Source organism: Dissulfurimicrobium hydrothermale (assembly GCF_022026155.1).
In the GTDB taxonomy this organism is placed as follows: domain Bacteria; phylum Desulfobacterota; class Dissulfuribacteria; order Dissulfuribacterales; family Sh68; genus Dissulfurimicrobium; species Dissulfurimicrobium hydrothermale.
The window spans coordinates 1610957-1726299 of record NZ_CP085041.1 but is presented as its reverse complement, the minus strand read 5'-3'; the positions used below and the strand labels follow the sequence as shown (position 1 = coordinate 1726299).

The following is a 115343-nucleotide window of genomic DNA, read 5'->3' as shown; positions in this document are numbered from 1 at the left end:
GGATAATTTTTTATGAATGACGATAATAAGGTAAGGCCAGTTGTATTCTATTTTCCTCAATTCCATGCGATACCTGAGAATGACGAATGGTGGGGCAAGGGTTTCACGGACTGGGTCAATGTAAAAAAGGCAAGGCCCCAGTTTAAGGGTCACTATCAACCCAGGGTGCCGCTAGGCGGCCGTTATTATGATCAGTCCAAAAAAGATGTAATCGCATGGCAGATCGAACTTGCAAGATCTTACGGTCTCTATGGTTTCTGCCACTATCACTACTGGTTCGATGGAAAGCAGCTTTTGGAGACACCGACCAATATCTTTCTTGAGTCAAAAGAGCTTGATTTCAATTTTTGCCTTGCCTGGGCCAACGAGACATGGTCCCGCCGATGGGACGGCAGGGATCATCACATCCTCATTCAACAGACCCATATACCGGATAAGGACAGATGGCTCGCCCACTTCAGATACCTCATAAGGGCGTGGTCCGATGAAAGGGCGATAAAAATAGACGGCAAGCCGGTGTTCCTGATCTACAGGGCGCATCGCATAGAAAATATCGGTGAGATGTTTGACTTCTGGAGGGAGATGGCGGCTAGAGAGGGCCTGAAGGGCTTATATTTTATTGCCATCAAACAGTATGAGTTCCCTGTGCCTGAGGTGTTGAAACATTTTGATGCCGTGGTCAACTTTCAGCCTTTTGAGGCGGTCTATTCGCCCGATTTCCCTGATAAGAAGATCATGCAGACCGGACTTGTACAGCGTTTCCGCATACTGCCTGAAAAGCTCTTGGATATATTGAGATCGATAAGATATTTCTTGTTCCGTTCGCTTACTTTTTATGATTATGAAACGGTCTGGAGGCATATCCTGCAAGAGGATTTTATAGAATGTGGGCTTCCTGTCATTTCAGGTGCATTCGTGGATTGGGACAATACGCCCAGATACGGGAAAAGGGCTAGGATATTTCTGGGGGCATCGCCCGAACGCTTTGAGTTTTATTTTAAAAGACTTGTCGAAAGGGTTGCAAAGAGGCCTGTGCAGGAGCGTTTTATCTTTATAAACGCATGGAACGAATGGGCGGAAGGGGCCTATCTAGAGCCTGACGAGAGATATGGATATGGATATCTCAAAGCTGTGAAGAGGTGTCTTGGATAGGCCTGGCCGCCATCTTGGCGTCGGAGGGCTTACCCGCCGCGGTGTATGGATAGCCGTTGACCTGGGCGGAGGGGTTTTTTGTTTGAGATCCCATTCCATCTGCACAGTTCATTGACGGTTATCTTGTATTCCCGTGCTATACTGCTCAATGTATCTCCTTTTTTGACCTTATGTGTAGCCACGGCATGGATACTGTGTCCATGCCGTGGCCTGTTGTTTTCTATCCTGGCCCTTTCAATTCGTTTTTTTGCCTTGGCTTTAGGGCTGCTGTCTACTACAGGCGGCAACCACCTTGAAACGGCCTCCTTGAGGCCTTCGACCGCACCGTTCGGCACTGTAAAATTATAAGTACCCCTTGGTATAACATTGCCGATTATCCATGGGTTCAGTTTCAAAAACCATCTATACGATACACCTGCTCCATGTGCCAAGACAGAGACGGGTATGGGGCCCTTCTGGATTGTTACGGAGGCTGTGTCCGTGCACTCCGGTTCATAAAGGCGGATGCCCTTTGTATCTATACCATAGGCTGACGGGTTTTCCATGATAAGTTTCGCTGCAATAGCGCGGAATACATAACGTTCGGTTTCTCTCGGCAGTTTAAGGCCGTAAAAATCCCTTTCGCCTTGCTCCTCCATAGCCTTTAATATCCTGTTTGGGCCGGCGTTGTAAGCCGCCAATGCAAGGGACCATGAACCGAGGGATGCCTTGAGTTCTGAAAGGTGAGTAAGCGCGGCCTGTGTAGCAAGCTCCCAATGACGTCTTTCGTCTATGCAGTCCGTCTTTTTCAGGTTGCACGATTCACCAGTGGCTTCCATGAACTGCCACGGCCCGGTCGCTCCTGCGGGGCTTACTGCATCAGCCCTGAGATTGCTTTCTATTAGGGCTACGTATTTCAGGTCTTCAGGTAGGCCCATCCGCCTTGTCATGCGCTCTATCATCGGAAAATACCTCGGGCTTCGTTTGAACCAAAGCACGGCGTCGATCTGTTGTCCAAGTATGACTACAAGTTCGGTATCAAGGCGTTCCAATACATCTTCCTTGTTGAGCGGTACAGTCTCTCCGCAGAATTCAACCTTAGCTGGGATATATAAATGGAGGAGTCCTGAGATAGGGGATGTATCAGGATTGGTCGATGCTTGAACAGGTTTGATTAGCAAAGAGATTAAAAAGAGGGTGAGGCAATATGTAAAAATGAAGGAGATGACGTTGGGCCGCCACATATGTGATCTTTCCTATTTTTTTAAAAGATTAAAAATTATCTATTTTTACGTTCAAATTATTTTATCAACAAAAAATAATAGTGAAAAGTAGTTAAACCTTCGAATAAAAAATTATCTTGACAAGATACTATATATTGTGGTTTTAATAAATATTAAATACAATATTTTGAAAATAAAAGGGGGTAAATATCATGGCGACTGCCAGATCGGTGGCGTTGGGTACAGAAAGGCCTCTTATCAGGCCGGTTACAAAAGAACGGACCGCTCCTCCTGCAGCAACAGCAAAAGAAGATGAATCTACAGACAAGGCCCTCTTTGTCAGGACTTCCGATGAGAGACTTAAGGGCTGGGAGAGGTCGAGGATCGTCGATGCGCTGATTCGAGAGACGCTCATAGACAGAGATACGGCGGAAAGAATAAGCCTTGAAGTCGAAGGGTTCATCCGTTCATCTAGGATAAAGACCGTTACGGCGCCTCTTATCCGGGAGCTTGTGAATGCAAGGCTCCTTGAACACGGGCTGGAGGACCAGAGGCGTATGCATATGCGCCTCGGACTCCCGCTTTATGATGTCGAAAGGCTCATTCTTCTTCCTAACAAGGAAAACGCGAACATCCCCCATGGCCCAGAGGCTACCAATCTCACCTTGGCCGAGGGAATAAAAAAAGAATACGCCCTTTTGCGCGTATTCAGCGATCCTGTAGCCGAGGCCCACTTGAAAGGCGATATCCATCTCCACGATCTTGGCTTTATCGACAGGCCTTATTGTTCCGGCCAGTCTCTGGCCTATATCCAGAGATTCGGTCTGAATCTTCCCAATTCCCTTGCAAACGCCGCACCTGCAAGACATCCAGAGGTTCTTCTTGCGCATATGGTGAAGTTTTCAGCCGCCCTTCAGTGTCACTTTGCAGGCGCCATAGGCTGGGATGCAGTGAATCTCTTCTTTGCCCCTTATATCGAAGGCCTTTCTGACCGCGAGGTAGAGCAGCTCGCCCAGATGCTCGTATTTGAATATTCACAACAGGCCGTAGCCAGGGGCGGGCAGGCGATCTTTTCCGACATAAACATCTATTGGGAGGTACCGAAGCATTTTGAGACCGTGCCGGCCATCGGTCCAGGGGGGGAATATACAGGAAAGACCTATGGTTATTATGGGCCTGAAGCGAGGCGGTTCGCCTGGGCGCTATTCGATGTCTATAAAAAAGGCGATGCACAGGGGAGGCCCTTTTTCTTTCCAAAACCGCTTGTCCATATTACAGAAAAGTTTTTCAGGACGGAAGGTTTCGCCGATTTTCTGACTCATATATGTGAGGTGGCGGGCCTCAAGGGAAACACTTACTTTGTCTTTGATAGGGGCGAGACCGCCAAGATATCGGAGTGTTGCCGATTATCTTTTAAACTTGAAAAGACCGACCTTGAAGATGCGAAGGAACCTTGGCGCATGCGCTACTGTGCGCTTCAAAACGTAACCATAAATCTCGGACGGCTCGGCCTCGAAGCAGAAAGCGACGACGCGCGTCTCTTCAAACTCCTCACCGAACGCATAGGCCTTGCGGTCCAGGCGCACAAGGAGAAAAGGGCCTTCATCGAAAGACTGCTTTCCTATGGAGACAAGGGTCCATTGGGGCTTTTGAACATGGATCTTGATGGAGAGCCGTATCTGAGATTGAGGCGCGCCACTTATCTCATAGGCATGACCGGATTGAATGAGCTGGTTCTTGCGCACAAGGGAGAGGCCCTTCATGAATCGGATGCGGCCATGAGGTTCGGTCTTAAGGTGATAGCACATATGAATCTTGTGGCGAAACGGTTTTCAGGGCGCGAAGAGATGCGCTTTGTGCTCGAGCAGACCCCTGCAGAGAGCACTGCTTATCGTTTTGCCCGCCTTGATCTGGACGCCTTTCCCATTCGGGCTAAGAATGTGATAAGAGGGAACATCGATACTGGAGAGGTATATTATACGAACTCAACCCTGTTCGATGTGGGCGCCGATGTGAATCCATTTGATAGGGTGAGACTCGAAGGTCTTTTTCATCCGCTGATAGAGGCAGGTTCACTTACGCATATCTGGCTTGGGGACCATCGGCCCGATCCCGGGGCGCTTTCAGAGTTTGTGACCAAGATATTTCATCATACCCTCAATGATCAGGTGGCGTTTTCGCCTGAATTTACGATCTGCAATATATGCGGCAGGGTTGAGCGAGGTCTTCAAAAGATGTGTACCTTCTGTAAATCTGAAAATGTCGACTTTATTACTAGGATAACTGGGTATTTCACAAGGGTATCAGCATGGAATAAGGGCAAAAAAGGCGAGCTCAAGGATCGCTATAGAAGCTGCATAGGTACGCCTGACGTCGGTAACAACGGCTCACCGGCATTGGGTGTTAGGTTGTAAGAGGAGGACGTATGATACTTTTCACCAGTCGCAGATGCGGTAGATGCAGGGAGATAGAAGATGTATTCAATCTTGGCGCCATTGGCATAGAAAACGTTGTGCTTACCGATGACAATGCGGAAGGTCTTGCCGAGTTGGCGTGGCTCGGCCTTATTGAGAAGGCTAGGGCCTCCCTCCCGATCCTTGTCGACGACAATGGCTTAGTATGCCTGGATCTTGGCGATATAATAAACAATATATCACGTCGCGCCAGGGATGTTCTGACTGCAAGGTTGTTGAGCGGCCAGGGAGGCGGAGACGCGGCGGGGTCTGGGAACACCAGAGGCGGGTTCTGCGAAGACGGTCTTTGCATCTTTCCTTGAGAGATTTCATTCAATGGAACCAAAGGTTGAGATAAAAGGCGTTATCGACGCCTCTTTCGTGGACTGGCCGACAACCTCGGCCAGAGGCAGGCTCTGTGCGGTTGTGTTCTTGGGCGGATGCAATTTTAGGTGCCCATTTTGTCACAACGGCGCGCTTGTCCTGAATCATCGTGACATGCCGTCTATGTCATTCGATTCGGTCCTTTCAAGGCTCGAGAGGCTTAAACCTTGGGTGGAGGCCATATGTGTTACGGGCGGCGAGCCCACTACAAACAAAGGGCTCGATCGGTTTTTACGGGCGCTCAAGGCATCGGGTTTCAGCATCAAGCTCGATACCAATGGATATCTGCCAGAGATCTTAGGGAGAATCATCGAGGAAGGCCTTGTTGATTATGTCGCTATGGATGTAAAGACAATACTGCGCGCAGGACCTTATTCCAACTGCACAGGCGTTTTTGTAGATATCGGCCGGATAAAAGACTCGATAGGGATCTTGAAAGAGTCGACCATTTTTCATGAGTTCAGGATGACGGTCCTGCCGAGATTCCATTCATCGGACCTGGTTCATGAATGGGCGGCTGATCTGTACTTGGGTGTCGGCAGCGTCAGAAAGGGTTTTTTGAGACTGCAAAGATTTTCGCCTGGAGACACCCTCGATCCTGCGTTTCGAAACGAAACGCCTTTTACTGAGGAAGAATTTGCAGACCTTGTCTCCCTTATATCTAGCCAAGCGCCCCCACCCTCAGACCGCGGACGATCTTTCTCATGCGTTCACTCCTGTGGATGAGATCGGCTATATCGCTGAGTCGGTCTTGTTTGAAGAGTTGAAGGGTCTTACAGCGGGCGAGGAGCGGTTCAATGTAATCGCCTTCGAGGCCGTTTTTTTTGAGCGCTATAACCAGTGATTCGCCAGCAAGGAAACCTTTGTCTGATAGGATGTCCGAAACAGCCTCTTTGCCTTTTAAATTTATCAGCCAGACGATGGCTGCTATTATAAATGGGCTCTCCCCGATAAGGGCTATGTTCGCCTCTTTTATTGCATAGCCGTTCCCGTTGAATGAGATGGCGACACCTCCACCTTGTTTTACGATCTTGAGTACCTGGACGTCGGTGATACTGTCCCCAATATAGATGACATCGCTTAATCCGAGGCCGGTCTTTTTGAGACTGTCTTCGACGGCCTTCGCCTTTTCATTTCCGCCGACAGGGTTTACGCCGGCGAAGGCCTGTCCGATCTTCATGGCTGGTATCTCTTGCCAAAAGATGGCGTCGAGCCTTTTGAGCGTCAAAACCTTCTCTTCATCGATGATCTCCTCCCCGCCGGGCATCTTTTTGTGCCATGAGAGCAACGGCATATCTGTTATCTCGCCAGCAATATCTTTGATGCGGTTTACCTCATACGTCTCGGGCTTAAATCCATTCATGTTTATATCGGTGCAGTAAATCCGTTCGAGTGGGAAATCCACAGTCTTCGCCAAGGCCTTGAGATAGGGCCTGTAGCTCGTGCTGATTATAAAAGTAGGGCCGATGGTGGTGAGTCTCTGGAGCATGGGCCCGGCATCAGGCAGCAACGATAATGATTTTTGCGAAAATTCTTCGATCATCCTGTTTGTAGCGCCGTAAGCCTTTAGAAATGGCAGTATAAGTCTGAGTGTATCACCAGCCTTGTAGCCGGGCCTTTTTTCAACGTCTGCAAGGTAGTCGTCATATCTGCTGATCCTTGCAAAAAACTCCCCGCCTTTTGGAATGAACTCCTCACAGAGTTCAAAGGCGTTGTCATTTTGGGTTATCGGTCCTTCGCAGTCTATGTTGATCTGGATCATGTTTTTAACTCACTATTTTTAGTTAAACCGGGATATTGTTTTCGATTATGAGCTTGTCGGCGAATTCAAGTATGAAAGACCGCTGTTCTTTTGTGGCAAAGGCTACGCAGTTGCAACGGATCTTCTTGCGGCTCCTTACGAGCATCTCGAATTTGATCCACGATCCGCCGAGTTCGATGGCCGAACAAAATGGCATGCAATCTTTATGCTCGATCTGTATATTGTCCAGCAACCTTTCAGGGATATGAAACCAATAAAGACCGCCGAGCTCGGATGGTTCACAGGTAAGATTGAGGTATTCCCTGATTCTGTCAAGCTCCCCCTGCCTTAGTTCGTCCACCATGTATTGGCGCATTGATTATAACATCCTCCGCAGAAATTTTAATGAACCTTATCAGACAAAGTAGTAGTGTATAGTATAGTTCAGACCTTAAATTGATACAGCCATTAAATCCCATATCTGGTTCGGCGCCAAGGGCTTGTCTGGACCGGCAGTTGGCGCTAAAAAAGTTTTTATGTATATACCCTATATTACAGGTCTTGCATATCCGTTGGATATCTCAGAGGCGCTTTCCATGCTGGATGGAGAAGGTCCGGTGGTCCTTCTTGAGACAGGGCTCATGAGAGGGGATGAGCGGGCAAGCTATCTCTTCCGGATGCCATCCGAGATCATTACTGCAAATTCATTTGAAGACGTCGAAAGGCTCAACGTCCAGATTGAAGATGCCCTGTCCCAAGGCCGGTACCTAGCTGGTTGGTGGTGCTATGAATGGGGTTATGCCGTTGAGCCGAGGCTTAGGCCGCTCCTTGACAAAAAGAAGCCCGACTTTCCACTTGTGTGGCTGGGGGTCTTCGACGCCCCGTTTGTCTTCGATCACGGCCAAGGTGATGGTCCTTATCTACCCAAACCGACTTCAATCCCTGATTTTATGGTGGACAATTTGGAGATCGATCCGGGAAAGGATGTATATCTGTCTGCCATATCAAAGATCAAGGATCTGATTGCTGCCGGCCATACATATCAGGTGAATTATACCGTAAGGGTACGTTTTGGATTTAAGGGGGATCCAATAGGGCTGTATCTTGCGCTGAGGGCGAGACAGGCCGCTCCCTATTCGGCCTTTATAAGGTCTGGGAAGACCACCGTACTGTCGTTTTCCCCTGAATTGTTTCTAAGGCGAGATGGGGATGAAATCATGATGAGGCCCATGAAAGGTACGGCCAGGCGTGGAAGGAGCATACAAGAAGATGCAGAGATCGCCGTTTGGCTCAAGTCTGATGTAAAAAATCGGGCTGAAAACGTGATGATAGTTGATCTGATACGCAATGACTTGGGGAGGATCGCGAGGAGCGGTGGTGTTTATGTGAAAGACCTGTTTCGGGTTGAACGCTACGAGACCTTGCTTCAAATGACCTCTACCGTAAAGGCCCATGTCCCGCACAAGACACCATGGTCTGAGGTCTTTGCCGCCTTGTTTCCAAGCGGTTCTGTGACCGGCGCCCCCAAGCTCAGGACTATGGAGATCATCTCTGAGCTTGAAACCTCGCCGCGAGGGATATACACAGGGGCGATAGGCTTTATTTCGCCTAACGATAAGGCCGTCTTGAACGTGGCCATAAGATCAGTTGTGCTTGACGGTGAGGCCGGCGAGGTCGGAGTTGGGAGCGGAATAACCGCGGATTCAGATCCCGGGGCCGAATATGACGAATGTCTGCTCAAGTTCAGATTTTTGACCAGTTGTCTGAGACAAAAAGGGGAAAGTGATGCGCAGTTGCGGCAAGCGGCGCCCCTTGACTTTTCCCTCATTGAGACCATTAGGCTTGATGACGAGGGCTATGTCCTCCTTGAAAGGCACCTTGAAAGACTCTCGGCATCGGCCCATTATTTTTCATTTAGATGCGATGTCGCGGCTGTCAAAAAAGGGCTTCTTGACCTGGCAGAGGGTCTTAAAAAGGACACAGGGCCGTATAAGGTACGCCTGCTTCTTGAAAGATCGGGCAGCTTTTCCCTGGATTATTCCCCCATAGAGCCGGTCACAGGTCCTGTAAGGATTGTCCTGTCGAAAAGGCATGTAGATTCCATGGATCATTTCCTCTATCACAAGACCAACTTTCGGCCCCTATATGAAGAAGAACATGGAAAGGTTGTCCGTGATGGGTTTTTTGACTGTATCTTTACAAACGAACGCGGCGAGTTGACAGAAGGGTCTGTGACAAACATATTTGTTGAGACTGAAGAAGGGCTTTTCACCCCTCCAATTGAATCTGGGCTTTTGAATGGTGTATTAAGGGCAGAGCTCCTGGCCAAGGGCAGGGCGATAGAAAAGGTCTTGTATCCGCCTGATCTTATGACGGCCAAGGCTGTGTATGTCGGAAATTCCGTCAGGGGACTTATTCGTGCATCATTATAAGACAGAGCCCTCGCCAGGGGCGAGGGGGACTATCCTCGACCCCACCCCTATGGCATCTGCCTCCTTTTGAAATTCGGCCACGGTCCCTGTAAGGACGGGGAATGTGCTGTAGTGCATGGGTATGACGATCTCTGCCCTTATAAGTTTGGCGGCATGAGCTGCCTCTCTAGGCCCCATAACGTAGTGATCGCCTATGGGCAACATGGCGATCTTTGGGTGGTACAGCTCGCCGATCAAGGCCATATCGCCAAATAGGGCCGTGTCTCCTGCGTGATAGATAGTGGTTCCATCTTCAAATCTTATTACAAATCCTGCGGCAACGCCGCCGTATATGATCTCATTTCCGTTTTGAATGGATGAACTGTGGACTGCCTGGGTCATGGTGATCTTAAGGCCTTTGGTGGTGTATGTACCGCCTATATTCATGCCAGTTACGTTGGGAAGCCCTGATGCCAACAGATACTGCTGGACTTCGTGTACAGCTACCACCTCGGTGGATGGCGATCGGGCCAGAGATGGCACGTTCCCGATGTGATCGCCATGTGCATGGGTGATCAGTATCAGATCGGCCTGTATCTGCTTCGCATTAGCAGCCGTAGCCCTTGGGGCCGATGGGTTGTCGAGCCACGGGTCTATCCAGACGTTCAGCCCGTTTGGGCTGATGATCTTAAAGGCGGAATGTCCAAAAAAATCGATTTGCAGTACCATACAATCCTCCTAATTAAGAAGAGATTTTATGTATGTCTATAGCGTTCAGTTCGCAAAGCCTTTGAGGGCCGAAATCCAATTTTTTAAATATATATCCTTCAAGTATTTTTGTCTGCTTGTAAAGCCTGACTATCATTTCCTTCTTGCCAGGTGTTGTCCCGTAACGTTCGACCAGGTCTTCAAATCTCTCAGAGAGCAAAACGATAGATGTATGGCACACCCTTTTGTCTGCATAGTTTACTATGTGTGCCGGGGTAAGTACTGGCACGTCGTCCTTGAATACAGGTAGATCGATATGCACATGGCGGCGGACTATGCCTGAAATACTTGGATATCCGAGGCCAAAGAGGAGTCTGGCGCCGCTCTCTGCATGGTCTTCTCCTTTCCTAATAGCGTCAATCTTTGCGATGTCATGCAGCAAGGCCCCTGCCTCGACTTCCTTTACATCTATCTTATGGCCTACACATTTAAGGTTCAGCGCCAGAAAGACCCCTGCCTGGGCAACCCTCAGACTGTGTTCAATGACATGATCTGGTACGCCATGCTTCTTTAAAAGATCCAGGCAGGTATCATGATCTGGCGTCTGGATAAATTCGTTCATTTTTGTTATTCTTAAATCCCAATATCAAAATTTTATTTTGTTATTAAGTTATCTCAATCGTTGTTTTTACGGAAGTCCCGATTCATTTAAATCAAAAATCGAGAATAAAATAATTAAAAATAGCAAAAGAAAAAGAAAAAGAAAGAAATATCAAAATTAAAAGATGTTAAAAAATTGTTAAAAACTTTTATGGCTTATAACTACTTAAAATGATTATTTTTTATTTTAAAAAAACCTCTTTTGTTTTTCAGATGTTATAAAATTCTTTTTTAAAAATACTTAAATATCAAATAGATAATAATATGTTCATAACTTTTTTATTGTCTTTGGCAAGATGCTTTTAATCTGCTTTGACAGGTTATTGCAACGCGGTTATGAATTGCCATAAATTAAAAATATCCGAGGTAGAGGTTGGTTATGGAAGATATATGGAATCCGCTCAAAGAGGTAATTCGTTCCAAAATGTCCAACAGCAGTTACAGGGTATGGATTGAGCCCCTTTCCTGCAAAGGTCTGGAGGACGATACCCTGATCCTTGAGTGCCCAAACCGATTCTTCGCCTCTTGGGTGCAGGAGCACTATCTGCCGCTTTTAAAAGATGATCTGGTCATTAAGGGCAAGCGGATCAAGATAAGGTTGGTTTATGAGAAAAAGGGGGTTGATTTGTCGAGGAATCAGCTTTATCTTCCCAAATTCGCCCCTGATGAGCTCCCTAAGCCCCGCTTTTCTGAGAGATTTACGTTCGATGAGTTTATTGTTGGGGAATCCAATCAGTATGCCTTTAATGCCTGCTGGGAGGCTGCGCACGAAGAGATGACCGGTCCTAGGATTGTCTATCTCCATTCCAGGGCCGGACTCGGCAAGAGCCATCTCGCGCAGGCTACAGGGCGGGTTCTTCTTGAAAGGAGGCCTGAGGCAAGGCTTTGTTATATATCCGCTAATGAGTTTACAAGCCAGGTTGTAAGGGCAGTAAAAGACGGGAATATAGACGTCGTTAAGCGCAGATATAGAGATGCGTGCGATGCATTGCTTTTTGAAGAAGTGCATTCGCTTGCAGGCAGGGAGCGTACGCAGGCAGAGCTTGCATTGGCTATCGATACCATGGCAGATTCTGGAAAGACGGTGATATTCACAGGCAACCAGCCCCCGGGACAGATCGCTAAGCTGAACGAACACCTGAGTTCCAGGCTCAGCGCTGGCCTTATCGTCTCTATCAATCCGCCCGATCGCGCCACCCGTAGAAAGATATTGGACAGGAAGGCCAAGAGGCAGGGGCTTGCGCTAAGTGACGAGGTCTTGGACTTTCTGGCGGACAGATTGAGAGGCGATATAAGACGTATAGAGGGGGCTGTGGTTGGTTTGGTGGCCAGGGCGTCATTTGCGAGGGCGCCTGTCGATTTGGATACGGCCATGCTGGTCGTAGAAAATCTTGCCGGAGAGCCTGCATCCATAGACATCGGCATGATCAAAGACCTCGTATGTAGACACTATAAGGTCACTCAGGAGGATATAAGGTCTAGGGTCAGGAAGCGTGCGGTCGCATGGCCTAGACAGGTGGCCATGTACCTCTCCAGACAATTTACTGATTGCCCCCTTGAGGTAATCGGCAGGGAGTTCAATCGTGATCATGCGACAGTCCTCCATTCGGTGAAACAGATAGCAAAATCCATAAACGAATCGGCTAAGTTGAGGGGCGAGGTGGATTATCTGATAAGCCAGATGGAGAAATACCGCTGGCAGGGTTGATGTGCATAGAGGCATTGTAAGGGAATTGTCCAGGTTGATCGGGTCTGAAAACGTCCTCTCTGACAGGGCCGAACTCCTGTGTTATTCTTATGATGCAAGCGGTCTCGAATCATTGCCTGATGTGGTTGTCCTCCCGACATCGACTGAAGATGTGACTAAAGTCATGGCCTTTTCATATGAAAAGGCCATTCCGATCTTTCCAAGAGGGGCTGGCACCGGCGTTACAGGGGCGTCGCTTCCAAGCGGTGGAGGGATAGTGCTTTCCATGACGCGTATGAATCGCATCCTTTCGATCAATCGTCCTGATCTCATGGCCGAGGTGGAGCCAGGTGTGGTTACCGGTGAGTTTCAGGATAAGGTCGCATCAATGGGGCTCTTCTATCCGCCAGACCCTGCAAGTCTTCGTTTTTGTACTATAGGGGGTAATATAGCGACTGGTGCTGGCGGTCCTAGGGCCGTAAAATATGGCGTCACCAGGGATTACGTGATGGGGCTCGAGATCGTGCTCCCAGGTGGGGATCTTACAAGGGTCGGGGTCAGGACCGCCAAAGGCGTGGTAGGTTATGATCTTACAAGGCTCATGGTAGGCTCTGAGGGGACGCTCGGCGTCATCACAAAGGCGATATTAAGGCTTATCCCAGCCCCTGAGGCCGTTGGTACGCTTATAGCCTTTTTTGAGGGCGCGGGGGATGCGGCCGATGCAGTAACAGGGCTCTTTGGTCGTGGGATACTTCCCAGATGCGCCGAACTTCTTGATAGTCTATCTCTAGATTGCATTAGAGACAATCCGGGTCTTGCAGCACCCGACCGTGCCAAGGCGATGCTGCTTGTAGAGGTGGACGGCCCCGAGAGCCAAGTCGCAGAGCAGTTAGCCATTGTCACAAGGGTGTTTACAGACAGCGGTGCCATTGAAGTCCGTGCCGCACGTAACAATGACGAGGTCGAGGCATTTTGGGATATTAGACGCTCTCTATCGCCGGCTATAAAAAGGCTGGGGTTTCCCCACAAGATCAATGAGGACATCTGCGTGCCTAGGCATGCCCTGCCTGAGATGATCGGCAGGATTGCGGATATTTCAATGGAGACCGGGCTTACGATCCTTACATTCGGGCATGCAGGTGACGGCAACCTCCACGTGAACATCCTTTTGGATAAGGGAGAGGGGTTCCAAAATGAGAGGGCGGAGGTCGCGGTAAAGGAGATATTTGAGGCAACCATTGCGTTCGGAGGTACTATCTCCGGCGAACATGGGATAGGGCTTACAAAAAAGGCTTATGTCGGCATAGAGCTTGACAAGAGGTCTCTTGAGATAATGCGGGCGATAAAGACGGTGTTTGATCCTGAAGGGTTGTTGAACCCTGCAAAGATGTTCCCCGAGGCCTGAAGTTTTGAGCGTTTCAGCCATAATAGTCGCAGCTGGTCGCGGGGTGCGATTTGGCATGGGTAGCGAGCCCAAACAGTTCATGCAGCTCGGCGGACGGCCCATTCTAGCATGGAGTGTTGCGGCCATGGCGCATTCGTCTATTATAGACGAAATAGTTGTGGTCTCGGACTATGCCCATGAAGAAAAGGCACACAATATCGCTGTTTCCTGTGCCGATGGCAAACCAGTAAAGGTTGTTCGGGGTGGTGCAATCAGGCAAGAGTCTGTGATGGCCGGCCTTTCGGCTGTGGATGACGGGATAAAATGGGTAGCTGTTCATGATGCGGCAAGGCCGCTTTTAACAACAGCACTGCTTGAAGGGGTGTATCTACTAGCAAGGGAGGTCGGGGCCGCAATCCCTGTACTCCCCATAAATGACACCATAAAGGAGGCCGACGACAACAGGTTTATTTTGAGGACCATAGATCGTTCAAGATTGTATCTTGCCCAGACCCCGCAGATCTGCAAGAGGCTTGATCTTGCCAGGGCGTTTGAAGAGGCCCAGATGTTAAATTTAAAGGCGACCGACGAGGCGTCGCTCCTTGAATTTATCGGTATAAGTGTTGGCATGGCAGAAGGGAGCGCTCTGAATATTAAGATAACGTTTCCCGATGACCTTCGTCTCGCCGAGGCGATCATAGCTGCCTGGGGAACGTCTTGGATGCGGGGGTGATACGTTGTTTCGCGTGGGTTTCGGCTACGACGTCCATCGCCTTGTCCCGGGTCGTAGGCTAGTACTGGCCGGGGTAGATATCCCGTTCCATTTGGGGCTGTCGGGCCACTCCGACGCCGATGTCTTGACCCATGCCTTGTGCGATGCGATTTTGGGTGCAGCCGGCTTAGGCGATATTGGGCGACATTTCCCAGACGCCGATATGCGCTACAAAGATATATCGAGCCTGATATTTCTTGAGCGCATAGCTGAGATGATTGAAGACAGAGGTCTTCTGCTTGGGAACGCAGACGTCACGGTCGTAGCCCAGGCCCCAAAGATTACCCCTTTTGTCCCAAGGATGCTTGACAATCTCGCCTCAACGCTGAAGATCAGGACCTCGCTGGTCAATATAAAGGCCACTACTACTGAAGGACTTGGATTTACAGGGACAGGGGACGGCATCGCGGCGTATGCTGTCGCATGTCTTATCGCGTCATGAGCTGCAGCGAGCGAGATGCAGATTGAAGGGCTGCGTGCGCAGATGATAGCTGGGAGGGCTGAGGCCTTAAGGAAGGTCTTGAGCTCGTGCATGCTCTGTCCAAGGAGGTGCAAGGCCGACCGTCTGCGCGGAAAAATGGGTTTTTGCCACATCGGGACCACGATAAAAATTGCAAGGGCGGTGCCTCATATAGGCGAAGAGCCAGTCATATCCGGCACACACGGCGCCGGGACGATCTTTTTCTCCGGCTGTCATCTTGGATGTGTCTATTGTCAGAATTTTCAGATAAGTCATGAAGGCCTTGGCAGCGATTTTACAGTAGATGGGCTTGCCACAGTCATGCTTGGATTGAAAGAGAGGGGTTGTCATAACATTGAGCTAGTCTCGGCCACACATGTCTTGCCTTTTGTGCTCGAGGCCCTGGCGATAGCGGTCGATCGAGGCCTTGACCTCCCAGTTGTGCTGAATTCAGGTGGCTTTGAGGCCCCTGAAACCATAGCCATGCTGGACGGCATTGTTGATATATATCTTCCTGATGCCAAGTACGCCTTGGCCGACGTCGGGCTTGACCTCTCTGGCGTATCGGCATACCCACACTGGAACGAGCTTGCGTTGGATGAGATGGTGAGGCAGGTTGGAACGAGCCTTGAGATCAGAGACGGTGTGGCTGTCAGGGGGATTATTGTAAGGCACCTGATCCTGCCAGGCTATATTGAAAATTCAAAGGCCGTGTTGAAATGGCTGGCTGATCGTTATGGGACTGATGTGCACCTGAGCCTTATGTCCCAGTATTTTCCTGCCTATAAGGCCGGAAATCATCCTATTCTGTCGCGCCGTCTTAGGAAAAGGGAATATGAAGAGGTGGTCGGATATGCCCTGGAGCTTGGATTCAAAAATGGCTGGATACAGGAATTCGATGATAGATGGCCGTTGGAGTATCCTGATTTCAGGTTGGAGGTAGACACCATGGAGTAGCGGCACCGCTTTTGTTTCGAGACTGTTTGTCTAGATGCATCTTTTTCGTCTTTTCAGCATCTTTTCTGCCTCCACCGCCCAGAATACCAGCGATGAAGCTGCAAGACAGATGATGAGCTCCCATGGTCCAAGGGCCTGTGTTTTAAAGACGGACTGCAATAAAGGGACATAAACAGTAGCGAGCTGCAGGACAATGGTAAGTGTCACCGCCCCGGCAAGGGATAGGTTGGAGCACAGTCCTTGGCTGAAGAGAGATTGCCACTCTGAGCGGATAGCCAAGACATGGCCCATTTGACTCAGGCAGAGTACAGTGAACACCATAGTCTGCCAGTGCATGTCGCTGAGGTATATAGAGGCGGCCTGCAGACATAGACAGACAAAGGCCATTAGGAGCCCTACCCAGACGGCATGGATGCCGAGTCCCTGCGCTAAAATACCTTCTTTTGGCGGCCTGGGCGGACGCTCCATCACATCTTTTTCGCCTGGCTCGACCGCCAAGGCCAGACCTGGGAGCCCGTCCGTCACGAGGTTTATCCAAAGGATGTGAATCGGTAAAAGTGGAATGGGGAGGCCTAGAAAAGGCGCCAGGAAGATGGTCCATATCTCCCCTGAATTACTGGCAAGGATGTATTTTATGAACTTTCGGATGTTATCGTAGATGCGACGGCCTTCGTGTACCGCCTTTACGATGGTGGCAAAGTTGTCGTCAAGGAGGATCATATCTGCGGCCTCCTTGGCTACGTCGGTCCCTGTGACGCCCATTGCTACACCTATATCGGCTTTTTTGAGGGCAGGGGCGTCGTTTACGCCATCTCCGGTCATGGCTACAAATTCACCCCTGTCCTGCAAGGCCATTACAATCTTAAGCTTTTGTTCGGGTGAAACCCTGGCATAGACTTTGATCTCTTTCGCCATGGTCTCATACCTATCAAGCGTGAGCTCGGAGAGCTCATCACCTGTCATAACCTCCCGTCGGTCTTGGGCTATGCCGAGTCTCCTGGCTATGGCAAGGGCTGTAGCCGGATGGTCGCCTGTGATCATTATCGGTGTTATGCCAGCCTTTTTGCACTGCCTTATTGCATCAAAGGCCTCAGGTCTGGGTGGGTCCATTAGGCCTACAAGGCCCAAGAAGACTAGTTCATTTTCAACTATCGACAAGTTTGCAGGTACTGCATCGTGGTGTTTCATGGCAAATGCCAGCACCCTCAGACCTGATTCCGAGATCTGTTCGGCTTTTGTCAAGATCAATTTGCTGTCCAAGGCGGTTTTGCCGTTCTTGACCAGCGCCGCGGAAGAGCAGGCCAAAACAGACTCCACCGCACCTTTTGTGAAAGATACAAGGCCTCCATGCGGCATAGTATGGACAGTAGTCATGAGTCGTCTGCTTGAATCGAATGGTATCTCAGCCATCCTTTCATATGTTTTTCTTATCGCTTCATGGTCCAGACCAGTCTCGTCAAGGGCAGCCAACAGGGCCGTTTCAGTTGGGTCGCCCATGATGCTGTTGCGGACCAGGGATGCATCGTTACACAGGGCCATGGCTACAGCCAGCCAGCGCCATGCAATATCTTCTTCTACTGCTGAGATGGGCAGTGCTTCCAATGCATCCGATGTCTGTACCGTCCAGAATCGTTCGCAGCGCATGCTGTTTTCAGTCAGCGTCCCGGTCTTGTCGGTACAGATGGCCGTTACTGATCCAAGTGTCTCAACTGCAGGAAGGCGGCGGACTAATGCATTGATTTGTACCATGCGTTTGGCACCCAAGGCCAGGGCTATTGCAGCCAGGGCGGGTAACGCCTCTGGTACGGCGGCCACGGCCAGACTTACCGAAGTGAGAAACATGAGCAGCAGGTCCTCGCCCCTGAGCAGCCCTATGACAAAGACTATTGCACATATGGCAAGGGCGATGAGGCCGAGTTGGCGTCCGAAGGCAGACAAACGTTTCTGAAGGGGTGTCTTTGTGTCCTTCTGTTCGGCTATGAGGCCCGCGATCCTGCCGAGTTCGGTGGCGGCCCCTGTAGCCACCACTATGCCTAGTCCACGGCCCAGCACCACCTGTGTCCCTTTGAAGACCATGTTCTGCCTGTCTCCTATCGGGGCATTGGATGCGAAGACCTTATCGGGTCGTTTGTCAACAGGTATGGATTCGCCCGTAAGTGCGGCCTCCTGTACCTTGAGCATGGTGCCTTCTATTAGTCTCAGATCGGCTGGGACTATCCTGCCTGCATCAAGGAGCACTAGATCGCCAGGCACCAGCTCGGAGGTGGGTATTTCAATTACCGCACCGTCCCTTTTCACCAGGGCATGGGCGGCTGCCAAGGATTTCAAGGCCTCGATGGCCTTCTCTGCCTTGTATTCCTGCACAAGCCCTATGACAGCGTTTATGGTTATGATGACTACAATGGCCGCTGCGTCTACATATTCGCCCAGGGCGCCGGAGACTGCTGCTGCGGCGATGAGTAGGATGATCAAGAAGTCTTTGAACTGGTCGAGAAAAAGCTCTGCAAGTCCGCGTCTTTTTTCCTCGGGGAGTGCATTTGGACCTATATCTTCCAGCCTGCGTTTGGCCTCATCGACTGTAAGCCCTTGATTTAGATCGGTCTTGAGTTTTTTTGCCACGACGATTGTATCGAGGCAGTGGGCGTCATCCCTAATCAAATTTTATCATCTCCATGATTTCTTTCCATGAGGTCACTCTTAAAAATGGCGTATGACCCCTGTTCCACGGTTGATCAAATACAATAGCATTGATGCCCTCTCTATATAGGCTGTCACATGTATCAAGATTGTCTTCTACAAAATAGGAGACGCCGATGGCCTTCAACACATCCACTTTTTTGGCATGTTCACCAGTTGCGATGACGTTCAGTCTGTGCCGCGTTGCTTCAGGCAGGATGGAATGGAGCCATTCGGTTATAGGGCCACTGTCAGGTCTTGCCGTGACAAAGGTCAAGGAAGAGTGAGGGATGAGGGTCGAAAGGGCCTCCCTTGCCCCTTCGATCGGGGTCAGCGCCGTGCCGAAAGGGTCTTTAACAAGGCGGTCTATTATAGCGTGGGTAATATGGATGGGTATAGAAATGCAATCTTCAAGCCAATAAGAGGTGATGTGATCTTTTTTAAGGTGTGTTATGCCGAATTCCTTCCTGGCGATATTTAAAAATGACTCCATCGTGTCAGCAATGACGCCGTCTATATCAAATGCAATCTCTGAAGGGGCGATCGGTTTGGGCAGACGGATCATTTAATGTTCCAGGTAGAATAGAGTTGGATTGTTTGGCTGGGGGACAGGGATTCGAACCCCGATAAGCAGATCCAGAGTCTGCGGTCCTGCCGTTAGACGATCCCCCATGAGAACACTGGCATCTTTTATAAAGTTAGACAGGCAAAAAGTCAAGTATGCCGCCAAAGGATGTCATTCGATGACACATCCCGCATAGCCCACAACGTTACGGTAGTCGCCAGTTATGTCCCCGCTTGTCGTATATTTGACCAGAGAGGCCTTTGAAGCGCCGAGAGAGATGGCGGCCGTGAGGGCCGCTGCAGTAGGTATTACGCCGCACATAGATATCCCTCTTGCACGGACCGTGTTATAGAGGCCTTCCGGATCGAGGTTCAGGATGTATTTTAATGCCTCTTTATCCTTCGACTCGGCGGAATCCCTCGGTTCATAATGGCTCATATCCGTACTTGCAACCAACAGGACTGGTTTCGAGAATCTCACGATCGCCCTTGCAATCGCAAGACCTATCTCTTTGCAGATTTGGTAGCTGAGCACGCTCAGGCAGATCGGGACGATCTTTAAATCGGGCTGGCGATATTGTAAGAAAGGCAACTGCACCTCAATGGAGTGTTCATAGACGTGGGCGTTTGCATCGTCTGCAAGGTATCCGGATTCTTTGATCAACTCCGCCGCCAGCGATTCTTCTATAGGTATAGTCCCCATCGGCATGGCCCATGAGCCGCTTGTCATTACTGCTGCTGGCTCTCCAAGACCTGTATGGTTCGGACCAAGAATAACGCAGGTCTCTGGCACATCTATCATTCTGAACACCGCCCCTGCCACATGGCCGGAATACATATAACCTGCATGTGGAGAAACGACCATCAATGCCGGCCTTGGTCCTGTTATGCGTCTTATAAGTCTGCCCACCTCATGGTGCAGTCTCAATGGATCGCCGTCATAAAACTGGTTTGCAACAGCAGGTTTTCGTATCATAATATCCACCTCAATGGCTTATTTTTTAAAATATGGGTGTTTATCAATCGATGTCAAGGAACGAGGAAAGGGCTGCGGCCTTAAAGAGGCTCATCGACTGTTATATGGCGCAGGATGTCGCCATTATGTCCAGTACAAGAGAAGATGCGGTCGAACTTGCATCAAGGGCCAAGGACATCGTAGGCCGTGAGATTATCTGCCTTGAAAGGGCTCCGCGCCTTATGCCTCTGGCAAAAGAGGCCATTTTAAGGGCCGACGAAACCGGCTTGAGCCATCCATCAGGCTGTATTTGGTGGGCTGAGAGTCTGGCCCAGGCAAAGGGCCGCATGGGGCGCCAGTGGTGGTCGCCTGCAGGCGGAATCTATCTTTGCATCGCTATTTATCCGAGGCTTTCCAAGCAGTTTTGGTCTTTCTACAGTCTTGGTATAGGCGTTGCCATAACCCAGGTCTTGAGGGAGTGGGGGCTGTCAAGTGTATCAGTAAGGTGGATAAACGACGTCCTGGTGCACGGCAAGAAGGTGGCCGGCACGCTTACGGAGGTGATAACGTGCCCAGGCTCAAGCGAAAGTTATATACTTTTCGGTATAGGATTGAATATAAACATCGAGGCCTTTCCGTCGCATCTCCCACAGGCCGCATCCCTTTTGACCGCAACAAAAAGACCGTGGCCGGCCGTTTCCTTAGCAGCGCATCTCCTTTCGAGGATAGGTTTGGTGTTCGCCGACCTCCACAAGTGGGAGTTGTCAAGGCTGGATATTATTGATGATACCTGGGCGCCCAATCCCGTGCTCAGGGCCTTTGTCCTTGCAAGCGATACGATCGGCAGGAGGTGTGTGTTTGGATTTGATGCTGACAATGCCCCTGAATTTGTTGCCACTGCGGTCGGCGTGACAGACGACGGCGGTCTGCTGCTCGCACTTGATGATGGGGAGGAGGTCACGGTGAATACTGGCGAGATACGTTACCTTGATTTGCCATGAAGTAGGACAGCTGGCTATGCAGCGTTTTGTTTAAGATAGGCGTTTATGAATGGATCTATATCGCCGTCCAGCACCGCTCCGACGTTTCCTATTTCAAGCTCCGTCCTGTGATCCTTTACCAGTTGGTAGGGCTGAAGGGTGTATGAGCGGATCTGACTGCCCCAGGCTATCTCCTTTTTGTCGCCATGGATTTTTTGTTTCTCGGCCTCTTTTTTCGAGCGTTCAAGCTCATAGAGTCTCCCCATGAGTATCTTCATTGCGATGGCCTTGTTCTTGTGCTGCGAGCGTTCATTTTGGCACTGTACAACGATCCCAGTCGGGATGTGCGTTATGCGGACAGCTGAGCTTGTCTTGTTTACGTGTTGCCCCCCTGCACCGCTTGCCCTGTAGGTGTCTATACGCAGATCTTTTTCATTTATCTCAATCTCTATGGACTCGTCGAGCTCAGGGGCCACAAATACGGAAGCAAAGGATGTATGTCTCCTTCCTGAGGCATCAAACGGCGATATGCGGACAAGACGGTGGATGCCGGCCTCTGATTTGAGATATCCGTAGGCATAAGCACCTTCGGCGAGGAAGGTTGCGCCTTTTATCCCTGCTTCATCACCGGGCATAAGGTCCAGGAGCTTTACAGAAAAACCCCGCCGCTCAGCCCATCTTAGATACATCCTCAAAAGCATTTCCGCCCAGTCTTGGGCCTCCGTGCCGCCTGCACCGGCATGGATGGTCACAATCGCATTCAGATTGTCGTGCGGACCTGAAAGCAGCCTGGATATCTCGGCCCTTTCAATCTCCTCTTTCAGTGATTCAAGGCCTTTAAAAACCTCTTTAAGCGCCTCGTCGTCACCCTCGTCCTCGGCCATCTCAAACAGCAGTACGAGTTCCTCGTGTGTAGTTGAAAGACGTTTGATTAGTTCTTTCTGGCTGGCAAGGGCAGAGCGCTCCCTTAAGAGTTCTTTTGAGGCTGGATCGTCCCAAAAACCTGGGCTGAGCATCTCATGTTCTATTTGGGAGAGGCGCTCGTTTATCTCTTCTTCATCAAAGATAACCTCTCAGGTGTTCAAGCCCGCAGCCAGTTTCCTGTAGATATCTCTTAATCTTTTCAAGCATGAGCGTCTTTGCGCTCGGGTCTTCTTTTTTCATTTGGTCATCACCTCTTTTTTTCTTTAAAATACAAAAACGGCATAATAGCGGCAACAAAAAATATGGCCAAGACCCAACCCGCCCCATGTCTGACGAAGAAGGTGAGGTCGTCTCTCAGATGCACGACGCCTGTCGTGTAGCACGGGAGAAATATCTTTGTATAGGAGGATCTCTCTCCCCACGGCGATATGATAGAGCTCACGCCTGTATTGGCGGCCCTGATCACCCATCTTCTGGTCTCAACCGCCCTCAAGACCGCCATTTCTTCATGCTGATAAGGGGCTCCGGTATGTCCGAACCATGCGTCGTTTGTAATGATTGCGATCAGATTGGCGCCATGCCTGACAAGACCTGCCCCCAATCCAGGGAATATGCTTTCAAAGCATATAAGCGTTCCTATATGGACGCCATCCCACGAAATTGGTTTAAGTGAACTTCCGGCCTGAAATTCCCCTGCAGTAGGTATAAACTCCTTTGCCCAGGCGGTTACCCATCCGAAAGGCATATATTCTCCAAATGGCACCAGATGGATCTTGTCATATCTGCCTGCGACCATGCCGTTTGGGGTGACGGCATAGGCACTGTTGAAGAATTCCGTGTCTCCGCTGCCTTTGCGAAGGCTATAGGAAGGGCTTCCGAAGAGTATAATGGCCTTCAACTCCTTGGCAAGAGAGAGTACTTGTCTACTTAACGGACTGCCATCCTGGAAATAAAATGGGGCAGCGGTCTCCGGCCAGATAATTATTGGATTTTTAGGATTATTTTTATTGAACGCTCTGGCGTTTTCTACGGCTTCTTTGCTCAGGCGTTTGTAGATCCCGATTGTCCCTTGTTGAAAGGCTGGATCCCATTTTTCATCTTGCGGGATGGAGCCTTGAATGGCTGCGGCAAAATGGGCTGGGTAGAGGGCATCTTTGCTTGCGATGCGATTTATTTGCATCTCGCCATAATACCACAAAAAGGCAGTGCCGAAGATCAGGAGAGCGGCCTCTCCCGCTATGGTAGGTTTTTTGAGGTCTGAAATGCCGTTTGTCTTTATTGTTTCCCCCAGATCCCAGAGGATCATGTTGGCCAGGACGATCAGAAATGAGAGGCCATAAGGGCCGTAGATGTCGGCCGTTTGTATGAAGGATGGGTTCGGCACAAGGCTGTAGGCAAGACTCCCCCACGGAAAGCCGCTCAGAAAATGTCCCCTGATCCATTCAAGGATGACCCAGGCCGCTGGGACAGAGATGATGAGATGGATGGGGTGCCTTTTGCTCGAAACAATGGAGATATAGGCCGACCACGCGGCCGGATAGACAGCTAGGTAGCAGGCGAGGAGTCCGACCACTGGCCATGAAGCCCACAGCGGGAGTTTGCCATATCTGGCGATAGTGGGGGCTATCCACCAGAGAAGCGTGCCGAAATGGCAGATACCGGCTGCGAAGCCGTATCTAAACGCTTCTTTCCATGTCTTTTTTTTAATGGTGCACAGGAGCGGCACAAGGGCCACTGGTATCAAGACACCGATGGAAAAGGGTGGAAATATTGAGGTCAGAAGGAGACCTGAGATGATTGGGAGCAGCCAGTCCAATGCCGTTTCTTTTTATTTACAGATCAAGACGTCACCTGACGCCTGGAGTCTGTTGTGTCAGCCGTGGCTGTCGTATGAGTATAGTATTTGCCTCTCTATCGGGATGCGTTTTTCCGGGAGTTTCGGCGGAGGCCAATCAGAGGTCATGTCGAGGAGCCTTTGTCTTGAGGGAATGATATCCCAGCCGTAGCCGACGGACTTTTTTAGTCGTACATCAATGAGCGCGGCGTCGAACAGATTCGCCTGCACAGCCCATGGCACTATATAGTCCGGTTCTATAAGACGGGCCGCGGCAATGGTCCCGGACTCCCTTGTCACGACAGAGCCTGGGCCTCCTCTGAGTATCATGAGTGAACGGTTGTTGATCTTTACTGTCATATCTATCAGTGCTATGAGTTTTCGGCCGTCTATTTCAAGAAGGATCTCTCTGTCAAGCATGAAGTCGTCTATCCTGTATCCGCGTTCATTGATGAGAAATTTGGCAAGCTTCTGTCTTATGCGCTCCCTGTCTGTATCCAATACAAGACGACCTGTAAGATAACAAGGAATCTTTATAAATATCGGCGAACCACACTTGGATGTCATGGCCTTCAACCCACAATAAGATTATCAATATGCTGATTTTAATCCATTCTCTACGGATGTAAACAATTCATGTCGGTCGTTGCAATATGGCCTGCACCTTGTCTTGCGTCTTGGCCTGGTCGGCATTTGTGTTATTCTATGCCACCATGAGTGCAGTTATGGAAAATATAGGCGTGGTGCTGGTCGAGCCTAAGTACCCAGAAAACATAGGGGCTGCTGCAAGGTGTTGCAAGAATATGGGTATATGGCGTCTTGTCTTGGTGCGCCCTCATGACCTCAACCGTGAGAAGATGCTCAAGATGGCCACACATGAGGCGGCTGAAATAATATATGGCATGTCAGTCCATGATAGTCTTGAAGAGGCGTTATCATCATTTAATTATGCTGTCGGTTCCACGGCGCGTACAGGGAGGCGGCGTAGGCCGACCGATACCCCGCGGGAAATGGCCGCATCCGTTGCGGCATTGAGCCACACGAACAAAGTGGCGCTTGTGTTCGGTTCGGAGAAATGGGGGCTTACCAACGAAGATCTGTGCCTATGCCAGTCCATTGTAACCATACCTACAGCCGGTTTTTCATCTATTAACCTTGCGCAGAGCGTGATGATATTGTGTTACGAGATATTTGCCGCCGACATCCAGGAGCCTGGCTTCAAACCCAGGCTTGCTTCATTGAAAGAGCTTGAAGCGATGTACGAACATCTGAAGGAGGCCTTTTTGGCCATAGGCCTTATAGATCCCAAAAATCCGGATTATTGGATAAGAAACGTTAGAAGGCTCTTCGCCAGGGTCGAGCTGCGGTCAAGGGAGGTAAGGCTAGTAAGAGGTCTTTGCAGACAGATACTCTGGGCGACCGGACGCAACAGGACCTAGGTGGAGGCCGCCTCTAGGGCGGAAGTCAACATCTCTTACCAGTCGACCATCTTGGTGGTCTCTTTTTTCAGCATCATCGCATGGCTCATATCAGCGGCGGCCTGTTCGTTGTCCCCGAGTTTTTCGTAAATCTTTGACCTCAAGACATAGGCGGCCGGATAAGTCGGGTCTATTTCCAGTGCATGATTGACGGAGTCAAGTGCCTCCTGGATATCGCCCTTTTTAAAGAGAATGATGCCTTTTCGATATATGTAGCGCACATTTTGGGGTTCACACGATATGGCCGAATTTATGTCGCTTACGGCCGCATCTATATTATCAAGTTTCATATATGCAACCGCTCTCGCCTGATAGGCCTGTCCGGCCTCGGGATCTTTCTCGATTATTTCACAAAAGATCTTGATGGAACCGTTAAGATCCCCGTCCATGAGCTTAAACTGTCCTTCGATAAACAGGTCTTCCAATTCCTTTTTCATGTTTCTCCAAAAAAATAAAAGGGACGGTTATCATTGCCGCCCCTGATGTGCATGCTATCTGGAGCGGGAAACGGGATTCGAACCCGCGACTTCAACCTTGGCAAGGTTGCACTCTACCACTGAGTTATTCCCGCCGAGAATTTTGTGCCATAATATAAAGAGCATCGTTTCTCTGTCAAGATATAATTTGAAGATCCTTAAGGCATTGGTCCAGCCGAAGGCTGCCTCAAGATTCAAGACCCAATGACGGCCGTGATTATGGCGCAGAGGTGTTGAAAGTATATGACTCAACGATATTATTGGCATTGAACCTTATGACTAGGTCGTATGTATTGCTGCTCCCGATCAAGGAATAATTATAATGCCCATATGTCCAGATTGTCTTTCCGTCTTCCAGACCTGTGCGCCAGGGCGGTCCGAACATACGGACTATGTCTTCCTTCGTGGTTTTTCCTATCTGGATCTTCGGCACCGCATCGACCGGAAAGTCCCTACCCATACTGACACAGCCGTTTGTAAAAAACATGCATGCGACCAAAACCGCCAAATAGGGGATGATTTTTTTTATTGTTGCCATACGCACCTCTTACAGGATGGATGAATCATGTTTTTTTATAATGCCAGCAACGAAAAAAAGCAAATGTTTTTAATCGTTCTATTTTGACGGCGGATGCCCGATACGGCCAAGGCAAGGTCTGATGATCGCGGTTGCTTTTTTGTATTGACGCAAGCCGTTTTTTATAGTTCATAGGTCTGAAGCATGTCCAGGCAATCTTGAGGTGGAGATATTTGAAATGTGGTTTTGTGAAATCGGCAAAAAGAGGAGATGCAGTGTAAAAAGCAATTCCGAGCCGTGCGCACGCTGTGAGGGTGAGGGCATCCGTAGGTTCCATATGAGCGAAAAGGACGAATTGTTCAGGCTCTTGAGAGAGATGGAGGAGCCATTACCTGACGGCGGGGATTTGATACTTAATTATTTTTTGGATACCGAAGGGCATATCTCCACATCGGCCATTCAGGAAGGCCTGAAGAAGGCTGGGCATAAATTCGACATAGAGTTTATAAATAAGGTGCTCGACATACTCTGTCGTTACGGTATAGCCCAGCGTATATACCTTGACGGGGATGGGCCGTGGTATGAACATCTGCATCTCGGTTCGAAGCATGATCATCTCTTGTGTCCAAAATGCGGCAAGGTGACGGAGTTCAACAGTCCGGAGATCGGCGAGCTCATCAGGGAGATATCGGGCGGATATGATTTTGAACCGCTTTCCCACAAGTTGACGATTATCGGACTCTGCCCTGCATGCAAAAGGGCCTCGCGCGCTGGGCCAGGTATGCCCCTTTCTATGGCAGCAAGCGGGGAAAAACTCAAGGTGGAGCGGCTGATAGGCGGTTATGACATTAGGCACAGGCTTACGGCGATGGGGATCTCGCCGGGCGAGGAGATAGAGGTGGTCAGCAATTGTGGCCCGATAATTATAAATTTGAAGGGGAGTCGTCTGGCCGTAGGGCGCGGCCTAGCGCAGAAGATCATGGTAAGCCAGACGGAAAGCAGGGGTCATTAGTTTTTTATAGTTCTCGTCGATTTAAGGGGTTGCATATGGCTGTTGAGAAAGGTATCGGATTTATCGGCGGCGGGCAAATGGCCGAGGCCCTTATAAAAGGGCTCATATCCGCTGGCTTTGTATCAAAGGAAAAGGTCATCGCCTCTGATCCAGCGGTAGGTCGCAGGGACCACCTCGCCAAGACATACGGCGTAAGGGCGACAGACAGCAACAAAGAGGTGGTGTCGAGTTCCGACATCATTGTGCTTGCAGTAAAGCCGCAGGTCATTTCAAGGGTGCTCGAAGAGATCAACGAGTATGTAACGATGGATCACCTTGTCCTGTCCATAGCAGCAGGCATACCGCTCAGACTGCTTCAAGACGGTCTTCCACGCGACACCAGGGTCGTCCGTGTCATGCCCAATACACCGGCCCTTGTGGGATATGGTGCGGCGGCCTTGTCTCCCGGGAGCTTCGCGAGGGAAGAAGACATTATGCTTGCAAGGGATATAATGGGTGCGGTCGGTATAGTCGTTGTGTTGCCTGAGCATCTCATGGATGCGGTAACCGGCTTGAGCGGCAGTGGGCCGGCATATGTATTCGCATTTATAGAGGGATTGATAGATGCAGGGGTCAGAGAAGGCCTGTCAAGGCCTGTGGCGGCCGAGCTTGTCTTGCAGACCGTTATTGGTTCAGCTGTCATGTGCAAGGAGACTGGAAGGCATCCATCCGAGCTTGCATCCATGGTGACGAGCCCGGGCGGCACCACCATCGATGGGCTTTATATGCTTGAAAAGGGGGCGTTTAAAGGGCTTTTGATGGATGCCGTGAGGGCGGCAGTCAGGCGTTCAATGGAACTAGGCGGGCATACCTGATTCATTCCTATCAGAGGCATTAGCGGGTTGCAGGCAAATGATCACCACCCAACCCAGCGGATGCGAGGCATCTTCGTGGCCTGTTTAAAGATGGCATATAAGGGCACATCAGTGTTGGGATGAAAAGGCAAATAAATAATGGTCATTTGCAGGGCGGTGAAGATTTTGTCCAGTCGGTATCAAATGATGAGATCTCACCTTGCTATCTGTTTATCGGACAGCACCCGTTGACAGCGCCGTTGGTGCAGCGTCTGATAACAGCGCTCATCGGTGAGGCCTCTCTGGAATTCAATCTCGAGACTATTGCCCAGGAGGCGTGTACGGCTGGGGCAGTCCTTGAGGCAGTTAAGACCAGGCCTTTCTCCCCAGGCAGACCAGGCAGAAAGGTGGTCCTTTTACAGGATCCGCCGTTTTTGACCAGTGCCGGCGCAGACGGCCGCTGGGAAGCCGAGGCCCAGGACTGGGAGAAGGTTTTTTTATGGCTTTCGTCCCAGAAGGACATCCGGTCTATTCTAGTCATCGAGAGCGATTGCGTTGACAAAAGGATCGGCGCCTTTTCAAGGTTTAAAAGACTTGGCCCTGTAGTAATAGATGTAGGAATAGGTGGGGATAGCTCGAAAGATACGAAAAATGCGGCCTCCGCCTATGTCAATGGATTATTGCAAAGGGCGGGGAAAAAGGCTGACAAGGGGGTTGTAGACTTGATCTTGGATCAAGTGGGCCACGATCCTGTCGCGCTTGGCATTGAAATTGACAAATTAATAAGCCTTGCAGGCCCCAGGGAACGGATCGGTCTGGACGATGTAAGAGAGGCGATCTCGAGACAGAGGGAGGAGGAGGTCTTTAGACTTGCCGATGCAATCTTGAGACGCGACAAGGCCTCAGCGTTCGAGGTAATTTCCAGGCTATTGGCCGATGATGTCCATCCTCTTATAATATTGCAAACAATCGCCAACTTCCTTAGAAAGATGGCGCTTATCCTTGCTGCACTTTCAGATAAGCAGGGCGTCTTGTCGATGCAAGGCATGACCTATCAAGTCTTTCAGAAGGAAATTCTTCCAAATCTCAAGGCCTTTTGGGGAGAGCCCGCTCCTCATGCATTAAAAGGCCTTCATCCCTATGCACTTTATATTATGTACAGGGATGCACACAGGTTTAGGCTTGAAAAGGTACTTGAACTGTTTGCCAGGCTCCCTGATGTCGATCTTGCCCTAAAGGGCGGACAGTGCCCTTCAAGGGTTATACTTGAACGACTGATCCTTGAGATAATTGAAAGATAGCGGGTCATCATGGCTACGGGTTTGGATAATGGCAAATGCACCCGTTGTGGGGCATGCCTTTCTGTCTGTCCTGTATATGATCTTACCAGGCATGAATTGTTTTCTCCCAGGGGAAAGGCAAGGCTTTTTCAGGGAGGGGCCTCCGTCTGCTTTGGGCCAGCCTTTCTAAAAAAGGAGAAGGTCTTCGAGACGTTGAATGCATGCCTCCAGTGCGGTGGATGCAGTTTTGTCTGTCCTGCCGGGGTTGAAGTGGACGATATCGTTCGAGACGCCAGGCGGCGCTTGGGTAGTCCTGGCTCTTTTTTTTTACGGACTATTTTGAATAGACCTTATTTTGCGTTGCGCCTAGCCCGATTTTTATCAGGCATCTCCCGAATGCTTCCGATGGATAGCGGCCTCATATTGAGGCTTTTGGGTTTTCTGGATATGTCAGAAGGTTTGACGCAGATCTCCTTGCCGGATATTTCGCCAAGGCCTGCGGTCTTGCACTTGTCTCGCGGATTTTATGATGTTAAACGAGGCATTTATGGACTGACTGAAGGAAAAAAGACGGTGTTTTTCATAGGTTGCATCCAGAATTATATCTATACAGATGTGGCTGAGGCTATAGCAGGCCTTTTGGGTGGCGCTGTTATAGTACCCGCCGCCCAGGTCTGTTGTGGGATGCCGGCCTTTGCGTCTGGCCTTATGGATCAGGCAAGGGCCCTTGCGCTTGCAAACATCCGTGCGATTGAGGATGCAGGTATCTTTGATGCGGTAGTTACGGGCTGCGCCTCATGTGCGGCCATGATAAGGCGATGGCCGGTTCTTTTTGAACATGGCCCTGATAGAGATGCAGCACTAAAGATAGCATCTAGCGTGATGGAGTTTGGCGATCTCCTTGTTAGGGCCGGCCACGTGCTCAAGATATCCGAATGCTATGCCGGTCTTGTGATGACATATCATGCGCCTTGTCACGAGCGTTTCGCATCGGGCGGGAAGGGTAAGGCAGGGGCGATGGAAGGGTTTTTGGGACGGCTTAGCCCTGCCGGTTTCAGATCAACCCGCAGTGGTTGCTGTGGACATGGCGGTGTATTCAGCCTCAAGCACGCCGGCCTTTCAAGAAAGATCTTTGAGAGGAGGCTTGAGGCCGTGGTAGGAAAGGACAAGGGCGTGGATCTGGTTGTAACAACGTGTTCAGGGTGTCTATTGCAGTTCAGGATGAATACCCCGTCGTCTTTGAACCTAAAGGCTATACATATAGCCGAGGTGTTTTATTCGAACTATAAGATTTAATTAAATTATTATGCCCCAGTTGTGTTTTGACCGGATGATTTCTTAGAATGAAAAGAAACCAGACATGCCGGTCATGTCGGCTGGCTTTAACCTGCCCAGTTCGACTAGGCAGAATAGACCATAATACGTGCTGGGCGGTGTAGTCCCAAGCCCTGGTTCCGGTCCGAATCCCCCATTTTCCGGTATATAGAGCGATCTTACAAACTTTGATATCTTTTGGGGATCTGCTATTTTTTTGTCTGATGATCCAACAAGCCTGACCGTTGCAAGGAATTGCGCCATCTCTTCCATGGATGGCAGGGTCTTGAACCTCTTTTCTTTGATCAGTCCGGAATATCGGCTTTGACTAAGGAAGCATATCACATCTTTCTTTATGTCTCCAATGGCGTTCATTGATTTTAAGGCCGCAACCGCCATGGCCGTGGCCCTTATCGAAGAGACCTTGTTGCCGACCAGCCCGAAACCATCATCCCGCGTCTTGTATTTCAGGATATAGGCAGTTGCGAGCCTCTTTTCTCGATCTGTCAAGTCGGATAGCCTGTTTAGAAGTACAACACCCAAGGCGGTTCCGGCCAGCGACGCCTCTTTGGTGTTGCTGCTCAGGCGCATCCCTCCCTCCTTAGTGAACATGGAATGGAGAAATCCGGCTAGTCTTTTTTCGTTCACCAAATGCGGTTCTTTGAGCATGTCAAGGGCCTTTATTGCATAGAAACTGCTGATGATATTGCTGTCTTTGTCAAATTTTGGCTCCGACACAAAACCGCCATCTTTTGTCTGGCAGTCTTTTATGAAATTCAGTAGTTTATTTCGCTCATCTTTTGAAATTTCCAGGCCCAATGCCCTTTTCGAATAGACAAAATAATAGGCGAATGATATGGAGTCAGGGAAAGTTGGCCTTTTGGACCAGGCTTCAATAAAGTTTTTAGTTTTTGACCAATCATAGGTCCAGTTGTCTCTTGCTGGGCTGTCGGCTCCGAGCAAAGGGTGCGCGGGGTCCAAAGACCAGAGAAGTAATGTCAAAAATGCCGAAAAGGTGATTAGGAGATTTTTCATGTATGTCCCGATCGTTTGAGGTTTTTATTTAAAAGAATTAAAGGGCGGCAGGATGTCGCCTTGCCGCCCCTGTTTTTTAACGTTAGCCGTTGTTGGTCCGATCGTGCATTAATGCGGAGGCATGCCCCAGCTGCTGCTTCTATCCGTATGACAGACGCTGCATTTGCCGACGGCCCTTGGGTCGCCTTGGATTGTCATTGGTTCGGCATTGTCTTTTGCAAGCGTGGATGGATAAAGGGCATGAGGTTCGCCGTGGCATGATGAACATAGTATCTTGTGGTCTTTATGCCCTCTGCTATTTAGGAATTTGCCGAACAGCCCTGTGTTCAAGTATCCTTCGCCCTCTCCGGTGTTTGAATGACACTTGGAACATGTCGGCAGGGTCTGATCCGACCAAGGTTTCAGCAGCTGTCCGCTCGCCACGCGCTGGTTGAGGTCTCCATGACAGTCGCTGCACCAGATGTTGTGACCGTTTATAGTTTTTGTACGATGGGTGTCCCTGTAACAGTTCACTCCGTTGCCGGGATGACAGTCATAGCAGTTGTTGGCGATATTCGGGTCATATACTTGGACGGCTGCGCTCTGGACGTGGAATCTGTGAACTACGTCGGAAAAGGTATATTTGGATGTCGGATATCCAGCGTAACCGGGTGGAACGGATTCGCCCATTGCCGGGTCGAGATGACACCTGGAACATCTGATCGGTCCGCCGATTCCATCGCCATCAGGGTCGATTTTTGAAAAATCTATCCCTGAGCTGCGGGCATGGAGCATCCCCATGACCTCAAAGGAGTCTCTTGGTGTAGGGTTGACCCTGCCATAATCCTGTGCGACCCTCAGATGGCAGCTGCAACAACCGCCAAATGCGACGGGAACGACCGTGTTGACTTGCGTCAGAAGCGCACCGTTTGATTTGCTGTAGACTTTTATCTGGCCTGTGAGATAAGGATTGCGATTCGGACCGCCTAGTGGGTCTATCATGACACCGTTTGGGTCCAGGGCAGGGTATGCCGGTATGCCGGCCACTTCCCAATAGCCGCCAGGCATCGGGACCATGTTGCCGCTCAACGTGGCGCCGGTCAGGCCCTGTATTCGGCCGTCGGCCCTGATTGGCTGAAAGCCTGGAAAGATCTTGGGGGAATTGTTTATCCAGCTTTGAAAGTACGGATCAGCCTTTAGGGAGGCATCTGTATTTTCAAGGATGCTGTAGGTAACGGTGATTTGATTCGGATCGGTGATTACCTCCGGATCGTCACCTCTACGGATCACTTGGGCCCTAAGGGTGTTGAACGGCGGAAGTAACAGAAATGTATCTGCCCCTGGGCATGCACAGTGCATGCCCAGGTCGTTTGTTGCGAATACTACGTAATTGCTGCTGGTTGTACTGGAACTGCTAGTTGAGGTTGCTGTACCTTCGTTTTGATGGTGCCTATCCGAGTCGGCATAGGCCATGCCTACCATGACCGCCATGCATACGATTACAAACGACAACCACGACTTTTTCATAAGCTATTCCCTCCCTGCTAAAATTTAGAACCCTAATGCTTGCAGGTATAAAATAAAATTAACAGGAAGTCAAGAGAAACGCCGTCAATCGTTATTTTTAAATATAATTAAAAGGTAAGTACCTTGTTATTGGACATAATGAGGCTATAGAGGTCTTCCATTGTTGAAACAGGGCATGTTTCCGACGGTTCGAGCTTGTGTAGTTTGAGACAGACCTTGCAGGCGTAAACCTTACCTCCGGCCTTTACAAGGTCTTCGGCCTGTTCCTTAACATTAAAAGTTTCATTTGTTTTTTGAGCACCCACTACGCCTTTTCCAAGAAAAAATACGCTTACCTCACCCCCTTTTTTCATGGAGAAATTGGCAAGCCGTAAGGCGTTCCATGCAGTCTCTGCATCGTCGGAATAGATGATGATCCCGAGTTTTTCCCCTGCAAGGGCTGATTGCACAAATCCTCCGGCGCATGCCAACAACACTGCTGCCAGAACCGTCATTAAAAAAATTTTAATCTTCATTTTACAAACCCTCCTTGTTTGATTTTTGAAAGGCAAGATAGCTGTGGTTTCATTGAAAAGTCAAATAGTTAATATTTATGGGAAAATGATTCATTATAGAGAAAAATTATGAGCTGTTTCTTTACCCTTGAAGTTTCTTGAATATGCTGGTCTTGTCAGGTATATTTTAAAAGATTATTGAATTTTTCAGACCTGCCTGCGTCTTCGCCTTCCTGATTGACCGTTTTATTTAAACGGTGGTGGAATTTAAGGCGTTTAGTCTCTGCGATATTCAGGTATGTCCTTATTTTTCACAACAGTGGACCTTACGGTTCAATTTACTGAAAGGGGGTAATCATGGGGTTTTCTATCCTTTTTTTGATCTTTTTGACGGTAAGTTTCCTTGCATCGGCCATTCGGATCATGAATGAGTACGAGCGGGCGGTGGTCTTTCGTTTGGGCAGGGTGATAAGAGCCAAGGGGCCGGGTATTATCCTACTCATTCCGGTCATCGACAAGATGCAGAAGGTGGACTTGAGGACAGTCACCTTGGATGTCCAGCCTCAGGACGTAATCACAAGGGACAATGTCTCCGTCAAGGTGAGTGCAGTGGTCTATTTTAGGGTGGTTGACCCTGTAATGGCCGTTGTTGAGGTGGAAAACTACCTTTTTGCAACGTCTCAGCTCGCCCAGACCACATTGAGGAGCATCTGCGGTCAAGCCGAGATGGATGAACTCTTGTCGGAGCGCGAGAAGATCAATACAAGGATACAGGATATATTGGATATTGATACGGCGCCGTGGGGGATAAAGGTCATAAAGATCGAGGTCAAGGATATAGATCTCCCTGCAGAGATGAGGCGTGCCATGGCGAGGCAAGCTGAGGCGGAAAGGGAGCGCCGGGCTAAGATAATAAATGCGGAGGGTGAGTTCCAGGCGGCTGAAAAGCTGTCGGAGGCCGCGGCCATAATAAGGAAGTTTCCCGAGGCCCTGCAGCTTCGCTATCTCCAGACGTTGCGGGAGGTGGCGGCTGAAAACAACTCGACCACCATTTTCCCTGTGCCGATAGATATTTTAAGGCCATTTATGGGGGCTCATTATAAAGGAGATGGTTAAAAGATTATGAGTGGACTTCCTTACAGGAATGTGGCGATTATAGCCCATGTCGACCACGGTAAGACTACACTTGTAGACGCCATGCTTTGGCAGAGTGGGGTCTTTAGGGAGAATCAGCTGGTCGAGGAGCGTGTGATGGACTCAAACATCCTTGAACGTGAACGAGGGATTACGATCCTTGCCAAAAATACCGCAATTCATTATGGGGGCATAAAAATAAATATCGTCGATACCCCAGGTCATGCGGATTTCGGCGGAGAAGTGGAGCGCACGCTCCAGATGGTCGACGGGGTCATCCTGCTGGTCGATGCGGCGGAGGGACCGCTTCCCCAGACGCGCTATGTCCTTAAGAAAGCCCTCGAATTAGGGCTTCCGCCTATCGTTGTCATAAACAAGATCGACCGTTCTGACGCCAGGCCGGGCGAGGTCTTAAATGAGATCTACGATCTTTTTATCGACCTTGATGCCACGGATGAACAGTTGGATTTCCCTGTGCTTTATACGAATGCAAAAAAAGGCTTTGCCTTGAAAGAAATGGGCGGCGATCCAGATGATCTCAAGCCCTTATTTGACGAAATAATAAAGACCATTCCACCCCCTTCCGGTGATCCAGGGGTCCCTCTACAGATGCTCATCACGAACCTTGAATATAGTAGCTTTGTGGGGAAGCTCGCCGTTGGGCGCATCTTCAACGGCAGACTGAAGGCTGGCAGCGTAATAGGTTTGGCACGTGAGGATAGCCTCATCCAAGTCAAGGCCGGTCTTATCTACAGCCACGACGGCCTTAGAAGGATTGAGGTGGGCGAGGCCATGGCCGGCGATATAGTAGCTGTTTCCGGTATAGAAGAGGTCTCTATAGGAGACAGCCTTGTCGACCTCGAACGGCCTACGCCCATGAAGCGCATCGTCGTAGATGAGCCCACGATCGCCATGGTCTTTTCTGTGAATACGTCGCCGTTTGCAGGCAGAGACGGATCATATGTCACATCCAGGCATCTTAGGATGCGTCTTGAAAAGGAGATGCTGCATAACGTAAGCCTCAAGCTTGAACCCCTTGCCATGGATGCATTCAGGGTAAAGGGGCGCGGAGAGCTGCAGCTTGCAATCCTTATTGAGACCATGCGCAGGGAAGGCTATGAACTGAGTGTCTCAAGGCCTGAGATACTTACGAAAGAGATAGACGGCGTTATGTATGAACCGATGGAGCTTGTTGTTGTGGATTGCCCTGAAGAGTTTATCGGTGTGGTGACCCAGGGATTAGGGCCGCGGCGCGGCAGAATGATAAAGATGACAAATCACGGTCACGGCAGGGCCAGACTGGAGTTTGAAATACCCTCGAGGGGTCTTATAGGCTACAGGTCACAATTCCTTACAGATACCAAGGGCTCAGGTATCATGAACAGCCTTTTCAACGGCTATAAACCTTGGCAGGGCCATATGCCGGAGCGTACCTCCGGTGCATTGGTTGCAGACCGGCCTGGCAGGACCACGACCTATGCCCTTTACCACATACAGCCGCGTGGTGCATTGTTTTTAGGTCCCGGCATAGATGTCTATGAAGGCATGATAGTCGGGGAAAACAGCAAAGGAAATGATCTCGATGTCAATGTAACCAAGGAGAAGAAGCTTACGAATATGAGGGCATCGGGTTCGGATGAGGCATTGCGCCTCATTCCGCCTGTAGCGATGACGCTTGAGCGTGCGCTTGAATGGATATCGGCGGATGAGTTTGTGGAGGTGACCCCTTGCAATATACGTCTCAGAAAACGCATACTAAAGGCAAACGATAGACCGAAGAGACGACAGCTTTGAAAGGTTTGGGACGAAAACTTAACATTGACATATATCTCTTGGTTAAGTAATTTAATTTGATTTTATATTAAAGTTGAAGATTGGTATGTGGACATATGTTTGACAGCCTGAGCGAACGGTTGAATCTGATTTTCAAGCGCCTCAAGGGCCATGGGAAGCTCTCTGAAGAGAACATCCAGGAAGGACTTCGTGAGGTGCGCCTTGCCCTCCTTGAAGCAGATGTGAACTTCAGGGTGGTTAAGGATTTCATCTCAAGGATCAAGGAAAGGGCTGTTGGGCAGGATGTGATGGAGAGCCTTACCCCTGCCCAGCAGGTGATCAAGATAGTCCGTGACGAGCTGGTCAGCCTGCTGGGCGGCCACAATCAGGGGCTTAATTTGGCCGGGCGTCAGCCAGCCGTTATACTCCTTGTGGGCCTTCAGGGTTCAGGCAAAACCACAACTGCGGCAAAGCTAGCCCGTTGGTTGCGGGCAAAGGGCAGGAGGCCATATCTGGTACCTGCTGATGTTTACAGGCCGGCGGCTATAGAACAGCTCAAGGCCTTAGGTGCCCAACTCAAGATAGATGTGTATCCATCAAACGCCTCACAGTCTCCGGTTGAGATAGCAAGACAGGCGGTCTTGATGGCAGATGCGGCACACAAAGATACCGTTTTAATAGATACGGCCGGTAGACTACATATCGATGAGGCCCTGATGCAGGAGCTGAGAGATATAAAAAACGTCCTGTCGCCTCAGGAGATCCTCCTGGTGGCCGATGCCATGACCGGCCAAGACGCGGTAAATATGGCCAAGAAATTCGACGAGACGCTCTCCATAACCGGTGTGATTCTTACAAAACTAGAGGGCGACGCCAGAGGTGGAGCGGCATTGTCTATACAGGCGGTTACGGGAAAGCCCATAAAGTTTGTGGGTGTTGGCGAAAAGCTTGACGCCATCGAGCCGTTTCATCCGGACCGCATGGCAAATCGTATACTTGGTATGGGCGATGTTCTTACCTTGATCGAAAAGGCAAGAGAGACCATAGATCAGAAAAAGGCATTTGAGTTTCAGAGCAAACTCAAAAAGGATACCTTCACGCTTGAAGATTTCAGGGAACAGCTCAGGCAGGTGAAGAAAATGGGGAGTATCGAACAGATTATTTCCATGATCCCTGGCCTCAATAAGATAAAACAGCTTAAGAACTTTGCACCTGATGAGAAAGAACTCGTCCGCATTGAGGCGATTATAGACTCTATGACCCCTAAAGAGCGGCGTGACTATACCATAATAAATGCTAGCCGTCGTAGACGAATAGCCGCTGGTAGCGGTACAACGGTACAAGACGTAAATGCCCTTCTCAAAAATTATGCAGAGATGCAAAAAATGCTTAAAAAAATGAAAAGGACGAGATTCAGGGGCTTTTCAAAAGGGGCTCCCCCATTTTAAAAAAAGCATGCAGTTCTGATGCGCAGTGGATGAGGTCTTAAATCAATAAGGAGGTATATATGGCTGTAAAGATACGATTGACAAGATGCGGCCGCAAAAAAAGACCCTTTTACAGGGTGGTGGCGGCTGAATCGAGTGCAAAACGTGACGGAAGGTTCCTCGAGATCTTGGGTACGTATGACCCACTCAAGGATCCGTTTGATTTTAAGATAAATACCCAGAGGCTTGGATATTGGCTTGGTCAGGGTGCCCAGACAAGTGGAACGGTTGGCAATCTATTGAAAGGGCGAAAGGCCTGAGGGCCGTTCCTGTTTAGGGCGTCTTGGATTAGGGATAAGATGGCGTCCAGTCGTCGGTCATATCTCTTCTTGAGAGGTGCTGAGTGAAAGACTTGATTGAATATATTGTAAAGGCGTTGGTTGATAATCCAGAGGCCGTTCAGGTAAATGAGATCGAGGGTGCACAGACGGCGGTCATCGAATTAAGGGTGGCCAGAGACGATCTTGGCAAGGTGATAGGCCGACAGGGTCGTACAGCTAGGGCCATCAGGACTATATTGAGTGCTGCGTCTGCCAAGCTGAAAAGGAAATCCGTGCTCGAGATACTTGAGTAGTTTATGGAGGTGGATTTGTCCCAAGTGGTCGCCGTGGGCAAGATAACAAAGGCGCATGGCAACAAGGGAGAGGTCCAAGTCTATCCTTATGTGAGAGATAAGGGTATTTTTTTTGATCAAAAGATATTTTTGATTCGCGGCGCCGCAAAGTGGATAGGTTCTTTAAATATAAAGACTGCTAGGTTTGCTGATTCAGCCAGGGTGATCCTGGGTATCGAGGGTATTAAGGATAGGGGTCAGGCAGAAGGGCTCGTAGGTCTCGAACTTTTTTTGGAAAAGGTGAAACTGCCCAAACTGCCCGAAGGCGAGTATTATTGGCATGAGATAATAGGTCTTCAGGTTATGACTTTTGATGGCGGAAGGCTCGGGGTGGTGTCTGACATCATTGAGACGGGCGCAAACGATGTCTATGTCGTCAAGACATCCGGGAAAGATGTCTTGATACCAGCCATTAAAGATGTAGTCAAGGAGATAGACTTGGAGGCCGGTATAATAAAAGTTGCTTTGATTAGTGGACTTTTGGACGACTTAGGATAATCAAGAAATAATTTGATGCTCTTTGATATCTTGACTATCTTTCCCGAGTTTTTCAGTTCTCCCTTGCGCGAAGGCGTACTTGGCAGGGCGATCGAGCGCGGGATCGTAAAGGTTAGGATTGTCAATTTAAGGGATTTTGCCCTTGACCGGCACCGAACGGTAGACGACAGACCATATGGCGGTGGCGAGGGGATGGTATTGAAGCCGGAGCCTATATTTAGGGCGGTTAAGATGCTTAGGTCGGAACCCCCGTTGCCGAAGGTGTTGCTCTTAAGTCCAAGAGGCAGGGTGCTCGATCATGCCTTTGCCTGTGAATTGGCTGACATGGAAAGGCTCGTGTTCATTTGCGGCCGTTATGAAGGGGTTGACGAACGCATTCATAGATGCCTTGCAGATATTGAGTTGTCGATCGGGGACTATATCCTATCGGGGGGTGAGCCTGCCGCTCTTGTGGTTATTGATGTTCTGAGCAGGTTAATACCTGGTGTGTTGGGTTGCGAAACATCGGCATGTAAAGATTCATTCAGCGATGGATTGTTGGAATATCCTCAGTATACGCGGCCTCTTGAATATATGGGGATCAAGACGCCCGAGGTGCTTATTTCAGGCGACCACGCCAGGATTGCGAGGTGGCGCAGGGAGCAATCGTTGGCCTTGACTATGGAGAAAAGGCCTGACATGCTTGCCAAGGCGAGACTTAATGAAGAAGACATGGTCTTCTTGAATAAGATCGGCTGGAGAGGCAGGTGATCCATCTCGCTCTTGTCCATTATCCTGTTTTAAACCGTAGAGGTGAGGTTATAGTCTCTGCAGTGACCAATCTAGATATACATGATATAGCAAGGGCTTCAATGACTTATGGCGTGGATGGTTATTATGTCGTGACACCTGTCGGCGAGCAGCAGGCATTGGTCAAGGAATTGGTAAGGCACTGGTCTGACGGCGTCGGATCGGCGATAAGTCCTGATAGACGGACGGCCCTCGAATTAGTAAGGGTGGCTGGTTCCTTGAAAGACGTTTGTGATGATATTGCTCTCAAGACAGGCGGGCGTCCGGTGGTCTATGCAACTACGGCCCGAGAGGTCATTGGTTCCATAGGATGGAGGTCTTTAAGGGAGAAGCTTCGGGATAAAGGGTTCAATCTCCTCTTGATCTTTGGGACCGCTTTTGGTCTTGCCCCTGAGGTGTTCGATCTGGTTGATGGTGCATTGGCGCCCATAGAAGGTGTAGCCGGATATAATCATCTTTCCGTAAGAAGTGCTGCGGCCATAGCCCTTGACAGGCTATTTTCAAACTATATGGACATATAGCCTTTTGATGGTATATTTTTAATCTTTTTATGAATTGGTGGATGTCAAAAAATTAAGTCAGCCAGGAGGAAACAGATGGAAATCGTTAGAAGATTGGAGCTTGAAGAGATGCGTATGGACATCCCGCCATTCAGGGCTGGAGACACTGTGCGCGTTCATGTGAAGATACAGGAGACTGAGGAAAGGGAGCGTATTCAAATATTTGAGGGCGTGGTTATCAGTAGGAAGGGGAGCGGCCTCAATGAGACATGCACTGTAAGAAAAATCTCCTATGGAGTTGGTGTTGAACGTATATTCCCCATACATTCGCCGCGCATAGAGAAGATAGAGGTCACCTCTAAGGGGCGCCATGGTCGCTCTAAACTCTTTTATCTCAGAAATCTCAAGGGCAAGGCGGCCAAACAGAAGGTCTGTCGGCGATAAGGCCTTTTATCTTTAGTTATGGCTACAAGTCATTCCGGATGTCGCGGGCTATTCTTGAGTGAGGGACTTCGGGGTAGTGGCCTGTCTGTCGCCTGTGATGACCTCAATGATCCCCTTTTTTTTGAGAATTCAATGCAGACCATCGGTCTTGGACCTGTTGCAGGGGTTGACGAGGTGGGGAGGGGTTGCCTTGCAGGGCCGGTGGTGGCTGCAGCAGTTGTATTTCCACGCGGTTCCTTTATACCTGAGGTAAGGGATTCGAAGGTCCTTACGTCGAATGGGCGGATAGCAGTTGAAGGATTTATAAGGAAGGCTGCAAGTGCGATAGCCACTGGCGTAGTCTGGCCTGACGAGATAGATAGGATCAATGTCCTCAGGGCCAGTCTCAAGGCGATGGCTATAGCTGTAGATAGACTGAGGATTAGGCCCGGTGTCCTGCTTATCGACGGGAATCAGCCTATACCTTATCCATTGCCTCAAAAGACAATAGTCAAGGGAGACAGCCGTTCCTTCACCATTGCTGCAGCGTCGATAATTGCAAAGGTCTTAAGGGATACGATCATGGAGAGATTGTCTTCTAAATATCCGCAATATGACTTCGCCAGGCACAAAGGTTATCCAACGAGGGGGCATATTTGCGCTCTAAAACTCTATGGTCCCTGTCCGATGCACCGTAGGACGTTCAAGGGGGTCAGGGAGTTCTTTACAGAAACTGACCATGATCTTTCATGAAGACTGGCTTAAGGCCTGACTCATCGAGGGATGCAGGCATATTGGCAGAGAAGCTTGCTGCGGATTTTTTTATTAAAAAGGGCTATACTGTCCTTGAAAGGAACTATCGCGTCTCCTGTGGAGAGATAGATCTGGTCTTGACCATTGGAGATATTTTGGTATTTGTGGAGGTTAAGGCAAGATGGGGTCGGGGCTGTGGGCTTCCTCAAGAGGCGGTTACACTGCGGAAACAGCGCCAGATTTTAAAGGCGGCTCAACATTACCTCCAGGGACGCGGATGGCTTGACAGGGACGTGCGTTTCGATGTGCTGGCAATCAATTTTTTCAGAGATGGACGGTCTGAGATAGAACATATAATCTGTGCATTTGACGCTGCAGCAATAATAAAGAATTGAAGGCAACGGCCAGGGGTATTTTATGACCACACGAATGAAGCGTGACATAACAGCGATTAAAAATATGCTCCTTGAGATGTCAGGTCTTGTGGAAGAGGCTGTGCGTTCAGCGGTTTTGGCCTGCCAGAAACAAGATGTCGAACTTGCAGACAAGGTCATCGATGCTGACCACGAGATCGACAAGATGGAACTTGACATAGACAATTTCGTCCTCAAGACGTTGGCGCTTCAACAGCCTATGGCTGTTGATTTGAGGTTCCTGACGTCGGCCATGCAGATAGCCGAGCAGTTGGAGCGTGTCGGAGATCATGCGGTCAATATGGCCGAGCAGCTTGTATCCCTGATTCGAAAGTCTGATATTATAGATCTTTCCTCTTCAGCCTTGAAGGACATGGCTAATTCAGCGATCAAGATGCTTGGAAGTAGCATCAACGCCTTTGTCTACAGCGATTCGGGCATGGCCTACGAGGTCCTTAAGAAGGACAAGGAGGTCGATGATCTCTACGCCTTGGTCCTTAAGGAAGAGATCGAATCTATGGGCCTGAATAAAAGCGATATAAGGTCTGGCGTCTATCATATAATCCTTGCGCTTAATATCGAAAGGATCGCGGATCTTGCAACTAATATTGCGGAGGACGTGATTTTTCTCGTGGAGGGGAGGCTTGCCCGTCACGGCGAAGGGCTTCCTTTGTCTGTAGGTGGCGCTAGTGAAGGCGAAGTCGGTCTTTCTGAGGTGGATGCGGTAGGCACTTGTTCGGCCAAGCTGGGCAAGAGGCGCGAGCCGCTCGAATGTCTCGAAAACCATGCGAAGCAGGTTGTGCAGTGTATGGAGCAGGCCGTGGCAGGCGTGACGGCCTATATAAATGACGATGAAGAGCTCTTTAAAAAGGCGATCGCGGATGTGAGCGAGATAGAGCATGCAGCCGACCTGATAAAGCGCAATGTGCGGGCCCATCTGCCAAAAGGCATCATTATGCCCATAGATAAGTTTGAACTGTTTCTATATCTTAATGAACAGGATTCCATCGCCGACACGGCTGAAGACGTCCTTGAATGGTTGACATATAAAAAGATGGAAATCCCTTTGGTCTTGCGGAGTGGCCTCGATGACCTCCTGAATAAATGCCTTGAGGTCACAAAGATGCTTCCACCGATTATAAACGCCGCGCGCACGTTTTTTGAGACAGGTGACGAAGATGTCAGGAAGCATATCAAGGAAAACATATATAAATTGAGGGTTAAAGAGCACGAGGCCGATCTCATGGAACATGGGCTTAAAAAAGAGGTCTTTACACTGGATCTGGACCCTCTGCAGACATTCTATCTCATAAAGCTGGTGGAACTTGTCGGCAAGACGGCTGATCGTGCAGAAAACGCCGCCGACATCATGCGCTCAATGGTGGCAAGATAGGGCCTTGTTGCTGTAAGGCCCTACCGCTTCCCTTGAAATTCGCATCTCTTATCATCTTTACAAGCCTTGCGGATACTTCCCACTTGTTTAATGGGCTTATTATGTAAAGACCATCCGCCCATGGCGCAATTTTTGTTATAAGGGTCTCTGTAAATTCCATGGCCGCCTTTCGCTGGTCGTCGATCTTTTCATAGCTCCACAAGGTTTTTCTGAGATTGGATGGGATGGTGATTCCCGGTATTTCGTTGTGTAGAAAATCGGCGTTTCTGGCTGAGAGCAAGGGAAACACGCCTATAAAGATAGGGGCCCCGAGGTAGGCCACCGCCTCCATCATTGCCTCTGCATCGGCTAGGTCGAATATCGGTTGGGTCATTACAAAACGAGCGCCATTTGCTATCTTTTGTTCCAGCCTCTTTATTTGAAGCCCAGGACTCGATGGTCTGTAGCTGAAGGCTGCGCCGATGGAAAAATTTGTCTTTTTCCGCATAGGGCTGCCAGCCATATTGTAGCCTTGATTGAATTGATTGATAAGCCTTATCAGGCCGATGGAGTTCAGGTCGAAGACCCCATTTGCCCCCGGCTGATCGCTGGATGACGCTGGATCTCCAGTTATGGCGAGAATCGCCTCTATACCGAGGAGATGGGCGCCCATGATTTGGCTCTGCAGTCCAAGGACATTCCTGTCTCTGCAGGTAAGATGTACTACTGTCTGGATACCTGTTTCAGTGCGGATCAGATGCGCCAGAGAGAGGTTGTCGGCCCTTAAGATTGCAAGGGGATGTTCGGCCAGGGTTATGGCGTCCGCGCCGGATTCGGATAAGACCCTCGCCCCGTCAATTGTACCTGCTGCATCGAGGTGTTGAGGCGGATCAAGTTCAACCAGGATTGGTATCCTGCCTGGCTTCAGACTTTCCAACATACCGCCCCGCCCTAGGCCCTTGCGATCTGTTGATCTGCCTTTTTCTCCGCCGTAAATCGCCCGCGGGATAAGGGCCGAGGCATTGCTCTTTTTGAGATGAAGGGCCTTTTTAAACTCATGGATATGGGCGGGCGTTGTGCCGCAGCAGCCTCCTACAAGTCTTGCGCCGAGTTTTATCATCTCGACGATGGATTTTGCTATATATGCTGGCTGGGCGGAATAGACGGTCCGTTGCCCTATGATTTCAGGGAGGCCGGCATTGGGGAATGCGGACAAAGGTATACGATCTTTAAGGGTGGAGAGCCTTTCTATGGCCTGCAGTGTGGCCTTTACGCCCCTGCCGCAGTTAGATCCAAAGATAGAGATGCCTTTTTCGGCTGCGGCCTCGGCACAGTCTATTGCGTCTAGACCACGCGCCGTCTTTCCCTGGGTCGGGAAGACCATCTGGGCCGCGATCGGTATGTCGCTTGAGAGGTCTCTTGCTGCTTCTATGGCGATCAGGAGTTCATCAAGATGGATGAATGTCTCGATAAAAAGGAGATCGACGCCGCCCTCCAGCAGGGCCGCTATCTGTTCGAAAAAGGCCGCCTTCACATCTTCTTTGGTTATATCCTCGTCAAGAGGGAAATCCATGCCGGTAGGGCCCACGGATCCAGCAACATATATCTCCTTTCCGGCGGCCTTTAATGCCAGGGCTGCGGCTGCAAGGTTGACCTCCCTGACGCGGTTTTCATAGCCCTTGTTCGGCCTTAGCTTGAATCTGTTTGCCCCGAATGTATTGGTCTCGATAACCTCGGCACCAGCCCTTATGTAATCTTCATGGACCGAAAATATCAGATTAGGTTCAACTAGGTTTAATATGTCAATATTTTCACCATAATCCACACCCTTTTCATAGAGATATGTACCGATCGCCCCGTCCCCGAGCACAACCCTTTCCCTTATGATCTGCAAAAACGGCGTTTTCATGGGGGCAGTTAAAGAACAGCCTTGTCGTATATCTTTATCTTCGCCCTTGCTTTTAGATTGGCAAGCCAGTCTTGGATAAGTGTCCTTTGTTTGAGGGAGAGTAGTTGCTTGACGATTTCATCTTTTTGTCCTTCAAACCCGTTTGGATCCGCATCTTTTTTATCCTTGAAAGACAAGACGTAAAATCTGTCCCCAGTGTCTATTACATCATCCGGCAGACGTTTATCTCCGTAGAGGGAGAGCCCGACCTTTGCGGCCTGCATTGGCAGTTTTCCGTTCGCTGTGATGTCGGAACGTTTGAAAAAGCCTGTCTCAAGCACCTTGAGGCCCATCTCATTGGCGGCTTGATCAAGGCCGATCTTCTTTGCTGTGTCGAGCAGTTTCACGGCCTTCGCCCTGCAGAGATCCTTGGATTTTTTGTTGATTACAGCCTCCTCTACCCTGTCTTTCACCTCGTCGAGGGGCATGATGTAGGACGTCTTCTTCTCCGCTATCTGTGCTATGACGAACCCTTTTGGGGTTTCTATTATAGAACTGAGCTCACCCTGACCTAGTTTAAACAGTTGACTTGCTGCATCAGATCCAAGCATTAGGCCTTTGGGTTGGGATTTTTCAGAAAAGAGGCCCGTCGCCTCAAGCTTGATATTATGGCGTTTTGCATATTCAGCAAGGCTTCCTAGGCCGACGATCTCATTGTAGGCCTCATTCGCCTTTTTCCATGCAAGGTCTTTTGCCTTTGCAGCCTTTATTTTCTCGGCGATTTTATCTTTTACCTCATCAAATGGCAGTAGCTCCCCTGGCTTTGCCTTGTCTTTGACAAATTCAGCTTTATGTTCTTGATAATAATTTTTTTCTTCATCATCAGTCACACTTATGCCCTTCAAGAGCCCTTCTTGATCGAAAAAAAGATAATTTATATTTATCTGTGGTTCGGTCCTGAAATTTTCTTTGTGTGCATTGTACCATGTAGTCACATCCTGATCGGTCGCCTTGGCCTCGTTTCTACATTCGTTTGCATCCACCATCACATAATTAAGGTCTATCTGTTGGTTTTCATACATGTAATGGTCTCTTGCCTCATCATCTGGAACCATAAGTCCTGCACTCAGCAGGCCGACCACCCGTTCCGCAAGGAGCTCATCCCTTACTTTGTTTTCAAAAGATGCGGGAAGCATCCCCTGGCTCCTCAGCGTCCTTTCATATATAACCTTGTTGAACACGCCGTTTCGTTGGAAGGCCGGTATGGATGCTATAGCCTTTTGAAGCTCTTCATTACTTATCTTGATTCCCATTTTATCAGCTGCTTGGCGCACAAGCGCCTGTTGGATGAGTCCGTCTATGACCTGTTGCTTGATGTTTAGTTTTTCAAGGAGCCCTTCCGGTATCTTTCCCTGGAACATCTGTCTGTATCGATTGACGGCGTCGGAATAGGCGCTGCGGTATTCATCGACGGTTATCTTTTCACCGTTCACCTGCGCCACTGTCTGCAACCTTTGGGAGCGGAAATTCCCAATCCCCCAAAAGACAAATACGAGGACTATGGCCCCAAGGATGAATTTCAAAATCCAGGAGCTGGCATTGCGTCTGATAAGATCTAGCATAGAAAAGATTTCCTTTCGTTATTTGATAGCCGGTCCAGATCAAGCGCCTTGTCTCTAGAGATTTCTATGAACAATACGCCTCTGCCGCGCTTGGCATATCGCGAAAATATATTTTCCACCTCGGTTTTGTGCCTTTCATACCATCTTTCATAATTGGGCGCCATATCATCATCTCGTCGTATCATTTTTCGCCAGAGTCCAAGCGGTCCTGTGCCTTCGGCTGTGCAGAGACATATATCGCCCTTTTTTAAGAGGGACATGATGCGTTTATTTTCATTATCGTTCCTTCCGAGTATCAGCCATGATCCATCGGGAAACAGGAATCGTCTGCCTATTATGGCAAGAAATACGTCGTCAGGTCCGAATGAAGGCTGGATCTCTATGAATCTTTTGATGCTTTTGGATAGAATTGGGTCTGTAAGTACACAGCCACCGCCGGGTTGCGGATAGTCAGTTATGCCGAATTCTTCGGCAAGTGCGATCTGGGGCTTCCTGCTGCGTCCACTTATCCCCAAGAGCCTCGATCGATCCACAAGGCCCGCTTTTTCCATGGGGGTCGGCGGGAGATTTAGGGCCGAGAGAGGCCTTAATATCAATCCTTTGGCCCCTGCCTCTTTCTCTATGAGGTTGATCGTATCCCTGCGTTGGGAAAATGGCCTTTGGCCGACAACCTCTCCTGTTGCTATGAAGGTTGCACCGAGGCTGTCGAGCCTTGCAATGGCCTGCTTGACCATGAATATCTTGCAATCGATGCATGGGTTGAGGTATCTACCATATCCATATCTCGGCGATCTCAATATCTCTAGATAATCCCTTGAGACATCTATAATCTCGAGGTCTATCCCATATTTTTCAAGGGCCTCCAGCCTTGCTTCATCCTCGCGGTTTTTGAATTCATGCCCGAAAAACGGACTTATGAACCTTAGGGCCTTGACGGTGAGGCCCTGTCTCTCAAGTATTTTATATGCAATGATACTGTCAAGACCGCCTGAATAGAGCAACAGGCAGATTGTCTCAAGACGAGAGGAGTTCTTTCGCATATCTTTTGGCCGTGGCCTGATCCCCGCCGAGCATCCTTGCAATTTCATCCATGCGTTCGCTAGCTGTGAGATTTTTTATTTTGGTCAATGTCTTGCCTTCTTCAACGGTCTTGGTTACCACTACATGGTGATCGGCGAGCACAGCTATCTGCGGGAAGTGTGTTACCGCAATAACCTGCCCCCGATCGGCAAGGGCCTTGAGTTTCTGGCCGACGCAGCCAGCGGTCTCGCCACCGAGTCCAGCGTCTATTTCGTCAAATATTATCGTCTCGATCCCGAATTTTTCGGCAAGGGCGGCCCTTAATGCAAGCGTTACACGGGAAAGCTCACCGCCGGAGGCTATCTCCTCAATCGGACGAGGTGGCTCTCCTATATTGGGACTGAATATAAACCTTACCTCATCCAGGCCATTTGGGCTGACATCTTCAGCCTTAGGATGTTCAGGACCTGTTACTTCGGCTAAAAAGGCCGATCTCGAAAAATTTAATTCCTTAAGGCCTGCCTCGACTGCGCGAGACAGCCTCATCGCCGCCTCTTTTCTCTTTTTTGAGAGTCTCAACGCCGAGGCCAGCAGTTCGTTTTCTTTTTTTGAGATTTCTTTTTCGAGGTCTTCAATGGTCCCGTCAAGATTTTTTGTCTCATCAAGCCTCTTTTCGATCTTTGTTTTATAAGAGAGGACGTCCGAAAGTTCAGGGCCGAAACGCCTCTTAAGTTCCCTTAGTCTGTGTATACGCTCCTCCACCTCGTCTAGTCGTGAGATGTCAGAAGGCAGGTCTTTGAGGTAGTCTCTGAGGAAAAAGGCCGTCTCTTCAGCCTGATAGATAACCGATGCAAATTCCTGGTCCGCCTTTTTAACCCTTTGGTCAACGGCGCTCATGCGCTCAAGGGCTGCCTTGCATCTAGCGAGCCCTTCAAGAAGGGAGCCCTTTTGGATATATAATTCATTATAGCACGATTCACCAATTGCTTTTAGATTTGCAGCCTCTTTCAATACCTTCAATTCCTGATCCAATGTCTCATCTTCTCCATGTACAGGCGCAACCGACGCGATCTCCTGTAACTCTCTTTCAAGTCTCGATACAGTCTCTTCGGTAGCCTTCTTTTCTTTCAATGCCATGTCAAAGGCCTTTTTGGCAGAGAGTAGCGCTTGATGCAGGTTTGAAACCTCTGAAACATATGGCTCTAGGTCCCCAAAGCGATCCAGCCACACGCAGTGGTTTGCTGTGCTTAAAAGTCCTTGGAATTCATGTTGACCCCCAAGGCTTGCGATCGGGGCCGCAATCTCTCTCAGGGTCTGGAGGTTGACCATTGCACCGTTGATATAATTTTTTGTCCGTCCATTTATTGTCAGGTTCCTACGGATTATTATGACGTCGTCTTCTGGTATCCCGTATCTATCAAGAATTACCCCATATCCCTTAGGGGTCTCGAAGACGGCCTGGATAACGGCCTGTTCTTCGCCGGTGCGTATATGTTGCGGGGCTGCCTTTGCCCCCAAGATTATCTTTAAGGCCTGAATGAGCAGCGACTTGCCGGCGCCGGTTTCTCCAGTCACTACTGTGAGGCCTGGGGCGAAGGAAAGGTGCAGATGTTTTATAAGTACGAAATTCTCTAGACTAATCTCAAGTAGCATGATTAATTTATTAACTTAACCTATGATGACGTTCAAGTATATCTTGTTTCAGGGCTGAAAGGAGTTGGGATTAACAGATGTTTTTTATAGAGCAGATGGCCGAGAAGAGGATAAGGGAGGCCATGGAGCGGGGTGACTTCGACAATATAAAAGGCAAGGGCAGGCCGCTTGTCTATGAAGACGATTCATTTGTCCCGCCTGATCTCCGGATGGCCTACAAGATTTTAAAAAATGCCGGTTTCCTTCCGCCTGAACTTCAGGAAGGCAAGGAGATTAGGACGGCCATTGACCTCCTCAATGGGCTTACCGACGAGGAGGAGCGCTATAGGCAGGTAAGGAAATTAAATATCATGATAACAAAGATAAACCTTGCAAGAAAAAGACCGGTAAATCTTGAAGTGAACCAGCTCTATTACAGAAAAGTGGCTGAAAAGGTCCGTGTTTATAAAAATACGAAAGGTGCTGGTTAGTCAGTATCCGGACTCAATGCTACCATGCCGAGGGGTGGTATAGTTATCTCGACGGAATAATTCTTTCCATGGGCAGGGATGGGGTGTGCCGTAATGTGGCCTGGATTCCCTTGGCCGCTTCCCCAATAAGTCTCCCTGTCACTGTTGATTGTCTCTCTCCAATGACCGCCACATGGTACGCCGATGACATAATTATGTCTCGGGACCGGCGTGAAGTTGAATACGCAGGCTATCATATCGCCATTCCGTGCCCTGCGGATAAACGAGACGATGCTTTGGTTGCTGTCGTTGCAGTCTATCCATTCAAACCCTGCCGGTTCAAAGTCAAGGTCATAAATCGCCGGTGTGGTTTTTAAAAACCAGTTTAAATCCATCACCCATTTTCTAAGCCCTTTGTGAGGCGGATACTGAAGTAGATGCCAGTCAAGGCTTGTTTCAAAGTTCCACTCGGCCCATTGTCCGAATTCGTTCCCCATAAAGAGGAGTTTTTTCCCTGGATGCATGTACATATAGCCATATAGGAGCCTTAGATTCGCAAATTTCTGCCACTCGTCGCCCGGCATCTTGCCGATCATTGAGCCCTTGCCATGTACGACCTCATCGTGCGAGAAGGGTAGGATGAAGTTTTCGTGAAAGGCATAGAGCAGGCTGAATGTGAGGTTGTTGTGGTGATATTTCCTGTGGATCGGGTCTTTTGACATATAAAGCAGCATGTCGTGCATCCAACCCATGTTCCACTTAAAACCAAATCCCAGGCCGCCGAGATAGGTAGGTCTTGAGACCATGGGCCATGCCGTCGATTCCTCTGCAATGGTCATGGTATCCGGGTGTTCCTTGTAGATAGTCTCATTAAGATGGCGCAGAAACGCGATGGCCTCCAGATTTTCCCTTCCGCCGTAGATATTCGGCACCCATTCACCTTCATTCCTTGAATAGTCGAGGTAGAGCATTGAGGCCACTGCATCCACCCTCAGGCCGTCTATGTGGTATACCTCAAGCCAGAAAAGGGCGTTGGCAAGGAGGAAATTGGCCACCTCGTGTCTTCCGTAGTTAAATATATATGTGCCCCAATCTTTGTGTTCCCTCTTTCTCGGGTCTTCATGTTCATAGAGGTGGGTGCCGTCAAAAAAGCAAAGCCCGTGGGCATCTGTTGGGAAATGGGCCGGGACCCAGTCGAGAATGACGCCGATATCGTTTTGATGGAGATGGTCAACCAGGTACATGAAGTCCTGCGGTGTGCCGAAACGGCTGGTAGCAGCAAAGTAGCCGATTGTCTGATAACCCCAGGAGGCGTCAAGCGGGTGCTCGGTCACAGGCAAGAATTCTATATGGGTAAAATTCATTTCCTTGGCATATAAAGCGAGTTTTGGCGCTATCTCTCTATAGGTAAGCCATCTGTTGCCCTCTTCTGGCACGCGCATCCATGATCCGAGGTGCACCTCATAGATACTGATCGGGCTGTTTAGATTGTTTTTGCCCCGTCTCGTCGCCATCCATTCGCCGTCGCTCCAACTATAGTTTGAGATATCCCAGACGACAGAGGCCGTATTGGGCCTTATCTCAAAAAAAAAGCCATACGGGTCGGCCTTTTGTACCTTGTAGCCGTTGTATCTCGAGGTTATTGCATATTTATAAAGATAACCGTGACCTACCCCGGTTATGAATCCTTCCCATATGCCGGAATCCCCACGGCAGGCGAGAGGGTTTTTTGTCTCATCCCAGTTGTTGAAATCTCCTATCACGGATACACTCTCGGCATTTGGTGCCCATACGGCGAACCATGTCCCGTTTCTTCCGTTTGATTTACAGGGATGGGCACCCAGCTTCGTCCAGGCTCGAAGGTGTGTCCCTTCCATGAGGAGATGGAGGTCGTAGTCGGTCAACAGAGTCTTTTGTTCTTCATGCATATTGATTGTTGCTCCACTTTAAATTTTAATGCACTTGATCAATGAGTTGCGCATTTATTAGTTTTGGACGGCCAGCGATGGTGAACCCTTGGATTTCCATAATAACAATTTCAAGTCGAGGATAGCAATATGTCAGAAAAGATACGTAAAAAACCATTTCCATCAGCGCAGGAAGACTTAAAGGCCGCTGAACTCTTCGTGGAATCTCCACAGACCCTGTCACCATCGTACAGGCTTGCCTATATGGATAGGGATTTCCTCGTTCGGGACGAACTGAGACCGATCCGTCTCCAGCTTGAGCTCATGAAACCCGAGATCATGTTTGAGGAACATGGCATTGAGGCGACGGTTGTGGTCTTCGGCAGTACAAGGATACCTGATCCGGCAATTGCAAAAAAGGTCATGGATGAGGCATTTAAGGAGGTAGAGAAAGATCCGCAGGATCCAGCCGCAGCCCAGAAGTTGAAGATAGCGGCAAGGCTTGTGGAAAAATCTTCCTACTATGAGGAGGCGCGTCGGCTTGCCGGCATAATTTCCGAACATTGTAACAACAATGAGATGTGTAAGATATTTGTGATAACCGGTGGCGGACCTGGGATCATGGAGGCTGCAAACCGCGGTGCATTTGAAAAAAATGCAAAAAGCATAGGGTTGAATATCGTGCTGCCGCATGAGCAGAGGCCTAACAACTATATTACGCCCGAGCTGTGTTTTCAGTTCCACTACTTTGCCATAAGAAAGATGCATTTTCTCATGCGCGCACGGGCCCTTGTGGCATTTCCGGGTGGATTTGGTACTATGGATGAGCTCTTTGAGACCTTGACCCTCATCCAGACCAAAAAGATAAAACCCATTCCGGTGTTGCTCTTTGGCAAGGAATTTTGGGAAAAGGCCGTAGGATTTGATTTTTTAGTGGAAGAAGGGGTTATTTCATCAGAGGATTTGAATATCTTCCAATATGTAGAGACAGCCGAGGAGGCCTGGGAAATAATCAAAAATGCGCTTATTTTTTGATTGATCTACAATTTATGTACCATTAACAATTATGAAATAATTTTTTGCTGCATTTCACTGGACATGGATTGTTATGCCGTCATATACAACGCTGTTGTCGAGAAAACCATTTTTATTTGAATCGAATCCCATATAAAGGATATAGTCGCCTGGAGGGAGGTCGCCTTTATATAGCGAAAATATGCCGTTGGCTGTTGTATAGCCAAATGGAGTAACTTGACTTAGATCGTTAGGCAAAGGAATCCACTGTGCCTGGCTATTGAGGTATGACCAGTTTATCCCGAGTTGTGGGGCATATAAAATAAGAAATAGTTCATCTCCTGGCATGCTGTTTTTTATTTCATACTCTAAATTGACAGGATTAGTAAGGGTTACTTCATTTTTATCATTACGTTGAGCATGTGCATTTATGATAAGTGATGGTTTACCCATTATAAAATTTCCAAAGGCTATAGGTTGTTTTCCAACTTGGATAGTAGTAGAAACTATATTTGTGGCCAGTGGTATGACAGATATGCTGTTATCGCCATTATTAACTACGTAGGCAGTTGAACCATCAGGTGTAAAGGCTATACCAACTGGTCCACTTCCTACTGGGATTATATAAAAGACTGTATCTGTAATTGTATCGATAGCCGAAACTGTATTATCTGCATTATTTGTTACATAGACTTTATAACCATCTGGCGTAACTGCTAAACCATAAGGTATATTACCTACTGGTATAGTTGCTGAAACCATGTTTGAATTTATATCAATTACTGATACACTTGCACTTCCACTATTAGCTACATAAGCCTTTGTTCCATCTGGTGATATTACTATACCATGAGGTCCGTTGCCTACTGATATTGTTTTAATGACATTATTAGTAGTTGTATCTATTACTGAAACTGTATTGGCCATATTATTTGTTACATAAACTTTTGATCCATCAGGAGTAATTGCGGCGCCCCATGGTCCATAATCTACGGTGATTTTTTTAATAACTGAATTTGTTGATGTATCTATAACCGATACATCGCTTGCATTAATATCAGAATCATCGTGATTTACTACATATACTTTTGCATTATCTGGGGTTACAACTATTCCCATCGGTTCATTGCCTACTTTAATATTGGCAATAACTTTATTTTGTGCTATGTCTATGACAGAAACTGTATTATCAAGATTGTTTGTTACATATGCTCTTGATCCATCTGATGTGATAGCTATGCCAAAAGGCCATCTGCCAACCCCTATCTCACTTATAACTGTATTAGTTGTAGTATCTATGACATAGACTGAATCTTGATCGAAATTTGTTATATAGGCCAATGGACCGGCGTAGGCCACTCCGTTTAAGATGGCATAAATGAAAAGAGTCAGGTAAAAATTGCCCATCACTAGGCAAGATATACTCTTTTTAATCATGATATTTTTCTCCCAAAGGCACTGTCAAGATTTTTGTTTGAAATTGCAGCGCTGAATCTTTTGAGGTTAGGAAAGATTTTTACGCATCCTTCCTCTCAAATTTAATTCCCAATGTAATTCCATTTTTATATAAATGCAAGAATTCGGTAACAGACGGATTCTTCGGTTACCATCTCCTGGCCTGGGTTTCATTCTTTATTCAATCTCTCGGCCATATTGGCAATCTTTTTGGTTGAAGCGAAAATACCGGATTGAAAACCAAGTCAATCTTGTAACTTGGGCTGTAATCCAACCAATCAAATATCAAGGCGGAGCATTTCAAAAATCCTTTGCAAGAGAAGGCGCTTTTTTGCCCTATTCACAAGGGCAGGTTACTTGGCCTGCCCTTGTACGCTAAAAATTTAGTTTTCTAGATAAATTATGTTATATTGATAAATATTATTTTAAAAAACTACTTCTAATTGATAGCACTTAGCGATATCTTAATTATGCAACAGTATTTACAGTGGCGCCAGTAGTGGCATTAAAAGTAGAAGAAGAGTTTGTAATTGCGGCTGTGGTGCTTACAGTAGTATTGATTCCCCCGCCATGATGATGGCCATGATGATGACCTTGCATAGCCTGTTGCAGATTGCTGAATGCCTGCTGAGCTCCGCTCAGATCGCCTGACTGAAGGGCCTGCCAAGTTGCTGAAAGTCGGTGCGCCATTGCTTGTAATTGCTAGTTGTGTTTGTCAAGGTTGCTGGTTGAAGTGAAGTAATGCTGGAAATTTGCATGGTAAAGTGCCTCCTTATAATTTTTTTATAAAAGCAAAAAAACATACTTAATTTGATTTGCAAAAATAAAAATCATCCCTGTTAAAAGAATGAAAGCAGAATCTTTATATGGGCCGATGGGCCGATATAGGTCGCTTGAAATGACGCGTCATTCTACTTTTTAATATAGCAACGAATTTTTGTCTTTGCTCAGGGGTTAAGATGCTATAGAATTTTTCAAAATTCTCCGCCCTTATCTGGGCAAGAGTCTTAGTGTTATCCACTGCTGTGGATATAAAGACGGCCTTGTCAAAAATTGGAGATTTAGTGGCTTCCAGCATAGGATTTTTCAGATTTTTTCTGGCATTTCTGAATGCCTCAAAACCTTCTTTCTTTATAGCCCTTATCTTTTCCACCTGGGCATTAGAGAGATTTAGTTCTTTTTGAAGTTTTTGTATCCTCGCTTCAATCATCTGTTTTCTGTGTTTTTCACATCCTATGCAGCTTATCATCTGACCCATATGTTTATCCTGTAGTTGGTCTGCATAAGAAGAAGACGGAATAATTAAGATAGTTAAGATAGTGCAAATTATTTTTAGCTTTTTCATAAATAAACTCCCTTCGAAGTTATTTTCTAAGTTAGAGATAAGATTAAACTCCAATTCAGATTGGATAATGAGCAGGATACATAATCCTTATCTTCACCTCCTTTTTTAAAGATTATCTTGATTTTTGGAAAAAAGATACGAAACAAAAAAGGAAAAAATATGAAAGGAATAAGGAAATTTTTCTTTGGGGTTCAAATTTTATTTTTTTTCTTGTAATTTTTTATGGTAGCAATGGAATCAATTTGCGCATCATGTCCGGCCAAATGGAGGCGACGTGAATTTAAGCATTACCCAACGGATTTTCTTGGCAATTCTTACTGCTAGTTGTATTGTGGTTATCTGTATGCTCTTGATCATGCAATGGAGTGTCGGCCATGGATTTTTGGGCTATGTCAACAGGCTTGAAGAAGATAGGCTTGAAGATCTTGCCGAGAAACTTGGAAGCGCATATGCCGAACACCACAACTGGAATTTCCTGCGTGATGACCCGGAAAAGATGTATCAATTCATAGCAGAGACCATGTATGAGATCGCTCCTCAGGTCAGCCGCTTGCCTGCGCCAGAGTCAGGTGACAAATGGGCGAATCAAAGACCGTTAGGGTCGTTTGGATTAAGATATAAGTGTTATCATCTGGGAAAGCGCATCTTTTTGCTTGACTCTAAGCATAGACCGATATTCGGAACCGGGACTGCTTCCGAAATCAACAACTTTAAAACAATTACCTATGAAGGCCGCGTAGTCGGCTATGTGGGGTTTAGGCCGCGCAAATATCTCTCGGACGTGCACCAGCTCCACTTTTTGAAACAACAGAAACTGATCCTAATTATTACGGCTTGCATAATGCTAGTAGTGGCCGTAGGGCTGTCTCTGCCTCTTGCGCGCCATCTTGTCAGGCCGCTTAAAAATCTGGCCGATGCCACATATCTTCTCGCTTCAGGGCGGTATGATATCCGCGTTCCCGACAACTCCACTGACGAGCTGGGACAACTTTCCAAGGATTTCAATTTGATGGCTGAGACGCTCAAAAAGAATGAGCAGGCGCGCCGCCAGTTTGTGGCCGACATTTCCCACGAATTACGTACGCCTCTCGCTGTGCTGCGGGGAGAGATCGAAGCGCTTCAGGATGGTGTCAGGCAGCCGACTGTAGAGGCGATAGGCTCTCTCCATTCTGAGGTAATACGTCTTGGCAGACTGGTGGATGATCTCTACCAGTTGGCATTGTCCGATGTCGGCGCGTTGGTTTACAAGAAGACAAAGATAGATCTATCTAAGGTCCTTGTCGAGGCGGTGGACAGGGTGAGGCCTGAGATAATAAAGAAATCTATAGCCATGACTGTCAACCTGCCTAGGAGTAAAATGTGGCTTGTCGCCGATCATGAGCGACTTAGTCAGCTATTTGATAACGTGTTGGAGAATGCGAAGAGATACACCGATCCGGGCGGCCAGGTCAAAATCAATCTGGGGCACGGGCACGGATGGGCGATAGTCGATATCATGGACAGCATACCAGGTGTGCCGGCCTCTGAAATAGGGAAGCTGTTCGACCGACTTTATCGTGTCGAGAGTTCCCGCAGCAGGGCTTCAGGAGGGGCAGGTCTGGGATTAGCGATATGTAAGAAGATTGTCGAGGATCACGGTGGGAGAATAGAGGCCCACCCATCGCCTCTCGGTGGTCTGTGGATCAAGATCTTGCTGCCTTTGACCGGTTATCCGGGTGAAGACAGGGAACAAGATCAATGAACAATAAGATATTGATTGTCGAAGATGAATCGAAGATTGCGAGCCTGCTGAGCGACTATTTGAAACGGGCGGGATTTGAGCCTTCTTGCCTGGATAACGGCCTGGATGTTGTCCCATGGGTGCGCCAGAACGCCCCGGCCCTGATCCTTCTTGACGTGATGCTTCCAGGTCGTGACGGCATGGAGGTCTGTAAGGACATACGTTCATTTTCAGGCGTGCCGATCATCATGGTAACGGCCCGTATTGAAGAGATTGATCGGCTGCTCGGGCTAGAGCTTGGAGCGGACGATTACGTCTGTAAACCATTTAGCCCGCGTGAAGTTGTGGCAAGGGTAAAGGCCGTTTTGCGGCGTGCATCTGGTGGACAGCCAGCGGCTGCGCAAGGGCTTGTACTTGATGAGATCCGTTATCGGGCGACTTTTAATGGGCATGACCTGAAGCTTACCGCCGTAGAATTTAAACTGCTCAGCATCCTGGCTGCCCATCCAGGCCGTATTTTCAGTCGCACCCAACTTATGAATTACATATACGACGACCAGCGCATTGTCGGTGATCGCACCATTGACAGTCATATCAAAAAGCTGCGCAAAAAAATCAAATCGGTTGCCCCTGATGCTGATTTTATCCATTCGCTTTACGGTGTTGGATATAAGTTCGATTAGCAAAAGAGGGGATTTGATTCATCCTTAACCTATTGATTTATCGGTCTTTTGGTTGGGCTATATCCTTGCAAAATCTGTTTCGAGGTTATCGATAATCATCTATTGAGGTTCGGGCGATGATCATCTATTCCTCTTGACATATTATTGATCTTTAAGTTATAGTTACACAAAATTTAAAAAAGTGTTACATAAATACGTTTCGGGTTTTTGCGAAGATTTTTTAGGGGAGATTTTTGGGGATGGAGAGGGTGAAGATACTGGCGCATATCTTTTTGGGGATGTTTTTTTTGGCATCAGGCGGCATGGCGGGTATTGCCCTTGGAGAAGGGTCTGATGACGCCATTTCCCTGGAGGATGTCCTGGTCACGGCCACAAGGACGGAGCAGTCCCTGTCATCGGCGCCCGGTTCGGCCTATGTGGTGACAAAGGATGAGATGTCAAAAAGGGATATCCAGTCTATTGATCAGGCCGTCAACACCCTTCCGGGCGTGTATTCCAGCCGCGGAAAGGGGATGCTGGATTCCATCGCTGCGGTCTCCATGCGCGGTATATCCGGTCAGCAGAGAAACCTCGTCATGTTGAACGGCGTCATCTTGAATGACGCCTACTCAGGCGGCGTCCCATGGGGCGCCTATTCGCCTGAAGACATAGACAGGATAGAGGTGGTTGAAGGGCCGTTTTCAAGCCTCTACGGGGGCTATGCAATGGGCGGCGTCATCAATCTCATCACGAAGTTGCCGCAAAAGAGGGAGTTCAAACTAAAGACGGGCTATGGCTCAAGCTGGGACAGGGGCAATGCCCTCGATGACCTCCGGACGGATTATGTCTCTTATGGAGACAGATATAAAGACCGGTTCAGCCTCTTTCTGAGCTATGGCTTCAAGACCACCGAGGGCTATCCGGCAGGCCTTGATCTTCAGGGCTCGAGACCTCCGGCGGGCGTTACGGGTTACAGGTCTTCAAAGACGCCGAAGGGTGAGCCGAGGTATCTGATCGGAGATACCGGCGACAACAGGTGGTGGAACGACTCTCTTACGCTGAGAGGGGGCTATGACATCTCTCAGGACTCGGCAATCGAGTTTATGTTCATGAGGGCGAGATACGAATATAATTACGACTATCCGCATACATATCTGAGGGATGGCAAGGGCGATCCTGTGTGGTCCTATGGCAAGGTAAGGGAGGCATCCTATCTTTCAGGTCCGGGTGGAAAGGAACAGGATATCTATAACATCTCATACAAGACAAGGTTCGGAAGCCTTCAGACAAAACTGAACCTTGGGATCTCTGAACTGGATGATTCATGGTACACCATGGCCGATTCGTCATCTGCAACGAGATTTGGCGGTCCTGGCAAGGTATCAAACACACCGTCCAAAAATTACAGCGGTGACCTCCAGTTTACCCTGCCGGTCATGGACAGTCATATACTCACCTTCGGCTCATCCTTCAGACAGGGGCAGGCAGATACTAAAGAACATAAATTGCCTAATTGGCAGGTGGAAGACGAAAAGGGGGCTATTTCATATCAGTCGAAGGGAAAGGATCGGATATTCGCGCTGTTTGTGCAGGATGAATACATTATACTTGACAACTTGACCCTCTTTATCGGAGCAAGGCAGGACTGGTGGAAGACATACGATGGATATATAAATCAGATTGGTTCAAAGGGCTATCCAATAGATTGCAGCTCAAATACTGACTCTGCATTCAGTCCAAAACTTGCCATTGTATATAATCCGTTCAAAGAAATGACATTGAAGACATCTGTAGGGCAGGCATTCAGGCCACCTACTGTCTATGAGTTATACAGGACATGGACAGCAGTATCAGGTATAACTTATGCAGGAAATCCAAATCTAAAGCCTGAAAAGACCACATCATGGGATGCAGGGATTGAACAGGGGCTTTGGAAAGGGGCAAAGATAAAGGCTGTCTATTTTGAAAATTATCTGAAAGACGTTATCTACAGAAAGATAGTAACGGATAAATATCAGGAACTTATAAATGCAGGAAGGGCGGAGTCAAAAGGCATAGAGCTTGAGCTGGAACAGAAGCTGTATAATTCATTAAAACTGTTCGCAAATTTTACATATATAGATGCGAAGATAAAAGAAAATGCAGCAAAACCATCAACAGAGGGTAAGAGGATGATGGATGTGCCGGAAAAGATGTTTAACCTGGGCTGTGAATATACAGAAGGAAGGATTATGACATCTGTTATCGGAAGATATGTCGGCAAGAGATACGGCGATGATGAAAACAGAGACAGATTAAACGGGGTTTATACATCTTATGACCCATATTTTGTGGTTGATACAAAGATATCCTATAATTTGACGAATTATTCAAAGTTGTCTTTTTCAATCGATAATTTATTTGATAGAGATTATTACTCATACTACAAGACGCCTGGAAGACAGTGGTTCGGCGAGCTGGAGATAAAATTTTAGGCCATGAAGAAACAGACAGTCATTACAGGCCTGATAGTTATATTATCTTTGATGGATATCAGTCATGTATTGGCTTATACTGTCACATACAAAGATAAACTTGGCAGGGTGGTTACCGTTGATGCGCCGGTAAAGAGGGCTGTCATTCTTATCACATATGATCTCATACCGGCGCTTGATATCTGGGATGATGTGGCAGGGATAAACAGATGGGCCTATTCTCATGACGATCTATTCAAGGCGACAATGCCGGATGCCGAAAAAACCATACCGTCAGTCGGCACAGGGGATAATGTCAACATAGAGGCTATACTTGCCCTTAAGCCTGATCTCATAATCACATGGACATACAGGCCTGAGATCATGAGATTTATGGAACAAAAGGGCCTTAAGGTCATCGGCGTCTATCCAGAGGGTATCGAAGAGCTCTATGAGGTGATGAGGCTTCACGGAAGGCTGTTCAACAGAGAGAAACGCACGGAGTTCGTCATTAATAAGATGGAGGAGATATTCAGGCTCATCAGACAGCGGGTTGCAACTATTCCTGAGGAGAAGAGAAAGAGGTGCCTGTGGCTTGGCGGCAAGCCCACTACGGTTGCATGCGGCATAGGCGTAACTAACGATATCTTTAAGATGATAGGCTGCATAAATCCTGCCGGCGATATACAGGAGAGGAATAGGGATGTCTCGCTTGAAAGGATTATTACATGGAGTCCTGATGTGATATTTATATGGGGTAATGCAGGCTATCCGATCGAGACGGTTACAAAGGGCTCTCAGTGGGCGTCGGTAAAGGCGATGCGTGAAAACAGGGTTTACAGGGCCTCTGAATGGTCGACATGGTCTCCGAGGCTTGCGCCCATCGCCCTCTGGATGGCCATGAAGACCTATCCGGAATATTTCAAGGACGTAGATTTCGATGGTGTGGTTGACCGCTTTTACAGGAATGTCTTCGGGGTTTCCTATGGGGAGATAGATAAAATTGCGCAGTAAAAGGCCGGTGGTATGGATAGTGCTTTTGTCCCCGATCCTTGCAGGTATGTTTTCCATATTTATGGGGGCATACAACCTGTCATTTTTTGAGGTGCTGTCGATCCTGTTCAACGGGATTTTCAAAGGCGCGACCCAGGTAAGCCGTCCTGAGGCCGCCATCATATTCGACATAAGGCTTCCGCGGATACTCCTTGCAGGGCTTGTGGGCGTCGCCCTTTCCGGCTCAGGGGCCGCGCTTCAGGGGATATTCAGGAACCCCCTGGTGGACCCGTATCTACTTGGCATCTCAGCAGGGGCCGCCTTTGGTTGCGCGGTCTCCATCGGTTTTCTGCCATGGATACCTGTTCAGGTCAGCGCCTTTTTCTTCGGGATGCTGGCGGTTGCCCTGACCTTCCTTATGGCAAGCGCCCAGGGCGAGATATTGAGGCTGTCTCTCGTCCTCTCAGGCGTGGTGGTGTCATCTTTTTTTACTGCCATGCTATCTATAGTCAAGTTCATGGTCGATCCGAACAGGCTGCAAAGCATAGTCTTCTGGCTGATGGGGAGCTTTTCTCTCTCTGACTGGCGCTCTGTAAGGATCGCCTTTCTGGGTGTTGTCATCGGGATGTCCCCGGTCTTTTTCATGCGCTGGAGACTGAACGCCATCAGCATGGGAGACGATGAGGCAAGGGCGCTAGGGGTAAATGTAAGAATGGAGCGGATGATGCTTATCGGTTCGACATCCCTTGTAGTAAGCATCGCCGTATCGGTAAGCGGGATCATAGGTTGGGTGGGGCTTATGGTCCCGCATCTAATAAGGATGATGAGCGGCCCTGATCACAAGATGCTTCTTCCATTGAGCATTGCAGGGGGCGCCGCATTCATGATCCTTGCGGATACCATCTCAAGGGGCATGTCAAACCTTGAGATACCCGTTGGTATAATCACGGCGATCTCCGGGGCGCCGTTTTTTATGTATCTCATGAGAAGGGGCGAAAAGGGCCTTTTTAAGGGCTGATGATATGCTGGAGATCAAAGATATCAGCGCCGGTTATCAATCCGCCAGAACTAATGGACAGACGACGGACTGCCACGGTGTCTTGAAAAGGGTCGGATTCAAGGCGATGCCCGGGGAGGTTACGGCGATACTCGGGCCCAATGGATCAGGTAAGACCACGCTTTTCAGGTGCATATCAGGGCAACTCAAGCCGAAATCAGGCGCAATCTATCTTGAAAATCAGGATATAACCACTCTGGCTCCAAAGAAGAGGGCAAAACTCCTTTCCTGTGTCCCTCAGGACCATGAGCCACCGTTTCCTTACTCGGTCTTTGATGTGGTTTTGATGGGAAGGACCGCCCATGTCAAGGCCTTTTCCATGCCATCAGGAAAGGACTATATGAAGGCTGAAGAGGCGATAGAAGAGGTCGGCATAGCAGGGCTTAGAGACCGTCGATACACCATGCTGAGCGGGGGCGAAAGGCAGCTCGTCCTGATGGCGAGGGCTATTGCACAGGATACGCCTGTCCTGCTGCTGGATGAGCCGACTTCTCACCTTGACTTCAGAAATCAATTGCTCGTCTTGAAAAAGGTGAGAGACATGGTAATGCGAAAAGGTTTGATTACGCTCATGACTATACATGATCCTAACCTTGCGGCCTTTTTTTCTGATAGGGTTGTAATGATCAATAATGGTTCTGTGATATCTCATGGCAAGCCAAGTCAGGTTATATCTGAAGAGAGCTTAAGGCTGCTCTATGGAATTGATGTCTTTGTGCTGCATCATAATGGTATGAAAATAATTATTCCGTCTGCTCTATCTCTTCATTAAAAAGACAGGGGGCTATTGGCCATGCTGGCTGTGAATGGATTAGGTTTCAGACATAAAGGCCGTGAGATACTTAAAGACATCTCGTTTAGCATAAACCGTGGAGAGATAGTCTCTGTCATAGGGCCTAACGGTGCAGGAAAGAGTACGCTCTTAAGGTGTATCCTCAGGATATTTATAGCAACAGAGGGCTCGGTGACCATAGACGGCGAAGACGCCTTCTTGATGGGGGTGACGAGACGCTCGCAGCGCCTTTCATACATGCCGCAAGAAGGCCATTTCCCAAGGCCCCACATGACGGTCTTTGATGTAGTCATCATGGGCAGAAGATCATATTCAACGGCATGGCAACCCACTGAAGAAGATGTGGACAAGACGATCGCAGTGCTTGATGCGTTCAACATGGATCCGAACAGGGATTTTAATGAACTGAGCGGCTGCGAGAGGCAGAGGGTGCTCTTTGCCAGGGTCCTTGTCCAGGAGGCGGACTATATGCTCCTTGATGAACCGGCAAGCAATCTTGATTTAAGACGCCAGTTTGAGGTCATGGAGTCTTTGATGGCAGCGGCGTCACAAAGACAGATAGGTATTTTAATCGTGCTGCATGACCTGAATCTTGCCTACAGGTTTTCGGATCAGGTGGTCATGCTGCACAACGGACGCCTTGTATCAAAAGGGCCTCCTGGTTCCGTCATGAGCAAGGAAAATATGAATCTGGTCTATGGAGTTGAGACGGAAGAGGTAGATTGCAGTGGCTTCAGGCACCTTGTGTCCATCGGGCCGGCAGCCGATGGGAAGACGCTGCATTAAGAATTAGTGGGCATGGAGAACTGTATTGGAATTGTTTAAGGTCGCCGTTGACTACGGCGTGATAGGTCTTTTGATCCTTTTAAGTTTCGTTTCAGTCGGAATAGCCATCGAGCGGTATCTTCTCTATAAGAATATAGATGCAGGGCGCTATGCTGACAAAAGGGAGCTGGAGCTTGTCCTAACGGAGCGGCTACATATTATAGCCACTATAGGGAGCAATGCCCCTTATATAGGGCTCCTGGGGACGGTTCTGGGGATCATGCTGACATTTTATACAATGGGGACAGAGGGATTTATGGACACAGGTAAGACAATGATCGGTCTTGCCCTTGCACTCAAGGCAACCGCAGCCGGGCTCCTTGTGGCTATACCGTCTACAGCCCTTTACAACCTCCTCTTGAGAAGGGCGAAGGTGGTTATGATGCAGTGGGAGATCGACAGGTCAAAGAGAGACCAAGGAGGCGAAGATGGAAGAAAAGGGTTTTGATTACATGAATGTCATACCCCTTGTCGATGTCATGCTCGTGCTCCTCACCATAGTTCTGACCACCTCGGCGTTTATAGCCTCCGGCGCAATCCCTGTCGAGCTTCCGAGGGTGTCATCGAAGAACAGCGCTGAGATGTTGAAGACCAGGACTATAGAGATAGACAGGGGTGGCAATATTTATCTGGATTCAAGGCCTGTGTCCCTTGACGGGATGACTGGTTCAATGAAGGGCCTTGATAGAGATACCGCAATCCTGATAAGGGCTGATAGGTCCATAGTGCTTCAGAGGTTTGTAGATGTCCTGGATAGGATAAAGGGTCTCGGGTTCAAGAGACTGAGCCTTCAGACCACTGATGCGAACAGGCCATGAATCACGCCGCCAGGGGATTTCAGATATCATTTTTGCTTCATGTGGTCTTGTTGTCGCTGGTCTTCGGCCTTTCCCATTCCATCAGATGGAACAAGAGGCCGCCGATAGTCATTGACTTCAGTATTGCCGACGACATGAAGGGCGTTGAAGAGAAGGCGGCTCTCAGGCATTTGAAGGCGGATGTTAGAAAAGAAACAGGGGTGGCAAAATATATTGTGCATCGATCCACAGCAAAGGCCGCAGTAAGGGCGGTGGCTGGAAGGCCGATCCAGCGGCCCGCGCATATTATTGAAGAAGAGGTCATTGCGAACAAAGAGACGGCTCCTGTCCATGAGGCCGCTAAAGAAATGCCGACGGAGGCAGATGGTGATGCCTCTGATCAGCCGGCGCCAGATGACGCGTATAAACCCGGCCAGATCAGTGGTCAAAGTAGCGATCAATCTGGGGGTCATAGTCTGTCGGTCAGAGATGAGCAGAGACAGAGATACATAAGTGAACATTTCGCATACATCAGGGATATGATAATGCGAAACCTCTCCTATCCCATGCTTGCAAGAAAGATGGGGTGGTCGGGCAGGGTCGTGGTCTCTTTTACTGTTTTGGATGATGGACAGGTGGGAGATATAAAGGTCGTAAAGTCATCAGGCTTCGGCGTCCTTGATGCAAATGCGATAAAGACAATAGAGAAGACGGCACCGTTTCCGAAGCCCCCTGTCAAGGCGGAATTGATAATACCTATTGTGTATAGATTAAGCTAGACAAAACATGGATAATCAGGAGCCAGGCAATGAAAAAGATATTATCTATCATGTGGCATTCGCATTCTGGAACACTTAAAAGGGCGGGCAAGGCCTTGGAAGGGATTATAGATGTAGGGGTTTATTCATCAAGATATCTTGATGAAGGGCATGAAGATATAGGCGTTGTACTTAAAGAGGCTGAGGAGGCAGATGTAATCCTGCTTTATCGTTCAACAGAATCCATATGGGATGTTATAGAAAAGAGCCTGAATGAGATAGGAAAATCCGTACCGATAATATGCGTCGGTCATGACCCGTCGTACTGGGCCATGTCTAATGTAAAACCGGATATTGTGGCCAGGGTTCATACCTATATAACCTATAACGGAGAGGAAAATTTTATTCAAATGCTCTGCTATATCGCTAACGCAGTCTGTGGAGTGGATATTGATGTAGAGCCGCCAAAGCCGATCCCGTGGGAAGGGCTGTATCATCCCGATGCGCCGGATATCTTTGACAATATCGAAAATTACCTGAAATGGTATGGTTTATACAAAAGAAAACCCGATTTTCCCAAGACAGAAGGCGCTGTCGGCCTCCTCTTTTCACGTTTTCACTGGGTCAACAAAAACCTTGGAATCGAGGATACCTTGATAAGAAAGGTCGAGTCCCTTGGATTGGTCGTCATCCCTGTCTTTTCATATTCTGTAAGGGACGATGGCCTTGGGACAAAGGGAAGCGGAGAGGTCGTCTGCGAATACTTCCTCAAAGATGGGAAACCAAGAATAGATGCCCTCATCAATCTTCAGATGTTTCTTATTGGTTCAAGCCGAGCCTCCATGGAAGGCGGAAAGGTTGCCCTGGAAGGCGTGGATATACTTAAAAGGCTCGATGTCCCTGTGTTTATGCCGGTCACATCCTATTATAAGACAATGGAGGAGTGGTGGAGTGACCCCCATGGCACGGATGGAAGCAGCATCGGCTGGTCTATTGCGATGCCGGAGTTCGAGGGCAGGATAGAGCCGATAATTATAGGCGGGCTCAAAGAAAAAGGAGGCGATAAACGCATTGCCTTTGAAGAAAGAATGGGAAAATTGGCAAGACGGGTGGCAAACTGGATAAGATTGAAAAGAAGGCCTGTAGGTAGGCGTAAGATAGCCTTTATGCTCCATAATAATCCATGCGCATCAGTCGAGGCAACTGTCGGGGCGGGCGCTCATCTCGATACCCTGGAGTCTGTCGCAAGGATAATAAATAAAATGAAGGCGGCGGGTTATGATGTCGTTCCACCGAAGGACGGCAAGGAACTCATTGATGCCATAATGAATCGAAAGGCGATATCAGAATTCAGGTGGACGACAACCGATGAAATCGTAGAAAAGGGTGGCGTATTGAAGATGGTGACGAAGGAGGAATACGAGGAGTGGTTCAATGCCCTGTCTGAAACCGTAAGAAAGAGGGTGTGCGAGGCCTGGGGCGATCCTCCTGGGGTAGAAAAAGATGGGATTCCTGCCGCCATGGTCCATGATGGAAAGATCCTTGTGACAGGGGTTGATTATGGGAATGCAGTGGTATGCGTACAGCCAAAGCGTGGTTGCGCAGGCGCCAGGTGTGACGGCAGGGTATGTAAGATACTCCATGACCCTGATGTCCCCCCGCCTCACCAATACATGGCGACCTATCGCTATCTTGAGTATGACTTCAAGGCGGATGCGATCGTTCATGTCGGAACCCATGGGAATCTTGAGTTCCTGCCGGGCAAAGGCACGGCCCTTTCAGGAGACTGCTACCCCGATATAGCTATAGGTCATATCCCTCATCTCTATATCTACAATGCCGACAACCCGCCAGAGGGCACAATTGCAAAACGTCGTAGTTATGCGACCCTTGTTGACCACATGCAGACGGTGATGACACAAGGGGGGGTGTATGAGGAACTGGAGGAGCTGGGACGATTTCTGGGCGAATACGAACAGGTGAAGGGTCTGGATAAGGCCAGGGTCCATGCCCTTGAGCATCTCATAATGGATGCAATAAAGAAGACGAACCTGGATAAGGAGATAAAGGTCTCTACCGTCGATAAAGGGACGGGAAGGGTCAAAAGGGTGGGGCTTTGTGAATTGGACGACGAAGGACTTCACGCCTTGCCCTTTGACGAAATAGTCAGGGAGGCCCACGGCGCATTGTCGAGGACAAGAAACACCCAGATTCAGGACGGTATGCATGTATTCGGAGAATTGCCTGAAGGAGAAAGGAGGGCAGGTTTTATCTATTCGATCTTGAGATATGACGCCGGTGAAGATGTTTCATTGAGGCGTGAGATTGCGAAGATGATGGGGTTGGATTTGAGCGAACTACTCTCCAACCCGGGCGGCGTCCATCCCGTCAGAAAAAAGGGGCATGGTGAGCTTTTGGAGGAGATAGACCGCATAGGGAAAAGACTGATCGAAGAGGTAATAAATATGGAGGGGTGAAGATGTTCAACGCGGATGGAGATGCATTGCTGGATATTGCCAAAGGCGTAAATGTCAAGTGGAATACTTACCCATGGATAAAGATCAAGAAAAGGATACTCGATCTAAACAGGAGAATCGAGGAATCAAGGGAGATAGATGCCCTGCTGCATGGCTTTGAGGCAGGATATGTCCCTGCCGGGCCATCCGGGCTCATCACACGCGGCAGGGACGACATCCTGCCGACCGGGAGAAATTTCTATTCTCTAGATCCTTATAAAATCCCGACGAAGGCCGCGTGGGAAGTTGGGCGGAGGCTGGCGGATGCCGTAATTGAAAAACATCTGAGCGAAGAAGGCAGGTATCCTGAAAATATCGCTATCTTCTGGATGTGCAGCGACATCATGTGGGCGGATGGCGAGGGGATGTCCCAGATGATGTATCTCCTCGGGGTGAGACCTGTATGGCTTTCCAACGGAAGGGTAAAGGGGTTTGAGATAATCCCGCTTGCCGAGTTGGGCAGGCCGAGGATAGACCTGACAATTCGTGTCTCAGGCATAACGAGGGACAACTTTCCAAATTGCATGGAACTCCTGGACGAGGCCGTACAGGCGGTCGCCTCATTGGATGAGCCGCTTGACATGAACCATATAAGAAGACATACGCTGGCCCGGATCGGGGATGATGACCGATCATCTAAAGACGTGTGGCGCGACGCAACGCTTCGTATATTCGCCTCAAAGCCAGGCACCTATCAGGCCGGCGTCAATCTTGCCGTATATGCATCCGCCTGGAAGGAAGAAAAGGACCTCTCCGATGTGTTTGTCTATTGGAACGGTTATGCCTACGGCAAAGGGATATTCGGCGCTGAAAGACACAGACAATTGGCCGAAAATCTCAAGACCGTTGACGTCACCTACAACAAGGTCGTAACGGACGAATACGACCTCTTCGGCTGCTGCTGCTATTTCGGGACCCACGGGGGGATGACCGCAGCGGCAAGGACCATCTCCGGCAAGGAGGTCAAGACCTATTACGGCGATACGAGGGAGCCGGAACACGTCGAGGTGCGCGACCTGGCGGACGAGATAAGAAGGGTGGTCAGGAGCAAACTGCTCAATCCGAAGTGGATTGAGGGGATGAAGAGGCATGGATACAAGGGCGCTGGCGATATCTCGCAAAGGGTGGGGAGGGTCTATGGATGGGAGGCGACCACTCAAGAGGTGGATGACTGGATATTCGATGAGATAGCCCGCACCTTCATGATGGATGAGGAGAACAGAAGATTCTTTGAAGAGAACAATCCATGGGCGCTGGAGGAGATGGCAAGGAGACTGATGGAGGTGGCTCAGCGGGGCCTGTGGGACCCTGCGCCAGATGTCAAGGAGGCCCTGACCCAGTTGTATGTGGAGATAGAGGGGTGGATCGAGGAACGGATGGGTGATATTAAGGGCGATTTTCAGGGAGGCGGCATAGATATTGTCACTAAGGAAGAGGTGGAGGCATGGAAGAAAAAGATGGAGGAGGTCCTTAAATGATATTCCCGTTTACTGCGATAGTCGGCCAGGATGAGATGAAGACCGGATTGATATTGAACGTGATAAACCCATCGATAGGCGGGTTGTTGATAATGGGCGAGAAGGGGACCGCCAAAAGCACGGCAGTGAGGGCGCTTGCCGAACTCCTCCCTGAGATCGATGTGGTGAAAGGGTGTCCTTTTAACTGCGATCCGGACGGTCTTCTTTGCAGCGGGTGCAGGGAGATATTGGAGAGCGAAGGCAGTCTTGAACGTGAAAGAAAGAAGATGGAGGTCGTCGAGCTCCCGCTCGGTATCACGGAAGACAGGCTGATAGGCACGCTCGATATCGAACACGCCATCAAAAAAGGCGAAAAGAGATTTGAGCCCGGGATACTTGCCGCTGCAAACAGGAATTTCTTATACGTCGATGAGGTGAATCTCCTTGAAGACCATATTGTGGATCTGTTGCTGGACTCGGCGGCCATGGGGGTAAATACGGTCGAAAGGGAGGGGGTGTCCTTTACGCATCCTGCAAGGTTTATTCTTGTAGGAACGATGAACCCTGAGGAAGGTGACCTAAGGCCGCAGCTCCTGGACAGGTTCGGCCTGTGCGTGCAGGTTGGATCGATCCAGGACAAGGCGAAGAGGGTAGAGATACTCAGACGAAGGGCCGCCTTTGATGCCGATCCAGAGGCATTTGCAGCTGTTTGGCAGCCCGAACAGGATGGGCTTTCAAAGGGGATCATGGCGGCAAAGGGGAGGCTCGGCCGTATCATACCTCCTGATGCTGCACTTGAAAGAATCGTAGGCGTCACCACCTCGCTTGAGCTCGATGGCCACAGGGCCGATATCGTGATGATGAAGGCGGCAATGGCCCTGGCCGCCTTCAGGGGCAGGGTGTCCATAAGCGATGATGACATCAGGGATGTGGCCCAGCTCGCCCTGAGCCACAGAATGAAGAGGCTTCCATTTGAAGAGATGGGGGTAGGTATGGAAAGGCTTGAGACAGCGCTTACCGGGGTTCTGCGGGCATGACATTCAGTGACTTTGTCGGGCATGACGATGCGAAACTTGCGTTGATCTTAAATGCCATAGATCCTAATTGTGGGGGTGTTTTGTTCGCTGGTGAAAAGGGGAGCGGCAAGTCAACGCTCTCAAGGCTTTTTAAAGAGATACTGCCTGAAGCCTTCCCTTTTATAGACCTCCCGCTCAATATCACGGAAGACGCCCTTATGGGGGGCGTAAATATTGAAGATACGATAAAGACAGGCAGGAGGGTCTTTCAGCCTGGTGTCCTGGGCCGCGCCGATGGTGGCGTTGTCTATATTGATGACGTCAATCTGCTCTCACCCGATATAGCCTCGCTTGTCCTCGAGGCCATGGGCCGCGGAGAAAACATCGTTGAGCGGGAAGGGATTGCATTGAGACATCCCTCACGGTTTATCCTGGTTGCAAGCATGAACCAGGAGGAAGGGGTGCTTTCGCCCCATCTGCTCGACCGTTTCGGTATGATGGTCTTGTGGGAAGGGTTAAAAGAAGGGCCGCAGAGGATAGAGGTTATTAAAAAGGCGGCGCCCGATGTCTTTGGCCGGTCTTTGAGCAGGGAGGACCGATGCCTGAGGGATAAGATCCGTTCCTGTCGTTCTGTTCTGAAAGATACGGTCATCCCGGCTGAGACAAGGGATTATATCGCGCAATTGTGCATTGAAAACAATATCCCCGGATCGAGGGGCGACATATATCTCATGTATGCCGCACGGGCCCATGCCGCCTATTGCGGCCGCAAAGAAGTGACGAGGGATGACGTGGACGCCGTCGCCCCTCTTGTGCTTGCGCACAGGAAAAGGGTATCCCAGCAACAGCAACAGCAGCAGATGGAGCAGCAGACGGAACAACAGGAGGGGCGTCAGGAACACGGGGAACAGACAGGGTCTGACGGGCAGGAGAAACAGCATGGGTCTCAATCGAGCGGTAAACACCGTGAGCCTGATGGGTCCCGCCCCGATCAGGCCGGAATGGACGGGCCGGATGACGGCGGCCGCCAACAGATGGAATCAAACCCCAAAGAAGAGGTCTTTGAGACCGGCGGGCTGTTTAAGACAAAAAGGATAATACTCAGAAAGGACCGGGTAAACCGGTCTGTATCCGGCAGAAGGACAAAGACAGGGTCAAGGGACAAGAGCGGCAGGTATGTAAAGAGCGTCCAGAGAAAGAAGGATGATATAGCCATCGATGCAACGCTCCGGGCCGCGGCCCCTCATCAAAAGGCAAGGGGCAGGACAGAGGTGATCCTGATTCGCGACGATGACCTGAGATTCAAGCAGAGGGAGAAAAAGATGGGTCACCTCGTAGTCTTTGTTGTGGACGGGTCGGGCTCAATGGGCGCCAGGAGAAGGATGGTGGAGACCAAAGGGGCTGTCCAGTCCCTGCTCATGGACTGTTATCAGAAAAGAGACAGGGTCTCCATGATAGTCTTTAGAAAAGACAGGGCCGAGGTCATACTGCCGCCTACATCAAGCGTTGAAAACGCCTCAAGGAGACTGAGGGAAATCCCTGTCGGCGGCAAGACCCCTTTGGCGGCGGGGCTTTTGGAGGCCTACAGACTTATCAAACGGGCAACGGTCAAATCGCCTGAAATGAGGGCTATCGGCGTGCTCATAACAGACGGTAGGGCCAACCAGGGTATTTCAGGGGCCCCGATAGGTGAAGAGGTCAGAAAGATGGCCCAACTCCTCAGTGAATTGAGCTTGACAGATTACATCGTTGTGGATACAGAAGACAAGAGTGGGTTCATCAAGACCGATCTGGCCCTTCAGATAGCGTCACAGCTTGGTGCTGATTATCATACTATTGAAGGACTGAGAGCCGACTGCCTTGTTGAGATGGTACAGATGAAAAAGGTAGGAGTTTTTGGTTTTTGACCAGTTGTATACGGTTTTGAAGGGGGGTGATTGCAGGCGATTACCGCATGTTTTTTAAATCGATAAGGAATTTCTAAAAATACTATAGTTTGGATGCCAGGGAAGAGGAGTGTGATTCTCCCGCTGCCCCGCAGCCGTAAAAGGGAACGAAAGCCCGATTTAAAGCCACTGTCCTGGGTAACACCATGATGGGAAGGCGGGCGAGTAGGAAATTGACGTTGCCCTTAAGCCGGAAGACCTATCCAGACCATGAAAACTCAACAACAGACTTCTCGAGGGAGGAAGAGATGAAAAATACGCTATTTTCAGCAATAAATCTTATTTTTTCCTTGGTTCTTATCCTTTTTGCCGCTTCTGCGTCTGCAGATGAAGCGGCCATGCCATTGGGCGAGGTCGTCGTAACTGCAACAAAGATTGCGGAGCCTGAAAAAGACGTCCCTGCATCTGTCCAGGTAATCACCCAGGAAGACATAAAGAATTCTACCGCCAGGGATGCCGGAGACCTCATTGCAGAGGCTGGGATCGGCCATGTCCACAAATATCCAGGCGCACTTACAGGCAGAATTGAATTGAGAGGCCTGACAACAGATCTTATGAGTGAGCTGAAAAGCAGGGTGCTTGTCCTTATCAATGGCCATTATGCAGGCACGGTAAATCTTGCAGAGATACCTGTTGACGATATCGAAAGGATTGAGATAGTAAAAGGCCCTGCATCTGTCCTCTACGGCTCTTCTGCAATGGGTGGTGTCATCAACGTCATAACAAAAGAAGGGAGAAAAGAGGGCGTCCACGGCTCCATTGGCGGCGAGGCCGGCTCATACGACTACTGGAGACCAGAGGCGGAGCTGAGCGGAAAGAAGGGGCCCTTTGATTTTTATTTCTCCGGCAGCCGTTCGTCAGAGGATGACTATGATACCAGGAACTACGGCAGGATTAGGAATACGGCTTATAACGACGAGACGGCGTCGCTACGTCTGGGTTACAAGTTTCTCGACGGCCATCACATATCCATGGGCCTTCAGCACTGGAGGGGATGGGCCATAGGCTCTCCAGGGCCGAGATATGCCCCTGATCCTGATAATTTTGACAGGAAGGAAAGGGACGGCGTTGATGTGGAATACAAGACAAAAACGATCGACGCAGGCTATTATCACGTAACCGAAAAGGGCGAATGGCATGGGGGCATGAATTTCGGCCCCGGCAACTCAAATATCACATCGATAGATACATATACGCAGGGGGCTAATCTTCAAAAGACATTCGATCTTGGCGGTGACTTCAGGCTTGTCACAGGCGGCCAATGGGACAGGATAGAGGTTGATAGTTCGAGAAACATAGGTGCGCCTTATAGCCCGAATTCAAGATATGACAGCTATGGCGCATTTACAGAAGGCAGGCTCAGTCTGCTCAATAAAAAACTTTTGCTGAGTGCAGGGCTTCGTTATGACTATTTCGAGGACAAGATACTTTCAACAGCAGGTATAAAGGGCCTTAATCCAAGGGAGGAAACCTTGGACCATGTGACGGAAAGGGGTGGGCTGGTATATAAAGTCACAGATAGCTTCGAGCTCAAGGGAAGCATTGGCACTGCCTTCCGTGCGCCTGCGCCTGACGAGCTGGCGACAGACTATGTATCAGATTGGGGGACGCATTATATCGGGAATCCGGGTCTAAGACCTGAGAAGAGCACGACATATGACGCAGGGCTTGGGTATTCAAAAGGTCTTTTTAAGAGTGGTCTCACATTCTTTCATACGGACTTTAAAGACAAGATATTGAGCTATTACGACGGTGCGCTCAAGGCCCAGACCTTTAAAAACGTTGACGGGGCGGCCATCCAGGGCATTGAGGCCAATATCTCTTATGATGCGGGGCTGGCGGCCGGGTTAAATCTATCCATTGAGCCGTTTGCCAATATCACCTACCTCACAAGATATTCGAGCAAGGACGAGCTTGAGATCGGCAAATACGGAAAAACGCTTCTCTATACCCCCAGATGGACCGGGGCGTTCGGCGTGAAGGCCGGTCAGGAGAGGTGGGACGCCAGGCTCATTGCAAATTACACAGGGGGTGAAAAGGTGCAGGACTGGAGCCCGCCATCGTATGGAAAGGTCGTGGTAAACAAGGGTGGCTTTACCGTCGTCAGTATAAAAGGCTCCTATAGACCTATAAAACACCTTGAACTTACGGCGTCTGTGGAAAACCTCTTTGACAGGGCGTATCAATATGTCCTGAGCTATCCCATGCCTGGCAGGACTATAGCCGTCGGGGCAAGGTGGCTGTTTTGAGATGCGCCGATGAGACCCTTGCATAACTCCATGATCAGGGCATGGCTGGGCATAGGCGCCCCCCGCAATGGCGGCTGTGGAAAAGTGTCATTGCTGTCGGCGGACGCGCAGGGGTGCGGTTGATCATGTCTCTGTTGCCTCTGGCCTTGATATATTCGGCGTCCATATCGTGGGCTGCGGAAATAACCTGTCAGGACTATCTAGGCAGGGCTGTCAAGATACAGGTCCCTGTGAAACGAGCCGTAATCCTCGTAGGTCCCAGTGATTTGATCCCTGCTCTGAATATCTGGGACAAGGTCGTCGGCGTCAGCACTTATACATATGCTCATGATAATCTGCTCAAGGCCGCAAAGCCGGACTGGAAGGACAATGTCGTACCTGTAGCCAGCGGCATGGCTGATGTGAACATAGAGGCGCTCCTTAGACTCAGGCCCGATATTGTCATTACATGGTCATACTCCCATGAGACGGTAAGATTCATGGAGCAAAACGGATTGAGGGTCATAGAGATAAACCCGAAGACCCTTCATGAATTCTATGGTGTGATAGATCTTTTTGGAAGGCTGTTTGGGAGGGGAAGAGAGGCAGAGAAGACCATCAACGAGATGGAAGGGATCTTCAGGCTCATTCAGAAAAGGGTGTCCAGGATACCTGCCGACAAGATAAGAAGGGTCCTCTGGGTTTACTACGGAGGGAGACCGACAAGCGTTGCATGTAAGGGCAGCCTCCTGGCCGACGTGCTCAAGGAGATCCGTGCGGTAAATCCCGCATCATCTATTACACAAGGCTGGGGCGGGAGCGCCGATGTATCCATGGAGAAGATAATCGCCTGGAATCCTGATGTAATCTTCATCTGGGGATATGCGCCATATAAGGCCCTGGACATCCTTAATAACCCCCAGTGGAGGTGTATAAAGGCGGTAAAAGACGGCAGGGTCTATAAGGCCCCTGAATGGTCGACATGGTCTCCGAGGCTTGCGCCCATCGCCCTCTGGATGGCCATGAAGACCTATCCGGAATATTTCAAGGACGTAGATTTCGATGGTGTGGTTGACCGCTTTTACAGGAATGTCTTCGGGGTTTCCTATGGGGAGATAGATAAAATTGCGCAGTAAAAGGCCGGTGGTATGGATAGTGCTTTTGTCCCCGATCCTTGCAGGTATGTTTTCCATATTTATGGGGGCATACAACCCGTCGTTTTTTTTGAGGTGCTGTCTATTTTGATAGGAACTACGTTTACGTCCTAACTATCCGATGCCGGCAAGGACATTTTGGGCAGGGCTTAAGTGGCTGTTTTAAAACTATAAAACTGAAAAGGATTATGATCTTTCTGTCGGGATGCATTTTTATTGGATAAGAGGCTGCAATAAAGGCATGCAATAAATAAATCCGTTGCCATTTGTTAGATGAAATAGTATAAAAATTATGAGATTCATGTTCATTTTGTGATAGAAATAAAAAACCTCTGTGCTGCTGTTCCGGTTGGACTCCTTTTAATATGGATATCCTGTCCACAGCCTCTATCCGGTTGGTTGGGCAATTGAATGGATAGGCCAGGCATGGGTTTTTTGAATTGCTTGAAGGCGGACTTGTTGATGGCAAGGTCTTGCAGACAGATTTTGACCATAGACTGGGCGGGAGAAGACCTACCAACCCTTCCTTCAGTTGTCCATAAACTACTTGCGGTTGCAAGCGATGACAAAAAAAAGATATCTGATCTGGCCGATATTATAAGCCGAGACCCCACCATGGCGATCAGGGTGCTCAAGGTTGTAAATAATGCATTTTATTCCATAGGGGTAGAGGTTACATCCATAAAACACGCGATATCGCTTCTCGGTTTCAAAGAGATAGTAAGAATCACATTTGGGGTCGTCATGTCAGAGCGTTTCTTGACCGTAGCCCCCGAGGTTCGCCTTTACGCCGAGGCCCTCTGGAGGCACCTTATCGCTACCGCTGTCATAGCACAAGACCTTGCGCCTGATGGCGGGGAAGAGGCCGATCTTTATACACTCGGGCTGTTACACGATATCGGATGGCTGGTACTTATGGCGCAGGCACCGATGGTCATGATTAGGCTCGCGGAGGAGGAAGGCACCACTAGGCAGGAGGCTGAATGGCTATGGGGGGTCGATCACCAGCTTTGGGGTGCCAGACTGGCTGAAAGATGGGGGCTCCCCGAGCCGTTTCAGATAGTCGCCCTGAGGCATCATGATCCATTTCTCGAGCTTGATCCGCCTGATTATCTGGTAAGGATAGCGCTGGCCGATTATTTGGTGCACTACATGGGCGCGACAGTAGTAAATAAGCCTGAAAAAGAGATTGATCCGATGGTGTTGGGACGTCTGGCTATATGCGACGACGCTTTTGATGAGATAAAGAAGTCGGTCAAGGCAAAGGCACGAGGGATCGAAGACCTTTGGCGCAGCATGTCTTCTTAACTTGATTAGTGCCTGTGCATTCCAGTATCTAGCTTTCCCAAGAGGCTTATCCCTAAAAACATATAGTGTGCCCCTGACGAGACCGTAAGCGCTGCCGTCAGGAGACCTGAAACTCGGACAAGAGGCGCAAATACCCCAATCTGTTGGCCTAGAAGGACTATGAATATAGTCCCAAGCTGTGAAAGCGTAGTGAGCTTTCCGAGGACTGTAGGTTTTATCTCTACGTCTTCTTGAAGCAGGAATAGGATCAGGACGCCTGCTACTATTATGATATCCCTGCTTATTATTACGATGGCGAGCCAGTTTGGCAGCCTTCCGACAACCGCCAGCGTTACATAAGATGATGTCAAAAGCAGTTTATCAGCTATCGGATCGAGGATCGCCCCGATCTTTGTCTTTTGTCTGAGCATCCTCGCTATAAGTCCATCAAGGGCATCAGTCACTCCTGCCAGGCTGAATACGATCAGCGCCTCAAAAAATCTCCCGTTTATTAGAAATATGATCAAAATGGGGATCAGGACGATCCGTATCAAAGTGAAAAGATTTGGTATGTTCAATTGCCTAACCCCCTGAGATTGCGGGCCATATCTTTCCCCGCCTTACGAGATCGTCTGGGTGAAACCACTTCACCCCTGGTTCCTTGCGGAGCCAGATAAGCTGGCGCCTAGCGTAACGCCTGTGATCCATCTTAAGTTGCCTTATAGTATCGGCAAAGCTGACCTCGCCTGCAAGAAACCGGATAATATGCCGATAGCCAAGCGACTGCAAGGGCTTGAGCCTAGGATCGAAGCCCATTGCCAGGAGTCGCCTTACTTCATCGACAAGGCCGGCATTGATCATTTTATCAACTCGTCTGTCTATCTTTGTATAGAGTTCATCTATAGGGCGTATGAGGCCTATCTTGATACAGTAAGGCCTAATTTTTGTGTTATTTCGGTGTATTTCATGCCACATAGAAAGCGGCTGACCGGTTAGGATGTAAATTTCTATAGCCCGTATCACCCTGAAGCTGTCGTTGGGATGTAGACGGGCAGCTGTTTTGGGGTCTATGGTGGCGAGAAATCTGTACAATTTCTCTCGTCCTGATTCCATCAGGATCCGCTTGAGCCTTGTCCTCAAGGCGCGGTCTTCGCCCTGACAAGGCGCAAGGCCCTCAATGAGCGCCCTTAGATAGAGGTTAGTGCCCCCTGTAAGGATAGCAATCTTCCCTTTAAGCTTTATAGAGCGTATGGTCATCTGTGCCCTTGCGGCAAACATGGCCGCATCGAACGGTTCGTCGGGTTCAAGTATGTCGATGAGATGATGCGGTATGGTTGCCATTTCATCCTTTGTCGGTTTTGCTGACCCTATATCAAGGCCTTTATAGACCTGAATGGAATCAAAATTTATTATTTCACCCTTGATTTCCGCAGCAAGGCGCAGGGCTATGCCCGTCTTTCCTATTGCCGTCGGGCCAAGGATTGCTATCATCGGGAAAGGACAAGGTAGATTGTGTTTCAAAGTAATGCCTCCAGGGGGATTCAAGCAAAGCCTTTGTGTAGATATCCATCCATGGTTTGGTAGATCTAATATATTTCTTCTCGGCAGCAGGAATCCTGTTCAGCGGTATGCTCATCCTGTCTGGACCGAGCAGGCTGATGGTGCAGGATTTTGCCTATGATAAGGCATAATTATAATAAAAATTATGGATATAGGGGGATATGAACATGGAAATTATACCAATTGAGACAAAAGTTCATACCGATTTGGTGGATATTACAGATCAAATACACCGCGTTATCAAGAAAAAAGGCGTAAACGACGGCATGGTCTTTATCTATTCACCGCATACAACGGCGGGGATTACTATAAATGAAGGTGCAGATCCGGCGGTCAAGATGGATATCATTAATATGTTGGAGAAGATCGTCCCGCGGGGTTTTGATTATCGACACCTTGAGGGCAATTCTCACGCCCATATAAAGGCCTCGCTCGTTGGTTCAGGTGCAACAGTTATTGTTGAGGATGGCGACCTTTATTTAGGGCGATGGCAAAGGATATTTTTCTGTGAGTTTGACGGTCCAAGGTCAAGGCAGATCTGGGTTAAGATTGGAAGGTTGTCCTGAACCGGTTTGTATGGTAAGAAATAATCGACCTTTGTTGTCGGATAATCGCCAGTTTTTTGCCCTTGCATAGCAACTGCCGGAAGAACGACGGCAGATTTATCTCAAAATGGGAGGATGCCGTGTCATGATCAGGCCTCATCTGAGATTCATATCGATCTTTTCCCTGATTGTTTTTGGATTTTCCGCACCAATTGTCTACAGAGTAGTCTATAAAAAAGAAAGGGTCAGGCCGCAGTCGCATTTTATTACCTTTATGCAAACAGATCCTTATGGTCCTCTTTTACAATCGGCCGGGTATCCGGATGCACCAGGATCAGCAGCTAGACCGTCCTTTATTTTTGGTGCGCAATCGTCAAGGATCCAATACCATGGCCCCTCTGCCGAAGGTAAAAGGCTTGAGACGACATCTATGACGCTGGAACAAGGGGACAGCTTCCAGGCCTTGATAGACAAGATTTTTCAAAAAAGAGATATCGGGGACGAGTTGGCCGCGGACGTGACAAAGAAGCTCTCTAGACTTATAAATTTTAAAAGATTGCAACCCGGCGACGTCTTTTCCGTCTCTACAGATTATGCAGGGCACCTTGTAAGATGTACATACGAGAGAGGGCCCTTTGAGCTGTATGCCATCGAACCCGATCAAGACGGCGGATATAAGGTCTATCAAGAAGATGTGACGCTTGAACGCAAGGTGGTCAAGTTGTCCGGTGTCGTAGGTGATTCGCTTTTCGACGGTTTTTCGAATATCGGCGAGCAGCCGAAGCTGGCACGGGCCTTTGCCAATATCTTTTCATCACAGATAGATTTCAATACCGAATCCATGCCGGAAGACAGGTTCGACCTGATCGTCGAAAAGTATTTTAAACACGGCAGATTCATAGGGTATGGCCGGATACTGGCAGCCAGGTACGACGGGGTGTTGAAAGATATAAACGCCTATTATTTCAGGAGGAAAGGGGCCAAAGAAGGGCATTATTTCGATGCAAACGGACGTGAGATAGGTACGGCCTTTCTGAGGTCGCCTCTTCCAGTAATCAAGATCACGTCCAGATTCAGCTTTCACAGATTGGACCCGATCCTGGGGTCTGAACGCCCCCATCTGGGTGTTGACCTTGCAGCCCCTATAGGCACTCCGGTCATGGCTGCGGCAGACGGCAAGGTCGAATTCGCAGGGTGGGAGAACGGCTTTGGGAAAACCGTGCGTCTAAGGCACTCTGGCGGGATCGAGACCCAGTATGCGCATCTGTCAAGGTTTGCAAAGGGCATAGCGGTTGGAGCGAGGGTGAAGCAAAAGCAGGTGATCGGCTATGTTGGCATGAGCGGTCTTGCCACCGGCCCTCATCTTGATTATCGACTTGCCGTAAAAGGTGTGTTTAAAGACCCATTCAGCGTAAAATTCATGCCGAAATCCATACTTGCAAGGGCCGATCTCAAGCGTTTTGAGTCCCAATCCTCTAAATGGATGGCCTGTTTAAGACAGGAAAATCCTGCCAAAAAGGTACTATTTGTGGAATTGCGCAAGGTCAAAGGGCCCCCTGATGGCTGGCTTGGCTAGTAGATATTCAAGGCCGTTATTTTTTATAACAGTGGCTATCTTATTTGCTGTCTGTCTCCCTCATCCGTCTTCAGAGGCAAACAGGGTGGCTGTGAATTGGACCCCTTTGATAGAACGCCTTATAAAAGACGGTGAAGATGGGGCGAAGATGAGGCGCCTATTTGCCAGGTCGGAGGTTAGATTCGACCCGAGAGTAATGCCTAGAAAACTGACCCACAGTGAGGCAAAACTTGATTACGCCCAGTTTCTGCGTCCTGACAGGATAGCCAGGGCTGAGAGATTTATTTATGCAAATTATCAATTATTGACAAGGATCGAGCAGGAATATGGCGTTCCAAAGGAGGTATGTGTCGCTATACTTCTTGTTGAGACTGATCTCGGGAGAAATCCAGGCGGCGCTCTTGTCTTCAATGTACTTGCAAGCATGGCCCTGGCCTCTGATCTAAAACAAGTGCGTCCATGGCTTCCGGATACCCTCTTTTCGTCCAGCGAAAACGATATGCTAATGGCAAGTATCCAAAAGAAGTCGGAGTGGGCGTATCATGAGCTCCATGCCTTTTTGGATTATGCCTATCAAAACAATATAGATCCTTTGAGTATAAGGGGCTCCATATTCGGTGCCATAGGGATATGCCAATTTATGCCGACGAACGCCATTCTTTTTGGGGTTGACGAGGACAAAGACGGCAGGATTGATCTCTTCTCCAAGGCGGACGCTATTGCAAGCATGGCCAATTATCTTAAAAGCTATGGCTGGTCGCCTGGGCTTAATTATGATGATGCGGTGCAAGTTATTTTAAAATATAACTACAGTCGGCCGTATGCAGAGACGGTCCTTCAGGTGGCGGAAAGATTGGGTCTTAAGATAGGAGATAACAGTGTTGTTGCAGGGGTCCCTGACGCCGCAAGCCGAGCTTTTTGAGCGTACGAGGCGATTTCAAGGGCATTTGAGGGATCTGGGGATAGAGCTTGCCATGCTGCGCCAAAATGCCGATCTTTATTACTTTACCGGTACGGTGCAGGATGGACATCTGTTCATACCTGCTCATGGTGAGCCGCTTTTTCTGGTCTGGAGGGTCTTTGAAAGGGCCATCAAGGAGTCTGCTTTAAGAGATATAAGACCGCTTTCTGGCATGAGCGGCCTGAATGAGGCGCTCAAGGAAAAGGGCCTTCTGGATGCCGCGGTTGTCGGGCTTGAGCTTGATTGTCTTCCAGCGGCCTTATACCTCTACTACAGTAAAAATATCTGGCCAGGTGCGAGATTTGTTGATGTAACCCATGCAGTGCGTCTTACCCGTGCCGTAAAGTCCCGCTGGGAGATCGATCGGATCAGGGAGGCGTGCGGCCAGGTGGCCGAAGCCGTGGCCTGCGTCCAGGAAACCCTGCGTGAAGGCCTTACCGAGCTGGAGCTATCCAGCCAGATTGAAACCAGGCTCAGATTGCAAGGACATCCCGGCTACCTCCGCATGAGGGGATGGAATCAGGAGTGCGGTATGGGACATGTGCTCTCCGGCGCGGATGGGGCCATGCCATCATGGACCAATACGCCTGGCGGAGGCCTTGGGACATCGCCTGCCTATGGTCTGGGCGCAGGCACAAGGACAATCAGGACCTTTGAGCCCGTGTGCATCGATTTTGGTGGTTCATCAAACGGCTATCTCTGTGACCAGACAAGGCTTTTTTGCATAAAAGGCCTGCCTGAGCGCCTTTTGGATGCCTATAAGGCGGTCTTGGAGGTTCATCAGGGGATCAAAGAGCGGCTTGTCCCGGGTGCAAGCTGTTCCTCGATATATGACTGGGCGATAAATCGGATGGAAGGTCTTGGATATGCGCAGAATTTTATGGGATTTGGCCGAAATCAGGTGATTTTTATCGGCCATGGCCTTGGTGTAGAGGTCGATGAGTACCCGTTTCTTTCAAGAAAGAACCCGATGCCTTTGGCTGAAGGCATGGTTGTTGCCGTTGAGCCGAAGCTTGTATTTCCGGATGAAGGCATTGTTGGCATAGAAGATACCTATTTGATTACGCAAAACGGCGCAGAGCGCCTGACCACAAGCCCGCAGGAGCTGATAATCTGTTAGATCCGCCATGTCTGAAGAGCTTTTAAGGTCATTGTTCCCGTTCTCGGCCCTCGAATCCGCCGGCCAGGGCCATAATCTGCCCGAAAGACAGGTCTGGCAGGTCTCAAGGCTCCTTTCTGAGATAAATTACCTGCTGGATGGGGCCTTCCATTATATCTGGATCGAGGGTGAGGTATCTAATTTTAAGAGGGCCTCCTCCGGGCATATTTATTTCACATTGAAGGATAACTATGCACAGATCAGGGCCGTGATGTTCAGGTCACAGGCGGCTTCCAGCTCATCCGGCATCCAGGACGGCCAGCACGTGACTTGCCTTGCCAGGCTGAACGTCTATTCCGGCAGGGGAGACCTTCAGCTCGTGCTCGAATCCATTGAAAGGAAAGGGGAGGGGGCCTTGATGCTGGCCCTTGAGGCGGTCAAGGCAAGGCTCGCGAAGGAGGGGCTCTTTTCAGAAGGGCGCAAGAGGCCTCTGCCGCTTATACCTGAGAGGGTATTTGTCATTACATCGCCGACAGGAGCGGCCATACAGGACTTTATACGTACGGCAAGGGGCAGGTTCAAGGGCGCCAGAATTATTATTTGTCCTGTAAAGGTGCAGGGCGAGGGTGCGAGCGAGGAGATTATCGCGGCCTTAAGGATGATATCTAAGGTTGTAGGGGATGGCGATGTTATAGTCCTTACCAGAGGCGGCGGTTCAATAGAAGATCTGTGGGCCTTTAACAGCGAGGACCTAGCCTGGGAGATATCTAGGGCACCGGTGCCTGTTGTCTCTGCGGTCGGCCATGAGATAGATTTTACTATTGCCGATCTTGTTGCCGATTATAGGGCCGCGACGCCTACCGCCGCGGCCCAGGCGATATTTCCATCTCAGAATGTATTGTTAAGGCGGCTTGAGGGCCTGAGACAAGACCTTCTGCGCGCGGCTTTAAATAGGATAAGGTTTGAAAAGAAGGGCGTGCAGATGCTTGCCTATCGCCTTAAAGACCCAAGGCATGCCCTGAGAGAGCGACAGTTAAGATATGATAACCTTTTTGGAAGACTTGAAGGTGCGCTCAATGGATACAAAAGACGCTGCAGGGTCTTAAGCGCCCAGATGGAGGCCATCTCTTTAAGATGCGTAAGGGCCGGCAGTCTATATATTGAGCGGAAAAGGACAGCGCTTTCAGGGGTTGTCGGGCGTCTTGAGGCGGCGAGCCCGCTGTCGATCCTTTCGAGGGGCTACAGCATCGTCTATAAAGGTCTTGGCGATGAGGTGGTCAGGGATGCGGAAAAGGTTAAGGCCGGGGAAAGGCTGGTAATAATTCCACGGAATGGGGCCATCCTCTGTGAGGCATTGTCCGTGGCAAAAGACAGATATGTATTCAAAAAGACAGATCAGGCCAATCAGGTTTAGGATTCCATTCCATGTAATGCCGCCAAAGCCCTTTGATATTTTTGACAAAGGCCATATCTTCCTCAATCGTTCTGCCTCTGACGGTCAAATATCCGCCTACGAGCATGGCGTCGGCCCCTGAAAGAAATGCAAGCACCTGGAAGTCCTTGAGCGCGGTCTCGCGACCTCCGGCTATCCTTATGGCCTTGTCCGGCAGTGCAATTCTGAAGACGGCTATTGTACGTAATATTTCATATATAGGGATAGCTGGGGTTGAGGCAAGCGGAGTGCCTGGTATAGGCACGAGGATGTTTATGGGTACGGAATCCACATTGAGATATTTGAGCGTAGCGGCCATGTCGATGCGGTCTTCTGAGGCCTCGCCAAGGCCTATTATGCCGCCGGTACAGACCTCAAGGCCAGCTTCCTTTGCAGCCAGGATTGTGTTGATCCGTTCATTGAAGCTATGGGTCGTTACTATATTGGGATAAAACCTGGCTGATGTCTCTATATTATGGTGATAGCGGCTCAGCCCAGCCTCTTTCAGTTTTATGAGGCTATATTTGTCGATTATCCCAAGGGAGGCGCAGATATTTATTCCGACTCTGCTCCTTATAGCCGATATCCGTTCTGCATAGAGGTCTACCTCTTCATCATTGGGGCCGCGTCCGCTTGCGACGAGGCTGAAGCGCATTGAACCAGCTGCCTTGGCCCTTTGTGCCTCTTCGACGATCTCGGCCGTGGATTTAAGTCCATAGACAGGGCTGCCGGTCTTGAACCTTGCCGATTGGGCACAAAATGCGCAGTTTTCGGTACACAGCCCTGACTTTACATTCATAATCGTGCAGAGGGATAGACGATTGGACCTATGCTTGAATTTGACCTCAAGGGCCTGATCCAGGAGTGTTTTTAACGGAAGACCTGAGAGCAGCGATAATTCTTTCGATATAGCGTTCCAGGGATTCATGTCTTGGCCTCAAGTGAAGACAAGACTGAAAAGAGTCGGTCGAGTATGTCTCTGATCTCGCCAATAGTTACGGAAAGGGGGAGGAATAGATAGATAATATCACCCAACGGCCGGATTATCAGGCCTTTTTTGAGCCCCTTCATGTATGCGAGCCACCCCATCCGCATCTTCGGATCAAAAGGCCTTTTCGTGGCCTTATCCTCCACCAGCTCGAAGGCGGCAACCATGCCAATTCCCCTTATATCCCCCACGATCGGTATGTCCCTTGCTCGTTCCTTTTCTCTCTGCAGAAATGCGATCTTGTCCGCGGTCTTCTCAAGTACCATCTCTTGTTCAAATACGTCGAGTGATGCGAGCGCGGCAGCCACAGCCAGAGGATTTGCCGTAAATGTATGGCCATGGAAGAAGGTCTTGCCCTTTTCGTAATCGTCATAAAAGACCTGGAAGACCTCTTCTGTCGTAAGGGTTGCGGCCATCGGGAGATATCCCCCTGTAATACCTTTTGAGAGGCAGAGAAAATCCGGCTCGATCCCGGCGTGTTCAAGGGCGAACATCCTGCCTGTACGCCCGAAGCCTGTAGCCACCTCGTCAAGGATAAGGTGTGCCCCGTAGGCCTTGGCAAGATTTGCCAATTTTTTGAGATATTTTACAGGATAAACTATCATGCCGCCAGCCGCCTGAAGGAGCGGCTCGAGGATGATGGCTGCTATGCCGCCCTCGTCTAGTAAGGTCTCAAGTGGAGAAAGACACTCGAGCGTGCAGTCATCGGCGCATGGCTTTTCGTAGACGCAGCGGTAACAATATGGCGAAGGCAGCCGATGGGTCTTGAAAAACAGGGGTGAAAATATGGAGTGGAAGCCGCCGGTGCCGCCTACGCTCATTGTGCCGATGGTATCTCCATGATATCCACGGTCAAGGGCGACAAATCGTTCTCTTTCAGGATGTCCTGCCTGTTTCCAATACTGGAATGACATTTTTAATGCAACCTCGCACGCTGTTGAACCGTTATCGGAATAAAAGACCCTGGTAAGATTGGGCGGGGTGATCCCGACGAGGCGCTCAGCCAGTTTGATGGCGCCTTCATGCGTGGTTCCTGCAAAATGAACCTGTTCGAGGCGTCCGAGCTGGGCCTTTATAGCCGCATTAATATAAGGGTGATTGTGGCCGTGGACGATGCACCACCATGAAGAGATGCAGTCGTAATACGCTGTTCCATCCCTGTCATATAAAAATACGCCGTCTGCATGATCCACAAAGAGCAAGGGCACCTTTTCAAGGTCTTTCATCTGTGTATAGGGGTGCCAGAGAAACCTTTTGTCTTTTTCAACTATGTCCATTTAGGCCCTAATTCGTCTCTCTTAAACAGTCGAGTAGATACTGTACCATAGGTTCTATAGTGTAAAGGGCCTCTCTGGGTTCTTTTACGCGCTGGATCGGCCCGAATACCGGGAGGTCACCGAATTCCCCGATTGTCTTTAAGTTATCATTGACGATTAACGGATCAGGGACATCGTTCTGATTATTAAGAAGCACGCACAATATATTAATGCCCCGCCTCTCCATCGCCTCGATTGTAAGTAAAGTATGATTTATCGTACCGAGTCCGCTCCTTGCCACCAGGACGACTGGCAGTTTAAGCTCGCCAACCAGATCTATGGTCAAGAGATCTCGGGACAGAGGTACAAGAGCGCCTCCGGCCCCTTCAATAATAAGGATGTCACATTGTGCGGCAAGAGAGCGAGAGGTCTTGATCAAATGCTTTTTTTCTATGGATACACCTTCCGTTTCAGCAGCAAGGTGGGGCGAGGCCGGGAAAGAAAGACAATAAGGAGATTCAAAGGAGCCTGCCTTTGGCAGGTCTTTTTCTCCTATGAAACTATAGATAAATGCCAGGTCATCTGAATAGGCGCGCCTGCCGGTACTTACCCACTTTTGAACCTTGACTGCAAGACCGCGGTCAAGAAAGGACCTGGCAAGGAGGCTGGCGGCGAAGGTCTTTCCTATATCTGTATCTGTCCCTGTGATGAAGATGATCATTAGTCAGATATCTACCGCCAATCGATATTTGATTCAAGAAGGCTATGTTTTTGTGAATATGTAAAATAGATTACCAGGCCTATGGCCAGCCAGATAAAAAACCGTAACCAAGTGATGAGCGGCAGACCGGACATGAGATATATGCAAAAGGCTGCCCCTAGAGCCGGTATTAATGGGTTTAGAGGTGTCCTAAAAGGCCTTTTAAGCTCAGGATGTGTATGTTTCATGATGATAACGCCGAGACAGACTATGGTGAATGCTGCAAGCGTGCCAATGTTGACAAGTTCAGCTACGTGAGAGATCGGCGTGAAGCCGGCTACCAATGCCATTAATATACCGCTTGTCAAGATTATTTTGACGGGCGTTTTGGTGTGCGGATAGACGTCTGAAAAAAAAGCTGGTAAAAGTCCATCTCTGGCCATGGCCAGGAATATCCGCGTCAGGCCGTAATACAGGACGAGCATGACGGTTGTAAGTCCTGCAATGGCCCCTGCAGCTATCAAGGCCGATGACCAACGATATCCTATCCTAAGTAGGGCCTCTGCAACAGGGGATGGGACGTTAAGCGTTTGATACGGGACGATGCCAGTCAGCAGACCGGAGACGAGCATGTATATAAGCGTGCATATTCCGAGCGAGGCCAGGATGCCTATAGGTACATCGCGTTGAGGCCTTAGGGCCTCTTCGGCTGCTGTTGATACGGCATCAAAGCCTATATATGCAAAAAAGATGAGTGAGGCGCCTCCCACCACGCCTTTCCACCCAAACGGCATGAATGGGTTCCAGTTGGCTGGATTTATGTTGCCGGCTGCTATGATTATAAATACTGCAATAGCAAAGAGCTTTACAGCCACCATGGCTGCATTGAAATGTGCGCCAGCCTTTACGCCTATGATCAGCAGGAGCATCAGTAGGAGGATCACCGCCGCCGCCGGAAGATTGATAAAGCCGTGGGCGTTTTCGGCAAATGATGAAAGTATGCATTGCGGCAGATGGATATTGGCCGCCGTCAATGCGTTGTTGAAATAACCTGACCATCCGATAGCTACGGCAGGGGTGGCGACGCCGTATTCAAGTATCAGATCCCAGCCTATGACCCATGCTATAATTTCACCGAGTCCGGCGTAGGCATAGCCGTAAGCGCTCCCGCAACCTCCAACAGCGGAAGCGAGTTCGGCATAGGCTAGCGCTGAGAAGGCGCATGCAAGGCCGGCCAACACAAAGGAGAATACAATGGCCGGCCCGGCCTTTGTGGCTGCTGCAATACCGGTCAGGACAAATATGCCGGCCCCTATAATCGCCCCTATGCCGAACAGTGTCAGATCTAGGGCATTGAGACAGCGCTTTAATTCAGTCTCACAAAAGAGACCGTTTGTCACCTTCTTGGTGCGAAATAATCGTTTAATATCCATGGCAACAGCATTCACCTATAATTTTGATGCTTGCACAGATTAAACTAAATAATAGGCATGGATTGGGACGTCAATGGGTAATGTCGATTATTGCATATGCATTTCATCTAAATTAGTATTTATTTATCAAGTTTTTTAAAAGCCTAGAATTTCATATCAACAAAAAATATATCCGGAGGCCAATACAATGAAAATAATAGCATTCGGCGACATACATATGGATTATCAGGCAGCTGATGATATACCTGTCGTGAGGGATGCCGATTTGCTCATCATTACAGGTGATTTAACCAATTTCGGCGGAAGGGATGACGCAGAAGCGGTGTTGAGCGCCGTCCGCAGCCTCAATAAGAACATATATGCCCTGCCTGGCAACCTCGACCAGCCAGCCGTAGGCGTCTTTCTCGACGAGATAGGCATAAATCTGCACGGCAAGGGTATAAAAATCGGTGGAATAGGTATATTCGGCGTAGGTGGATCTAATGTAACGCCGTTCAATACGCCGACGGAATTTTTAGAGAATGAGCTCTATAGGTTGGCGATAAAGGGGTATAAAGAGATAGCTTCGCTCCCTGTGAAGATATTTGTATCTCATACGCCGCCCCTCAATACCTCTGCTGATAGGATAAAAAGCGGGGTTCATGTAGGAAGCGAGGCTATTCGGAGGTTTATAGAAGAAAAACAACCCGATCTCTGTCTCACAGGCCATATCCATGAAGCCAGGGGGGAGGATCGGATTGGCAAGACAGTTATATTGAACCCAGGCATGCTAAAAGTGCCCGGCTGGATCGAGATAGAATGTGATGAGACAGGGGTGCGGGTTGCCCGATTAAATCAATTTCTTGCATAGTCTTTTAATCAAAAAGATAAAGGCGCATCAATGCAATGCGGGCCTGTAAATAATTTTGTGTAAACGGTCTTGTTTTTTCATATTCAATAAGCAGGCATTCTGTCACCAAATAAGATGGAAAAGCGGTTCAATGCGGCCTTCCAGTCTCTGATTGGCATAGTCCATTTCCTGGCGATATTGTTCAGCGCCAGATAAAGCAGTTTGAGCATAGCCTCGTCATTGGGGAACGAACCCCGGTTCTTAGTAACTTTGCGCAGCGACATGTTCAACGATTCTATAGCGTTAGTCGTGTATATCACCTTGCGTATCTCCGGCGGATAGGCAAAAAAGGGATAATGCGCTCCCAGTTCCTGCGCCAGGATTGGCCGATGGACGGATGCGTTTCATCCCATTTTTCCTCAAAGGCCGTAAGATTCATCTCAGACTGCTCGGCGGTTGTCGCCTGGTAGATGGTCTTGAGGTCCGCAGCTACCTCTTTGCGCTGTCTCCATTAGACATATCTCAGGGAATTGCGCACCATATGGACAATGCAGAGCTGTATCCGGGTGCGAGGAAAGACCGTCTCAATGGCCTCGGGGAAACCCTTCAGGCCATCCACACAGGCAATAAAGATATCCTGTACCCCACGATTTCTCAACTCTGTCACTACCTGCAACCAGAACTTGGCGCCTTCGTTTTCCGCAACCCACATCCCCAGGACATCCTTGACCCCATCCATGGTGATACCGATAGCCAGATAGACCGCCTTGTTCATAACATGTCCATTATCGCGTCCCTATAGATGATCGGGTAAACAGTGTCCAGAGGGCGATTCTGCCAGATTTTAACCTCATCGGCAACAGCGTCAGTGACCGCTGAAATCAGGCTGGGAGAGACATCAACACCATAGATATCCTCCAGATGCCCCTGAATCTCCCTGGTGGTCATACCCCGGGTGTAGAGTGAAATAATCTTGTCATCAAAACCGGAAAAGCGGGTTTGCCCCTTCGGAATGATCACCGGATCAAAGCTGCTGTCGCGGTCACGAGGGACATCGATCGGCAGCTTGCCAAACTCACCCTTGATGGTCTTGACGGATTTGCCATTACGGGCATTTCCGCCTTTGACGGCTATTGCACCATGTTTCTCGTGTCCCAGATGGACAGCCATTTCCGCCTGCAGCGCCCTTTCCAGAAGGGCCTTGGTCAGTTGCTTGAGCAACCCGTTTTCCCCGATCAGCTCTTCGGGTCTTTTACAGTCGTAGCCGACAAACAGACGATCCAACAGTTCTTTTTCAATGGCCATAATGATCTCCTTTTAAAGGGTGGGATATCGACATACCCCTGAATGGCCATTTACACAAATTATTTTACACCCTCTGCAATGCGCCTTTATCTTTTTGATGGTTCGGATTTAAAATTATTTTACGTCTTCGAAATCGGCGTCTACTACATCTTCATTGCCGCCGCCTTTTCCCTTGCCTGACTCTTCACCGCCGCCTGCCGTGCCGCCTTCCGATGCCTTTTTATACATCATTTCAGCCAGTTTATGGGATGCCTGTATAAGTTCATCCTGTGCCTTTTTGATGGCCTTGATATCAGTCCCTTCAAGTTCTCTTTTGAGTGCCGCTATCTTGTCGTTTATCTGGGTCTTTATGGCCTCATCCACCTTGTCCCCAAGGTCGGCGAGACTCTTTTCGGTGCTGTAGATAAGACTGTCGGCGTGATTCCTGGCATCTATGAGTTCTTTGCGCTTGCGGTCTTCCTCGGCATGAAGTTCGGCATCTCTTATCATTTTTTTGATCTCTTCCTCAGTGAGGCCGCTTGATGCCTGGATGCGTATTGATTGTTCTTTACCGGTTGCAAGGTCTTTGGCCGAGACATTTAGGATTCCATTTGCATCTATATCGAAGGTGACTTCGATCTGTGGTACGCCCCTCGGCGCAGGTGGGATGCCTACGAGTTCAAAGCGCCCTATGGTCTTATTGTCGGAGGCCATTTCCCTTTCACCTTGAAGGACATGAATGGTAACAGCATTCTGGTTGTCAGCAGCAGTCGTAAATATTTGGCTTTTTTTGGTGGGGATGGTGGTATTTTTTTCTATGAGCTTTGTCATAACGCCGCCAAGGGTTTCTATACCGAGTGAAAGCGGCGTTACGTCAAGGAGAAGTACATCTTTTACCTCGCCCTTCAAGACAGCGCCTTGGATTGCTGCGCCGATGGCCACAACTTCATCAGGATTGACACCCTTGTGAGGCTCTTTGCCAAATATCTCTTTTACCTTCTCCTGCACCCTCGGCATGCGGGTCATGCCACCCACAAGGATCACTTCGTCTATATCAGCGGCCGTCAGCCCTGCGTCTTTGAGCGCCGTCATACACGGCGGCACCACACGGTCTATCAGGTCGGAAACCATGCTTTCAAGTTTCGCCCTAGTCAGCTTAACCACCAGGTGTTTGGGGCCAGAGGCATCTGCCGTGATAAACGGCAGATTGATCTCGGTCTCGGCAGTGGTTGAGAGTTCACATTTTGCCTTTTCAGCGGCCTCTTTGAGCCGCTGCAGCGCCATTCGATCCTGTCTTAGATCTATGCCATTTTCCCTCTTGAATTCATTGGCGAGCCAATCGACGATCTTGAGGTCGAAGTCCTCGCCGCCCAAGAATGTGTCTCCATTTGTAGCTTTTACCTCGAATACGCCTTCCCCTATCTCGAGGATTGATATATCAAATGTACCGCCGCCAAGGTCAAAGACTGCTATCTTTTCCTCTTTTTTCTTGTCGAGGCCGTATGCAAGGGAAGCGGCTGTCGGCTCATTTATTATGCGAAGGACGTTAAGTCCTGCAATGCGGCCCGCGTCCTTTGTGGCCTGGCGCTGGCTGTCGTTAAAATATGCCGGCACGGTTATTACCGCATCTGTTACCTTTTCGCCAAGGTAGTCTTCAGCGGTCTGTTTCATCTTTGTGAGTATCATGGCGGATATCTCAGCCGGGCTGTATTGTTTTCCTCTGATTTCGACATATGCGTCACTGTTGGGGCCCTCGACGATCTTATATGATACGATGCCCTTTGATTTTTGGACCTCGGGATCGGAGAATTTCCTCCCAATCAGCCTCTTTACCGCAAAGACCGTATTTTCCGCATTGGTTACGGCCTGTCTTTTCGCAAGCATGCCTACCAGTCGTTCGCCTTTGTCGGTAAAGGCTACAACCGAAGGGGTAGTGCGGCCGCCTTCAGCGTTGGCCAAGACCTTCGGATCACCACCTTCCATTATGGCAACACAGGAATTTGTGGTGCCTAGGTCTATCCCAATAACTTTAGCCATATTTCTTTATCCTCCTTATAAAATCGTTGTATTTTTGTTTAAAATAGCGCTTTTGGATAAACTAAGCACTTGTTTCGCCTTGTCCACTGCCGCCGCACGGTTTTTTTGATACGACCACCAATGCAGGCCTCAGGAGTTTTTCGTGCAAGGTGTAGCCCTTTAAGAGTTCTTTTATAACAGTGTTTTCCTCATGTTCGTGGCTTTCTTCGATGCAGATGGCCTCATGTAGATTTGGGTCGAATCTCTGTCCTTCCGCTACAAAGGTCTTCAGACCAAACCTTTCAAGGGTCTTGAGATAGCCTGAAAGTGTAAGTTCGAGTCCTTCGATCAGCCTGTCGATGTCTCTGCTTTCCTTAGAGGCAGCCACCGCCCTTTCGAGATTGTCTAGAAAGGGCAGCAGCTCATTTGAAAAGGACTCAAGGGCATATTTCATGTGCTCTTCTTTTTCGCGCTCGATCCGTTTTTTGAAGTTTTCAAGCTCTGCTGCCAGGCGCAACATCTTGTCTTTGCATGCAGCTATCTCTTGATCTTTTTCTTTAAGTCTGGCGACTAACTCTTCGTAATCTTCTTGTCCACGGGTTTGTTGTTGATCTTGCCGTTGATCTTGTTCTTTATTTTGTACCTCAGTTTGTTGTTCTTGTTGTTCAGTTTCATGTATATTCATAATCTTCATAACTCCTTTAATTTTTCGCTTAAGACCTTGGCGGTATATTCAACAAGGGGGATCATTCTGGCGTAATTCATCCGCATAGGTCCTAATATGCCGAGGGTGCCAAGCGGTCGGCCTGTATCGGAATATGAAGAAAGTACTATACCACAACAAGGGCCTTTGTCTCCAAAGCCTTCATAGCCTATGAATATCTGCATCTTGTTTGATTCAAGGCACTTATCCAGGAGGGTAACCAAGTTTTTTTTCTCTTCGAGCGTCTTTAACATAGCCCTAAGACGGGTGATTTGGTAGAATTCAGGTTGATTTAAGAGATTTTGTCTCCCGTCTATAAAGAATTCTCCATAGGTTTCGGATGATTCCTGTCTGTCTAAAAGTTCGTTGATCAAGATGTTGAATATGCGCTTTTCCTCCTGAAGTTCCTGCATCACGGCGTCCCTGGCCTCTTTCAAGTCCTTGCAGCGATCAAGGAGGTTGTTTAGATATGCTGAGAACCTCTCCATTCGCCTTTGGGAAAGATCAGTTTCCGTCCTGATCAGTCTATTTTGCACAACCCCGGAATCGGATACGGTCACAACCAGGACGAGGCCAGGTTTTATATGTATGAACTCGATGTGCCTGAGCATGTCTCTGTCAGGCCTGGGCGCGCTGACTATGGCGGCGTGACCCGAGAAGACAGCGAGTATCTGCGCCGTTCTGCTCAAGATAGCAGTAAGATCATCATGTGTGCTTGAGAGCCCTTCCTCAATGGCCTCCTGATCCTTCAGCGAAAGGGATTCTTTTTCAATCAGATGGTCGATATAATATCGTATGCCGGCCTCGGTTGGCATACGTCCTGCAGAGGTGTGCGGTTGTACGAGAAGCCCCATCTCTTCGAGATCGGCCATAATATTGCGTATTGTCGCAGGGCTGAGGCCAAAGTCGCATTTCTTCGAGATAGTCCTAGATCCTATGGGCCCTCCCTTGCTGATGTAAGCATTAACGATCGCCTTGAGCAGATACTTGCTGCGATCCGATATGTCTATAGTGCGATCGGATTTTAACATAAACTTTTCCGATTTTAGATTTAGCGCTTAGGTTATAAGAGAGTGCTAGTGAAAAATAATTCCACCGAGTTTGGATGTCAACTTGATGGGCATATGACTTTTAGGTTGAATAGCCGCCAAGGTTAATGTTATATATTTAAAACTCTAGGAGAGATTAAATGAGTGAAGGTTTTAAAATCCAACTTGATGAAAAGGACATTCCTGATGCGTGGTACAACATCCTACCCGAGCTTCCCACCCCGCTTGCCCCACCCCTGCATCCAGTTACCGGAAAACCAGTCACGCCTAATGATCTGAAACCTATATTCCCTGAGGCACTCATAGAACAGGAGATGAGCCAGGAGACATTGATAGAGATACCAGGGCCTATCAGAGAGATATATAAGCTCTGGAGACCGACCCCGCTTCACAGGGCAAGGAACTTGGAAAGGGCCCTAAAGACACCGGCCAGGATATATTATAAAAATGAGGGGGTAAGCCCTCCCGGGAGTCATAAGCCGAATACAGCTGTAGCGCAGGCCTATTACAACAAGGCGGCTGGCATGAATAGACTTGCTACGGAGACAGGGGCGGGCCAATGGGGAAGTGCCCTTTCCTTCGCATGCGCCCTTTTCGATATGAAGTGTACGGTTTATATGGTAAAGGTAAGTTACAATCAAAAACCGTATAGAAGAATCCTTATGCAAGCATGGGGTGGTGAGGTCTATCCGTCCCCAACCGATAGAACCAGTTATGGCAGGGCCGTCCTTGCAAAGAATCCTGATTCAAACGGTAGTCTCGGCATGGCAATTTCAGAGGCGGTTGAAGATGCTGCAACCCATGAAGATACAAATTACGCCTTGGGCAGTGTCTTGAATCATGTCCTTCTTCACCAGACGGTCATAGGTCTCGAGACCCAGAAACAGCTTGATCTTGTTGATGACAAGGCCGATATAGTTATAGGTTGTGTGGGTGGCGGATCGAATTTCGGCGGCATGGCCATACCCTTCGCAAGGGATGTGATCAAGGGAAAAGAGACCGTTGAGTTGATAGGCGTTGAGCCTACATCCTGCCCGACGCTTACCAAAGGGCAATTCAGATATGACTTCGGCGACGCAGCCGGCATGACCCCGCTGCTTCTTATGTACACCCTTGGCCATAACTTTGAACCGCCGGGTATACATGCAGGCGGTCTGAGATATCATGGGGACGCCCCTGTCCTTTGCAATCTTGTGCATTCGGGCCTGATAAAGGCAAGGGCCTATCCACAAAACCCTGTCTTTGAAGCTGCTCTTTTGTTTGCAAGGACAGAAGGTATCATCCCTGCGCCAGAGACATCACACGCCATCAGGGCCATGATAGACGAGGCCTTGCGGTGCAAGGAGACCGGGGAGGAAAAGTGCATAGTTTGTTGTTTAAGTGGGCACGGCCACTTTGACCTTTCTGCCTACGATGACTATATGGCTGGGCGGCTCATTGACTTTGAATACCCAGAAAAAAAGATAGCCGATGCATTGATGGATTTGCCTAAGTTCCCTACAGGCATATAGTAATGAGCAAGCAACCTCAAAAAATTTAACTAGTTTTTTTTAAAATACGAGGGAAATTTAAGGGCGGCGAGGTTGACGGCCTTTTTATGGATATAGCCACACTGGCTGGACTGATTTCTGGTATCGCACTGATCTTGGTAGCCATTTTCCTGGGCGGTGGCGTTGCAAGCTATATAAACCTACCCGGGGCCTTGATTGTTTTGGGCGGGACGCTTGCAGCTACATTTATCAGGTTTACATTTTTTGATCTCGTAAATAGCATGAGAGTTGCAGCAAAGGCCTTTTTTGTCAAGACGCCGTCTCCGGAGTCGATTATCCAGGAGATAATATTCCTTTCTCATATTGCACGGAAGGAAGGGATTCTCAGGCTTGAAAAGGTCCCGATTAACGATCCGTTCCTTAGAAAGGCCGTCATGTATTGTGTCGATGGTTATCAGCCAGAATTTATAGCCCAGGCGCTTGACAGGGAGATAGAATTCACGCTCGAGAGACATGGCGTTGGCCAAAGCATCTTTATTGCCATAGGAGAGACTGCGCCAGCCTTTGGCCTGATTGGCACCTTGATAGGGCTGGTTGCCCTTTTGGGCCATATGAAAGAACCTTCGTCGATCGGACCGTCTATGTCTGTGGCTCTGCTTACTACGCTCTATGGGGCTGTAATAGCCAACCTCATAGCCTTGCCGATCGCCGACAAGCTTAAGCGCAGGAGCCAGGAGGAGGAGTTAAATAAAAGATTGGTTGTTGAGGGTATACTCGGGCTACAGAAAGGTTTGAATCCAAAGATACTTGAGGAATTTCTCAACAGCTTTCTGCCAGCGCAAAAAAAGGTTGAGACGGTTGATTTATGAATAAAAAATGGGGATTGAAGATCAAGAAGAAGGGTACGCCCATTTGGGTGCTTTCATTCAGTGATTTGATGACCCTATTACTCGGTTTTTTTGTGTTGCTTCTATCATTTTCTTCAATGGATGTAGCTAGATACAAAGAGATATCGGATTCCTTGAAGCAAAGTTTCGGGTTGCAAAAGGTTGAGAAAAGGGTACTGAGCGGTGAGAATATCTCACGTGAGACATCGATCAGGCTGAAGAATGAATTCATAATGAAAAAGATAAAGGCGGCGCTCGGGCCGGAATTGACAAAGAAGTCGATAGAGGCAGAGACCGTCAATGACAAGGTGGTTCTGAGGATGAAAGATGATGTCCTCTTCGATATAGGACAGGCCAAGATAAGGGAGGACGTAAGGCCTGTTTTAGACAAGATAAGGGAGGTAATAGTAAATGTTCCTGGCGATGTAATGGTTGTGGGTCATACTGATAATCTCCCGATCAAGAGCCCTCTCTACCGTTCCAATTGGGACCTTTCCGCCGCGCGGGCGGCGTCGGTGGTTGATTATCTCCTGGAATCCAAGGGCATTGATGCAAAAAGGTTTTCCGTCGTTGGTAAAGGGGATAGCGAGCCGAGATTTCCGAATGATACGCCTGAGCATATGGCTGGCAACAGGAGGGTCGAGATCATTTTTGTCCAGTCAGGTCATCCAAGCGACCTTGACGTCACACCGCTTATCGAAAAGAAGATCGGTGACGACAAGGGGCTGAATATGAGGACGTCATGATCGGCAGCACAAGGAGAACGGTAGGATGAGGAGATATGACGATGAGGCGAAAAAAGACAACAGATCATATGTCAGGATAAAAGATGAGGTATTTCTGCGGGTTACAGCAGTGGAGGAAGACGAATATACAAAGGCCATGGATCTGCGCGAGAAGGGGCAGGATCTTAGATCGTCAGGCAGTACGTATCAATTTTTTGATAAAAAGCTAAGCCTGTACATCCAGAGGCTCAAGGAAAGAGACGATGTCTTGGCGAATATCCTTGAGATGTTGGATAAAAAATTGGATTTTATCCTAAAAAATCTATTGGTTGGTAAGGGGGATAGTCTTCCTGATGAGCTCTATGAGGTCGACATAAGCGCCGCAGGGATCGGTTTTAGGCATAGTGAACCATTTTCAAGGGATCAATTGCTCAGGATAGAGCTGCTCATCCCGCCTGAGATGATATTTATAAGGTGCTATGGTAGGGTTTTGAGGTGCATCAGTGATGCCGATGGGGGTTTTAGGATAGCCGTAAGATTTATATGGGTAAATGAAGCAGACCAAGATCTGCTTGTCGAGCATATCTTTAATAAACAGATGCTCCAACTGCAACTTGTACGCAGACAAAGGGAAGAGACCAAGTCTTAGGTATTATAAGGATTGTTCCTGTAGTTGATCCCTTTTCTATTTTTTATAGATAATTTGGATACTTCCCAAATCTTAAAAGGGATGAAATTGTCACGGCGGCTTTGGGAGTGGCGGTTTTAGCTATTGTTTAAATATTAACGATAATGCCACTGCGTTGTAGCTTCAATGAAATCCCCAATTAGGCTGCCAGGAATGACAAATTTGCATTGATCATAATATTAAGCCAGGTCATCTCCCTGGCCTGGCCGTCCAGTCAGGTGTCTTCGATGTCGAGGAGTTCGCCGCGACGTAGTTCTGTAACCTGTACATATCCAGCTTCAAGTCCGTTTTTGATGCCCTCCAGCACCATATATGCCTTTTCGCGGTCGCTTGCATAGATATCGACCGCTGCATATTTGTTTTCAGGCCATGTGTGGATGATTACATGCGCATCGGGCATCTTGGCCGTGCCTGATACGCCGTATGGGCTAAATTGGTGCACTATTACCTCGAATATGTATGAATCCTGGCCGTCTATGCCGGTAGCGTCCTTGCCGAGAAGATTGAGCGCTTTTTCTATGACCTTGGCGTCGGCCAGTGTAGCAAATGGAGATTGCCATATCTCGGCCAGAAGATGGGTGTCCATCACAGCGCCCATCCGTTGCCTTGCCAGTTCATGCCCAGGCTGTTTCTGATTCAATCCGTTGTCATTTGCAGCGGCGAGATTAAATGTCATGGCCTTGCCCTCCTTAACAATCAACAATTTAGACATGCAAAAAGCCCTTTACCCATGCCATGGGTAAAGAGCCTGCTGATCCCGGCAGGATACAGCCAGAATTCAAGCCTACAAATGAAATTGGTCGGGACGAGAGGATTTGAACCTCCGACTCCCTGAACCCCATTCAGGTGCGCTACCAGGCTGCGCTACGTCCCGAGATCTATTTCCTTTCTTATGTTGAAACGATAAGAGCGGATAACATTTTTTTTTATCTACGTCAAGGATTAAATAGCAATAAAACTTCACAAAAAGTTTAGCAGCATTGATAATGCAAGATATCAAATATAAAGTATATATTATTTTTATGGATAGCTTGATAGCCCCCGAAAATGGAGAGTTGATCTTGTCGGGGCGGGTCGAACGCGTCACTTATGCATCTACAGAGACCGGTTTTGCGGTGCTCAGAGTGCGGCCTAAGAACGGCGCCGTTTTTACGGCGGCGGGATATGTGCCTGATGTTGTCAACCAGATAGGTCTTGAAGGGGCTGATCTAGAGTTCAGTGGGCGTTGGACTGTTACGAAATATGGCAGACAGTTTGCCTTTTCAGCCTACAGGCCCGTAGGGAGCGAATTGCTATTCTTTTTTTCAAAGGTGGTAAAAGGGCTTGGCGCTAAACTCGCCGAGACGCTTATGGTGAGCTATGGCGAAGAAGGGCTGATAAAGATGCTGGATGAGGCGCCCGAGAGACTTCTTGAGGTCAAAGGCATAAAGGAAAGACGCCTTGGGATCATTATTCGTTCATGGCGTAAATACAAGGGGTTGAGGGAGCTGGCCGAATATCTAAGTGGGGCGAAAGGCGCTATAACACCGAATCTCCTCATTCGCATCTATAATCATTTTGAAGACAAGGCCATTGATGTCATCAGAGAAGATCCTTACAGGCTCACAGAGATAAGGGGTATAGGCTTTAAGACAGCAGACAGGATAGCGCTTGGTCTTGGTGTGGCACCTCATTCACCATCACGCATGCGCGCTGCCGCTGTGCATCTCCTGGTCAATGCGGCTGAGTCGGAGGGTCACTGCTATCTTGGCGAAAAGAAGCTTACAGGGCTTATGGCCGATGTCTTATCGTATGATGGGCAGGTGCCTGAGGACGATATGCTGAAGGGCGTTTTAAGCTCCATGATCCTTGACGGTGTTTTGGTTGCAGGACCTGACCGTGAGATAGGGCTCTCGCAGTATAAACATATGGAGGACTGGCTTCTTGATTTTTTTAAAGAGCGTTCCTGCGAATCTGACCGTAAGGTGGTATCCTGTGATACAGTCGATGAGTTTACTGGCCGCTTTGAAGAGACTGTCGGCATTGACCTATCTTTTGAGCAGAAGGAGATAATAAGGCGTATCGCTGTTGAGCCGAGGCTTGTCTTCGGTTTGGCAGGCTATGCAGGTACTGGTAAAACCACTGTCTGCAGGGCTATTTTAGATCTCGTTGCCAAGCATTTTGCGGCACGGGACCAAATAGTATGCTGTGCTTTTACCGGTATGGCCTCGGCGAGGCTCAGAAAGGCCACTGGATATGACGCCTTCACCATCCACAGCCTGTTGAAGTATCAAGGCGAGGGGCGCTTTGAGCATGGTCCTGAAAGACCTTTGCCGCATAGGGTTGTAGTGCTGGATGAGGCCTCTATGGTCAATCTGCCTATATTTTTCCGCCTTGCCCGTGCACTGAGGCCGGATGCACTTCTCATTCTGGTCGGAGATCCTGCCCAGCTTTCTCCAATTGGTGCGGGCAATGTCTTTTCAGATATCCTTGAGGCGGGACTTATCCCAGCGGTTCATCTGACCAAGATATATCGGCAGAGTGAAGACAGCGTGCTTACCATCTTTGCAAATGAGATCAGACAGGGGCGGGTTCCTGAGGGCGTTGAAAGGCAGGGCTGGAGAGATTTTGCCTTTTGCAATGTGGAAAAATACAACATCTTTGCCCTTAAAAAGGGTAATAAGGGCGAGGCTGAGTTAAGGAGCTTCAGGGAAAAGAACAACAATGCCATTTTGGGGCGGATAGAGGATCTGGCGCGGCAATATAAGGAAAGGTTGACCCATCCCATATGGGATTTTCAAGTACTGACACCCATGAGGGTGGGACGCCTTGGCACAGAGGCCCTAAACCCCATACTTCAGGGTATATTGAATCCAAAGACAGGATCGTATGTCCAAGCCAAAAGTGCAGGCATGACTATCTTCGACGGCGACAAGGTTGTTCATCTCCAAAATAGAGACATGGAGATTATGGCCTGGGAGAATTATATAAAGAATGGCAAAATATTCAATCGAGAGGGGATAAGGAGGATATTCAACGGCAACATAGGTCTTGTTGCCGGCATAGACCAGGAGGCAGGTCGTTTTTATGTCGTCTATCCCGAGCGGATTGTGGTCGCTTATGATTTCGACTATATTGGGGACATTGTGGAACTTGCCTATGCGCTCACTGTACATAAGGCGCAGGGTGGGCAGTATCGTATAGTCGTCATCCCACTCACCAATTCACATTATATAATGCTCAACAATAAATGGTTCTATACGGCCATTACCAGGGCCGAGGAGAAGGTGTATCTGGTTGGACAGCCCTCCGCCTTGAGGCGCGCTTGTAAAAATGTGCAAGGTGTGCAGCGGAATACTTGGCTCGGGATGTATTCAAGGTCTTGCTCCGTATCATGATCAACGATTGGATTTGTTTTTTATCGCCTGGAGCCATATAAAAATTCGTGGATACCGTTTGTATCATAGGTCAAATGGGGGGCTCTCGGCCAGATTATGCCGAGAGCCATGAAGGATGGCCGAATAAGGATTTTGTGAAGGCTTATGACATTTTTTGAAGCTGTATTTTTGGGCGTCCTCCAAGGCGCAACCGAATATCTGCCCGTCTCAAGCTCAGGCCATCTTATTTTAGCCGAACACCTTCTAGGCCTGCCGGATATCCCGCTTGTCTTTGATGTGATGCTTCATATCGGCACCTTGTTTGCTGTGTTTGTTTATTTTCAAAAAGATTGGCTCTCTATGACGTCATCGTTGTTCTATTTTAAATGGGGTAAACGGGATGATGATAAAGATGATGATAAAAGAGATAAAAATTTGTACAGACGCCTGCCCGTGTGTCTGATGCTTGGAACGATCCCGGGAGGGCTGGGCGGGTTGGTCTTTTCTCGATACGCCGAGACGGTTTTTAGGTCGCCGTGGATTGTGGTGTTCATGCTCCTAACTGTGGCATTCTTGTTGGCCTTGGCCGAGAGGTTTTCTGGCATGGAAAGGGAATTTTCGAACATAGGCCTTAAAGATGCCCTGATAATAGGGTGTTCCCAGGCCCTTGCCATCGTACCTGGCGTCTCAAGGAGCGGGATCACGATGGGTACCGCTATGCTCCTGGGTCTTAAGCGGGAGGCAGCGGCCAGATTTTCGTTTCTTCTTTCGGCCCCGATTATAGCCGGTTCAGGTCTTTATGAAGGGTTTAAGCTGCTCAGGCAACAAGGTCTGGGTGCATTCAGCCCAGATTTTGTATGGGGTCCCCTTGCTGCTGCGGTATCGGGTTATCTGGCTGTATCTTTCCTTATGCGTTATGTTGCAAGGCATACCTTTTATCCATTTGTATATTATCGTATAATCGTCTCGCTGTTTGTTGCGATAATATTGATCAAGTGAGGTTGAATCGGGAATGCGCTACTTTTTTAGTCTTGGAGGCGTGTTATTCATCATCCTGTTTTTGGGTCTTCTGAGTCCGTCTGGTGCGGCAGGGTTTGTTGGAGAGGGTCGGCAGGAGATACAATTTTGCCAAAGGATCGGGAGGAGCGTTGTAAACATAACAAGCCTTGCCATTACACAGGATATGGCCTTGGCCCCATTTCCACCAAAAGGCTGCGGTTCAGGTTTTATTATTGATTACCAGGGCCATATCGTCACAGACGCCCAGATTATAAGCGATATGCATTCCATAGAAGTAACCTTCAGCGACGGCAGGAAATGGCCTGCGCGTCTTATGGCAATCGATCCGGATACCCAGATAGCGGTACTGCAGGTCCTGGCGCCGCCGAAAGAGCTTGAGGAGTTCCCGCCGCTTTCTTTCAGTATAACAAACAATCTCAGTCCAGGCATGCCTGTAATGGCATTCGGTAATCCATTCGGTCTTGGTTATACAGTATCATGCGGTGTGCTCCATGGCCCCATACGCAGCATATCCACACCTGACGGCCGCGTAATCGATCTTATCATACAGACTGACATACCGATAAATTCTGACGATATCGGCGGACCGCTTGTGGACTTATCGGGTAGGGTTTTAGGTATGAACACGCTTATTTTCACCCCCCAGGGGCAATCCCAAGGCGTCGGGTTTGCAATATCTTCGGAGATTATTCAAAATATTGTATCGCAGATCATCTCAAAAGGGCGTATATCAAGGCCGTGGCTTGGCGTAAGGCTGAGTGCGGTGACGCCTGCATTGTCTAGGGTGCTTGGTTTACCTGTAGAAAAGGGGGCTATGGTGACGGATGTTGTCAAGGATGGTCCGGCTGCAAGGGCCGGCATGGAGGGGAGCAAGAAGGAGTTGAGATTGGGCAACCATGTCTATCCGGTAGGTGGTGATATAATAGTCGCCATAGACGGCAAACCCGTGGACTCTGATACGGCTGTAATCCGTTTTTTACAGACCAAGGAGCCAGGCAGTACTGTTCAGGTGTCTTTTTACAGGGATAAAGAACTCAAGACAATAAAATTTCGCCTTGGGCAAAGACCAGGGGACAATGGCAAGAGCAAAATTAATACCACTGCCAGATAGGCCCCTCAGAAGGCATGCTGGCGGTCGATGAGCCTGGCGGCTTTTCAGGTGTTTCGGGCGCTGAAGATGGCGTAGCTCCACCACCTTTTCCCTGGGCCGGAAGTGGTCTGTTTGAGGCCTGAACCTGGGCTGCATTCGACTTTTTGATTGCCTTGAATGGACTCAATATCCACGAGAGCCAGCCTTCTTCATTGGTCCCTCCCTTGTGTCTTTGCCAGGTTGTTTGTTGCTGTGTTTGATTTTCTGAAGGCATCTCGGTGTTCGCTGAAGCCGATTCTTGAACCTGAGGGACAGACTGTTTCTGATGGCCGCCACTGTTTGCCGGTGGGAAAGAGGCCTTTTCTGCTTCGACATGAGCGAGGACCAAGGCATCTTTTGCCTCTATTTCCCCAGGCGTCGGATAGGGAGGGGGTTGATTGTTTGCAATTGCAGGAAGTTTCGGCACAATTTTGTCTTTTCGTGTCGCCTTTATAAGGCTGGAGACCAACCCCTGACTTATATTTTTGTCGACCGTTTTTGCCTCTCTGGGTGGGCTTGGCGGGACAGGAGGAGGATATGGAAGCATGCTTTCATAGGCCTCATTGGCGGCTTTTTCTGCCTTTTTCCCTTCCTTTTTGGGTGGTTGGGTTGCTGATGCCTCAGTCATTTCGGCTTTTTGTCCCGCCATCTTGAGCAGCTTTTCATAAAATAAATAGTCTGGATTTATCCTTGCAAGTGCTGCCTCATTGTCTTCCTTTATATGATTTTTTGGCTGGACTGGCATTTCCGCCGCATTCGCCGTTTCGCCTGTAAATTTATCCTCAGCCAGAGATGCTGTATGGGGTTGTGGGCCTGTTATGACAGCTTCTGCCACCTTGACTGCAAATTCGTCTATTTTTGTAAGGGCATCCGGGGCCAATGCATCATTGAGGGCCAGCGATTCAATAGACTTGTTGGTACCTGTATCCACCAATTGGAGAGAGAGCGTAGGGGTCTTGCCGTTCAATGAGACCCTGCCAGTTATGAAGTATCCGGCACCCATTTCTTTGATGGCGGCACCCAAAGTTTTACTTGATCCTGGTTGCATGGTTGTGATATGGCCCTTCACATCCGCAGGGTTTGCTACGTTGATGATATCAGGCTTATAGAGCCTGCTGCTCAGTATATGTTCCACTGCCGGACCCAAGTATGCAAAATTTCCTGCCCCGGCTGTGTCAATCGGCGCGATTGCTATTAGTTTTGCATCTGCCGCCGAGACTTTGATGGCTGACGACATGATTGCCAGGAAGACGGCAAAAACTACCATAACTAACGATAGAAACGGTGTTGAGGCCGGTAGTTTTGTATGGTTCATAGCTGCCTCCAATATTTGTAATGATGCGGCCTGCACTGGGTCTGTTTATATCCTAACCACTCATCAGATCTAATTTTTTCATCTTTTCAATAAGGGTTGTTCTATTCATATGCAGGAGTTTCGCCGCACGGTTTTTGATCCAGTTTGTCCGTTTAAGCGCCTCCAGTATCAATGCCTTTTCGTATTGAGTCACGGCCTCACTCAGGCACAACCCCTCTTGCGGAAGACATGGCATAAACTGCCTTTCATCCTTGGCCTGTTCGGTCGCTGGCGTCACTGACTCAATCCCTGCTATCCTGTCTGGCAAATCGCACACGTCAATTACCGAACCATTGGCGAGTATTACAAGGCGCTCGATGATATTTTCGAGTTCACGCACATTACCTGGCCAACTATACGCCATCATGCGTCGTTTTGCATCTTCTTTTATGCCTTTTATACATGGTCTTTTGTTGGAACATATTTTTTCTAAAAAATGGTCTATGAGTATGGGTATGTCGGCCGGCCTTTCCCTCAAGGGCGGGACATGTATTGGTATGACGTTGAGGCGATAGTAAAGGTCTTCTCTGAACCTTCCGTCTTTTACTGCCTCTTCAAGGACGATATTTGTGGCTGCTATCACCCTTATGTCCACGCTTATGGTCTTGGTCCCGCCCACCCTTTCAAATCTCCGTTCCTGGAGTACGCGCAAGAGTTTTACCTGGATATCTGGCGCCATTTCGCCAATCTCATCGAGAAAAATAGTCCCATGATCGGCAAGTTCAAAGCGGCCTATCCTTGTGCGGATTGCATGAGTGAAGGCCCCCCTTTCATGTCCGAAGAGCTCGCTTTCGAGGAGTTCTTTCGGTATTGCTGCACAGTTTATGGGTATAAAAGGTCCTTTGTTCCGGCTGCCTGCATTGTGTATGGCGCGGGCGATGAGTTCCTTGCCAGTGCCGCTTTCGCCTGTAATGAGGACCGTGCTGTCGACATCCGCCACCTTTTCGATAAGATCGAAGACCTTCCGCATGGCCGGGCTTTGTCCGACTATACAGTCAAACTTGGTGGTTTTATTGTTATTCACCAGTGTCACCCCAGTTGCCGTATGTATTTTCTCGATTAATTGAAAATATGCCTTAACAATATAATTTTAACAAGATGCATCGAATTGGATTGAACAGCTCACAACCTCTATTTATATCCGTTGGCAAGCGGTAACCTTCTGCCATATCCAAAGGCTTTAGTGGTGACCTTGGGACCAGGTGGTGCCTGTTGACGTTTATATTCGCTTCGCGTTACCATGCCTATAATCTTTCTGACAACGTCGGCATCAAAGCCATTGGCGGTTATCTCGCTTGGCGTTGCATTTTTTTCTATATAGAGTTCCAATATTGCATCAAGAATGTTATATGGAGGAAGTTCATCTTGGTCTCTTTGGCCGGGTCTCAATTCAGCGGATGGCGGTTTTGTGAATATCCTTTCCGGGATCACCTTTTTTATAGAGTTTATATATCTTGCAAGCTTGTAAACGAATGTCTTTGAGATGTCGGAGATTAGCGCATAGCCGCCTGTAAGATCACCATATAGTGTGCAATAGCCAACAGCAAGTTCGGTCTTATTGCCTGTAGCAAGGACCATATGACCGAATTTATTGGAGATGGCCATCAGGATTGCGCCCCTAATCCTGGCCTGTAGGTTCTCTTCAGCGGTATCGAATGGTCTGTCGGAAAAAATAGGCCTCAAGGTCTTCAAATAGGTCTCAAAGATGTTCGTTATCGGCACAGTTGTGGTCTCTATCCCGATATTGCGTGTAAGTTCAATGGCGTCTTCGATGCTTTCTCTTGAGGTGAAAGGGGATGGCATGAGGACGCCGAGGACGTTTTCGCTGCCGAGTGTTCTTGCGGCCAGTACCGCGGTCAAAGATGAATCGATTCCGCCGCTTAGGCCCAAAACCGCTTTTTTGAAGCCGCATCTTTCCATATAATCCTTTAGTGCAAGCTCAAGGGCCTTGACTACAGCCTCCTCCACGCTTTTGGATGTATCGTGTATATCGCCGTACAGTCGATCGGTGTCGAATATCACCATGTCCTCTGAAAAATCAGAGGCCTTACAGACAATCCTGCCATCAGGTGTTATCACTTGGCTTGCGCCGTCAAAGACTATGGAATCCTGTCCCCCAACGGTGTTTACATATATAAAGCTCCTTTTGTAGGTAGAGGCCAGGTGTCTTAGAAGTCGATAGCGGAAAGAATCTTTCCCTATCTCGAACGGCGATGCCGATATACTGATAAATATTTCAGCCCCCTTTTCAGCGAGCTCGGCAACGGGATCGACCTTATAGATATGCCCTGGGAAGATGGTAGTGTCGTTCCATATGTCTTCACATATGGCTATCCCTAGACGTGTGCCTTTATATAGTATTGGTGTGCTGGATAGGCCTGGCTCAAAATATCTTGTTTCGTCAAAGACATCATAGCTTGGAAGGAGTCTTTTATTTATCATGCCTATTATTTGTCCATTTTCAAACAATATCGCGGTATTGAAAACAGGTTTACCTTGGCAGCTTTTGTTTGGCGTGACAGTACCAATTAACACCCCTATGCCTTTGATGTTGGAAATAAGAGATGCGAGTGTATCTACACAGTCCTTTATGAAACTAGGTTGTTCTAATAGGTCTCGGGGTGGGTATCCGCAAATGGAAAGTTCAGGGAAGACTATCAGATCGCAGCCACTATCTCTGGCTGTCTTGGCCATACTGGTTATCAATGCGGCGTTTTTTTTGAACGCCCCTATAGTCGGGTTTATCTGTGCGAGTGCTATTTTCATTATTTTGAATATTATGAACAGAAAATGTAAGAGTTAACTTTAGGATTTACAAGGATTATTTTTGAAATATAGAACGAAATTGACAAGCCACAACCGGTAAAGTATCTTGCCGCAAGACAAGAATTGTTTTGATATGACGATGTTGTCAAAGGGCGATTAGCTCAGTTGGATAGAGCGTTGGCCTCCGGAGCCAAAGGTCAGGCGTTCGAATCGCCTATCGCCCGATAAATATTTGCCCGGGGTCGGGGTCGAACCGACACGGCCTTGTGGCCGAGGGATTTTAAGTCCCTTGTGTCTACCAATTTCACCACCCGGGCTATTTACCTTATACAAACCTTATACAACTACAGATTGGATTTTTAATACAAGAAGCCCGCCGTTGTCAATCGGGTTTGACTGTCTCCCAGCCCTTGATTGAATTTATCTTTACAAGCATGTTCAGGACCTCGTTGATCGGGGTTTCGACCCCCAGCTCCAGCCCCATCTTCACCACCGCCCCATTTATGTAATCTATTTCTGTTGGCCTTTGGAAGATGCGATCCTGCAGCATCGACGATATATTCTCGGATGTCCTTTCGCAGACCGATCTTACCAATGAAATCGCCTCATGTAAGTTGAGATCGATCTTGATCCCCTTCTTGACAGCTACCCTCCATGCCTCAGCCACTGCCAATTCTTGGAGTTTTTTTGCATCTGCGAACCCAAGTATCTCTCCGTTTTTTATGCCCGTAAGGGCCGTTATTGCATTTATGCCTACATTGGCCAAAAATTTTCTCCAAATATATGGAGTGATGTCATCGGGAACAGAACATGACCATCCTGCCCTTGAGAGGGTATCGGCAAATAAATCTACTTTGGCCTTAGCCCAATCGCACGGTTTCAAAAGGCCTATCTTGGTATCGCCTGTTCCAAGATGTTTTACACATCCTTCTTTTATAAGTGTCGCGCCCTGTGCCGTAATACCGAGTGCGATGCATTCAGGCCTTACTGCCCTAAGAATGGCTTCTTCTTGCCCGATGCCATTTTGAAGGGAGATTACGATGGTTTCGGCGCCGATCAATGGCTTAGCCTCTTTTAAGGCCTTGTCCGTCTGGTTTGCCTTGACAAGGATCAAAACCCAATCTTGGACACCAAGAGTTGCGGCGTCTGCAGTTATATGTGGGTAGACTTTAAACCTGGTTCGGCCCGCGTCAATTTCAATACCTGTTTTCGAGAGCCTTTCAGCCCTGTCACCTTTATAATCCAAAATAGAAACCGGTTGCCCGAGACGTTCTATATAACCTGCAATCAGGCAACCAATGGCCCCTGGACCTATGATCGTCAATTTCGGTCTTTCGCGCATAGCGATTAAAATATATCATGATTTATCCTTTAAGTCTTGCAAATATACAGCTGATAGGCTACATATAACGGGCACGGCGGGCGGTTAACTCAGCGGTTAGAGTGCCATCCTCACACGGTGGAAGCCACTGGTTCAAATCCAGTACCGCCCACCACCAAACAATATCGAATAATTAAACACTGGTTTCATTGTATCCATTTCCTGTCTTGCTTGGGCAGCGACTGAGAGTATTCCAGTCTCAATTGGAGCTTTTCTTTTGCAATAGATAAGGCCTTTGTTGGTTGCGGTATTACCTTCTCTTTAGGCGTCTTCACTCATTAAGCCGATATTGTTATTCAGGCTGTTGTATCCAGTGATCTAGGTATTTTAATGATTTTGATGTATGTATCCTACATAGCCAGTTTAGTTTGCATTGCAGAAATTGCATCGACCAATTAGAGTTCAAATTTTTTGAACATATAGTATTTTGGAAAGTCTATAATAAGCGTAAAGATAGCAGAAAATCCAAAGATAATTATAATCTGATCTATGCTGATAGGGTGGACGATTATTCCATAGAAGCCAAGCAAGGCAAATCCAATTATTGTTAAGATGCTGGATAGGAATAGTTCTATACTTGGAAAAGATGACCAGAAGTGTCTTCTTTCTCTCATTATCAATACCCTGAACTGACTATTGAATACTAGATTAAGCATTACTGCTGTACGAAGTCTATCCCAATCAAGATGAAAATATTTTAATCCGATATAGACTACTATGACGCCTTCAATAACTAATAGTATGCCTGGGATAAGCGAGGCTAAAGTAATATGTTTTATGTTCCAGCTGTTTGGATTGCTTGTATGTTTTACATTATCAGTAGCCAGCGACATGGTTACAAAATCATTTGCGAATACAAGTAGTGACATGCCAAGAAGGGAGAGCACAATCTTATTCAGCCATATGAAACATACTGTAAGCAATCCAACAAATTCTATAACCTTTGTAACCTTATTTAGAACCCACGAAAGCATCCGTTGATATGTTTGTCTGCTTATATTGATGGCATCAATTATTACATTTATACCTGGTTGTGTTAATACTACGCTTGCAGAAGCCTTTGCTACATCTGTGGCATTATGTACTGCTATACCCATTTCTGCCTGTTTTAAAGCAGGTGCATCGTTAACACCATCTCCTGTCATGCCCACCATATGTCCTCTGGATTGCAAAAGCTTTACTATCATGTATTTATCCTCAGGATATATTTCGGCAATGCCATCGCTTTCTTCAACTATCTTCACCTGTTCATCTTCATTTAGATCCTTAATATCTGCCATATGGATAATTTTGTTGCCAATACCTACCTCAGTTGCTATCTGTTTCGCTATGGCAATATTGTCACCTGTAAGCATAATTGGCTTTATGCCATGTTTTCTTGCCGCATCTATCATGGCTTTTGAATCAGATCTCGGAGGATCGGAAAGCGCTAGTAAACCTATAAGCTTAAGATTATCTGAATCTTCTTCTGATTTAGCTACGGCTATAGTCCTATAGCCTTTCTGTTAAAAATTTTCTATTATCTTATTTGCCTTATCAATAACATCTTTATCCATTGGTTGGCATAGTGATATAATGATCTGTGCTGCACCTTTAACTACTTTAAATCTCTTTTTGTTTATTTCAATAATTGCCTCTGTTCTCTTAATTGATGGATTAAATGGCGTATAAGATAGCTGTTTGTAGGCAGTAAAATTTATTCCAATTGATTTGGCATAATTAATAATCGCAAGATCTATTATGTCCATTCCCTCTTCTTTGGAAGCAAGACTTGCCATTAGTATTACATCTTCTTTATTGTATTGTTGGAATGTTATATAATCTGTAATCGATAACTTGTTCTGAGTTATTGTTCCTGTCTTGTCTAGACATAATACATCTATAGATGCTGCATCTTCTATTGAATCTAGTCTAGTTACTAACACTCCCTTTTTGACAAGTTCCATTGCACCAATAGCTTGCACTATGGTAAGTACTGCAGGCAGAGCTACAGGAATTGCTCCCATAAGAAATATAACTGCAAATGTAAGTATAGTAAGTATCCCTATATTTGTGCTCAATGCATATATAAAAATCAACATCGACATAACTATAGCTAGATACATCATATATTTGACTATAGCCATCATTATTTGTTGTTGATGTGATTTTGGTTTTGCAATTTTTACCAAGTTAGCTGTTTTCCCAAAATATGTATTTGTCCCTGTGTTTACTATAATACATTTTGCTTCTCCCTGTTTTACTATAGAACCTGAATAAATTATGTCTGATAGCTGTACATTTACTGGCATTGATTCGCCTGTCAAGGCTGATTCGTCTACAGATAACTCACCTTCGATAATTTTTGCATCAGCGGGTATTATATCGCCAAGCTTTATGACTATTACATCGCCAGGTACGAGTTCTCTTGCATCTTTTTCTATCCATTTTCCATTTCTCAATATTTTTGCCTTGATAGCTAATTTCTTCTTTAAGAGATCTATAGCCTTTTGTGATCCTTGCGCATGTATATGGCCGATAATTGCGTTAATTGTTAGCAGTATAAAGATTATTATTCCCTCGAGATAATGTTTTAATATAAAAGAGAGCCCCATCGCCAGTTCCAGGAGCCAGGGCATGGGTCCCCAGTAGCGCTGGACAAATTCAAGAAGAAGGTTTCTCTTTTTTTCAACCAGTTCGTTATAGCCGAATTTATTGAGTCTGTTTGTGGCTTCATTGTCAGTAAGCCCGTTCTCTGATGAATTCAGAGAGTCGAAGGTATTTTCTAAAGTGACGTTCTTATATTCGGATGTAGGTTTTATATCTGGCAAGTATTCGGCTTCCATGATATGGCCCTTTTCCTTTCGATGCGATTGTTTTATAATAAAATATAAATTATTTGCGTCAATTATATAATTGATGGTCTCATAAAAAGTCATTATATGAGATGGCTAAGCAAAAATCGTAAATGCAAGGCGCGTAGATCCTGAGGAATGAGGCGTATTTTTGTACGCCGCAGTGACGACGGATGCAGCGCAACACGGCAGTCGGCGACTTTTTGTTACGCCATCAGAATCAGCCAATTTCCGTAAAGAGAGGTTGTTAAAACGAGAGGCTGCATCCTGACCCCACTTGCCATACTTATTATACCGTTTGCAATCGGCATCACTGCGGCGAATACCTGGCATATTGGCGTTCCATATCTTCCGTTCTATCTTATCGGGGCAGGCGCTGTGGTATTGCTGGGCTTTGGGGCCGTGATTCGCGGCTTTAAAGGAGATAAGGTAAAGACAGGGTCCATGGTGATCATCATTGGGGTATGGCTTATCTTTTTCTCACTTGGATATTTCGACCTCCGCCTCTCAAGAGACAATGTAAGGGTGTTTTCCAGTGGCCTTATCTCGCTTGCAGATCAAGATGGCCGACATATCTTGACCGGCCAGGTCATCCGTGCCCCTGTGCCGACAGATGACGGGGCACGGTTATTTGTGGCAGTATTCAGACACCACATGCCCGTAAAAGACCTCGGTGTCTCAGGATATCTAAGCCTCTCAGTCAAGGATCTATCTTACATGGATATTTCCCCCGGGGACTGGATACGTTTCAAGGCGTCTCTCAGGCCCGTAAGAAACTTCAAGACCCCAGGTGCCTTTGACATAGAGACCTGGTGGGCCACACGCAAGGTGCTGGTTACGGGTTATGTAAAAGGCCCGCTGGACATCGCAATCATAGGGCATTCGGACAGCTCAGTGGCTATGGGGAGGGCGCGCTATCTCATTGAGCACGCGAGAAAACAGCTCCTTGTGGCGATTGACAGGGTGTTTATCGGTGACGCCAAAGGGTTTGCGGCGGCGCTCCTGGTCGGCGAAAGTTCATGGTTGTCTCCCGAGATTAAAGAGGCATTTTCGCGCACAGGGACGAGCCACCTTTTGGCCGTCTCGGGCCTTCACATGGGTCTCATGGCCTTGTTTATCGGCGGTCTGATAAGATTTTTGCTCTTGAGGTCCCAATGGATAGCACTCCATCTACCGGTAAAAAAGATTGCGACCCTATGCGCGCTCATTGGCGCCATCATCTATATGGGCCTTGCAGGCCTTTCGCCGTCTGCAGTACGCGCCACGATCATGGTAATAGCATTCGGGGCCGCATATCTGTTTGGAAGACCTCAGACCCCTCTAAACTCCCTTGCCATTGCTGCTTGGTGCATCCTAATATATGAACCTCTCGACCTTTTTAATATCTCATTTGAGTTGTCCTTTGCAGCTGCATTCTTTCTAATCCTGTTTTCAAACTACTTTTTTATATTGGAAAAAGACAAAATCGGGGCAGGCTGGTTGACCGTTAAGATAGGTCAGCTTAGAGCATTTATATTGGTAAGTATTGTCGCGGCATTAGGCACGGCACCTCTTGTGGCCTGGTACTTTCAGCGTGTGTCCATATTGTCGTTGCCAGTTAATATGATTCTAGTCCCGCTTACAAGCATGCTGATCCTCCCGGGCTTGATGCTAGGGGCGTTGACAATGGCTGTAAGCCCGGTGCTTGGGACTTATTTGTGGAAAGTTATAGGATATGTGATCGGGTTTGGCTTAAATATCGTTAATCATGTCTCAGTATTAGACTGGGCTGCTATTTCTATGCCAAGACCTATTATATGGCAGGTTGTGCTTTTTTATTTTGCATTTATTCTTTTGGCCTTTGCGTTAGGCAGTTTAAATGAGAGAAAGAAGGTTCAGGTCGTGGTCCTGGCTTTAGCCATGGTTTCAGCCATAGTCTCGGCAGTCCCGTGGCCGCTTATTATTCCGCGGCAAGACGCCTTGAGGCTTCATGTACTGGATGTGGGCCAGGGTCTTTCTCAGGTTGTAGAGCTTCCCGGACAGAGGCTCATGGTTATTGATGGCGGCGGGCTTATGGGTAGCGACTTTGACGTCGGCGAGCGGGTGGTCGCGCCTTTCATCAGGACCCTTGGCTATTCGAAGATAGATATACTTGTTGCATCCCATCCTGAATATGATCATATAGGCGGACTCCCTGCACTGATAAGGGGGTTTAGAGTGGGAGAATTTTGGACAAACGGAGACAGCGCTGACGGCACCCAGTCGTGGCAGGATATAATGAAAGAGTGTGTCAAAAAAGGTATAAGGCACAGGATCCTCGAGAGTGACGAGGCGTTTTATGTAAAAGATGCCTTGATAGAGGTTATGACGCCAGGGGGATGCCATGAGCTGGCAGACACCTTTAATGCAAGGTGTCTTGTGATCATGATTTCATATAAAGGCAGATCGATGTTGCTTACAGGTGATATAGACAAGAATCGCGAGGCGTGTTTGGTCTCAAACGGGCTTGCGGATATTGACGTATTGGTTGTGCCCCATCACGGCAGCAAGAGATCGAGCAGTCAGGCTTTTATAAACGCGGCAAGACCTATACTGGCTATTGTATCATCCGGGTGGCGCAACCACCTCGGGTTGCCGAAATCAGAAATAATAGAGCGCTATAAGGATATTAAAAGCCGCATCTT

General features: G+C 48.5%; 98 protein-coding genes, 6 tRNA genes, 2 pseudogenes and 1 riboswitch (1 of these 107 cut by a window edge). Of the genes and pseudogenes, 63 read left to right on the top strand and 43 right to left on the bottom strand.

Going from position 1 to position 115343, the window contains the following annotated elements:
* The first annotated feature begins 12 nt into the window (after window positions 1-12).
* On the top strand, window positions 13-1152 hold the full coding sequence (locus LGS26_RS08250; RefSeq protein ID WP_237888403.1) for a glycosyltransferase WbsX family protein: 1140 nt from the start codon (window positions 13-15) through the stop codon (window positions 1150-1152).
* A gap of 29 nt (window positions 1153-1181) precedes the next feature.
* On the opposite strand, the gene LGS26_RS08245 is transcribed toward LGS26_RS08250, so the two are convergent.
* The gene (locus LGS26_RS08245) at window positions 1182-2375 is read right to left on the bottom strand and encodes a lytic transglycosylase domain-containing protein (protein ID WP_237888402.1); all 1194 of its coding nucleotides are present in this window, start codon (window positions 2373-2375) and stop codon (window positions 1182-1184) included.
* A gap of 191 nt (window positions 2376-2566) precedes the next feature.
* Here LGS26_RS08245 and nrdD point away from each other — a divergent pair, with 191 nt between their 5' ends.
* From nrdD to LGS26_RS08230, 3 genes are read left to right on the top strand one after another with little or no spacing between them, the layout of a single operon-like run.
* The gene (gene nrdD, locus LGS26_RS08240) at window positions 2567-4768 is read left to right on the top strand and encodes an anaerobic ribonucleoside-triphosphate reductase (RefSeq protein WP_237888401.1); all 2202 of its coding nucleotides are present in this window, start codon (window positions 2567-2569) and stop codon (window positions 4766-4768) included.
* Window positions 4769-4779: 11 nt separating this feature from the next.
* The gene (locus tag LGS26_RS08235; protein WP_237888400.1) at window positions 4780-5130 is read left to right on the top strand and encodes a hypothetical protein; all 351 of its coding nucleotides are present in this window, start codon (window positions 4780-4782) and stop codon (window positions 5128-5130) included.
* A gap of 13 nt (window positions 5131-5143) precedes the next feature.
* Window positions 5144-5917: an anaerobic ribonucleoside-triphosphate reductase activating protein gene (locus tag LGS26_RS08230; RefSeq protein ID WP_237888399.1), complete on the top strand. Its 774-nt coding sequence runs from the start codon at window positions 5144-5146 to the stop codon at window positions 5915-5917.
* Here the strand turns inward: LGS26_RS08230 and LGS26_RS08225 are convergent.
* Together LGS26_RS08225 and LGS26_RS08220 are read right to left on the bottom strand one after the other, a co-directional pair.
* Window positions 5853-6953 carry a hypothetical protein gene (locus LGS26_RS08225; protein WP_237888398.1) on the bottom strand — a complete coding sequence of 367 codons (1101 nt, stop codon included), beginning with the start codon at window positions 6951-6953 and terminating at the stop codon, window positions 5853-5855. The genes LGS26_RS08230 and LGS26_RS08225 overlap by 65 nt on opposite strands.
* Before the next feature lie 22 nt (window positions 6954-6975).
* Window positions 6976-7308: a hypothetical protein gene (locus LGS26_RS08220; RefSeq protein ID WP_237888397.1), complete on the bottom strand. Its 333-nt coding sequence runs from the start codon at window positions 7306-7308 to the stop codon at window positions 6976-6978.
* Between the two features lie 160 nt (window positions 7309-7468).
* Between LGS26_RS08220 and pabB the strand changes: the two genes are divergently transcribed.
* Window positions 7469-9364 carry an aminodeoxychorismate synthase component I gene (pabB, locus tag LGS26_RS08215; protein ID WP_237888396.1) on the top strand — a complete coding sequence of 632 codons (1896 nt, stop codon included), beginning with the start codon at window positions 7469-7471 and terminating at the stop codon, window positions 9362-9364.
* Here pabB and LGS26_RS08210 read toward each other — a convergent pair.
* Both LGS26_RS08210 and LGS26_RS08205 read right to left on the bottom strand, forming a co-directional pair.
* Window positions 9359-10072, bottom strand: coding sequence for a metal-dependent hydrolase (locus LGS26_RS08210; protein WP_237888395.1), 714 nt, complete (start codon window positions 10070-10072; stop codon window positions 9359-9361). The two genes, pabB and LGS26_RS08210, sit on opposite strands and share 6 nt — an antisense overlap.
* A gap of 13 nt (window positions 10073-10085) precedes the next feature.
* Entirely contained in the window at window positions 10086-10673 is a 588-nt protein-coding gene (locus LGS26_RS08205; RefSeq protein ID WP_237888394.1) for an HD domain-containing protein, read from the bottom strand.
* Window positions 10674-11090: 417 nt separating this feature from the next.
* Between LGS26_RS08205 and dnaA the strand changes: the two genes are divergently transcribed.
* From dnaA to LGS26_RS08180, 5 genes are read left to right on the top strand one after another with little or no spacing between them, the layout of a single operon-like run.
* Window positions 11091-12419 (top strand): chromosomal replication initiator protein DnaA, encoded by a 1329-nt coding sequence (dnaA, locus tag LGS26_RS08200; RefSeq protein ID WP_237888393.1) that lies wholly within the window; start codon window positions 11091-11093, stop codon window positions 12417-12419.
* A 1-nt stretch (window position 12420) separates the two neighbouring features.
* Window positions 12421-13803, top strand: coding sequence for an FAD-binding oxidoreductase (locus tag LGS26_RS08195; protein WP_237888392.1), 1383 nt, complete (start codon window positions 12421-12423; stop codon window positions 13801-13803).
* Between the two features lie 55 nt (window positions 13804-13858).
* On the top strand, window positions 13859-14515 hold the full coding sequence (gene ispD / locus LGS26_RS08190) for a 2-C-methyl-D-erythritol 4-phosphate cytidylyltransferase (RefSeq protein ID WP_237888391.1): 657 nt from the start codon (window positions 13859-13861) through the stop codon (window positions 14513-14515).
* Window positions 14516-14528: 13 nt separating this feature from the next.
* A complete protein-coding gene (gene ispF / locus LGS26_RS08185) occupies window positions 14529-14996 on the top strand; it encodes a 2-C-methyl-D-erythritol 2,4-cyclodiphosphate synthase (RefSeq protein ID WP_330873343.1) in 468 nt (155 codons plus the stop codon).
* A gap of 15 nt (window positions 14997-15011) precedes the next feature.
* Complete coding sequence (locus LGS26_RS08180; protein ID WP_237888389.1) at window positions 15012-15971, top strand: radical SAM protein; 960 nt, start codon at window positions 15012-15014, stop codon at window positions 15969-15971.
* Between the two features lie 30 nt (window positions 15972-16001).
* Here LGS26_RS08180 and LGS26_RS08175 read toward each other — a convergent pair whose 3' ends face one another.
* The 4 genes from LGS26_RS08175 to amrB form a co-directional block, all read right to left on the bottom strand.
* Window positions 16002-18629 (bottom strand): cation-translocating P-type ATPase, encoded by a 2628-nt coding sequence (locus tag LGS26_RS08175; RefSeq protein ID WP_237888388.1) that lies wholly within the window; start codon window positions 18627-18629, stop codon window positions 16002-16004.
* A complete protein-coding gene (locus LGS26_RS08170; RefSeq protein ID WP_237888387.1) occupies window positions 18622-19212 on the bottom strand; it encodes a 5' nucleotidase, NT5C type in 591 nt (196 codons plus the stop codon). The genes LGS26_RS08175 and LGS26_RS08170 overlap by 8 nt, the downstream gene beginning before the upstream one ends.
* Before the next feature lie 33 nt (window positions 19213-19245).
* A tRNA-Gln gene (locus LGS26_RS08165) sits at window positions 19246-19319 on the bottom strand.
* Window positions 19320-19383: 64 nt separating this feature from the next.
* Entirely contained in the window at window positions 19384-20187 is an 804-nt protein-coding gene (amrB, locus tag LGS26_RS08160) for an AmmeMemoRadiSam system protein B (RefSeq protein ID WP_237888386.1), read from the bottom strand.
* A 50-nt stretch (window positions 20188-20237) separates the two neighbouring features.
* Between amrB and LGS26_RS08155 the strand changes: the two genes are divergently transcribed.
* Entirely contained in the window at window positions 20238-21167 is a 930-nt protein-coding gene (locus tag LGS26_RS08155) for a biotin--[acetyl-CoA-carboxylase] ligase (RefSeq protein WP_237888385.1), read from the top strand.
* 14 nt (window positions 21168-21181) lie between these two features.
* On the opposite strand, the gene prfB is transcribed toward LGS26_RS08155, so the two are convergent.
* The 3 genes from prfB to LGS26_RS08140 all read right to left on the bottom strand — a co-directional run bounded on the left by prfB (window position 21182) and on the right by LGS26_RS08140 (window position 24471).
* Window positions 21182-22277, bottom strand: a protein-coding gene (gene prfB, locus LGS26_RS08150; RefSeq protein WP_237889917.1) for a peptide chain release factor 2 whose coding sequence is annotated in 2 segments (ribosomal slippage) — window positions 21182-22210 and window positions 22212-22277 — 1095 coding nt in all. Because the reading frame shifts where the segments join, the coding sequence is not laid out codon by codon here.
* A gap of 40 nt (window positions 22278-22317) precedes the next feature.
* Window positions 22318-23886, bottom strand: a complete 1569-nt coding sequence (gene lnt, locus LGS26_RS08145; RefSeq protein WP_237888384.1) for an apolipoprotein N-acyltransferase — start codon at window positions 23884-23886, stop codon at window positions 22318-22320.
* A 57-nt stretch (window positions 23887-23943) separates the two neighbouring features.
* Window positions 23944-24471 (bottom strand): type I restriction enzyme HsdR N-terminal domain-containing protein, encoded by a 528-nt coding sequence (locus LGS26_RS08140; protein WP_237888383.1) that lies wholly within the window; start codon window positions 24469-24471, stop codon window positions 23944-23946.
* Between the two features lie 158 nt (window positions 24472-24629).
* Here LGS26_RS08140 and LGS26_RS08135 point away from each other — a divergent pair, with 158 nt between their 5' ends.
* Window positions 24630-25343: an RNA methyltransferase gene (locus LGS26_RS08135; protein WP_237888382.1), complete on the top strand. Its 714-nt coding sequence runs from the start codon at window positions 24630-24632 to the stop codon at window positions 25341-25343.
* A gap of 35 nt (window positions 25344-25378) precedes the next feature.
* On the opposite strand, the gene LGS26_RS08130 is transcribed toward LGS26_RS08135, so the two are convergent.
* From LGS26_RS08130 to LGS26_RS08120, 3 genes are all read right to left on the bottom strand, one after another.
* The gene (locus tag LGS26_RS08130) at window positions 25379-25819 is read right to left on the bottom strand and encodes a tetratricopeptide repeat protein (RefSeq protein WP_237888381.1); all 441 of its coding nucleotides are present in this window, start codon (window positions 25817-25819) and stop codon (window positions 25379-25381) included.
* A 59-nt stretch (window positions 25820-25878) separates the two neighbouring features.
* A tRNA-Gly gene (locus tag LGS26_RS08125) sits at window positions 25879-25953 on the bottom strand.
* A gap of 122 nt (window positions 25954-26075) precedes the next feature.
* Entirely contained in the window at window positions 26076-26396 is a 321-nt protein-coding gene (locus tag LGS26_RS08120; RefSeq protein WP_237888380.1) for a hypothetical protein, read from the bottom strand.
* A 217-nt stretch (window positions 26397-26613) separates the two neighbouring features.
* Here LGS26_RS08120 and LGS26_RS08115 point away from each other — a divergent pair, with 217 nt between their 5' ends.
* The 4 genes from LGS26_RS08115 to LGS26_RS08100 all read left to right on the top strand — a co-directional run bounded on the left by LGS26_RS08115 (window position 26614) and on the right by LGS26_RS08100 (window position 30796).
* Window positions 26614-27387 (top strand): FeoA domain-containing protein, encoded by a 774-nt coding sequence (locus LGS26_RS08115; RefSeq protein WP_237888379.1) that lies wholly within the window; start codon window positions 26614-26616, stop codon window positions 27385-27387.
* 35 nt (window positions 27388-27422) lie between these two features.
* Window positions 27423-28241: a pyrroline-5-carboxylate reductase gene (gene proC, locus LGS26_RS08110; RefSeq protein WP_237888378.1), complete on the top strand. Its 819-nt coding sequence runs from the start codon at window positions 27423-27425 to the stop codon at window positions 28239-28241.
* Window positions 28242-28360: 119 nt separating this feature from the next.
* Window positions 28361-29521 carry a DNA polymerase III subunit delta gene (gene holA, locus LGS26_RS08105; protein WP_237888377.1) on the top strand — a complete coding sequence of 387 codons (1161 nt, stop codon included), beginning with the start codon at window positions 28361-28363 and terminating at the stop codon, window positions 29519-29521.
* 9 nt (window positions 29522-29530) lie between these two features.
* Window positions 29531-30796, top strand: coding sequence for a (Fe-S)-binding protein (locus tag LGS26_RS08100; protein ID WP_237888376.1), 1266 nt, complete (start codon window positions 29531-29533; stop codon window positions 30794-30796).
* Between the two features lie 42 nt (window positions 30797-30838).
* Here LGS26_RS08100 and LGS26_RS08095 read toward each other — a convergent pair whose 3' ends face one another.
* From LGS26_RS08095 to LGS26_RS08085, 3 genes are all read right to left on the bottom strand, one after another.
* The gene (locus LGS26_RS08095; protein ID WP_456236998.1) at window positions 30839-31849 is read right to left on the bottom strand and encodes a prenyltransferase/squalene oxidase repeat-containing protein; all 1011 of its coding nucleotides are present in this window, start codon (window positions 31847-31849) and stop codon (window positions 30839-30841) included.
* 108 nt (window positions 31850-31957) lie between these two features.
* Complete coding sequence (locus LGS26_RS08090; protein WP_237888374.1) at window positions 31958-33355, bottom strand: hypothetical protein; 1398 nt, start codon at window positions 33353-33355, stop codon at window positions 31958-31960.
* 107 nt (window positions 33356-33462) lie between these two features.
* Complete coding sequence (locus LGS26_RS08085; protein WP_237888373.1) at window positions 33463-33870, bottom strand: DsrE family protein; 408 nt, start codon at window positions 33868-33870, stop codon at window positions 33463-33465.
* A 336-nt stretch (window positions 33871-34206) separates the two neighbouring features.
* Here LGS26_RS08085 and LGS26_RS08080 point away from each other — a divergent pair, with 336 nt between their 5' ends.
* From LGS26_RS08080 to phoU, 12 genes are all read left to right on the top strand, one after another.
* The gene (locus LGS26_RS08080; RefSeq protein ID WP_407932010.1) at window positions 34207-34965 is read left to right on the top strand and encodes a slipin family protein; all 759 of its coding nucleotides are present in this window, start codon (window positions 34207-34209) and stop codon (window positions 34963-34965) included.
* 6 nt (window positions 34966-34971) lie between these two features.
* On the top strand, window positions 34972-36777 hold the full coding sequence (gene typA / locus LGS26_RS08075; RefSeq protein ID WP_237888372.1) for a translational GTPase TypA: 1806 nt from the start codon (window positions 34972-34974) through the stop codon (window positions 36775-36777).
* Between the two features lie 95 nt (window positions 36778-36872).
* Complete coding sequence (ffh, locus tag LGS26_RS08070) at window positions 36873-38204, top strand: signal recognition particle protein (protein WP_237888371.1); 1332 nt, start codon at window positions 36873-36875, stop codon at window positions 38202-38204.
* A 59-nt stretch (window positions 38205-38263) separates the two neighbouring features.
* Entirely contained in the window at window positions 38264-38503 is a 240-nt protein-coding gene (gene rpsP / locus LGS26_RS08065) for a 30S ribosomal protein S16 (protein WP_237888370.1), read from the top strand.
* Window positions 38504-38586: 83 nt separating this feature from the next.
* A complete protein-coding gene (locus LGS26_RS08060) occupies window positions 38587-38817 on the top strand; it encodes a KH domain-containing protein (protein ID WP_237888369.1) in 231 nt (76 codons plus the stop codon).
* A gap of 24 nt (window positions 38818-38841) precedes the next feature.
* On the top strand, window positions 38842-39354 hold the full coding sequence (gene rimM, locus LGS26_RS08055) for a ribosome maturation factor RimM (protein ID WP_237889915.1): 513 nt from the start codon (window positions 38842-38844) through the stop codon (window positions 39352-39354).
* Window positions 39355-39369: 15 nt separating this feature from the next.
* The gene (trmD, locus tag LGS26_RS08050) at window positions 39370-40104 is read left to right on the top strand and encodes a tRNA (guanosine(37)-N1)-methyltransferase TrmD (protein ID WP_237888368.1); all 735 of its coding nucleotides are present in this window, start codon (window positions 39370-39372) and stop codon (window positions 40102-40104) included.
* Window positions 40101-40664, top strand: a complete 564-nt coding sequence (locus LGS26_RS08045; protein ID WP_237888367.1) for an RNA methyltransferase — start codon at window positions 40101-40103, stop codon at window positions 40662-40664. The genes trmD and LGS26_RS08045 overlap by 4 nt, the downstream gene beginning before the upstream one ends.
* Window positions 40665-40739: 75 nt before the next feature.
* Window positions 40740-41087: a 50S ribosomal protein L19 gene (gene rplS, locus LGS26_RS08040; protein ID WP_237888366.1), complete on the top strand. Its 348-nt coding sequence runs from the start codon at window positions 40740-40742 to the stop codon at window positions 41085-41087.
* A 132-nt stretch (window positions 41088-41219) separates the two neighbouring features.
* Window positions 41220-41819: a ribonuclease HII gene (locus LGS26_RS08035; protein WP_237888365.1), complete on the top strand. Its 600-nt coding sequence runs from the start codon at window positions 41220-41222 to the stop codon at window positions 41817-41819.
* The gene (locus tag LGS26_RS08030) at window positions 41816-42214 is read left to right on the top strand and encodes a YraN family protein (RefSeq protein ID WP_237888364.1); all 399 of its coding nucleotides are present in this window, start codon (window positions 41816-41818) and stop codon (window positions 42212-42214) included. The genes LGS26_RS08035 and LGS26_RS08030 overlap by 4 nt, the downstream gene beginning before the upstream one ends.
* A gap of 22 nt (window positions 42215-42236) precedes the next feature.
* Window positions 42237-43625: a phosphate signaling complex protein PhoU gene (phoU, locus tag LGS26_RS08025; RefSeq protein WP_237888363.1), complete on the top strand. Its 1389-nt coding sequence runs from the start codon at window positions 42237-42239 to the stop codon at window positions 43623-43625.
* On the opposite strand, the gene LGS26_RS08020 is transcribed toward phoU, so the two are convergent.
* From LGS26_RS08020 to recN, 4 genes are read right to left on the bottom strand one after another with little or no spacing between them, the layout of a single operon-like run.
* Window positions 43600-45513, bottom strand: coding sequence for a bifunctional homocysteine S-methyltransferase/methylenetetrahydrofolate reductase (locus tag LGS26_RS08020; protein ID WP_237888362.1), 1914 nt, complete (start codon window positions 45511-45513; stop codon window positions 43600-43602). The two genes, phoU and LGS26_RS08020, sit on opposite strands and share 26 nt — an antisense overlap.
* 8 nt (window positions 45514-45521) lie before the next feature.
* Window positions 45522-47114 (bottom strand): peptidylprolyl isomerase, encoded by a 1593-nt coding sequence (locus LGS26_RS08015; protein ID WP_237888361.1) that lies wholly within the window; start codon window positions 47112-47114, stop codon window positions 45522-45524.
* Window positions 47108-48154, bottom strand: coding sequence for a thiamine biosynthesis protein (locus LGS26_RS08010; protein WP_237888360.1), 1047 nt, complete (start codon window positions 48152-48154; stop codon window positions 47108-47110). Before LGS26_RS08010 ends, LGS26_RS08015 begins: the two co-directional genes overlap by 7 nt.
* A complete protein-coding gene (gene recN / locus LGS26_RS08005; protein WP_237888359.1) occupies window positions 48129-49787 on the bottom strand; it encodes a DNA repair protein RecN in 1659 nt (552 codons plus the stop codon). The genes LGS26_RS08010 and recN overlap by 26 nt, the downstream gene beginning before the upstream one ends.
* 77 nt (window positions 49788-49864) lie before the next feature.
* On the opposite strand from recN, the gene LGS26_RS08000 reads away from it, so the two are divergent.
* On the top strand, window positions 49865-50257 hold the full coding sequence (locus LGS26_RS08000; protein ID WP_237888358.1) for a DnaJ family domain-containing protein: 393 nt from the start codon (window positions 49865-49867) through the stop codon (window positions 50255-50257).
* On the opposite strand, the gene glgB is transcribed toward LGS26_RS08000, so the two are convergent.
* Window positions 50254-52164, bottom strand: a complete 1911-nt coding sequence (gene glgB, locus LGS26_RS07995) for a 1,4-alpha-glucan branching protein GlgB (RefSeq protein WP_237888357.1) — start codon at window positions 52162-52164, stop codon at window positions 50254-50256. The genes LGS26_RS08000 and glgB overlap by 4 nt on opposite strands.
* 129 nt (window positions 52165-52293) lie before the next feature.
* On the opposite strand from glgB, the gene LGS26_RS07990 reads away from it, so the two are divergent.
* Complete coding sequence (locus tag LGS26_RS07990) at window positions 52294-53178, top strand: LOG family protein (RefSeq protein ID WP_237888356.1); 885 nt, start codon at window positions 52294-52296, stop codon at window positions 53176-53178.
* A gap of 54 nt (window positions 53179-53232) precedes the next feature.
* On the opposite strand, the gene LGS26_RS07985 is transcribed toward LGS26_RS07990, so the two are convergent.
* Together LGS26_RS07985 and LGS26_RS07980 are read right to left on the bottom strand one after the other, a co-directional pair.
* Window positions 53233-54594 carry a YVTN family beta-propeller repeat protein gene (locus LGS26_RS07985; RefSeq protein WP_237888355.1) on the bottom strand — a complete coding sequence of 454 codons (1362 nt, stop codon included), beginning with the start codon at window positions 54592-54594 and terminating at the stop codon, window positions 53233-53235.
* An 880-nt stretch (window positions 54595-55474) separates the two neighbouring features.
* A complete protein-coding gene (locus LGS26_RS07980) occupies window positions 55475-55957 on the bottom strand; it encodes a Spy/CpxP family protein refolding chaperone (protein ID WP_237888354.1) in 483 nt (160 codons plus the stop codon).
* A 343-nt stretch (window positions 55958-56300) separates the two neighbouring features.
* On the opposite strand from LGS26_RS07980, the gene LGS26_RS07975 reads away from it, so the two are divergent.
* From LGS26_RS07975 to LGS26_RS07900, 17 genes are all read left to right on the top strand, one after another.
* Window positions 56301-57698 carry an ATP-binding protein gene (locus tag LGS26_RS07975; RefSeq protein ID WP_237888353.1) on the top strand — a complete coding sequence of 466 codons (1398 nt, stop codon included), beginning with the start codon at window positions 56301-56303 and terminating at the stop codon, window positions 57696-57698.
* The gene (locus tag LGS26_RS07970) at window positions 57695-58360 is read left to right on the top strand and encodes a response regulator (RefSeq protein ID WP_237888352.1); all 666 of its coding nucleotides are present in this window, start codon (window positions 57695-57697) and stop codon (window positions 58358-58360) included. Before LGS26_RS07975 ends, LGS26_RS07970 begins: the two co-directional genes overlap by 4 nt.
* 239 nt (window positions 58361-58599) lie before the next feature.
* Window positions 58600-60813, top strand: coding sequence for a TonB-dependent receptor (locus LGS26_RS07965; RefSeq protein WP_237888351.1), 2214 nt, complete (start codon window positions 58600-58602; stop codon window positions 60811-60813).
* A gap of 3 nt (window positions 60814-60816) precedes the next feature.
* Window positions 60817-61806, top strand: a complete 990-nt coding sequence (locus LGS26_RS07960) for an ABC transporter substrate-binding protein (protein WP_237888350.1) — start codon at window positions 60817-60819, stop codon at window positions 61804-61806.
* Window positions 61796-62803: a FecCD family ABC transporter permease gene (locus tag LGS26_RS07955; RefSeq protein ID WP_237888349.1), complete on the top strand. Its 1008-nt coding sequence runs from the start codon at window positions 61796-61798 to the stop codon at window positions 62801-62803. The genes LGS26_RS07960 and LGS26_RS07955 overlap by 11 nt, the downstream gene beginning before the upstream one ends.
* A 4-nt stretch (window positions 62804-62807) precedes the next feature.
* Window positions 62808-63614, top strand: a complete 807-nt coding sequence (locus LGS26_RS07950; RefSeq protein WP_237888348.1) for an ABC transporter ATP-binding protein — start codon at window positions 62808-62810, stop codon at window positions 63612-63614.
* Between the two features lie 21 nt (window positions 63615-63635).
* Window positions 63636-64421 carry an ABC transporter ATP-binding protein gene (locus LGS26_RS07945; protein ID WP_237888347.1) on the top strand — a complete coding sequence of 262 codons (786 nt, stop codon included), beginning with the start codon at window positions 63636-63638 and terminating at the stop codon, window positions 64419-64421.
* Between the two features lie 25 nt (window positions 64422-64446).
* Entirely contained in the window at window positions 64447-64908 is a 462-nt protein-coding gene (gene exbB / locus LGS26_RS07940) for a TonB-system energizer ExbB (RefSeq protein ID WP_237888346.1), read from the top strand.
* Entirely contained in the window at window positions 64889-65278 is a 390-nt protein-coding gene (locus tag LGS26_RS07935; protein ID WP_237888345.1) for an ExbD/TolR family protein, read from the top strand. Before exbB ends, LGS26_RS07935 begins: the two co-directional genes overlap by 20 nt.
* Window positions 65275-66036 (top strand): TonB family protein, encoded by a 762-nt coding sequence (locus LGS26_RS07930; RefSeq protein ID WP_237888344.1) that lies wholly within the window; start codon window positions 65275-65277, stop codon window positions 66034-66036. Before LGS26_RS07935 ends, LGS26_RS07930 begins: the two co-directional genes overlap by 4 nt.
* A gap of 29 nt (window positions 66037-66065) precedes the next feature.
* Window positions 66066-68492, top strand: coding sequence for a cobaltochelatase subunit CobN (locus LGS26_RS09750; protein WP_330873283.1), 2427 nt, complete (start codon window positions 66066-66068; stop codon window positions 68490-68492).
* Between the two features lie 2 nt (window positions 68493-68494).
* Window positions 68495-70009, top strand: coding sequence for a cobaltochelatase subunit CobN (locus LGS26_RS09745; protein WP_330873282.1), 1515 nt, complete (start codon window positions 68495-68497; stop codon window positions 70007-70009).
* Window positions 70006-71025, top strand: coding sequence for an ATP-binding protein (locus tag LGS26_RS07920; RefSeq protein WP_237888343.1), 1020 nt, complete (start codon window positions 70006-70008; stop codon window positions 71023-71025). The genes LGS26_RS09745 and LGS26_RS07920 overlap by 4 nt, the downstream gene beginning before the upstream one ends.
* Window positions 71022-72911 (top strand): VWA domain-containing protein, encoded by a 1890-nt coding sequence (locus LGS26_RS07915; protein WP_237888342.1) that lies wholly within the window; start codon window positions 71022-71024, stop codon window positions 72909-72911. The genes LGS26_RS07920 and LGS26_RS07915 overlap by 4 nt, the downstream gene beginning before the upstream one ends.
* Window positions 72912-72985: 74 nt before the next feature.
* Window positions 72986-73171, top strand: a riboswitch (cobalamin riboswitch).
* Window positions 73172-73198: 27 nt separating this feature from the next.
* A complete protein-coding gene (locus tag LGS26_RS07910) occupies window positions 73199-75199 on the top strand; it encodes a TonB-dependent receptor plug domain-containing protein (RefSeq protein ID WP_237888341.1) in 2001 nt (666 codons plus the stop codon).
* A 125-nt stretch (window positions 75200-75324) separates the two neighbouring features.
* Complete coding sequence (locus LGS26_RS07905; RefSeq protein WP_237888340.1) at window positions 75325-76314, top strand: ABC transporter substrate-binding protein; 990 nt, start codon at window positions 75325-75327, stop codon at window positions 76312-76314.
* Between the two features lie 480 nt (window positions 76315-76794).
* Entirely contained in the window at window positions 76795-77640 is an 846-nt protein-coding gene (locus LGS26_RS07900) for an HDOD domain-containing protein (protein ID WP_237888339.1), read from the top strand.
* Between the two features lie 5 nt (window positions 77641-77645).
* Here the strand turns inward: LGS26_RS07900 and pgsA are convergent, their stop codons facing one another.
* Window positions 77646-78197, bottom strand: a complete 552-nt coding sequence (gene pgsA, locus LGS26_RS07895) for a CDP-diacylglycerol--glycerol-3-phosphate 3-phosphatidyltransferase (RefSeq protein ID WP_237888338.1) — start codon at window positions 78195-78197, stop codon at window positions 77646-77648.
* 4 nt (window positions 78198-78201) lie between these two features.
* Window positions 78202-79140, bottom strand: a complete 939-nt coding sequence (gene miaA / locus LGS26_RS07890) for a tRNA (adenosine(37)-N6)-dimethylallyltransferase MiaA (protein WP_237888337.1) — start codon at window positions 79138-79140, stop codon at window positions 78202-78204.
* A 206-nt stretch (window positions 79141-79346) separates the two neighbouring features.
* Here miaA and LGS26_RS07885 point away from each other — a divergent pair, with 206 nt between their 5' ends.
* From LGS26_RS07885 to xseA, 5 genes are all read left to right on the top strand, one after another.
* A complete protein-coding gene (locus LGS26_RS07885; protein WP_237888336.1) occupies window positions 79347-79745 on the top strand; it encodes a secondary thiamine-phosphate synthase enzyme YjbQ in 399 nt (132 codons plus the stop codon).
* A gap of 409 nt (window positions 79746-80154) precedes the next feature.
* Window positions 80155-81300, top strand: coding sequence for a M23 family metallopeptidase (locus tag LGS26_RS07880; RefSeq protein ID WP_237888335.1), 1146 nt, complete (start codon window positions 80155-80157; stop codon window positions 81298-81300).
* A complete protein-coding gene (locus tag LGS26_RS07875; RefSeq protein ID WP_237888334.1) occupies window positions 81284-82222 on the top strand; it encodes a lytic murein transglycosylase in 939 nt (312 codons plus the stop codon). Before LGS26_RS07880 ends, LGS26_RS07875 begins: the two co-directional genes overlap by 17 nt.
* On the top strand, window positions 82179-83381 hold the full coding sequence (locus LGS26_RS07870; RefSeq protein ID WP_237888333.1) for a M24 family metallopeptidase: 1203 nt from the start codon (window positions 82179-82181) through the stop codon (window positions 83379-83381). The genes LGS26_RS07875 and LGS26_RS07870 overlap by 44 nt, the downstream gene beginning before the upstream one ends.
* A 7-nt stretch (window positions 83382-83388) precedes the next feature.
* Window positions 83389-84774 (top strand): exodeoxyribonuclease VII large subunit, encoded by a 1386-nt coding sequence (gene xseA / locus LGS26_RS07865; protein ID WP_237888332.1) that lies wholly within the window; start codon window positions 83389-83391, stop codon window positions 84772-84774.
* Here xseA and bioB read toward each other — a convergent pair.
* The 4 genes from bioB to LGS26_RS07845 are packed head-to-tail and all read right to left on the bottom strand — an operon-like array spanning window position 84743 to window position 89169.
* Entirely contained in the window at window positions 84743-85720 is a 978-nt protein-coding gene (gene bioB / locus LGS26_RS07860) for a biotin synthase BioB (RefSeq protein WP_237888331.1), read from the bottom strand. The two genes, xseA and bioB, sit on opposite strands and share 32 nt — an antisense overlap.
* Window positions 85717-87057, bottom strand: a complete 1341-nt coding sequence (bioA, locus tag LGS26_RS07855) for an adenosylmethionine--8-amino-7-oxononanoate transaminase (protein WP_237888330.1) — start codon at window positions 87055-87057, stop codon at window positions 85717-85719. Before bioA ends, bioB begins: the two co-directional genes overlap by 4 nt.
* A gap of 7 nt (window positions 87058-87064) precedes the next feature.
* Window positions 87065-87757, bottom strand: a complete 693-nt coding sequence (gene bioD / locus LGS26_RS07850) for a dethiobiotin synthase (protein ID WP_237888329.1) — start codon at window positions 87755-87757, stop codon at window positions 87065-87067.
* An 11-nt stretch (window positions 87758-87768) separates the two neighbouring features.
* Complete coding sequence (locus LGS26_RS07845) at window positions 87769-89169, bottom strand: amino acid permease (protein WP_237888328.1); 1401 nt, start codon at window positions 89167-89169, stop codon at window positions 87769-87771.
* Between the two features lie 187 nt (window positions 89170-89356).
* Between LGS26_RS07845 and LGS26_RS07840 the strand changes: the two genes are divergently transcribed.
* Window positions 89357-90019, top strand: coding sequence for a metallophosphoesterase (locus LGS26_RS07840; protein ID WP_237888327.1), 663 nt, complete (start codon window positions 89357-89359; stop codon window positions 90017-90019).
* 83 nt (window positions 90020-90102) lie between these two features.
* Here LGS26_RS07840 and LGS26_RS07835 read toward each other — a convergent pair.
* The 4 genes and pseudogenes from LGS26_RS07835 to hrcA all read right to left on the bottom strand — a co-directional run bounded on the left by LGS26_RS07835 (window position 90103) and on the right by hrcA (window position 95032).
* Window positions 90103-91303 (bottom strand): annotated as a pseudogene (locus tag LGS26_RS07835) (IS256 family transposase).
* Window positions 91304-91417: 114 nt separating this feature from the next.
* The gene (gene dnaK / locus LGS26_RS07830; RefSeq protein WP_237888326.1) at window positions 91418-93319 is read right to left on the bottom strand and encodes a molecular chaperone DnaK; all 1902 of its coding nucleotides are present in this window, start codon (window positions 93317-93319) and stop codon (window positions 91418-91420) included.
* 61 nt (window positions 93320-93380) lie between these two features.
* Window positions 93381-93983, bottom strand: a complete 603-nt coding sequence (grpE, locus tag LGS26_RS07825; RefSeq protein ID WP_237888325.1) for a nucleotide exchange factor GrpE — start codon at window positions 93981-93983, stop codon at window positions 93381-93383.
* Between the two features lie 5 nt (window positions 93984-93988).
* A complete protein-coding gene (gene hrcA / locus LGS26_RS07820; protein WP_237888324.1) occupies window positions 93989-95032 on the bottom strand; it encodes a heat-inducible transcriptional repressor HrcA in 1044 nt (347 codons plus the stop codon).
* Window positions 95033-95190: 158 nt separating this feature from the next.
* On the opposite strand from hrcA, the gene LGS26_RS07815 reads away from it, so the two are divergent.
* The 4 genes from LGS26_RS07815 (at window position 95191) to LGS26_RS07800 (ending at window position 98801) form a co-directional block, all read left to right on the top strand.
* Window positions 95191-96561 (top strand): TrpB-like pyridoxal phosphate-dependent enzyme, encoded by a 1371-nt coding sequence (locus LGS26_RS07815; RefSeq protein ID WP_237888323.1) that lies wholly within the window; start codon window positions 95191-95193, stop codon window positions 96559-96561.
* 86 nt (window positions 96562-96647) lie between these two features.
* The gene (locus tag LGS26_RS07810; RefSeq protein WP_237888322.1) at window positions 96648-97409 is read left to right on the top strand and encodes a MotA/TolQ/ExbB proton channel family protein; all 762 of its coding nucleotides are present in this window, start codon (window positions 96648-96650) and stop codon (window positions 97407-97409) included.
* Window positions 97406-98173, top strand: a complete 768-nt coding sequence (locus tag LGS26_RS07805; protein ID WP_237888321.1) for an OmpA family protein — start codon at window positions 97406-97408, stop codon at window positions 98171-98173. Before LGS26_RS07810 ends, LGS26_RS07805 begins: the two co-directional genes overlap by 4 nt.
* A gap of 25 nt (window positions 98174-98198) precedes the next feature.
* Window positions 98199-98801, top strand: a complete 603-nt coding sequence (locus LGS26_RS07800; RefSeq protein ID WP_237888320.1) for a PilZ domain-containing protein — start codon at window positions 98199-98201, stop codon at window positions 98799-98801.
* Window positions 98802-99054: 253 nt separating this feature from the next.
* Here LGS26_RS07800 and LGS26_RS07795 read toward each other — a convergent pair whose 3' ends face one another.
* Window positions 99055-99516 carry an S-adenosylmethionine decarboxylase family protein gene (locus tag LGS26_RS07795; protein ID WP_237888319.1) on the bottom strand — a complete coding sequence of 154 codons (462 nt, stop codon included), beginning with the start codon at window positions 99514-99516 and terminating at the stop codon, window positions 99055-99057.
* A gap of 121 nt (window positions 99517-99637) precedes the next feature.
* A tRNA-Pro gene (locus LGS26_RS07790) sits at window positions 99638-99714 on the bottom strand.
* Window positions 99715-99862: 148 nt separating this feature from the next.
* Here LGS26_RS07790 and recD2 point away from each other — a divergent pair.
* The 3 genes from recD2 (at window position 99863) to LGS26_RS07775 (ending at window position 104327) form a co-directional block, all read left to right on the top strand.
* Window positions 99863-102217, top strand: coding sequence for an SF1B family DNA helicase RecD2 (gene recD2, locus LGS26_RS07785; RefSeq protein ID WP_237888318.1), 2355 nt, complete (start codon window positions 99863-99865; stop codon window positions 102215-102217).
* A 144-nt stretch (window positions 102218-102361) separates the two neighbouring features.
* A complete protein-coding gene (gene uppP, locus LGS26_RS07780) occupies window positions 102362-103195 on the top strand; it encodes an undecaprenyl-diphosphatase UppP (RefSeq protein ID WP_237888317.1) in 834 nt (277 codons plus the stop codon).
* Window positions 103196-103208: 13 nt separating this feature from the next.
* Window positions 103209-104327, top strand: coding sequence for a S1C family serine protease (locus LGS26_RS07775; RefSeq protein WP_237888316.1), 1119 nt, complete (start codon window positions 103209-103211; stop codon window positions 104325-104327).
* On the opposite strand, the gene LGS26_RS07770 is transcribed toward LGS26_RS07775, so the two are convergent.
* The 3 genes from LGS26_RS07770 to LGS26_RS07760 all read right to left on the bottom strand — a co-directional run bounded on the left by LGS26_RS07770 (window position 104308) and on the right by LGS26_RS07760 (window position 108465).
* Window positions 104308-105660 carry a hypothetical protein gene (locus tag LGS26_RS07770; protein WP_237888315.1) on the bottom strand — a complete coding sequence of 451 codons (1353 nt, stop codon included), beginning with the start codon at window positions 105658-105660 and terminating at the stop codon, window positions 104308-104310. The genes LGS26_RS07775 and LGS26_RS07770 overlap by 20 nt on opposite strands.
* 52 nt (window positions 105661-105712) lie before the next feature.
* A complete protein-coding gene (locus LGS26_RS07765) occupies window positions 105713-106723 on the bottom strand; it encodes a sigma-54 interaction domain-containing protein (protein ID WP_237888314.1) in 1011 nt (336 codons plus the stop codon).
* Between the two features lie 107 nt (window positions 106724-106830).
* Window positions 106831-108465: an NAD+ synthase gene (locus LGS26_RS07760; protein ID WP_237888313.1), complete on the bottom strand. Its 1635-nt coding sequence runs from the start codon at window positions 108463-108465 to the stop codon at window positions 106831-106833.
* A 150-nt stretch (window positions 108466-108615) separates the two neighbouring features.
* On the opposite strand from LGS26_RS07760, the gene LGS26_RS07755 reads away from it, so the two are divergent.
* Window positions 108616-108689: transfer RNA gene (locus LGS26_RS07755), tRNA-Arg, on the top strand.
* A 9-nt stretch (window positions 108690-108698) separates the two neighbouring features.
* Here the strand turns inward: LGS26_RS07755 and LGS26_RS07750 are convergent.
* Window positions 108699-108782: transfer RNA gene (locus LGS26_RS07750), tRNA-Leu, on the bottom strand.
* A 65-nt stretch (window positions 108783-108847) separates the two neighbouring features.
* Window positions 108848-109807, bottom strand: coding sequence for a ketopantoate reductase family protein (locus LGS26_RS07745; RefSeq protein ID WP_237888312.1), 960 nt, complete (start codon window positions 109805-109807; stop codon window positions 108848-108850).
* Window positions 109808-109885: 78 nt separating this feature from the next.
* Here LGS26_RS07745 and LGS26_RS07740 point away from each other — a divergent pair.
* Window positions 109886-109961, top strand: a tRNA-Val gene (locus LGS26_RS07740).
* 280 nt (window positions 109962-110241) lie between these two features.
* On the opposite strand, the pseudogene LGS26_RS09805 reads toward LGS26_RS07740, so the two are convergent.
* Window positions 110242-112671 (bottom strand): annotated as a pseudogene (locus tag LGS26_RS09805) (plasma-membrane proton-efflux P-type ATPase).
* Window positions 112672-113064: 393 nt separating this feature from the next.
* Here LGS26_RS09805 and LGS26_RS07725 point away from each other — a divergent pair.
* Window positions 113065-115343 carry the 5' portion of a DNA internalization-related competence protein ComEC/Rec2 gene (locus LGS26_RS07725; RefSeq protein WP_237888309.1) on the top strand. Its footprint extends 193 nt past the window's final position, so only the first 2279 of its 2472 coding nucleotides appear in the window; it begins with the start codon at window positions 113065-113067; the stop codon falls past the right edge of the window.

Bases quoted from the DNA above. Each gene is read 5' to 3' on its own strand.
- LGS26_RS08090 (WP_237888374.1), bottom strand. From the start codon at position 33,355: ATGAAAAAGTCGTGGTTGTCGTTTGTAATCGTATGCATGGCGGTCATG.
- LGS26_RS08085 (WP_237888373.1), bottom strand. From the start codon at position 33,870: ATGAAGATTAAAATTTTTTTAATGACGGTTCTGGCAGCAGTGTTGTTG.
- recD2 (WP_237888318.1), top strand. From the start codon at position 99,863: ATGGATAGCTTGATAGCCCCCGAAAATGGAGAGTTGATCTTGTCGGGG.
- recN (WP_237888359.1), bottom strand. From the start codon at position 49,787: ATGCTACTTGAGATTAGTCTAGAGAATTTCGTACTTATAAAACATCTG.
- uppP (WP_237888317.1), top strand. From the start codon at position 102,362: ATGACATTTTTTGAAGCTGTATTTTTGGGCGTCCTCCAAGGCGCAACC.
- LGS26_RS08205 (WP_237888394.1), bottom strand. From the start codon at position 10,673: ATGAACGAATTTATCCAGACGCCAGATCATGATACCTGCCTGGATCTT.
- holA (WP_237888377.1), top strand. From the start codon at position 28,361: ATGAAAAGGCAAATAAATAATGGTCATTTGCAGGGCGGTGAAGATTTT.
- rplS (WP_237888366.1), top strand. From the start codon at position 40,740: ATGGAAATCGTTAGAAGATTGGAGCTTGAAGAGATGCGTATGGACATC.
- LGS26_RS07795 (WP_237888319.1), bottom strand. From the start codon at position 99,516: ATGACATTTAATCTCGCCGCTGCAAATGACAACGGATTGAATCAGAAA.
- LGS26_RS07970 (WP_237888352.1), top strand. From the start codon at position 57,695: ATGAACAATAAGATATTGATTGTCGAAGATGAATCGAAGATTGCGAGC.
- LGS26_RS08080 (WP_407932010.1), top strand. From the start codon at position 34,207: ATGGGGTTTTCTATCCTTTTTTTGATCTTTTTGACGGTAAGTTTCCTT.
- amrB (WP_237888386.1), bottom strand. From the start codon at position 20,187: ATGATACGAAAACCTGCTGTTGCAAACCAGTTTTATGACGGCGATCCA.
- hrcA (WP_237888324.1), bottom strand. From the start codon at position 95,032: ATGTTAAAATCCGATCGCACTATAGACATATCGGATCGCAGCAAGTAT.
- LGS26_RS07810 (WP_237888322.1), top strand. From the start codon at position 96,648: ATGGATATAGCCACACTGGCTGGACTGATTTCTGGTATCGCACTGATC.
- bioD (WP_237888329.1), bottom strand. From the start codon at position 87,757: ATGATCATCTTCATCACAGGGACAGATACAGATATAGGAAAGACCTTC.
- typA (WP_237888372.1), top strand. From the start codon at position 34,972: ATGAGTGGACTTCCTTACAGGAATGTGGCGATTATAGCCCATGTCGAC.
- LGS26_RS07815 (WP_237888323.1), top strand. From the start codon at position 95,191: ATGAGTGAAGGTTTTAAAATCCAACTTGATGAAAAGGACATTCCTGAT.
- LGS26_RS08100 (WP_237888376.1), top strand. From the start codon at position 29,531: ATGGCTACGGGTTTGGATAATGGCAAATGCACCCGTTGTGGGGCATGC.
- LGS26_RS07975 (WP_237888353.1), top strand. From the start codon at position 56,301: ATGCTCTTGATCATGCAATGGAGTGTCGGCCATGGATTTTTGGGCTAT.
- dnaK (WP_237888326.1), bottom strand. From the start codon at position 93,319: ATGGCTAAAGTTATTGGGATAGACCTAGGCACCACAAATTCCTGTGTT.
- LGS26_RS07805 (WP_237888321.1), top strand. From the start codon at position 97,406: ATGAATAAAAAATGGGGATTGAAGATCAAGAAGAAGGGTACGCCCATT.
- LGS26_RS07920 (WP_237888343.1), top strand. From the start codon at position 70,006: ATGATATTCCCGTTTACTGCGATAGTCGGCCAGGATGAGATGAAGACC.
- ispD (WP_237888391.1), top strand. From the start codon at position 13,859: ATGGGTAGCGAGCCCAAACAGTTCATGCAGCTCGGCGGACGGCCCATT.
- LGS26_RS08235 (WP_237888400.1), top strand. From the start codon at position 4,780: ATGATACTTTTCACCAGTCGCAGATGCGGTAGATGCAGGGAGATAGAA.
- pabB (WP_237888396.1), top strand. From the start codon at position 7,469: ATGTATATACCCTATATTACAGGTCTTGCATATCCGTTGGATATCTCA.
- LGS26_RS08210 (WP_237888395.1), bottom strand. From the start codon at position 10,072: ATGGTACTGCAAATCGATTTTTTTGGACATTCCGCCTTTAAGATCATC.
- LGS26_RS08250 (WP_237888403.1), top strand. From the start codon at position 13: ATGAATGACGATAATAAGGTAAGGCCAGTTGTATTCTATTTTCCTCAA.
- LGS26_RS07775 (WP_237888316.1), top strand. From the start codon at position 103,209: ATGCGCTACTTTTTTAGTCTTGGAGGCGTGTTATTCATCATCCTGTTT.
- LGS26_RS08010 (WP_237888360.1), bottom strand. From the start codon at position 48,154: ATGCGAAAGAACTCCTCTCGTCTTGAGACAATCTGCCTGTTGCTCTAT.
- LGS26_RS08170 (WP_237888387.1), bottom strand. From the start codon at position 19,212: ATGATCCGTCTGCCCAAACCGATCGCCCCTTCAGAGATTGCATTTGAT.
- LGS26_RS07770 (WP_237888315.1), bottom strand. From the start codon at position 105,660: ATGAACCATACAAAACTACCGGCCTCAACACCGTTTCTATCGTTAGTT.
- LGS26_RS07885 (WP_237888336.1), top strand. From the start codon at position 79,347: ATGGAAATTATACCAATTGAGACAAAAGTTCATACCGATTTGGTGGAT.
- LGS26_RS08155 (WP_237888385.1), top strand. From the start codon at position 20,238: ATGTCAAGGAACGAGGAAAGGGCTGCGGCCTTAAAGAGGCTCATCGAC.
- LGS26_RS07930 (WP_237888344.1), top strand. From the start codon at position 65,275: ATGAATCACGCCGCCAGGGGATTTCAGATATCATTTTTGCTTCATGTG.
- proC (WP_237888378.1), top strand. From the start codon at position 27,423: ATGGCTGTTGAGAAAGGTATCGGATTTATCGGCGGCGGGCAAATGGCC.
- LGS26_RS07905 (WP_237888340.1), top strand. From the start codon at position 75,325: ATGTCTCTGTTGCCTCTGGCCTTGATATATTCGGCGTCCATATCGTGG.
- LGS26_RS08135 (WP_237888382.1), top strand. From the start codon at position 24,630: ATGGAAAATATAGGCGTGGTGCTGGTCGAGCCTAAGTACCCAGAAAAC.
- LGS26_RS08015 (WP_237888361.1), bottom strand. From the start codon at position 47,114: ATGCTAGATCTTATCAGACGCAATGCCAGCTCCTGGATTTTGAAATTC.
- phoU (WP_237888363.1), top strand. From the start codon at position 42,237: ATGACCACACGAATGAAGCGTGACATAACAGCGATTAAAAATATGCTC.
- LGS26_RS07745 (WP_237888312.1), bottom strand. From the start codon at position 109,807: ATGCGCGAAAGACCGAAATTGACGATCATAGGTCCAGGGGCCATTGGT.
- LGS26_RS07900 (WP_237888339.1), top strand. From the start codon at position 76,795: ATGGCAAGGTCTTGCAGACAGATTTTGACCATAGACTGGGCGGGAGAA.
- LGS26_RS09745 (WP_330873282.1), top strand. From the start codon at position 68,495: ATGTTCAACGCGGATGGAGATGCATTGCTGGATATTGCCAAAGGCGTA.
- LGS26_RS08095 (WP_456236998.1), bottom strand. From the start codon at position 31,849: ATGAAAAATCTCCTAATCACCTTTTCGGCATTTTTGACATTACTTCTC.
- LGS26_RS07910 (WP_237888341.1), top strand. From the start codon at position 73,199: ATGAAAAATACGCTATTTTCAGCAATAAATCTTATTTTTTCCTTGGTT.
- LGS26_RS08000 (WP_237888358.1), top strand. From the start codon at position 49,865: ATGTTTTTTATAGAGCAGATGGCCGAGAAGAGGATAAGGGAGGCCATG.
- LGS26_RS07845 (WP_237888328.1), bottom strand. From the start codon at position 89,169: ATGGATATTAAACGATTATTTCGCACCAAGAAGGTGACAAACGGTCTC.
- LGS26_RS07960 (WP_237888350.1), top strand. From the start codon at position 60,817: ATGAAGAAACAGACAGTCATTACAGGCCTGATAGTTATATTATCTTTG.
- ffh (WP_237888371.1), top strand. From the start codon at position 36,873: ATGTTTGACAGCCTGAGCGAACGGTTGAATCTGATTTTCAAGCGCCTC.
- LGS26_RS08115 (WP_237888379.1), top strand. From the start codon at position 26,614: ATGTGGTTTTGTGAAATCGGCAAAAAGAGGAGATGCAGTGTAAAAAGC.
- grpE (WP_237888325.1), bottom strand. From the start codon at position 93,983: ATGAATATACATGAAACTGAACAACAAGAACAACAAACTGAGGTACAA.
- LGS26_RS08180 (WP_237888389.1), top strand. From the start codon at position 15,012: ATGCAGATTGAAGGGCTGCGTGCGCAGATGATAGCTGGGAGGGCTGAG.
- LGS26_RS07800 (WP_237888320.1), top strand. From the start codon at position 98,199: ATGAGGAGATATGACGATGAGGCGAAAAAAGACAACAGATCATATGTC.
- bioA (WP_237888330.1), bottom strand. From the start codon at position 87,057: ATGGACATAGTTGAAAAAGACAAAAGGTTTCTCTGGCACCCCTATACA.
- LGS26_RS08230 (WP_237888399.1), top strand. From the start codon at position 5,144: ATGGAACCAAAGGTTGAGATAAAAGGCGTTATCGACGCCTCTTTCGTG.
- LGS26_RS07990 (WP_237888356.1), top strand. From the start codon at position 52,294: ATGTCAGAAAAGATACGTAAAAAACCATTTCCATCAGCGCAGGAAGAC.
- LGS26_RS07950 (WP_237888348.1), top strand. From the start codon at position 62,808: ATGCTGGAGATCAAAGATATCAGCGCCGGTTATCAATCCGCCAGAACT.
- LGS26_RS07985 (WP_237888355.1), bottom strand. From the start codon at position 54,594: ATGATTAAAAAGAGTATATCTTGCCTAGTGATGGGCAATTTTTACCTG.
- LGS26_RS07880 (WP_237888335.1), top strand. From the start codon at position 80,155: ATGACGCTGGAACAAGGGGACAGCTTCCAGGCCTTGATAGACAAGATT.
- LGS26_RS08035 (WP_237888365.1), top strand. From the start codon at position 41,220: ATGCAGACCATCGGTCTTGGACCTGTTGCAGGGGTTGACGAGGTGGGG.
- LGS26_RS07840 (WP_237888327.1), top strand. From the start codon at position 89,357: ATGAAAATAATAGCATTCGGCGACATACATATGGATTATCAGGCAGCT.
- LGS26_RS07980 (WP_237888354.1), bottom strand. From the start codon at position 55,957: ATGAAAAAGCTAAAAATAATTTGCACTATCTTAACTATCTTAATTATT.
- LGS26_RS07935 (WP_237888345.1), top strand. From the start codon at position 64,889: ATGGAAGAAAAGGGTTTTGATTACATGAATGTCATACCCCTTGTCGAT.
- LGS26_RS07945 (WP_237888347.1), top strand. From the start codon at position 63,636: ATGCTGGCTGTGAATGGATTAGGTTTCAGACATAAAGGCCGTGAGATA.
- glgB (WP_237888357.1), bottom strand. From the start codon at position 52,164: ATGCATGAAGAACAAAAGACTCTGTTGACCGACTACGACCTCCATCTC.
- nrdD (WP_237888401.1), top strand. From the start codon at position 2,567: ATGGCGACTGCCAGATCGGTGGCGTTGGGTACAGAAAGGCCTCTTATC.
- xseA (WP_237888332.1), top strand. From the start codon at position 83,389: ATGTCTGAAGAGCTTTTAAGGTCATTGTTCCCGTTCTCGGCCCTCGAA.
- rpsP (WP_237888370.1), top strand. From the start codon at position 38,264: ATGGCTGTAAAGATACGATTGACAAGATGCGGCCGCAAAAAAAGACCC.
- LGS26_RS09750 (WP_330873283.1), top strand. From the start codon at position 66,066: ATGAAAAAGATATTATCTATCATGTGGCATTCGCATTCTGGAACACTT.
- LGS26_RS08220 (WP_237888397.1), bottom strand. From the start codon at position 7,308: ATGCGCCAATACATGGTGGACGAACTAAGGCAGGGGGAGCTTGACAGA.
- LGS26_RS08225 (WP_237888398.1), bottom strand. From the start codon at position 6,953: ATGATCCAGATCAACATAGACTGCGAAGGACCGATAACCCAAAATGAC.
- LGS26_RS08140 (WP_237888383.1), bottom strand. From the start codon at position 24,471: ATGACATCCAAGTGTGGTTCGCCGATATTTATAAAGATTCCTTGTTAT.
- LGS26_RS08120 (WP_237888380.1), bottom strand. From the start codon at position 26,396: ATGGCAACAATAAAAAAAATCATCCCCTATTTGGCGGTTTTGGTCGCA.
- bioB (WP_237888331.1), bottom strand. From the start codon at position 85,720: ATGAATCCCTGGAACGCTATATCGAAAGAATTATCGCTGCTCTCAGGT.
- LGS26_RS08130 (WP_237888381.1), bottom strand. From the start codon at position 25,819: ATGAAAAAGGAATTGGAAGACCTGTTTATCGAAGGACAGTTTAAGCTC.
- LGS26_RS07915 (WP_237888342.1), top strand. From the start codon at position 71,022: ATGACATTCAGTGACTTTGTCGGGCATGACGATGCGAAACTTGCGTTG.
- LGS26_RS08020 (WP_237888362.1), bottom strand. From the start codon at position 45,513: ATGAAAACGCCGTTTTTGCAGATCATAAGGGAAAGGGTTGTGCTCGGG.
- trmD (WP_237888368.1), top strand. From the start codon at position 39,370: ATGCTCTTTGATATCTTGACTATCTTTCCCGAGTTTTTCAGTTCTCCC.
- LGS26_RS07760 (WP_237888313.1), bottom strand. From the start codon at position 108,465: ATGAAAATAGCACTCGCACAGATAAACCCGACTATAGGGGCGTTCAAA.
- LGS26_RS08245 (WP_237888402.1), bottom strand. From the start codon at position 2,375: ATGTGGCGGCCCAACGTCATCTCCTTCATTTTTACATATTGCCTCACC.
- LGS26_RS08030 (WP_237888364.1), top strand. From the start codon at position 41,816: ATGAAGACTGGCTTAAGGCCTGACTCATCGAGGGATGCAGGCATATTG.
- dnaA (WP_237888393.1), top strand. From the start codon at position 11,091: ATGGAAGATATATGGAATCCGCTCAAAGAGGTAATTCGTTCCAAAATG.
- LGS26_RS07875 (WP_237888334.1), top strand. From the start codon at position 81,284: ATGGCTGGCTTGGCTAGTAGATATTCAAGGCCGTTATTTTTTATAACA.
- LGS26_RS07965 (WP_237888351.1), top strand. From the start codon at position 58,600: ATGGAGAGGGTGAAGATACTGGCGCATATCTTTTTGGGGATGTTTTTT.